The following is a 108,419-nucleotide window of genomic DNA, read 5'->3' as shown; positions in this document are numbered from 1 at the left end:
AAGCCGGTTCATGCCGGCGATGTGCTGCGCAGTTTGGAGCGGGAAGCGTTCCCTGCAATCGGCAGCTTGCCGATCGGCGAGATCCGCGCGCCGCAGATTCGCGAGATGCTTCAGGGCGTTCAGGCGAATGGTGCCATCGAGACGGCGCATCGCATTCGGCAGCGAATTTCGGCCATCTTCCGGTTCGCGATTGCGCACGACTTGGCGGAGAACGATCCGGCGGCCGCGATCGGCGATGCGCTTCAGGCGGTGGTGAAGGGCAAGCAGCCGGCGCTGCTGAAGCTGAAGGACTGCAGGGCCTTCATTCGCGCCTTCGAGAAAGAACCCGGCTATCCGCAGACCAAGCTGGCCTCACGCTTGTTGGCGCTGACAGCGGCGCGCCCGGGCACGATCCAGATGGCCGAACTGGACGAGTTCGAGGATCTGGACGGCGAGGCGCCGATCTGGCGCATCCCAGCGCTGAAGATGAAGCTGTCGCGGGCGAAGTCGGAACGCGAGGAATTCGAGTTCGTCATTCCGTTGTCGAGGCAAGCGGTGGAGACGGTGAAGGCAGCGGCCGAGTTTGCCGCGAGTCGGAAGTTTCTATTCCCCTCGTCCAGGCACTCGCACCGGCCGATGACGGACAACGCGTTGAACACGGCGTATCGGCGGGTGCCGTTGTTCGCGGGCCGGCATGTTCCGCACGGTTGGCGGTCCAGCTTCTCGACGATCATGAACGAGCGCGCGATCGATATCGATCGACCAGCCGATCGCGCAATCATCGATCTGATGTTGGCGCACCAGCCCGAGGGCGTCGAGGCGTCGTACAACCGGGCGGCGTACATGTTGCGCCGGCGCGAGCTCGCGCAGGAATGGGCGGATCTGCTCATGGAGGGGCAAGATCCAGCTATCCGGTTGATAGACCTAAGGCGTCGCGGGATCTGACAAAGGGCGGCCGCGCATGAGCGCGGTCTCTCTGGGCCAGACGGCCGTCGTTGCGCAGTTCGCGCCGAAGAAGCGCACGTTCCAACCAGTTCGACGCAATAGCTACGAGGTCGGGAGCCACCGTGCGAAAGTTTCGCGCATTCATGGCCGCGGAGACGTAAACGATGAAGGTCGGTGGTACCGGACCTTCTTAGAGACTCTGGACGAATGGATCGTCGAAACCCGGGAGCCGGGGAAGGGCATCATTGTGCCTTTCTTCTTCTCCCGGGTCATGGCGGCATTGGTGCGCAGTGCCGACTGGAAGACAGGCGACATCGAACCGAGTCTTGTCGGATTGGCCCTTATGGCTGGTTGCTGCAAGCAAACTGTCGTTGACTGCATCCAGCTCGCCAACGTGCTCGAAGCGGATAAGGACTTCGGTTTCCTGAGCTACGTCCGGCGCTGTGAGCGCGCCGAGGACGAGGATGGGGGCTTCCAGTGGAAGCAGGCGACGAACGCCTACACCTTTACGCCGGAACGGTGGCCGCAGAAATTCTACGACCGCTTCCAGGAAAAGCTGAAGCTTAAGCGTCGCCGATCGGCTGACATGCACCAGAAGGCTTTGGAACGCGCTTCGGCTAAAACTTTCGCCCCCTTGGGACTCGACGAGCCTAAAACGGCCACCAGCCCCAAGCTGAAGGCCGTTCGCGCCGCTTTGGAAAGGTGCCAAGAGGCGGCTTTCCCGTCCGTTATTTCGGCTCACTGCGAGTCTACCGAGCAGGCTGATACCGGGATCAGTCCTAAAGATAGAAAGGAGTGAAGTCGCTTCGGCGACTTCACGCGCAAATTTGATCTGACCCCAAGGCCGAAAAGGCCATTCCCGCACTAGGCGGAGCGTCGGTGGCACCGGCGCGCGGGAGCGGCTGCGCCGCTCCGGGGTGTCCAGGGGGTCAGGAGCAAAGGCCGTGCCAAGTAACTGGCACAGGGTAAGCGGCTAGTTCACTTGAGGCAGGCGCATGTTGACCGCTGGGGCCCGCCAATCTGAAACTTACCTCAAAGTTAACTTGTTGAAAGTGGCCGCATCCGCCACATAGCTCTGCGGGGAAATTGAGAATCTGACGGGGGCGGCGCAAAGGCGAGGTCTCGAATGTCGATTACGCGATGGTTAGGATGTCTACTGTTCCGCCAAGGCCACGCTTGGAGGCGCAGCCGTAGCCGTGACGACCAGGAGGTTTGTTGGGAGTGCGGCTGTCGACGTACCCGACGTTGATCGCCGCGCCGTCATTTCCTGACTTTCAGGTCATCCCGCCCTTCGAGCGCTTGGCTGGGATTCAGAAAATCATGGGATCGAGTAGCTCTCCCCAGCGGTCGAACAGCGCGCGCCGGCGGCCGAGCAGCTCGGCGCGGTTGTAGGCCGCCTCCACCTTGTCCTTCGGGCTATGCGCAAGAGCCCGATCGATGTCGCTGGCGGCATCCGGTCCCAGCGTTTCATTCAGGATCGTGGAGAAACTCGAACGCCAGCCATGCGGTACATGGCGACCCGCAAAGCCTGCGCGCTCATAGAGCGCGCCGATCGCGCTCTCCCCGATCGGCCGGCTCCGATCCCGTCCCGGGAAGACCAAGTCGTCGGCCTGGGGGCGTTGGGCATCATACCCGAACTCGCGCGCGGCCTCGCGTAGCACCGCCACGGCCTGGCGCGAAAGCGGCACGGCATGGGCGAAACGCGGATCATCCTTCTTCGATCGCTTCAGCTTCATGCGCGCCGGCGGCACGCGCCACAGGGGCTCCGCGCCGTCCAGATCCTCGATCTCATCCCACCGCATGCCGCGTACCGCCTCGAGCCGAACGGCGGTGAGCGCCAGGAAGCGAGAGGCAAGCCGGGTGGCGGCGCGACCGGGCTCGCGATCGGCAGCGCCGAGCAACTCGCGGCACTCGTCGGCCGAGGTCAACGCCGGCTGCGGCCGCACCGGTCGGGCGGTGCTCATGGCGCGACCGACATGCAGCGCAGGATCCTTGTCGGTCAGGCCGCGCGCGATGCCATAGCCGAAGATGGCCGACAGGCGCTGGCGCTGCCGGCGCGCCGTTTCTATCCGGCCGCGATCTTCGACCAGGCGAAGTACTTCCAGAAGTTCCGGCGGCTCGATCGACGCGATCGGCCGTGCGCCGATCGCAGGGAAGATGTCGCGCTGAAGGCTGGCCAGGACGTCGGCCGCATGCGCCGGCGACCAGCTGTTCTCGTTATGTCGATACCATGCGCGGGCGACCTGCTCGAACGTCTCGAGCTTTTCGCTGATCGAGGACGGATCCACGCCCTGACGGATCTTGGCTTTCGCTTCTTCGCGATGCGCGCGCGCCTGGGCGAGCGAGATCTCCGGGAAGCGGCCGATCACCAGCAGCTTTTCGCGTCCTTGCCAGCGGTACTTCAGGCGCCACGATTTCGTGCCGGTGGGCGTCACATACAGATAGAGGCCGCTGGCGTCGCTCATCTTATAGGCGCGCGCCTGCGCGGCTGCGGCTTTCACCGCACCATTGGTAAGCATCGTTTCAGATCCTGATGTAAATTGTGTAAATATTTGCGCATTGCGATTTGACGATGTGGTCAATCGTGTGTAAATATTTGCGCATGGAACGGGACAGCAAAGAGATCGTCAAACGCTTACAGGCGGAGGGATGGAGCTTCGTTTCGCAGAAGGGCTCACATGCCAAGTTCCGGAAAAATGGTCAGACGATCATCGTTCCGCATCCGAAGAAGGGACTGCCAACCGGAACGGCCCGGTCGATAGCAAAAGTCGCGGGCTGGATCTGATCCAGCCCGCGCCCATCGCAGCGCTTCGCCAAAACGCTCCGATGGTAAGGTAAAGAAAGGGAAATCAGTGAAGTATTTCTATGCTCTCATCGAGCAGGACGAGGACAGCGCCTACGGCGTGACCTTCCCCGATCTGCCGGGCTGTTATTCTGCGGCCGATCAGATCGAGGATGTCGTCCCCAACGCCGCCGAGGCGCTCGAACTGTGGTTCGAGGATCAGGCAGAGGTCGAACCCATGCGCCTGGACCAGGTACGAACGAAGTGCGCCGACAATCTCGCTGCCGGAGCATCGCTCATTGTCGTGCCCTATATCGTCAACGAGCATCGGGTGGCCCGAGTGAACCTGTCGATCGAGCGCGGGATCCTGGATGCGATCGATAAGGCGGCCGCCGAGCGTCGCCTGACCCGCAGCGCGTTCGTCGCGCAAGCTGCTCGAAACGAAATCCTGGGCGCGCATCGCTGAGAGGCGTCGGTGCGCCCGCTACCCAATTTGTTGCAGTTTGGGGCGGTTTCGTTGCGTGAAAACGGCGGATGATCCCTCCGCCTTGGTCTAGCGTCAGACTGGCGCAGTTCCGCCGTTTCTACGGAGCGCACTGGCTGGCGATACCCCGTCCAGTACCCCCGATTTGCGGCGCCCGCGCGGCCTACTTGGCCAGGCCTTTCATGATCAATTGCTGGCCGAACTCATACGCGCCGAGGGCGTAGGCGTAGCCTGCGTCGCAGGCGTGGAGGTCTGCTTCGGCAGTCGCCACGAAGGCGCCGGCGGTGCCTGCTTCAGAAAGTCCGGCAGGGAGATCGCCGGCGGCGCCGTCGGTAGCTGCGGCACCGGAGCCGGAGTTCTGTGACAGGCGATGAGCAGCGATGTACTCGCGCAGGCCAGCGTTATCCGCCAGCAGCGATTGATGTGATGCTTCAGCATCGGTTGCAATCTCCTTTGAGGCCTTCTCGGCCGCGTCCTTGGCGGCGGTGGCAGCGGCGACCTGGCGAGCCCAGTCGGCACGGTCATCTGCTCGGCCGTGCTGCTCTTCCGTAAGGTTGGTGCGGGCGGTCTGCAGCTTGTCTTCCAAGCCGGTGATGAACCAAAGGCCATCGATCCGCACGGTCTGCACAGCGGCCACCGCGAGCGCAGCACCGAAAAGCCCGGCGTAGATTTTCGCGGTCAGCTCGGAGAATGGGTTCAGCGCCATGGCTTCAATCGCTCCTGAAGGTTTGCAGGCGTTGCGCCGGGAACGACGTTGGTGCGGCAGTACTCGCGCTCGCGGTTGCGGCGCTTGGTCAGTCCTGGAACTGCGACCTTGCGGCCGTTCACCGTGGACTTGTTCCACATCAGCAGCGCTTCACACCCACCAGCCACGTTGCCTGAAGCGACGCGCTTTGCTGCGGTAGACCCGCACCAACCGCCGGTGTTGTAGTCCATGCTCACGCTGGCGAAGATCTGGTGCGGTTGACGCTCCTTATCCCAAGCAGTGCAAGCCATGACGATCTTCGCATGCGCGACCAGTTCCTCCTCGAGCATCGAAGCGCACTGTGCCTCGGTGAAGCTCATGCCCATGCGGATCGGCTTCCCCTTGTACTTGGTCAGGCCGTCGCACGCCGTGGCGACACCGGCGATGTCCAGATACGCCTTCAGGTACTGGCGGCCGGCGATGTGGGTCACCGTGGCCTTTCCATCAGGCGCGATCGCGACCTGAACCTTTCGGCCGCTTTCGTCTTCGGGGATGGTGGTAAGCAGCATTGCGGCCGCTGCCGTACCGACGACTGCGGCCAGGCCGACGAGTTTCTTCGCGGTATCAGCCACGGTCCTGGTCCCGGAAAAACTTCCAGACCAGGAACGCGATCTGAAGAAGCGTGTAGGCGAGGGTGGCAACAAGCACCCAATCTTGCAGGCTCAGGCCGGCAATGGCTGCGGTGCTGACCGCGATCGGGGGCGCAGCCTTCCCCACGGCGCCGGCGTATTCGCCGGCACCCTGCGCGTGCTCAAACATTTAGAAGCTCCGGATTTTTGGAGGAGGAGGAAGTCAGACGGTGGTTGCGAGTTTGTGGGCGCCCCACACGAAGAAGTTCCCGTCGTCGTGGCGGATCTTATCGGCGTCCACGCTGGTGTTTGGCCGCAGTACTGCCACGCGGCCCAAGGGCGTCGCCGCTTTCACTTTGACCGGAATCGACACTGTGGCCGTCATGCCAGCTTGTTCAGTCGTCAGGAGGCCGCCGGCACTATCTACGAACGAGATCGGAATCGTTGTCGTCGTCATGTTGCCGTTGCGCCGCACGCCCTTGACGGTCGCGTGATACGGGCTGTTCAACTGCGCATAGAGCATGTTCGACGGAAGCGTCTGGCCGAAATTGACGGTAAGGACGCCGGCGGAGAAAGCCACCGTTGGCGTGACCGCCATTGGCGTTGTGACTACCCAGGCCGTGCCATTCCACGTCACGGTGAAAACGAAATCGATGAACGTGGCGATGACTACGGTGGTAGTCGTGAAGCCGATACAGCGATTTTCCCAAGCAACGACATCTGCCGCCTGGAAAATCTGTGTCACGGCGGGCGTATGGGTCAGTGCACCGCAACTTGGGTGTGTGATCGTGACGTCCGAACCTGACTTGATACCCGTGACGTCACCAACGAAGAAGGTTGGCACCGTTAGACCGGCGGTGCCCGCCGTGGTCGGGATCGATGACATGTTGCCGTAAATGTATAACGGCATGAAAAACGAAACAGTCGCCTTGTCGAACGCAACAGAAGCGCCCCCGTTTAGCCCAAGGGCCGCAAATGTCTCATCGGGCGTGATCTGGAACGTGCCAACCCGGTTCGCCGTATAGCCGAAAGGAATGACCAGATTGCGGTTTACGACGGTCATGGCACCCGAGAGGTTGCCTGGTTCGTGACCGGCGTCATTGAGCGAGGCAAATCCACCGCCTGCTGCCGGTTGGCGAGGCACTGCCGCGCTAAAGACGAGCTTGGGATAGCCAATTGCCGCAAGGTCGGTGCTTCGCTTCGCGAGACCCTGCTCGACATTTGAGCCGTCGGCTGTACCGACACCCAAGGCCCCTGCTGGTGAGGCCAGATAGTCCGTCGTCGCAAGCTTGCGCTGAAACACGGCTGTCCCGCCATCGTTCAAATAGATCGATACGGTTCCATCGCCATCATCGACGGCGAAGGCCTGACCACTCGCTGTGGCCGCAAGGCCAGCCGCAACGCTGGCGTATGTCGGGCCAGCAGCAGATTCCGCAGTAGCCGCAGAAATGGCCGCCGCATCCGCTTGTTGGGCTGCGATTCCCGCTTGGGTGTCACTGATCCATTGCCAGGCACCGGAGCTCTGAATCCAACGGTAGAATCCCGTGTTCGGCACAGATAGATGGGATACGGGGTCGATATGATCGCCGGCATCATTTGGGACGACTGCGGTTTGGTTTGCAGTTCCCGCGATTACGGAAAGGGCGGCCCAACTCAGTTGCAGTTCGGCGCCCACATACTCCTGCATCAACGCAAGGCCCGGCGCGAGCGTCTGGTCCACTGTAGCGGATTTCTGAGCTCCATCCTGCCAAATGGGAAGCAAGTCGGTCCCGCTCAGCGCCCTGGCTGGCGGGTAATTCGGCAAAGTCGTCATGTTGGGAGTCTCGCAGGCTAGGCGCGACCTATCGCCGCGGGCTGTTGTCGAACAGGAATTAAGATCAGGCGGGCCAGAGCGTGTCGCTGGCGATGTCAAAGGCGGGAAGAATATCGTCGGAGGTGTCGCCGATCTGAGCCTCGATGGCGTTACTTGCGGCGCGGACTGCATCAATTGCCGCGAAGCGCTCATTCGCCTCGTCGCTAGGTGCGCGGAGATCGTTGAGTTGCCGCCATTCCGGGCTGATGTTGAGAATTCGTCGTGAAGCTTCGCGCTTGACCGAAGCAATCAGTTTCGTCCGAACAGTTGCGGGGTCAATTGTGGGCGTGAGGACTTCGGGAGCGCCAGTTTCCGCGCAAGCGGAAATCGTGCCTCCCCCGGCCTGCCCCTCGAGCAGGCCTTGGTATTCTTCATCCGTAATCTCGATGCAGTCCTCGGGCAGATCATCGTGGATGATGGGGTTATAAAATCCGCCCGTGGAACTGGAGTAAAACATAGCCATTGCTCAGTTCCCCACTGCGATGAAGCAGGTCGAAAGTGCGTCATCCGCAGCGGAGAACACTTGGAAGGTCGTCTTCGTGATCGAGGACGTGTCGGTGGCAGGCCAGTTATCCTGCGCATCATTGCCTGTGCCCGCGCCACTTACGACAGCAGAAAAGCAAGCCGAACTGAACGCCAGAGGGAAGGTGATGGTGGTGTTGCTGTTGCCAAGCGCGGAGAACCGCCCCCAGCACGCTTTGAAGCCGTTGGAAAACGCAAGATATCCGTTCTGGGTCAGGCTCGCGGCCGTGACTTTGAGAATGGACGAATCTGCAGGCTGAAACAGCACCCCTAGAGCGGCGAGCAATTGCGCCCGGTTGGTTTTGTCCAACGCGATGCCGGCGGCCGCGATCACCGCAACCAATTCTTCCTGAACCATGTTGGCCCAATCGGCTGTCAGGATGGTTGGGATTTTGCCGGTCGAGGGGTCGCCACGGCCGAAATAGCCGGGCGTCCCAGCGGCAAGCGCCGCCGGCAGCGCCGAAACGGCACTGGCGTTATCGATACGAAACACGAGGGACCTCTTTATTGAATGAGGACGTAGGTGTGGGCTGGCTTCAGCGCATTGAACTCGCAGCCGAGCACGTCTGTGCTCAATCCGCCGGTGTTCGAAACCACTGTGACGACCCAGACAAAGAGCCAGTCTTCGTCATAGAGCGGTGATTCGACGGTGCTGATTTCCACCCTGAAGGGCGAAATCACGGATATCGAGATATCGAAGCCCAGCGCGGCGGCATACGCGATGAAGAACGCCTGGCTTTGACCGCTAGCACCGACAAAGCGAGTCAGGATCTGTGCCGTGCGCTGGTCCAGGGTGGCATTTTCGCCGGCGCACGGATCCGGCAGGCCAAGCGATTCCTCCCACTCGGTAATAAGGTCGAGATTCCTGCCTGGGAGCGACTGGTCGAGTACGGTTGTAGCCGCAGCATCGAGCCGTGCCCATTCCTGGGCCAGGGCCAGGATGAGACGCTGTTGGCCGCTACCGGCCTCGGCCTGCCAGATCCGGCCGCGAGGCAGCAGCGCGCGGATCGCGCCGGCATAGTCTTCAGCAGTGCGGGCCATCAGATGTACGTGATGCTCCCTGCGACGGGCAGCGTGCCGGGGTTGGAAGAGATGTTGCCCGTCGGGCCTGGGCTGACAGTCCCAGCTGACGCTGTAACCTCTGTGATCACGAAACCCGCCGCCCCCGATACCGAAGCGATTTTGGCCTCGATCGCACTGAGCGGTGAGCTGCCGCTCGGGACTGCGGTCGAGAGAAGAGCCGAAGCGAAAGCCGCAGCGATCGCTGTTTTCGTTGTGTCGGTTGCGGTCGACAATCCGTCGATCGTCAGGTCGATCCTGTTTTCCGTGCAAGCAACGAGGTAAACCAGCGCGGTGACCGGTTGGAGTTCGTACAGGGCATTCGCAAGTGCGAGTTGGTCACCGGTTGCGACTACTCCCCGCGTTTCGGCCGTGGCGACGCCGTTGGTTCCCTGCGGGAAGCCGCCGTGTTCGGATCGAACGTCATCCATCATGAACAGTACGCCCACGGTTCCGGCGCCATATAATTTTGGAACGCACCAGGCACGGGTGACGCCTGGAATGCTCAAGGCCCAATTCTCGTAATCTGTCGAGGAACCGCCTGACGCGGGGCGGGCGTATTCAGCGATCATGCGCGTGCGCAGATCATCGTCACGCTCCACGTCGAGGCCCCCAGTGATCGCCTCGGTGACGGTGCACAGCGAATTTATGCCGGAAATGGCCGATGCCAGTGAAAGCGTCGTTCCCAAAACAGTGTTGGGTGACGCTCCAGCTGAAGCCGCGGTAATCCCAGCGACCGCGATGCCATTGATAAGGTCGGTGTCTACATCGACGGTGAAACTGAGACCGTCCGAGCGGGTAAGGACGGTACTCGCAGGAATGGTGCCGGCGGTCCCATTGAAGGTCACCTTGCCCGTCGCAGCAATCGCAGGCTTTCTCGTCACGCCCTTTAGCGCGGCCCAGCCTTCAAGGTATTCGTCCTCGGCCGTGAAAGGCACAGACTGCTTGGTGATCCAGTCGAGATATCCGAAGCAGCCGTCAACGAGTGCAGCTTCGACATCGCCGATGATCGTCAGGTTGTTGTAGCGGAGCAGCGCGTTTACGCCGGGCAGGCCGGCCGCAATGTCAGCGGCGACTTGCTTGCGCAGTTCCGTCAGGGTGGGACGGGAAAATACCATCAGATCAAGTCCCAGAGATTGGCGAAACGGAGGGCTACGTTGGTGCCGTCGCGTCGGTGGATCACCACACGAGATCCGAGCATTCCCGAACGCGTAAATTCGGTTTCGACGTCGATCGACGCGGCAACGCCGTCCTCGATCATCCAGGCCAGGGCCGATTTGATATCGTCTTTGACCAGTTGCAGGACGGTGGGCGTTTGCTTGGACCGCTGTCGCAGCCAGAGCTTTGATCCGATACTGCCAGCCCACCAACCCCGGCGATCACCGGATTGATCCGGCAATTGATCGTCTTCGCCTGCGAGAGCGTCGCTGAAGAGGCTGATGAGTACCGCGGTGGCCAGATCGTGGGATGAGGGAAGGGTTGGTGCAATGATGGCATCGATCAGACCGCCCCCTTCGTCGATGATCGGATCGCCGTTTTCGTCGGTCCACAGCATCGGGAATTCTGGTGTGAACAGCCAATCGCCACTCCCCGAAGGAGCGTCCCAGCTGGTGACGATATCCGTCATGCTTCGTGATCCGTTTTGCCGCTTGTTGCGGTACCGGCGCTGACGCCCGTGTGGCCATGCGCGTTGTAGGCATCGCGCAGCGCGCCGAGTTCGATCTGGGCGCCTGCCTTTAGGGCGGTGATCTGGCCGTCGGCGCTAATAGCGCCCTGCGTGTCGACATTGCCGGCGACATGCAGGTTTCCAGTCAGGAAGACGTCAGGGACATCGATCGTCGCCTTGCTTGCGTTCGACACCCTGATCTCAAGTCCGGCGCCGTCGATCTCGATCCCATCTGAAGTCAGCTTCACCATCGCGCCACGGACATCGTAGATCACGGTGTCGCCGGGCTTCAGGTCGCGCGGCCTGGACGGGCGATGACTGGTGCCCACCACGAGAGAGCAGGAACGGTCGCCGCCGCGGCGAAGCATCACCACTTCCGCGTCGATCGGCGGCACGGAGCTGAAGCCGAATTCGGTAACTCGGCGGACCTTGTCGATCACGCGATCGGCGAAGCCAGAGCCCGCGGCGCCCTCGGTCACCTGCATCTCCTGTAATTCGCCGCTGTCGTCGACGGTAGTGGCGCGACCGATGCCAATCAGGTTGGCCAGAAACTGAGGGATCACTGGGTAACCACCGCAGTTGTGTCTGCGAGGTTGACCGGCACCAGGGAGATCGGCTCGGGCGTGAACGCCTCCTTCGGCATGCATACAAGCTCGGCCGTCGTGCCGCGTTCCTCATCGCGGCGAAAGGTGACCTCGGAGATCACCAGTTTCGCGCCGCCGGTGGCCGCTGGCACATCTACCGGAACCAGGGTGTTCGGGGTCCACAACGTCCCATCGCTGTCACGCCAACTGTCGATCGTCGCTCGTACAAGTTTCGCGCGGCCTGCTCGGCGTTGGGCTTCCCATTTTGCCCGTTGCTGTACGAATACCACCGGGTCGGTGGCGACGTTCTCGACCACAAGGTACATGAGACGATGGCGATCGACGTTGGGATCGCTTTCCTTGTAGAACATGTCGCTCCCGTCGAGCTCCATCATCGCATCCATGGAAGCCATGCAGCAGACGTAGTCGGAATAGCGCTGGTCCATCGAACGCTCGACGCTCCAGGCTTCAACGTTGCTCCCGAACACGACGCCGCTAGATGCTTCGTCTGAGCCAACTGCTGACAACATGATTTTGCCCTCATGGCTCTCGTACGCGAGCAGGCCGGCATTTCGAGCTAGACGCTGGATGATCTCCGCAGGGGTCTCTCCATAATTCAGCGGCCATTGAGGCACGTCCGGTCCTGGCGAAGCGCCATTCGCCATTTCCACGCTGATCGCATACGGCAAGGCCAAGGTGGTCGCGATCGTCTGAGCGTTGCCGCCGATCAACTGGTGTGACGGCCACTCTGCGCCGCAATCGACCAGATCCTGCGTTCGTCCGCGGCCCTGGATCGTGATGGTATGCGTATCGGCGTCGCCGGCATCCATGACCCTGTCCACATAACCTGAAATCACCATGTCATTGCCCAGGAGTACGATGCATTCGTAACCCGCATCGCAGGGGACCTTGGCAGTGGGCGGGATGCTCGCCCGAACTTCGAACGAATTGGGAAATGCCTCTGCGCGCAGCGTGACCTCGATCTGTTCCCACCCGGTCAATTCCACGCGATCCTTGTCGGCGCCGGGCGCCCCCACCAGCAGCGTGAGTTGGTCGGGATCCCGTGCGGTCGACTGACCCGAAATGACGATGTCATCGAGGATGATTTCGTTCGATGCGGTTGTCATGAGGTGAGGGCCTGAAAGGTGACCGGCATGAATAGTGGATGCCGCGGGTTTGCCTGGGTAACCAACTGATCGGACCTGGTCGCGTCGGCGTACAGGTTCTGCGCCAGAGTGAGGGCGGGAAGCGAGGCCGACAGCTGAAACGTACGCATCCTGGCGAGGGTGCCTCCCCGATTTCGCAGGTCGGTAACAATTGCCCCTCGGCACTGCCGCAATGCTGCCGCGCTTTCGTCCGCACGTGCGTCTGCGGCCTTGATCATCAGATTTTCAAGAGCAGGCGCGATCATGGAAATGCGGGCAGCAGCATCATCGGCGCTTTGCGGCTGATAGGTCGCTGCGACACTCGTTAGAGCGGCCGCGAGCGAGCGCACAACAATGTCGCTCAAGGATGTCACCAAGTCCGAGGTGATACCCTCAACTTGGAATGCCATCAGATCGAGAAGCAGGCGAATCGCGTCGGCCGGGCTGGCGCAGGAAGTAACCAACGACGCGATCATTACCTCCACTGCATCTACCACGTCGCCAGCGTCAGCTAGGTCGGCCTGTTCAACAGTCACAACCAAGGCGGCCGCGTTTTCGATAACGGCTGTACGGTTGGCGGAAGCAATAGGGACGATGTCAGCGACGGTGGTTCCCGCCGCGTAGGGGGAGGCGTTCGATCCCGAGAGACCGGAATTTGCGTCTGCGCTGTATCGGCCAAAGTTGCCGGAGAGGTTGGAGGAGATCCGGAACACGGCTGTGGCATCGTAAACGGCCTCGCCGACGGCGTTGGCCCAACTGTCTGCTGCCTTCACAAGATCGGCGACCAGACCGCCTCTTGTCACGGCGCTGGCGATCGCGGCGATCCCCTCCACCTTGGCGGCAATCTTCAGCGCTTTGGCGGCAACCGAATTGAGCGTCGAAAGTGCGCTGCTGGTCGGAAACGTTTGCTCGCCAGACTCAACGAATTCGAGCTCGATGTCGGAGTAACTATTGGCGCCCAGACCCTCGCTGATCGACGCTCGCTCCACGACGACGCTCATGATGCCGAGCGTTGGATGTGTGAGGGTGCCGGCGCCCTTCTTCTCGATCGCGCTTATCAAGGTCGCGCGCTGGAGTTCTACTGGCAGGCCGCCCAACTGGACATCGCCATCAAGGATAAAGCCGCGCAGCCGGAAACGGCGCGGAGCGCGGCCCATGTCCTCGGCCCACGGTTTATCGCGGCCCGGATACTGGTGGAGGGCGATCCGACGGCCGCCGAGAGTATCAGACTCGGTTACCGCAAACGGAACGCCGCGGAAGGACGCTGGTAAAAGCATAAGATGATCTCGCCGCCCTGTGGTCGGTCAGTAGCGGTACGCGCCCATGTTCATGGCATGGCTGACGGCAGGTGCGTTGCCTCCACCAGTCTTGGTCTGGACCTTGGTCACCTTGCCCTGCTGGTTGACCTGAATTTCAACCTTCACAGGGATCTGGCTACGCTCGCCGTAGTGGCCATCCATCACGCGCTGGGCGTAATTGCGGGTTTCCTTGAACGGAATGCGAGAAGCAAATTGCTGCTCGGAAATCTGTCCCTTTCGGGGGTCGCCGATCGACTTGAGCCACTGGTCTACCCTACCTTCGCCCGCGTTGTAGGCAGCGGAAGCAAGGGTCTCATTGCCGTCGTAGCGACGGAGGAGAAAGCCCAAGTGCTGCTGTCCAAGCATCCGGTTGTAGCCCTCATCCTGACGGTACCGGGCTTCATCGAAGGGAATTCCGAGACGAGCTGCCGTGGCTCGGGCCGTTGCTGGCATCACCTGCATGACGCCGATGGCCCCTTTGGGGCTAACCTGGTTCTGTCTGGAACGCTCACCCAGCTTTTCAATTCGGGTTGCGAGATTACCAACGGTTGGCGAGCTTCCACCGCCACCGAACACGTTGCGAGTACCGTCGACTAGGTTGTCGACAGCGTGCTTAAACTTGTCGACAGCCGGCTTGAAATCGCCATGGATCGCCGCATCGAGAGCCTGAGCACCGTCTACGACAGCGTCTCCAATCTTGCCGTCCAGTAGGCGACGGGCGGCTTCCCGAGCGCTGTCATTGGAGCTGCGGTCTTTCAATTGGCCAACCAGAACGCCTTTGCGAGCAGCCCTTTTCGCCATTTCACCATCGGCGTCATTGATGACGACGCCGGTGTCGTCGGAGTCCTTCATGTCGGCTGCGAGTGCTTTGCCGCCTTGGCTAAAGGCAGGCAATGCCGATTCAGGAATGCCCAGCAGGCGAGCTACCGTGCGGCGCCCGCTGGAGTTCTGGCCTTGGATCGCGTTGGCGATCGACGGCAGCATGGCTGCGGTGTCGACAGTGCCGTCCTTGTTGAGTTTCATGCCCACGCCCAGGCGCCGAAGGACTTCAAGCGCCTGTGTGTTACGTCCGTAGCGGGCGTCGTTCAGCGTCTGGGACAAGCTTCCAACGGCACCGACTGCTGCTCCCTTATCGACGCCGACGCGCTCGGCCGCCGAGGAGAACTCGGTCAATGCCTTGGTCGAAATCCCGATAATCTCTGCCGTGCGCGCTAGCTGGGCTGCTCCCTGGGCCCAACTGTTGGTAAACTTGAACGCCGCATAGGCAGCTGCGCCCAGCACGGCGATCGTCCCGCCAACCGCCATGGCCACGCCGCCAACAGCACCTTCGAGCAGGCCGCCAGCTACCGACGCGCTCGCCATGCCTTCCCCCATGGCGGAGGCGGCCTCGGTGACCGCGCCGAACCGGCCGGCCAGGCCGGACGTGAGGGACCGGCCGCCCAGCGCACGTGCAGCCGCCTGCTCGATCCGGCCGAGCGAGCCGATGATCGACTTCGTGCTGCGCGCGGTGGCGCGATCGTTGTCGTTGAACGCCTTCCGGTTGAGGTTGCCGATGCGCTTTTGCGACTGCGCCGCACGCTTTTCGACCGCCTTGAACCCGGCCTCGCTGCGGTCATTGGCGACTATGCCAATGCCAACCCGGGCGACTTCGTCACTCATCCGCCCATTCCAACCATGAATTGAGAACCGACCAGGGCCGGGTGGCTACTTCGTCCGGGAGTTTGCCGAACATCCGGCCGAGCACGATCAGACGTTGGCGCCAGTCAGGCGGCTTCAGTCCAAAAAACGGGCGATGTACCTCGATGCCAGGATCAGATCTCGTGCGCCGATCTTGGCGATGGCCTGGCGGGGGATGCCCGATACGACGGAGACGGCCATGAGGTCGGCTTCCACGCCCTTCATGCCGTCCCATTCACCCCACTGGGCGGCCGTCGGTTCCTTGAGCGAGAGCTCGGTGTACGTCATGCCACCATGCTCGACAGGCTTGCGAAGGGTGATGACCATATCGTCGGGAATGGCTGCGACCTGCCCTTCAGGTGCAGATGCTACGGTATCCATCTTACATGACCTCCTTCACGTCGCGAGATTCGAAGACGACGTTGAAGGTCGCATTCTCGCTGCTAACTTCCACGGGATCGCCGGCGCGCCAGGCATTGCGGGCGATCACATTCTTGCCGTTGGCGAGTTCGAGCTGGACAGTGACGTCGACGGCATCATTCAGATCGGTGATGCTCAGGGCGCCGCTGTCCCGACCCTGCCAGCTGATCATGCCGGCGGTGGGCGTTTCGGAGTAGCCGTGAACGCCGTCCTGGCCGATTAGCGTCTCTCGCTTGTTGGTAGAAACGCGATAGTTGCCTTCGCCGGCGATGGCATAGGATTTGCCGTCGATCGTGATGTAGGCGAAGCCAGCGATAAGATTGTTGTTGGCCATCGTGGTGTCCTCAGGTCAGGCGGAACTGGACCAGCATGGCGAAGACGCGCAGCTGCTCGATCAGCGTGCCCGGCCAGAGGACGTTCACGCGGTTGGGGGTGTTGGCGTCTTTCTCGACGATCAGATTCGCCGCGAAGTCATCCGATTTCTGGACGAAGCCGGCCTCTTCGAGCTCGCGGTATGCGGCGATCTGGTCAGCACGTATGGAAGATGGCGTGACGACTTGGCTGCCCGGGATGAGGCGCGTGCCGTCTGCCGCCAGCTTTACGCGACCGAATTTCGTCTCGATGCGCGATCGCATGAACCGAAGGACATAGATCAGCGTGAACATCGTCTCGAGCTCGAGATACGAGTTATCGCCGTTGCCCTGGCTGTTCGTGATGTAGGTCGTGACGATATTCTCGATCACGATGTTGCCGGTCGGATCCACCTGCCAGGTAGATATGCCGCTGTAGAGCAGGGTCGAGTTGCGAACACCGATCGAAAAGCGCGAGGCGATCGGCGGCGCAAGGATACCGGATACGGTCAAGTACTGGAGGGGCAGCGCCGGATCATCGCGCAGGCTGACAGCGGCCTGGCCGATGATCGCCGCAGCCCAGACCCAATATGGGGAGGGACTGTCATTGAAGCCGATGATCGAGAGGTGCTGGTCGTTCCGGCCAGCACCGAGAGTTGCCAGCGTGCCGGCGGTGCCGCGCGCCGCCGTAAACGCGTGTCCATAGAGCTGCTGCATCGGTGACCAGCGGCCGGTGCTATCGAGAAGCAGGGCCTGGACTGCGTTCAGCGACGTCGCGTCGTTAATGCCCAGGACGATGAAGTCGAAGGTCTTGTCGCCCAGCGCCGCCAGTGCGGAGGCGAGGGACGGGTTGGTCGCCCCGCCTGCCATCGCGACGATTGCGATAGCCACGCCCTCCGGAAGGCTCTCACCCCCGGCGGTTCCGAGATACGATAGCCGCAGGTCGATCTCGTTGCCGACGAGGCCCTTATTTCGGGCGGTGAGGGTGACGACGCCGGCAGCGGCCGCAGCAGTGACAGGGACGGCCGCGGCATTGATAGCCGCGGCGGTATTCGTCGCGATCGCAGCAACCGTATCGCCGGCGGCTACGGTGACCGGTACTTTGGTGCCGGCGACGTAGAGCGGGATCGTGCCGCTGCCGGTAGCCGTGCCGGTGACCGTGAGCTTTCCCGTTGCGGCTGCAGCGCCCTCATCGTCCGAAATCGGAAGAAGCCAGACTTCGCCGGTCTTGTCGTTGTCGCGCCAGGCTTGGACCATTCCGGCGAGCACTGAGCCAGCGCCGGCGCCAGAAATGCCATCGGTGACCGAGGTCAGCTGTACGGGTACGCCCGGAGTATATGTGCCGGCCGCCGTAATCTGGCCGATCAAAAGGCCGCGCTGCGCGATCGGCGTGGTGTTTGCGAACCGAGGATCGAGTTCCGCGTAAAAGAGCGGGACGCGCAGGTTCGAGGGGATGTTCGAGAAGTTGATGCTCATGGGGGCTTACTCCTTCGCGCCCTTGGCATCGCTGGCGCTGACGGTCTCGTCGGCGCCGATCGCGACGTCGCCTTCATCGATGAGGCGGGTCCAGTGCGGATCGTGGGGATTGACGACGATTCCTCGCTCGTCGACGACGCGGCGGGTCACCGGGTCGACAATGCGTCGTCCCGGCACGCTGACTACGCGCATGGCGGTCTCCTGTTACTCGGTGAGCCCGGCGGTCAGGGTGACGGGCGGGTAATTGGTGGCGGTGAGCGAGATCTCTTCGAGATCGTCGGCCTGGATGGGCGCGAAGTTGTCGGGCCCTTCGTAGAATTCGAGATCCAGATCGAGCACGACCATCGCCAGGTGCATGGCACCTTCGGAATTGAAGGCGAACTGGGCGCGGATGCTGGCGATCTGCTGGATCTGTTGGGTCAGCGGGTAGGAATTGACCACCGCCACTTCGACCTGTCGCTTCAGCTTCCAGGCTGCAGCCTCGGCAATGCCGGCGCCGACATCATCTTCCGATGCCGGCGCCTGGACCTCGAGGAACGCGCGGATCGTTGCAGTGGTGGTGAACTGCGGTGCACCACTTCGTGAAATCGATGCACGATTTTCGCTCAGGAGCCGCAGCTTGATCTGCGGGATCGTGGCCTCTTGTGATGGCCAGTCGCCCGGCCGGTAGACGCGATCGCCGGCATCGGTACCCGCAGCCGCGATGGCAGACTGGACGAGATCGAGGAGATCCAGAGACGTGGTCATGCGGTGGTCATCAGTTTGAGCAGCACGTGGCCGTGGCCATCAGGGATCGATTCTCGAACCACGTAGACCTTTCCCGTCTTCACGATCTGCACCCGGTCGCTTTGCTGCGGTGGGGCGGGCAGGGCGCTTGTCCGGATGCCCAGAACGGGGCGACGCTGAGTGGACGTCTGTCCGTCCTGATCCAACTGCAGATCGGTGGATTCCTCGTCGAACACCGCGTCGGGGATCGTCACTGGCGTGCCCCCGCGCGGTGTGTAGATGACCTCGTCGCCGAAGAGGCCCATGGTCGGGCCCAGGACGAGGTCATCCCAGTCGATCGACACGGATCAGACCTCGTCCTTGCGGACGCCGTCTTCCTGATTCACGGCCGGGCCCGAGGTCGACACCGTGACAGTGCCGTCTTCCTCGGTGAAGAAACCGCGATCACGCAGGTATTCGCCTTCCTCGATATCGAGAGTGACGGACTCGCCAGGGCCGTAGTCCTTGCCGTTGACATGAACCGTGCGGCGCGGGGCAACGGTGAATTCGGCGGTATTGCTGTCCTCGGAAGCGGCACTGTCTTCCGAGGACGTGGAGATGTTCTTGGCGGTTGCCATGATCGGTATCCTTCAGATCGAGGGTAGGTTGCGGGCCGGGCTCAGAGCACGGTGGCGCAGAGGCAGGCGTTGACGCGGCTCGGGATGACAATCGGCGCCGACTGCATCATCAGCATCTGCTGCGCTGGATCCTCCTGGATCCAGGTCTTCGGCGCATAAGCCATCGCGCCGTAAGCGAACCGCGGGTCGATGATCATGCCGAAGGCGCGGGTGCCCATCAGCGCTTCGCCGCCCGACATGATGACAGTGCCATCGGTCAGCATGGGCTGCTCGGCGCCGTTCGCGTCGATGTACCAGTCGTTGTAGAGCCACAGGTCATACTGGCCCCAGCGGCCCTTGTAGACGGCACCGGCCTTTACCTGCGAGCCCGGGTTGACCTCATTGCCCTGGCTGGCGAGCGCAGGATAGTAGATCGCGCCCTGGACGCCCTCGGCCTGCAGGAACTTCGCCCACGGGGTGGTGGTGAAGACCAGGTCGGTGACGACTGCGCCGGACGACTTCAGGATCGCCGCGGCCCAGGCGTCGATCTGGCCAGTGATGTTCGTGTCGCGGCCGGCAGCATTCAGAGTCTGGCCCCAGCGTGCGGCGCCGGTGAGGGCGATTGTCAGGGTGGAGGCGCGACCGAAGTCGATGACCGTGGTCGGGAAGCCATCGCCCGAAATCGTGATCGTGCCGGTCGTGAGCGCGCTGGCGGCCATCCATTCGAGGCGGCGGTTCACCATGTCCACCTGATCGCCCATCTCGAAGTTGAGATTGGCCATCATTCGCTCTTCGCCGGTGAGCTCGCCACCGATACGTTCACCGATCTGGCGGCGAACCGGCTTGCGCAGATCCGGCGCGCGCTTGTCCTTGATGTAGGCCGGCTTGAACTTGTTGGTCAGATAGCGGCGCTGTTCGACCAGCTTGCCTTCGACCAGGGGCGAGCACATCGGCGACATGCGGCGCAGGCCGACGTCGACGTCGATCGCGACTTCCTCCGTGTCGAATTCGACGATGTTGGGGAAGAAGCGATCGAGCAGGAAGTTCTGCGCGACCTTGAGGTTGGGAACGACCTGGACGATTTCCGCGGTCGTGTACGAGAGAGAATCGGCCATTCGGCCCTCCTGGAAAAGAAAAGGGCGCCCGGAGGCGCCCTAGAATGCTGTTGGGATGAAGGGCCCGATCAGGTCGGGTCGGCGGCCGAGACCGAAGTCTTCAGGTAGATGTTCTGGGCTTCGAGCGCGGAGGTCGCAGCGGCAAGGGTGATGCCCGTGCCCAGAATGACCGCGTTGCCGTTGAATTCACCCATCTGGTAGATGCCGGCGAGAACTGCGGCGCCGCTCGCGTCGACATCGTCGGCCAGGATCGCGACAGGTGTTTGCGTACCGTCCGCCGATGCCGACAGTGCGGTTTTGTAGGTGCCGTCCGTCGAATTCTTGCCGAGCACGGTACCGCGCTTCAGCGCGCCGGCGCCGGCCGCGATCGTCACGGTCTTGGTGACGATCTTCAGGTCGCCGGCGATCAGCTGGTCGGGGACGAAAACATCCTGCGACATGCCGGGCTGGAACGGGTTGTTCCCGTAGTTGGTAGGGGTGACCATGGTGTTTCTCCTGGGCCCGGCGCCTTAGCGGCCGGCCTTCTTCACGGCGGCGGCAACGCGCGCGCCAAAGTTCGGTTTGGCCGAAGACGAGGGCGCGGTGTCCGCGCCGGGGCGTGCTTCACGGCGAGCGCCCATGCGGGCATCGAGGCCGGAGCCACGCGGAGCTTTACCGGTACCGACAGTGCCGAGGATGCGGCCAGCTTCGGCGCTGCTGTTGCGCGTGCCGAAAGCAAGGGTGGCGGCGAGATCCGGACGCGCGCCGGCACCCTGATGCAGAAAGATGCGGGAGCAACGCGCGTTTTCACGTGCTCGACCTAGAGCGATGCCTTGGCGGAATGCCTTGCGCTCGTCCTCTTCCATTTCCTCTTCGGCATCGATGTCGTCATCGTCGCCGTCGTCGGCCTCAGGATCCTGATCTTCGTCATCATCCTCGGCGCGTTTTGCCTTCTTGGCGCGCTTAGCCTTTTTGCCCTTCTCTTCGGGCTCGTCCTCGCCTTCCTCGGCGCCAGGATTCGGCTCGTCCTCGGACTCTTCTGCCTCGGGGATTTCGGTTTCATCGTCCTCGGCGCGCTTGGCGCCACGGAAGCTGCCAAACAGGTGGGCGAACGGGGACGTTCCCGTCGCCAGGGTTTTCTTCGACATCGGGTGTCTCCGGCTATTCTGGTGGTCAGGCGACCTCGGCGAGCAAGGCCGCGAAAGCCTGCTCGGGCGCCATCACCGCATCGGCCAAGCCGTTGGTGACGCCGAGTGCGCCCATGAAAGTCCCGGCCTTCAGGGCCTTGACCTTGTCTGTGGTGAGGCCGCGAGCACGTGCGACCGAATCTGCGAAGATCTCGCCCATGGCGGAGATCTCGGATTGAAAGTTGGCGAGGGCCTCGGCGCTGAGCGGGATCTCCGCATGGCCATCGGCCTTTCGCTCGGCCCACTCCGGGGTGATGAACGTGACCTTCAGGCCCGCTTTGGACAGCGCTTCCGACCAATCGACATGCATGCAGATGACGCCGATCGAGCCGGTGCCACCCGTACGAGGGACAATGACCTTGTCGCCGGTCGACGCCAACCAGTACGCGGCCGAGTAGGCGCTTTCCGACAGGATCGACCAGACCGGCTTGTTGCCGCGCATATCGAGCATGGTTTCGAAGAGATCGGCGCAGCCGGCGACTTCACCCCCGCCCGAATCGTAGACGCAGGCGATCGCTGAAACGTCGGGATCGTCATGCGCCGTGAGATAGGCCTGACGGATGCCGTCATAACCGGTCATGCCCGAATAGGGGCGGAGCGAGCCGAGCTTGTGGACCAGCGTGCCGGACACAGGGAGCACCGCAACGCCGTTGAAGACGTCGTAGCCCGGGTCTGCCCGCGTCTCGCGACCGCCGGTGAAAAAGTCGTCGTCGTCATCGAACCACGCTTGCGGCCGGACCGGCGCACCTTCGAGGTGGGCGATGCTGGTAATGCCTAGCCGCTCTGCCAGACCCGCCATGACAACCTCGGCCTTGCGAGGGTGGATGGCGAGCGGCGTGTTGAACAGGCGCGTGGCGAGGTTGGCAAAGCGGGTCATTGGGGAGACGGATCCTCGATCGTCTTGTTCGCTGGCACGTCGTTGAGGCCCATGCCTGCCCAGCTGGGCGGCTCGAGCCCGGCTTCGCGGAACCGGCGGATGGTGTTCTTGCGGGCAAGGATCATGTCGTCGCCGTCCACGCCTTGCTCGGCGCAGATCTCGTCGTAATCCATGACCGCGGCGTCCATGCCCAGGATCGCGCCCTTCACTTCGTTCACCGGATCGATCCAGCCACGTCCGGGCCCAATCCATTTGGCGCGTGAATACGCTTCTGGGTGTTCCAGGAACTCCGGCGCGCCGGCGGGCAGGGGGAGATCGTCGATCTCGTGAGCCTCTTCCACGAAGGCCCCGAAGATGGGCTGGCAGAAGCCCGACGCGAAATCGTCGCGCCGGCGGGTCATTGTCTTCCAGAACTCCAGCATGGCGCCGCGCGCCGAACTGTAGTTCACGTCGCTCCAGTCGTTGCTGACCTGCTGGGCGGACATGCCGGCGGCCGAAGCGACATTGCGCAGTACTGCCTTTTCGAAAATCCCGAAGTTCGAAGACGGACGCTTGGCATCGAGCGTCTTGATGCCTTCGCCCGGGAAGAGCTTGGGCAAGATCGATCCCGTTCCGGGAACGCGGATGTTGGCCTGCTCGTGGTAGTCGAGACGCGCGTCCTGATAGGCGCCGAGCTTTTCACCGCCTTCAAGTGCTTCCTGGGCAAACTCCTGGTCGAAGGGGCTTTCCAGCCAGGCACCAAGGATCGCGTTGAGGATGGCCGAGTCCAGTTCAGCGATATCGTAACGATATAGCATCTTGAGCCGGGTCATCACCGGGCCAAGGATGCCGACGCCACCGCGGTGCTGGTTGGAGCGCTCCGTATCGAAGTCGTGGACTATGACGGGGCGGCCCCAATCGGTCTCACGTTCAATGCGATCCCAGCGGAGGCTGTCGGAAGCGGAGAACCAATCCCCTTGGTGCGCCCGTCGAATGTGGTACGCGACAGTGACGCCGTCGTCGTCGACCTCACAGCCGCCGCGCATCAGCTGATCGTCGAACTTGTAGTTCGGGTTGGAAAGCCGATCGGGGTCGATCATCTGCAGCGCGGTGGCGTATCGGGCTCGACCGCGGCCTAGGCGCTCATTACGCCATTGGACCATCGCAAGGGCATCGCCGTCGATCAGCTTGTGGCGAAAGCCGAGGCGAAAGAGTTGCGATGCCGACTGCCGGCGCTGAACGTCGCACCAACGACCCCGGCTGTTCGCCCAGGTGCGGTAGCTGGCATCGAGCGCCTTCGAATACTCGTACGCCCACTGCTCGTCGAAGCCCTTGATGCCGGTCAGGATTGCGAGGGCGCGATAGTCGGGCTTTGCGATCGGGCGGAAGTTTGCGCCGACGGCATTGTCCAGGATGCGGGTGACCGCACCTGACGCCCAACCGTCGTTGCGCACCAGGTCGCGCATGCGCGCGACGATCGTATCGCGCCACGGATTGAGCTCGCCGTCCGGCGACCACAGGTACGGCTGCCATTCCCGGGTATGGGATCCCAAGAGGTCCGCCGCATCGTAGGGCACGTTGCGGCCGCCGCCGGCGAGACCCATGGCCGGCCTGCGGGCCGGGGCCATGGGATTACCCTGTGCGTCGAGGATCCTTACGGGGCCCTCCATCAGTAGGTAAACCGGAACGCGCGGCGGCGCTGGCGCATGCCGAGCGCGGCTTGCAGCTGCGCGATGAGTGCGGTGCATTCTGCAACGGTGGTGACGCGCCTGGTCACGGCCTTTGCCCCGTCGCCTTGGGAGTAGGACACGGAGGCGAAGGCCTTGCCGGTCTGAAGCTCGATCAGCGCCTGCTGGGCGGCAGTGAGAGCAGCCTGCAGCTGCTCGCGCGGCATGCCCGCAAATACGCTCATGTTATCCTCCTCGGGCCAGCATGGCGCCCAGTGATCGCTTCTTCGGCCGCTCCGTGGGGGCGGCGGTTATGGTTGGGCCTGCGGGCTCGGTGTTTAGTGCGGCGGTGGTGTTGTCGGCCGTCGGCAGGACGGTTTGGCCTTCGACGACTGCGCCCACGCGCTCGGCCTCTCGGTTCAGCTTGAAGCCGCGGTGGATGAGACCGTGGAGTGCAGCGTAGGCGTAGACGCGGCAGTCGAGCGCTTCGTTCGCCCGGCCGCCAGGGAGTTCCCAGATGCGGAACTTCTGGCCGCCGACCATCTTGATGACGATCCGCTCGGCCGTGAGCTGGGCGAAGTAAATCGCATCACGCTCGACATTGAAGTGCATGTAGCCTGGGCCGGGCTTGTCCTTGCCCAGATAGTTCCGGATCGTGTCCTTCGCCGCGTTCACGCCGACGATGATCGGCCGATAGGTCTTCTTACTCCGAGAGGTCGGGCGTTTCGTCGGCCAGACGGGATTTCGCTGACCGGTGCGGGCGCTTTCGCCCTTTACGCCCCAGATGAACCGGCCGAGGCGGGCTTTCGCGAATTCATAGACGGCATTGGTATGGTGACCGCCGGTGTCGATGCAGGCTGCATGGATCGCGAACGGTCGACCATCGGCGCGGTGAAACTTCTTCTGCAGGTACTCGTCCAGGCGCGCTTGGAGCCGGGGATCGTCGAACTCGCCGTCGAAGATCTCGTAGTCAATCGACCAGCTTTCTTCGTCCCGGCCCCATCCGACTACTTCCAGTTCGACGCGGTAGTCCTGCACGTCGATGCCGATCGTGATTACCGCGACACCATCCGGTACCTGGGCAGCCCAGATTTCCCGCCTCGCGGTGAGCGAGTCTGGGTCCATGTCCTTGCCGACGTTTTTCCGATACGTCTTGGCAAGCTGGGTGTTGTAGAAGGTCTGCTTCCCGTCCTCATCCGTAGCAGCGAGCCATTTCGCCGCTTGCTTAGAGGGTGCATCGTTGGCCCAAGGGCTGAAGAGTTTTCCGGCCTGAAATCCGGCATGTTCATTTGAGACTGCCCAGTCACCGCAATCACCGCATCGAGCGCGATAGACCGCATGGCGAGGGCTTTCCCACCAGTCCCAGATCAACCCAATGGGATCTCGCAGGCCTTTCTTTACCGCATCAGCATAAGCCTGCTGAGGATCCTGCCGTTGGTTGCAGCAGACGAATGGACGCGTTTGGTGCCAGCGAATAGTCGCCAGAGCGCGCAGACGCTGACCTTCGGTCCAGCCCCTCTCGCACTGCTCGCAGTAAACTAGGGCCGTCTCGGGTCTGTGGGTATCTTCGCCATCGCCCTTTTCCCAGTGCACGTGAGAAAAGAAGTCTGGGAACTGGCGATGCCCGCATTCGGGGCATTCGACAGAAGCCCGGCGCTGATCCGACGCGAGGTAACGGACTTCGATCTTGCTCTCGCCCGTGACCGTTGGGGAACATACCGCGACGTTGAGGGAGTTGGATTCAAAGGTTGCCTGTCGCTCCTCGACGATGGCGAGTGGATCACCCTCCTTCAGCGGCAAATACTTGTCGACCTCGTCGCACAGGACGATGCGGACGGGTCGGCGGGCAAGGTTGTCCGGACTGCCGGCGCCGACGATGCCTAGGAAGCCGCCCGGGAAGGCCTTGTAGTCGATCGTGTCGCCGGCATCGCGGGACTTGGTCTGGCCGATCAGCTTCTTCAGAACCGGCGTGGCTTTGATGAACGGTCCGACACGTTCTTTGGAGAACTGTTCCGCAGCCGCATCTTTCGGCTGCACGATCAGCATCGGGCAGGGATCGAGGTGGGCGTGGTAGCCCACGATGTTCTCGATCAGCGTAGTCTTCAGCAGCTGCGTGGCGACCATCGCCGAGATCTTGCGCACCCCGGGTTCGGTGGCCGCCAGCATGGGCCCGCGGGCGATCTCGACGCGACCGGTGCGATACTTCCCCGAAGTGCTGCCGGCTTCGCGGGCGAGGACGCGGAAGGTATCGGCCCAGTCCGGCAGGCTAATACGCGGTGGCGGTGTCCATCCCCGGCGCGCTGCGCGCCGAAGGCGTTCAGCTTTCTCCGTCGCCGGTGAAGTCGAGCAACGGCTCTCCGAGCTCGTTGAGCTGCTGATGGACATAAGGTTTCAGCGCTTCCGCGAGCTTGGCTCCGTCGATGTCGAGATCTGCGGCCAGGAGCGGGGCGAACCGGCCGGGCCAGGCCATCCAGGCATCGCGCGCAGCGCGCCGGTCTTCGAAGATGACCGCTTCAGCGACCTCGATCTCGACGAGCTTGTCGGCCTCCTTCTGGGCGACGAGCAGGTGCTTCAGGGCGAGAGCGTTCTCCTTGATCGCACTGGCCTGGACCTTGCTGCGGAAGTGGCCTGCGAGCAGCTGCTCGATGAAGCCGCCGGCGATGTCCTCGTCGATCTCGCCGTCGTCGGCCGCTGCGCGAAGATCGTCGACGACTTCTTCAACCGTGGCCGCAACCTCGCGCGCAACCACACGTCGGTTGCGGGTTGCGGTTGCGGGGTCTGGTTGCGCCGTCTGGGCAGCCTCTTTGAAGCGGCCGAGGCCGGCGTCGCGCATGCGAACATCCGAGGCGGTGACGTCTATGCCGTCTCCGTAAAAGACCAGAACTCCGCGGGTTTTCCACTTCGCGGCAGCTTGCCGGCTCGCACCATGCATGGCGGCGTAGGCGGTCAGCGATACCGTCTTCATGGCGCCCCATCCGGGTCAGGTTGCCCCCCGCAACCAACTTTTTGAACCTGTAGCTGGGCACACAACACGGTCGCGCAATACCCACGATGCAAAGGCCCTGGGAGGGACCCAAATCGGTATGGAGGGGGCTCAGTCGCCGCCCCAGCCTTCGGATCGGCTGCGGGGGCAGGGGGGCATCCGGGTTGGCCGGGGCAAGCCAGGCGGCCGCTTCACCAGGTGAAGTCGATCAGCGCCCCACTGCCAGCTGTTTCCGGTCGCCGATGCATAGACATCCCGGCCAAACCAACCAGCGACACAGCCGATCAGATCGACGATGAACCAAGGAATCATTTCCGTCCCCTTGTGGTGGAGAGCGCCTGGCGGAGAGCGGCGCGGAATTCATCCCGAGCATTGCGGGTGATATACGTACGCGCCCGTTCATAGAAGAGCAGGTGCTTGGACGCTTGCGTGGTGTCGCTGAAGCGGATGAGCAGCTTCAGGCCGGATTGTGTCGGGCGGGCTGAAGCACGCTTCCTACGGCCGACGTTGGCCGCTGAAGGGCGTTGCCAGACGCCGGCGATCTTCTGGCCGCCCTTTGTGGTTACCGTGCCCACGAACACATTGGGCTTTCCCTTGAGCGTCTTGAGCTTGTTGCGGGCCAGGTTGCCGTATTGGTTGGTCCCTGCCGCCTTCGGGACGAGCATCGTGCGCTTCGTACCGAGAGAGCGATCCCCACCGTAGACATAAGGCGCGAGGTACTGGGCCGCGATATCCTTGGCGTTGACGTAGGCGATCGGCTTGGCCTTCGTCGCCGGCTGCATGGCGAAGGCTTTCTGCGTGAAGGGGGTGGGGTTGTCGAACGTGTCGATGACAGCACGAGTTTCTTCGGCCGATACGCCTTTGGCCAGGCGGGTCAGCGCGAGGGCCTCGGCAAATGGCATCTGCTCGGCGCCGAAGGCGCGGGCAGCGCGTTGGAGTGCCGACAGATCAAAATCCGCGCGGATGGCGACCACGGCTGTGGAACTAGCCGGCTGCCACGTCGATGGCGATCGCTGTCCACGCGGCCTTCGGATTGGGCCGTCGGTACATGCGGACATACCGCTTGGAACCGACCACCCGGATACTATCCCGGATCGCGCGCATGGCTTCCTGCCAGCGAGCGTCTTCAATTTCCAGACGCAGCAATCCGAAGAGATCGTTTCGGTTGATGCGGCCCTGGTTGTCGACGTCAAAGGCGCGGTTAATGATGGCCCGGATCTCGTCGCAGCTACCAGCGGACCATTCGCGAAGGCAATCGTCCACCAGGCCTTTGGCCACCTGCAGTTCGGGGCCAAAAACGACGTTTTCGCTCACCTGCACGCAGATCTTCAACAGCCCGTCGAAGCTGGTGAAGGTGAGATTGCCTTTCGACCCGCCACGGCGCGCCGAATATTCCTGCTCGAGCAGGCGGACGAATTCGTCCACTTCGTCCAGGGTCTTCTGCCGGAAATCCGAGACCAGGGCGGAGAGAGGCAACGCACCGTCGATGATCCGCCGAACGATCTCGTCCTGCAGTTTATCGGCCGTCTTGACGGTGCCTTCAGGAATTAGCGATCCATCGCCGGAGATGAAGTAGGTATGGCCGTCGATCGACCTACGACCCGGTGAGGCCTGATCCTGTTCGTTCATTTGGCGATACCTCGAATGTTTTGCACGGCGGCCGTCAGGCTTCGTCAATCGTGAGGAGGCAGACGGTCACGAGTGTTCTCGGCGCCGGCGCAAGGTGGCGGTCGACATGGATGATGACGGCGTCAGCCACGATCGTGTCGGCCACGTCGAAGAAATGGTCAGGGAATGCGGCGATAAACGTTTCGCCGTGAACTGTGTTGGGGCCGCCGGAAAACTGCAGGGCAATCGTGTGGCGCTGGCCGCTGAAATTGGCGGAGCCCCATGCCTTTTCGCAGTGAGTTACGAGTTCGGCGGCCGGTCCCGCGAGTTGCAGCACATGCGAAAGGACGAGCGACAAGGCTTAGAATCTGGACGCAGCCATGTCGGACGCGACATCCAGATGAGGCGTGGGCTGCTTCGCATTCGCCATTGCACGGCATGCGCTGATCTCGGCGACAACTTCGCGCAGCCAGGCGCGCGAGACGGTCACGGCATACTTATCGTCGCCATTGGCGAGCAGCGATGCACGGCGAAGGTCGATCATGCCGGCGAACCTCGATTACTTCGGAAGGCGGCGGTGATCCCGCGCGCTACTTTAGCGGCGCGCTCCTCGAGCGCGTCGTAATGGCGGGCGCTGCGCACGCCCAGCTGGAGTTCCGCTAGGATCTCGTCGAGCTCGCTACGCTCCTGGTCCAGCTGAGCCGCAAGACTCGGCCGAGCGGCTACGCGGCCACGCACGGTGAGCGACGCTTGACGAGGATCGACTTGCAATAGGCCGGATCGTCGCTGCGGGAGGGCTTGGGAAGGCGATAACTGCGGCGGCCGAACGGCAATGGGGGCAGCTGGCGCGCTACTGCGCGCTCTGCTTCTTCCATAGCCTGCGTCGGAGTGAGGCCCAGCTCCAACTGCGCCAGATAGGCGAACTGCAGGGCGGTCGCGACGCGAACGTTCGGAACCGGCGTGAAGCCGACGGAGGCGCGTGCCCTCGCACGCTTGTCGAGGATATGAGCCTTCTTCGTCATGGAGCTTCCCTTGTCGACGCAAAAAGCCCGCCAACCTGGTGCGGTGGGCGGGCTTTCTCGGGTTCAGACTGCCGCCCACCGAGGTTGGACGCAGCTATCGCGGGGGCAGATTTGCCGCTTCAGGTGACGAAATGGGAGGGTCTATTTTGCGCAGGGGGTCAAAGAATTCCCGCCTGGGCGGCAGCGAGCGTTGCATCGTCGATCATCTTGCAGGCCTTGATCGACAGGCGGTCCCATAGGTCGAGCGCATCGATCAGGATCTTCTTGGCCCTCGAATTTCGCATGCCGAACCGTTTCGCCGCAATCGATATTCCGGCGTCGTCGAGGATGACAGCAAAAATCAGACCCGGGTGATCGACAGTTCGGCGCCAATTCGAATAAGCGACCTCCGCACGCACGGTCCCGAGCTTTTCGACGATCCTGGCATCGCCCCGGCCACTCTGGTCGACGCGTGTTTCGAAGCTGACTGTGCTGACGGTGACATCGCCAGTGATGCGAGCATGCGTCGCGGCGATGGACACAGCTGCGGAAAGCTGGACGGCATCGATGTCGCCTGCCTCAAACAGTCGGGCCACTGCACCTTGCCGCGTCACGGCCGCCTTGGCGTGGGTCTCGGGCGTGCCGTTGGCTTTGTGGCCCCAATCCTTGAGGGTGCGCGCGTTGTAACGCTGAAGCCTATCTTCCTCGCGCGCCTGACGCGGGTGCCGCTCCGCCCAGCGCCGATGGGCCGGGCTCAACTGGGGTGCCGGCTCTGCTGCACGTTCCCTGATGCGCCGCGTCTTACTTTTTCCCATTGCCTTTGTGTCTCCGCCCTAAGGATAAGGGTGGTAGTCCAGCATGGGGGGCGCGAGCAGAGATGAATCTGCGCAGGGGGGAAGGGCCAAGCCTTGCGGTTCGTCGATCTGCCAACCGAGCTCGCGCAGTTGGCGGATCGCATCCTCAACTTGGGTAGGTAGCGAGAGCCCGCGCGGGCCTGGCTTGCGGAGCACCTGGCCGGATTTCACCAGCGACTTCACGAGCTGGCGCGCCCGCGTTGCGCTAATCGCGAGACCGTTTGCGATCTCGCCGTAGGAGGGGCTCTCGCCCCACTGGTTGATGTAGTCTCGGACGAAAGCCAGCACCAAAAGGCGCCGGCTCGTCATTTCAGGCCTCAGCCGAAGCGAGGCGTCAGTAGCCACCTCGCGCATCGGCGTCGTGCTTCCCTGTTTTGCCCATGATCTGCCCCAACCCCGCAGGGCAGAACATAGCAAGAATTTCTGAGATTTACAGAGGCGGCGTACGCGCAGCTTCCGTGGCGGCAATGGCCTTGCGGATTAGCGAAGCCGCCTCTTCCAGCTCTCGATCGACATCAATGCCATCCCGTGCGTGGAGTTGGCCAATGCTGCCGATCGGAGCCAACGCGAAGATGGCGCCATGTTGCAGCCGCCGAAGGCCATCCATCACGTTTAGTTCCTCGAGCGGCGCTATGATCGCTCGTCGTACAGTTTGGGCAAGGTAGCGGCTATCCCATTGAGCTTGTTCGCGCCGAGCATGTTCGATGCGGCGAAGGATCAAGCGCAAATCTACGAGGGCGGTTTCGATCGGCACCGGTGCCGGCGCATCGGGCGCGGAGAACTGCGCGATTATGCGATGGAGCCACGATTGGGCATTGGCGGAAACTGCGTGAATGGTAGAGGCAGCGGTAGCCATGGACGATCTCCTATCGATCGGTTGTGGTCAGGGCGGCAGAGAGGAGCGAACTCTCTTGCCGCCCGAACTTTATGCGCGCATAAAGTTGGCATGGCAACACTTAATACGCGTAAAAAGTCTGTCATGGGTAGGCCAAGGGTCGACAGCGAAGAGGTGAGTGTGCGCATTAAGCGCGACCAGCTCGCGGCGATCGATGCTTGGCGCGCTATGGAGGAGGATGCGCCTGGCCGTCCCGAAGCTATTCGGCGTTTGGTTAAACTCGGTTTGGATAAGGGGGGAAGTCGATGAGTCTCGGCGATGTATTTATGGGCCGAGTTCGTTAGGTGTGCTCTCTTTTTCGCTTCTTGCGACTAGCGTGGGAGCCGCTGGAGTCATACATTTCCAAGAGTCGCGTTGAAAGCTGTACGCGCGCATTCTCGCGCATTTCCGTTGCCGTTTGAATCCCTTCGAGGATATTAATCGACATACCGACTGCGTTTATCCGTTCTAGTACCACGACATAATCTTTTGCTTGGCCCATCGTGGATCGGTAGATCAGTAATAAAGTGCCGCCGATAATCTGAACAATGACGCCGGCAAGGGCTGCAAGTGACGCTGGTTGGATGGTGCTGGGGTCAGTAATTGATCGCCAAACACCGACCCCGATCAATCCCATGCCAAACAGCATCACGGTAACTGTCAAAAGATAAATTGACGATACCTGCCGAAGATTGCGGTCGAGGTAACTTTCGAGTTTGATACGGGCGAGATCCCACGCGAGTTGGGGCTTCTCAGGCTCTGCTCGCACTCGTTCCTGGAGTTCGACAACCTCTTCATCTTCGCGGACTTTGTTGCGAAACTCAAAGCTCAGAATGCCGATGTTGAATGACAGGAATGAGATCAAGGCCATGATGGCTGGAAAAAATATCAGTTCGCGGTGAACGTTGTTGACGTCCATGGCGATGGCGGTCCCTACCCACAGCGGCACACCAAACGCTCCGAGTCCAACAGCCCAGCGTTCCCCCCGTTTGCCTGTTTTGATCACGCCCATGATGGTGAGCGGGTCAAACCCCAGCCCGAAAGCCCGAAAAGGCTGTAGTATTAGCGACAACTATCTTCTCCCCCTCACACACAACATTGCGGCTGACACGCTTTGGCGTGGAAAGCGAGTTCCCATCGGCGCGTCCATATCAGGGGATTGCAACATTTTGCGCAGCCGTGTCGTCCCACAAAATTTCCATTGGGTGTGCGGTGTTGGTTGCATCGACCCGCATAAGATGTGCAGCCTTTATCGACGATGACCTCATGGCGTGTGCTACGGTTCGGGCCGCAGCGCGACGATCCCTCGCAGGCAGTAAGGTCAAAAGCTCAATCGCGAGGGGAGTGAGGACAATCCCCGGGACGCTGACCATGAAGTTCGGTTCCGCGTCGAACCCGATCGCGACATCGCCCTCGATCATGAATGCTTTGCCTTCGTCATTGCAGACGAACCTTTTGGTCAATCCTGGTGTGCCAGTGACACCTTCCAACAGACCTGCGGATTGCATAGCAATCAGCTGACTGATGTCCTGCTGTTCTTCCGGAACCGCTAATATCTTCGGGATTACATAGCTGAATGACGAGTTCGCGATCTCGGCAAAATTAAGTGCGTCGACCTGCGAAAATTCTGACAAGAAGCGAAGTGTTCTAAGAGAGTACCTGCCGGGTGTACGCACTTCGCCGGCCAAAACTCTTCCCCATAGATTTTGCATCCGTTCAGATGAAGCATCCTCAGCGTAGCGTTCGAAGACGTTCAGCCAGTCATCATCAATCACTTCGGTTGGTGCGGTCTCAATCACATCCGGGCCATCCTTGGCATGAGACGACAAGTCTTCAAGCATCGCCACCGCAACCGCCTCTCTATTGGCCTGCTGCCGATACGATTTTCGAACAAGGACGCCTATAGCGCGCTCAAGAACCTCAGGATTGGAACCGACCTGATCCGCGGCCGCCTTTGCTATCGCGCCTTCGACCAGCTTGAAAGCTTCTGTTTGAGCATCAATCTTAGCTTTCTTCTGCGCCAACCAGGCGACAGGGATATCGATGATTGCTCCCCCAAGTCGATCAAGCGCCTTCGCGCTGGATGGTACCCATGCCTTGGGAACACTGCTGATCGCGTCTGCTATTCTGGCGGGGAGATCGTGATGACCTTCGTTGTCCATCTGAAATTAATCCTCAACCTATTTGGAGCGAGTGTTCTAAAATTGGATGACGCATTAGACAGACGCCGGAGTTGGACTTAGCGGCGGATACACCCTCCGCCGTGTTCTGCGCGCAGGGGAACAGGCGCGCGCGAAAGCGATCGCTCCCGTGCGCGCCGTCAAGGTTGCTTGCGAGTGACTAAAGCCTGGCGTCTATCCAAGCCCATACGTCCTTATTCAGCCAGCCTGCGTGTTCACCCCTGTTCATCTTCGAAACGACTAGGCGGTCATTGTCATCCAACTTGACGCGCAAGTCATTGTTCAATGCCGAAGCGGTGGCTGTTGACTGCAAAAACCATACAGTCTCAAGTTGAGGGTCTCGGATAAAAGGATAGCGTTGAAGGTGCGTAATGAACGCAGCGCGCGCGGCACTATAATTCGACTTTTCTTTGTTCAAATTCCAGCTAACAACAAAAACACTCATTAGAACCACCCTGTTGGCATGGTCCTATTCGCCACAGCTTCCGCCCGCTGCACCCTCCGGCCCCCTTTTTTGAGAGGGAGCCGAAGGATGTGGTCAGGTTACTTGTCCACGATGATCGGGAAAGCGCGCTTGCCGTATTGGCGAGCGTAGATGCGCTTCCCATTCTTCGTGATCCAAGGGCGCCAGATCACGCGCTTGCCGTCAGGCACGGAAGTATGGGTCATATGGACCTCGTTTATCGCAGCCCGATGGTCTTTGCGTCTGTCTCGTGCTCATGCTATGCATGAGTTCTCACCACTCGATCAGAACGCTCACCTGCACAGGGGCCGCGGTTCTGTGACAGGATCAGGGAGAGTTGATCATTCGAACAGCTCTCCCTGGATTCCTTCAATCTTCACTTCTGTCCACCGGCGTTCCGCCAGTTCATCCGACACGTTGTATTTCGCCGCTACGTGCTTCGCGCTTCGGCATTTTCGAACTCCATCTGTGGGCACCAGCCACAAATCAGCAAAGCGATCCGCCTGCCACTCGGGATCTACCCGAGTGTCGTTACGTGTTCGTTTCGCGAGCATGGGCGTCTGAGCCGAGTGCAGAACGAGGTGGCCAAGCTCGTGTGCAGCCACGTGCCTCGCCTCTCGATCTCCGTGACAGAGACCAATGTAGGTGCTTTCAGAAAGGATGATCGTTTGTTGCCCGCCAGTCGCTGTCACGCCTGCCATTCCCGGCATTTCTTCATCGGGCAGGACATAGAAGTCGAACCCTGGGAGGACTTCCGGCAGGACCAGTTCGAGAAGGTTGACCATCTGCACGTTTTTAGCGCCAAGTCTAAACGCATGTCGCAGAGCATTTGCGTGTGACTCAATCTCTCGAAGGGTCATCGGGTCAACTGCCTGGAAGAACCTACCCATTGCTTCAGCCCTCTTCCAACAGCTTTAGAATTTTCGCTTTGTTTTTCCCGGACATTTTTGCGAAGCCATTTTCAAGCGCGTGAGCCACTTTCCTATCGAAGTGTCCAGCACCTGCCTCGAGGCGGATTTTAAACTCTTTTACGGACCAAGCAGCGGCTTCTCGCAGCTCCGCCTCATCAGCTGTACCCAGGTCAAACCCTGCAACAATGGCAGCGATTAATCGGTCAGGAATGGGTTTCTTTCCGGTCTCTACTAGGCTGAGGAAGCCAGGCGTGACGCCGGCAAGGTGCGCCATATCAATCAGCAAAATACCTTTAGTTCTGCGGATTGCGCGCAGCTTCTCGCCGAATGGTGTCCACTTCCCTGCTCCTTCTAACTGCCCCACGGCACCCAGATCGGTAGCCATGCTTACTCTCCTTTGATGTGACCACCCCCAACAGAGGTCGACGAAGTAAGGTTTACCGCATTTGGTAAATTTCTTCAATATGATTTTTTACCGAATCTGGTAAAAGCCGACACGGACCTCGGAACATCGATGAGCGTATAAGGGCGGATATACCCTCCGCCGTGGTTGAGCCGCAATGCGGCGTAATTCCGCCATTTCTGCCGCAGCCGAAAAAGCCCCGTACCCCCGCCGCGTACCCCGTGTTTTCCGCCTGTCAGGCGGCCGCCGCGATGCGCTTTACCCCCAACTCGTGCGCGCGCTCTCGCACCTGGGCGAGATCGTGATCGATCTGCATGCGCATCAGCGTGCCGGCCTGGACGCCGAACGCTATCTCGAAACGCATCGCCATCTCGGCCGAGAGCGCCGCCTCGCCGTTGAGCAGGCTGCTCATGGCAACACGGGTAACGCCCAAGGCCTCGGCAACTGCAGAGAGGGTAAGGCCGTACGCTTCGACAAACTCCGTCCGCAGCCACGGGCCCGGGTGAACGAAGAACGAGGAATGAACCTTGATCGCCATTACGCTGTGATGATCAGGCCGCAAGCCGGTCGACGGCAGAGACGATCTTCCGCCATTCACGGCTTCGTGCGGTGGGCTCACGCTTCTTCTTGGTCGCCTTTATCATATCCGTTGGCGGCCAGCGGTAGACCCAATGATTCACGTACTGCAGGTCGGCAATTTCTCCGGCAGCATTGATGTTTTCCACGCGCTTGCCGGTTTGGTCGTGGGCATCAACAACCATCATGTTGCGGATGATCGCCTGGCGCGGGCTGTGGACGCGAACAATAAAGGGCGAGATCTCGGCCGGCGTTGCGGCGGCGCGGTAAGCGTCCAGCAGCACACCGGATACCGCATGCGGACCAGCATAGTCGAAATGCTCCGTTACCAGGACGAGCACGAACTGTTCGATGGTGCGATCCCATGCCCAGAACAGCCCATCGGCCCGGAAACCGAGCTTTTGCAGGGCGTCGTCAAATTCCTGGCCAGCCTTTATCGAGGCAGGCGGAAGCGCGTCTCGATCCATCTGTTCACTCCGTTTATGCCAGTGGCTGCTTCGACCATGTCTGAAGCAACCTTTCTAGGCATCGCATTGGGATTGTAGCCTTCACCCCGTTGCCACGAAAGAGTGACATGAAGGGCAGGTGCCACCGGTTCCGAGATTACCTGATTCAAATCCACGCCTGCTATATCCAACAGCCGGTGGAGAACGTGCGTGTAGAGTTCGCGGCGTTCATGCCTTTCCGGCCAGCGGTTGAGGCGTTCGGTATGCATGATAGCTGCCTTCAGAGTGCACTCCACAGAAAGGCCGGCATGAAACCAGCCGTTATCATACTGACCGGCGCCGAGAAGCGTGCGCGCGGTTTCAGCGTGGCGATCGGCGACTGCGAGCCACTCGGAAACTGACTGAGGATTTGGCATGCTCACGTGCCCAGCCAACTCCTTTTCTCGTCTAATGCCATCGTTTGCTTCGCTGTTAACCGCAACGGGTGCTCCGCTTTTGATTGCACGGGTTTAGGGTTAAAGTGACCCTAGAACGATCCAACCGCGAGAGATGCAGATGAACGAGCCGATCGAAGTGACATCAGAGATGGTCGCGGCGGCGGCGAAGGTGCTCGACGAATCTGGACTGCTCGATGAACATTTCGCCGCCGACGAAATCACTGTGCGGACGATGCTCGAAACCGCTTTTGCGCTTCGTACATCTTCTCTCGGTGGGTTTGGAGATCGAAGGCTAAGCTGTGAAACCGTTCCTTCATTTCGACCAATTGACCCACGCTGATGCCTTCGACCAGGCGCTTCGATGGATTGGGGGGAAATTCGACTTCCGCCAACGGATCCAGCAGGCGCGCGCCGACTGCCCTGGAAACTCCGTCCTCAGGGAGGCCCATCAGGATGACGGCCTCGCTATGAGCCACAGCGTTGCGCCGCTTTGCGAGTTTACGAGCCCGATCGTACAGCCGCTTCCATTCATCCAACAAATCCGTGGCGGATATTTCTGCTAGGCAGTGGGTCACCGCCTCGTTGGCCATCGAGAGGCGTGCATTGGCGTTGATCGCTGCTCGAAAGACAGCCTTCATAGCTGCACCGTTTCGAGCCTCAAGAGCGGCGCAAAAGCTTTGCTGGGCCTGCACTTCGACGCTCATCCAACGAGACAAGACCTCCCCGGCCTCGCGGTGCAACGCCTCGTATTCCTTCTGCGCTTCAGGGGTGTTGTATGCGATACTCATGCGGGGATACTCCCGCTGCGTTTGCGGGGGAGGTGTGCATCGAGCCACGCTCTGCTGCCCTGCATAGCTTGAGATCCTGCGAAACCGCCTGAGACAATTTCAGAAATGAACAGCCGATCGTCGCTGTGCATATGAGCCTTTAGCTGATCATGGAGACCGGTTGCAGAAAGGTCTGACGAAACGAACCACAACGAAAGCTGGATTTTAACCGAGTCCAGACCATCGAGCGCATCCCAGAGCTCTTGATAGTCTTGCTCATCTTTGTCGTTCACGAGATCGTATGCGACGATATAAAGTGTCAAAATGTCCCCCTAGTAATTTGCGATTTAACGATTCTTGGTATGGCTATCCGGAAAATCATCCTCATCCCATTCCGGGGCGATGAAGACCGGGGAGGGGCCGCCTTGGATATGGATGCCATTGTGACCGCCAAGGGTTCCAAAGGCATTGCGGATCCCATCTATGAACGTGTCATCCCAGGGACCTGGGCGAAAGGTGATGTCGTAGACTGCGCAGGCTTTAGAATCGCACCAGATGCTCTCGATGCGAGAGCGCAGCAGCTGGCTCATCGCGCCGATCGCGCGCTCCATGTCCTTGATTTCCGCTTCGAGCGAGTAGCGGCTGTCGAGTTGGATGCCGTGGTGGGCGTTCATGCTGATCCAGCGATCAGCATGAAGATGAAAAGGGCAATGATGACCAACCCGATAATCAGCGCGGGGTTGTTGTTTTCTTTCAGCGGTTCCTGAGCAAGCGCGCTTGCAGCGCTGGGCACCGGCGCGGCCGACGTCGACGCGTCAACCGGATCCGCGTCTGCGGAGGTGATTTCGGAACCGCAAAAGCGGCATTTCTTCGCTGCGCGTTTGATTGTCTCCGCGCAGTCGGGACAGGTGATCTCGTCAGAACTCTTTCACCACGGCGATTCCGGTGGCCTTGAGGCTCTTCCACGAGGTGAAGCTGATGCCGCTGTTGTACTCGGCTTCGATTACCGCGTTTGCGCCAAGTTTTGCCGCCATCGCGCGCAGCCTGCCGTTGGCCTCGTCGACGGTCGGCGCCGGCATCAACGCATTTGAGGCTTCGCATTTTACCTCGAGGCGGCGGATGGGCTTGTAAGCGAAGTCTGCTTTGCCGGTGTGAATTTCAATATCTTCAAGTTTGGCCATGATGCCCCCTATTGTACTTCGGTGCGTCCAATCCCCCGATCAGACGCTTAACTATCGGAAAATGTTCAACGGACTGTCCCGCCCCCATCGATCGATTGTGGCGCACCTTCAGTCGCATCGGCTTGAGGGAGGTTCGGTTCTGAATCTGCCACCTCCTCATCATCGCCCGTTTGATCTGCCGCGAGCATTTGATCGCGTCGGGCTTCGTTACGATCGAGCTCATCGAACAGTCTTTCGGAAAGATGCGGGACGAGGAGGATAGCGAGGAAATTGTAAGTCGCGTCAGCATCTACCATTTCGGCGAACGTTTTTGTTCCGTCGTCCGTGGGCTGCACATCAAAGTGGGCGGGCATGACGAATGTGCTGCCGGACCGTTGTCCGCTGATCCTAGCGAGCCCTACTTCGATCGCAGGGAGTTGCGACAAAGTTAAGCGTCGATCAGCGTCCTTCAGAAACCCTTCGGGCAGAATTGCCTTCAGGTTCGCTGTACAAAGCTTCTTCTTGCTACTTGGATCATTTGAAGAGCGGATATCTTCAAATGAGAACTTTATGGCGTCCAGAGCAGTGGCGATTTCGTGACGCCGAAAAAACATCCTACTTGCGTCAGTGTCGGACATTCGATTTTGGATCTGCACCTTCAAGTTTTCGATAGCAAGCGCTTGGCTATCGGAACTCGAACAGTCTGCACCGGACTGCAAAAGTATGCTGATCCTGTCGCAGCCAGCCACGCAAAAAAGTAGCATACTACCAATTGCGCCGCAAAGCGCAGTCCGACCGTTTAACATGTTGCCCCCGCCCCCATAGCTAATTTGCCCCCTAGTCGTGGATACTTGGTGACTTCGCGCTGGTGGCAAGCGACCGAGTGAGTTGAAGAACCGCTTGTCGGTCCCGAATCTCAAGGCCGCGGAGCAACTCAATCCAATCGCGCTCGTCCGAGGACAAAACGATGTCGCTCAAAGGCAAATTTCCCGCCGGGTCGTCAGACTCCCCAGTGAGGTACGCCGGCGTTGTTTGAAGCTCACGTGCAATCTTAAGTAGCGACCGCGAAGTACGTGAATTGCCATTTACGAGCGAATTTATGGTGCTCTGCCGAACCCCAACGCGGCGTGCGAGTTCGGCCTGTGAGATGCCAACCTCCTTTCGCCGCTCTTCGATACGATCACCAAGACCCATGGCGGCGCTTATCTAACGTAAAAATGATAGGGCCAACTTCGATTAATCGATTGACCATCTAACGGCGTACCGTTAGCCAAACGGAATGTCGTTAGAGCATGAATCCGATTCACCGCTTGCTCGTGCTGTCCGAAAGGTCGGCTCGCAGTCTGCGTTTGGACGCTTGCTCGGTAGGCGGCAGTCGACGATTTATGGATGGCTGAAGAACGAAACGCCAATCCCTGCAAAGCACGTTCTCGTGGTGGAAGCTGCGACCGGCATCTCGCGCCATGAACTCGCTCCCGACATTTATCCCATCGAACTTCAGATGCCCGTCCCCATGTCGGGCGGATCCCCGGCGGTAGCGTCATCCACCCCCGCCGCTGCCGCCGGGGTCCAAGATCCTTTGCACGGTCTCCAGTCGTGATTGTGCCCATGTCTCAGGGACATAGCGTGACGATCGCGCAGACCGCGCTGCAATCGCGGGACCGCTTTACAGTTCCCCGGGCGTCCGCCGGCGCCGCTCGCATTTCGTCTTTCTATCCGGATGGGAATGCGGAACGCTTCAGCATCGTGACCGAACAGCTGACGCGGGCCGGCAATTCATGACGAAGCGCCGCGCTCCCCTGACGATCGATGCTGCCCTGGCCCGCATTGCCGGGCAGATCGAGGGCGGTTGGAACGCGATGGCTGAAGCCGTTGGCCGCAAGAGCGGCAGCATTGTGCGCGCGTGGGGAGATCCGGATCGGCGAGAGCAGATCCCGCTTCCGGACGCGATCGCGCTGGACATGGCCTATCGCGCTGCCGGCGGCGAGGGCGCACCCATTTTCGAAACCTACGCCTATCAGCTGGACGAGGCTGGCGCGTTCCGGTTCGCAAACGAGATCGCGCTGGGCAAATTGGCCGCGCTGGTCATCCGCGAATGCGGTGAGGCCACTTCGCACCTGGTGCTATCGGCACAGCCTGGTGCTGACGTCACCGATCATCGCCTGACCCTCAACCAGGTTGATGAAGCGATCGAGGTATATCAGCGCGCGCGCGTACTCGTTGCGGTGCTGGCAAACGGCGGCCGCATCGAAAGCGCCACCATGCTCGAGGATCTCGCGGGAGATCCGCGCGCGACCGGGCCGCCCGCCGCAGAGGGATAGAGGCACCCTCTCACAACGTACTTCGCTTTCCCCGCGCTCGATCGGCTTTGCGCCCTTCGCGGCGCTGTCTCGCGTCTTCGGAACACGGTGAACCCCATGCAGCATGTCGAGTTTTGCGCCGTCTCTTCGCCCACGCTGATCTATGCAGCGCCGCGGACGAAGGAGGAATTCGACCAGATCTCGCTTCCTGAGCAGGTTTTTGAGTGGAAGGACGATGAAGCCGCGACGCTCGTTGGGAACGACGGTCAGCAATGGCAGACGCGGATTCACGCGAAGATGCTGGGCGATGGCGATTCGGCCGCTGTCATGGTCATTTTTCAGTGGGTTGAATACCGCGCCGTTGAGGTGGCTGAGCAATGACCCCCGGCGCCTACCTTCAGAAGCGTCGCGTCGCGGCCGGCCTTGAAGTCGTTGAGGTCGCCGCGGCGCTGCTGGCGCTCGGCCGGCCGGTCCGTCCGATCACCGAGGCAGACGTGTGGAAGCTGGAGCAGCGTCTCTATGCGGCCGAGGAAAACGAACCGTGCCTTTCGCCATTTTTCGCCGGCCTTCTGCGTCAAATCTTTGCTTTCGACGTCAACGTCTACGAGCTGCTGTTCCTGCGGCACTACGCCGACGATGCGAGCGCGCTGCCTAAGCCGCAGATTTGCCGCGACTGCGGCTGCACCTGGCTCGATGCGTGCCGCACCAGTTCCGGCCCCTGCAGCTGGACAAGCCCCACCTCAGACCATTGCACCGGGTGTCTCAGCGACGACCAGGCGCAGCCTATCCGACAGGGAGAATTTGCATGATCAGGCAGCGACATCGCCAGCCGCACCCGCTTGCCGGCAGATCGGTCGTAATCGCCAGTGGCTCATTCGAAGGGCATTCTTACTGGATCGAGGACTGGTGGGACCGCATCGCCGGGCAGTCTTGGATGGACTGCGATGGAAATCCTGCCTGCCTCGAATACGCGATGCGTTCTGGCTTCGACGGCGATCCCATCAACGACGATGTCGTCTACGGCAAGGTCGGCTCCTTCGGAAAGCTGATGCACGTACGCCATCTGCCGGCCGAGGAGACGGTCGATGGCTGAGGGCGGCAACACGAAATGGCCTGAGCTTTGGGCGATAGCTCTCGCTGACAGCAGACTCAGCGTCTCGCAAAACCCAGCTGGGACCGAAATCTGCATCGGCATCGGCCGGACTTCCGCGCCGATCGGAACGGGATTGGGCATTGCGGCAGAAGACGCGAGGGCCATGGCCTTTGCGGTGCTGGAGGCCACGGGCGGTGTGCCGCAGCCGGAGCCCGCAACCGACGCCAAGGTTGATCCGTCTGAATGGATGCTTCGGCAGCAAACGCGCCAGCAGTTGGTCGGAAAGGGAATTCCTGCATCGCATGTCGACGTGGTCGTAGACCTCGCATTCACCGCGGCGCAGCGTGCCGCCGACCAACTCCATAAGTTCGTTTTCGCGGACCGCGATGAGCGGGTGGCAATCACTGCGATCGGCGTCGCGATTGGCATCACGCACTATCGTCTCGATCTCCTTCAGGAAGCGATGATCGACGCGGCCAGAAAGAACGGCCGGGCAATCAAGGGTTTCGCAGTGGGAGGCGTCCATGGCTGAAACCACTGACGATCGCCTGCGCCTCCTGATCGAGCGCGTCGAGCGCCTGGAGGAAGAGAAGAAGGGCCTCGGCGACGATATCCGTGACGTCTACAACGAGGCCAAGGCCGTCGGGTACGACGTTAAGATCATGCGGCAGATCCTGCGCATCCGGAAAATGAAGCCGGAAGATCGCCGCGAAATGGACATGCTCCTCGACACCTACAAAACTGCGCTGGGCATCGACTGATGTTCGCGCGGGGGGCTTCCTGGATCTTCGGTCTGTTCGGCCGCCGTGCGCGTTCATCGCGCCGGCCGCGCAGCACTGTGCTGCCGATGGCTGCAGACGATCGCCAGATCCTGGACGAGCTGCGCCGGCGCCGCGAGCACGCCGATGCGGAGCGTCGGCCGTGAACACGCGCAGTCGTATCTGCAAATGCCTGGATTGCCGGGGGCTCGATCGAGCCCATCCGTTCGAAGGCAAGCAACTCGCTTTCTCCTTCAAACTCAACTCCCGCCGAAAGGCCGCCAGGCGCACGAAGAGCGCCACCCAACGGAGTGCTCTGTCATGACGATGGTTACCGTTCCCCTGAATCAGTTGGTCGTCTCGCCGCTTAATGTCCGTACGAATGTCGAGGATGCTGAGGACGTAAAGGCGATCGCCCAATCGATCCCGAGCATGGGCCTGATCGAGCCGCCCATTGTTCACCCGATGCCTGCGGATAGTGGCGCATCGTTCGGCGTTCTTGCCGGCGGCCGCCGGCTGCGCGCACTTCAGTACCTGGCATCGCAAGGCGAACTGGCGTCGGACTACCCCGTCGAAGTCATCGTTCGGGATGTAGACCCGGCCAAGATTACCGAAATTTCGCTCGCCGAAAATTTGCTGCGCCGCCCTTTGCGTGCGTACGAGATCCACGCCGGTATTGCGCGCGCGCATGACGAAGGGTCGTCGATCGAACAGATCGCAAAGGGTCTTGGGCAGCGCCCCATTTGGGTCGCCCAGCAGATCCGTCTCGGCCAGCTGATCGCGGAGATTTTCGAGGCGCATATCAATGGCGAGATCTCGCCCGAGGAAGCGAAGGCCTATGCCGCGACCGCAGACAAGGAACTGCAGCGCGCAGCTTGGACGCGCTTCTCTGGTCTTCAGCCCTATGAGCGCACCGCCGCCAAGATCCGCGCCTTCCTGAAGATCGGCGACGCCGAAAACGAGCGGCTCCTCAGGTTCGTCGATCCGGAGGTCTATGCAAGGGCAGGCGGCCGCATCGAGCTCGACCTGTTCGAGGAAGGGCCAGAACAAGGCCGCGTCCTGGACGAAGGCATCCTCCGCGAATTGGCGGAGAGCAAGTTGGCGTTCCTGCGCGACGATCTGCGAGCGCGGACCGGGCGAGATCTGCGTTTCGTGGCCCAGCCGCCCTTGGCGCACGGATTCCCGGACCAGGCGCTCGAGGTTTGTCCCGTCTCGGCGAAAGAGGGAATCGCGCTGAAGCTTCCGGAAGGCGACATAGTCGTGACCCTCCTGGTAGACACCGATGGCAAAGCGGAATCCCGGTTCTGGTGGGCCAGCCGCAAAGCGAAGCGGGAGGCCGAGCGCGGTGCCGTCGCCGGCGGTGCGATCGCCAAGGCCACCACGTCGATCGACATGACCGTACGTGCAGGCGATGCGCTGGGCGTTTCGTCAGGCGATAGCGACGCGCAGGCCGCCCGCGCTGCGGTAAAAGAAGAGCATGGGCTCACGGCCCATGGCTTGCAGGCGATGCGCTCGATCCGCCGCGAGATCCTCCGCGCACTCCTCGTCGATAACGCGGACGAGGGTGGCAGCGCCGGCCGGGACTACCTCGTCTGGTCGCAACTGCGGTCCGAACTGGTGAAAGGCACGCTGGACCGGCATGTGGGCGCGCGCGGTCTCTCATCGGAATGGCGCGGCGCGGACGATACGGAGCCGACCGATTACGTCGCACCACTGCTCGAGGAGACGTGGGCGCACGCCGTGTGGACGCAGGCAGTGCAGCGTCTGCAGGCAGAGCCGTTCATGACGATCGAGGATCTAGGGGAGGCATTCCTCGCGTTTTATCGAGCTCGGGACGACATCAAACGCCGTGCCGGCGCGGTCCTCGCGGGTTTGGCTATGCTCCGATCGGCGAACACACCAGGCTGGCGCGTTGATGCGCATGACGCTCTGGCAAGCGTCTGCCCCATCTCCGATGTCGACGCCCGTACCTACTGGAGCCCGACGCCGCGCTTCGTTTCACTGTTCCCGCGTCTCAAGCGCCTGGAGTTCGCCCAGGGCCAGGTCGACGCAGAATCATTCCGTTCCTGGAACAAGCTCACCGACCCCGTGCTGATCAGCGCGACGTCGGCCGTTCTCACAGAGGATAAGGGCTGGGTCCATTCGCTGCTGTCCTTCGGTGTCGCAAACGGCCCCGCAAACGGGGCAACCAGACAGTACGAAAATAGGGAGGTGGTGGAGTGAAATCCCAGCCCTTCACCGTCATCGAGCCGCAGATCGAGCAGCTCGTCGACGGCCACCTCTCTAGACTGTATCGCCCGATCGGCGGACGCCTGGCCAACCTTCGGCCGGGCGATCTGCTTTGGGTGCGAGAGCCCTTCCATCTGCCACGCGAAGTTGACCACCTGTCACCGCAGCAGGCGCAACTTCGCCGCGCCAATCCCACCTTCATAACGGACGTCGATGGCGTCGCGGCCGGACTCGGCAAGCGACGTTACGCGCGCGAGCTGCTCCGCGATTGGCACCGCCAGCACCTGCGCGTGACTTGGGTAGGTAAAGCGCTGCTCCAGTCGATTCCGATCGAAGAGATCCGCGCGCAAGGTTTCACCCACAGCGCCGCGTTCGGCCGCGCATGGGACCAGAACCTGTCCCTCTCCAAGAAGGCCTGCGCCTGGAAGGATAATCCCGAGGTCCTGGTTCTGGACTTCGTCCGCATCGCCGCCCCGGCCCCGGCCCCGGCAGCGCCGCCGATCGTACAGAAGGTGCAGGGGGTATGAAGCTGCTCATCAACGGTGCAGTCCTGCTCACCACGCGCGAGTTCGGAGACCTGCTCGAATATTCGACTACGCTTCCGACTGGGCAGACGCCGGGCAAAGCGTGGAAGGCTCGCCGCCCCTGGCATGCCCCGAAGAACAGGGCTGAGTGGTGGAGAGGCGTCTACGGGACGCCCTATCCCGAGGGGCACGAATACCACGGACAGATACCGATCGGCTGGCGCCGCATCATCGTCGAGGGGCAGGCTCACGGCTTCCCTGCCGATATTCATGTTCCGCTGCCCGGGTTGCGCGGCCTCACCGCCACTGCATCGGAGGGGGTGTGATGGTCAGTCAACGCGATCCGCTCTCGATCACATGCCCGAAGTGCCGGGCCGAGCCGGGGGTTGCATGTTACCGGGCAGCCAAGTTCGTGGGGCAACCACACGATAGTCGGGTGAAAGGTTCAGCCGGAGCTGTCATCGCAACCGCGCAATTGCGCCGCGAGCCCGCGGGCGATGTGGAGGCGATAGAAGCCGGGCGCATGGTGCTTGAGGGCCGTGGCGACGGAACCTACGCAGAGGCGGAGGCTGCGATCCGCGCGCTGATCGCAGCCATGCGATCCCGCACCGCCGAACAGGTGTTGCGGCACAACAACCCCGAGGTTGATGCGATGGCGCTGGTCCTGTTTGAGGCTTTCAAGCGTGCCGAGCCGAGCCACGTTATTTCGCAGCATCCAGCGTCATTCATGGCGACTTTCGCAGACATGGCGCATGCGGCGATGACTGAGCGCCCATCACTGCGCCCCGCCGAACCTGCGAACCAGGCGAGTGCGACTATGCACGTGACCGTTACGCGGGCGCTGGGCTGCTATGGAGCGGCATACGACATGCCGGGCCCGCGGAGAGCCTACACATCGCAACATCAGCCCGCGAATGAAGGGGCCTGGTCGATCGGCAAAGCGCACTCGATCGCCGCGAAAAACCCTGCAGGTGACTATATCGACCGTGGCCTCGCGATGATCCACGCACTGCACGAATGCGGTTTCGGCGTGTTCGAGGTGGAACGAATTGACTTCAGGGGAATGAGCCCCGGGGCTGAGGGGGAGGCCACCTGCGACCGGTCTCCCCTGACGCACCAACACGCTGAGCCTCCCCGTAAAGACCAAGAAGAAGGAAATCAGGCCGATGGCTGAAACCGCACCCATCCAGCCGCGCGAAGGGGGTATTGGCCGCTTGCTGCGCCGGAAAGAGGTCGAACTCGAGACCGGCCTCGGGCGGTCCGCAATCTACCAGTACATGGCTGAGAACCGCTTCCCCAAGCCTTTGAAGATCGGGCCGCGGGCGGTCGCCTGGCCTCTCGCGGACATCGAAAAGTGGAAAGCGACGAGGTCAGTTCGCCCCTGAAACGAGGGGCACTGAAGGGGGCATTCGGGGGGCAATCCGGGTGCTGAATCAAAGCATTTCCGATGGTGAATTACATGAAGTTCGAATTCCTCCCGCTCCGCCAAACTGCCAATATGGCGCTCTTCATCCATTGATGCGCAGTGCTGTCGGTACGCTCTTGAGCGGCGGTTCTTTGCAGTTCTGGCTCTATCGTTATTTCGATATGCTGCGGATCGATGAAACCGCTGATCCTTGGAATGGGGCCGTGTCGATCCTATCCTTCTGATGCATGGCATCCAGAGGCGCTTTCGACGGCGAACCTTTCCCGACTGATAATGGGCTCCACGGCCAAATGGCCGATGGTGGAGCATCACTTCGATCTCTCCGACCTCAACAAGCGCTGGTATCGGGTCGAAGGGGCGGGCGATGCCATCCTCCCGGACGAAGCGGAAGCGACCTTGAGGGCGTTGGTGGCCAGCGGTGGTTTGCGCGGCGGGCGTAAGGCGTTTTTGCTGGGCGAGCAGGTTACCGACTTCGTCTTCTCATTTTTACGGCGTCCCGACCACGTGCTTGCCGCTAACGCCTGGCGTACTTTGCCAAAAGGTATTGGGGTTCGGTTGCGCACGAGCGACCCTGAGGCTCGAATTGGGGCAATGTCAGGCTTCTATGACTTTCTAGCCATCCCGGTTTGGCATCCGCGTATTCTTTTGGATTCGGAAATCCGGATGCCGCCAGGTTGGCAACAGAAAATGATGACCGTCATGCGTGCGGCTGCTGGCTTGCCGCCGATGAAGTTCAGTTTGAAGGCCCGCTAGGGCGAAAGAGGCCCAGCCGCTCGGCGATTTCCAATTTTGTAATGGAATCGTCGCCGATTTTTTCATCAGTGTCCTTCAGCCAGGATTTTCGCCACCTCGGCGAGCCTCTCGATAATTGGCCGAAAACTGAAAGAATTCCTGCGACTATCCATGTCACCTTGACGGTGAATGGTTAGGTATTTCTTCGCGACAAGCGAATGAATTGCCCGCCTTACATGTCGCCCGCTCAAATTAGTGTAACGCGCGATCCGCTCAATGCCCGGATAAGGTTGGGCCTGTGGGTTAATCCAGTGTGAAAGTATGGTTAACAGGACGATCATTTCGGTCGGATTGATCCTTTCATAGTCTTTCGTTTGTTCGTGTGCGTTCAACCGGAACAGAAGATTGGGAACGAGAGTAAAGCCGAGTCGCGTCGTTTCTGCGCCCCAACGTTCTTGTGATGGCCACATGATTTGTCTCCTGAAAGCGGTGCAGTGCTAAAAAATGGCGGACACAAACTCTCAGTTGTGGGACAAATTGTCCTTTTTTTGGGTCCGGCATGGCGTGTCTTTTAACATTTAACCGGCCGCATGTGTCCCCATAAAAAAGATACCTATAGCCAAAGAGCAATAAATTACGCCTTTTGTTTCATTTTAAAATTCTTTGATTAAAATTTTTTGTGCGGGTAAGAACTTGAAGGAATTTAGACTTTATCTTGTTTTATAAATCTGAGAGGTGCTTCATGTTCCAGTTTTCCGCTGACACGCCCAGCATAGTCGGCTTGTTGGGCGCCATCTCGTCCCTTGTTACCGCCACCGCGGCGCTCATTTGGGCATGCCGACGTGATCCGCAGAAACCCAAATAGGTAAAAGATGCGCCGATTTGCTCAAATGTGCACAGGGCTGCCGTTGCAAAGCAAAAGCGCGCGATGCGGGGGCATCGCGCGCTCTGGTTGCGGCCATCTCGGTTGAGATGGCCGACAGGTTCCCGATGGATCAGGCGTCGGGGCAGGGGCGGGTGGCCTTGCAGGTTTCGACCCACTTGATCACGTCCTCACGGCGCTTGCCGGAAAGCGGCAGGCGCGGCATGCGGACGCGTTCGGTGCCGCGGCCCATGATCGTTTCGGCCAGCTTGATCGACTGGACGAGGTCGTGCTCGGCATCGAGGTGGAGTAGCGGCATGAACCAGCGATAAATCGCGCGGGCTTCTTCGATATTGCCTTCGTTGAAGGCTGCGATCAGGCGCACGGATTCGCGCGGGAAGGCGCTGGTGAGGCCCGAGACCCAGCCGCTGGCGCCCAGCATCATGCCTTCCAGCGCCACGTCGTCGAGGCCGGCCATGACCGAGTAGCGATCGCCGAAGCGGTTGATCAGGTCGGTGAAGCGGCGGGTGTCGGGCGCGCTTTCCTTGACCGCGACGATGTTCGGCACGTCGGCCAACGCTTCCAGCGCTTCAGCGCTGACGTTCACGCGGTAGGCCGGCGGGTTGTTGTAGAGCATGATCGGCAGCGAGGTCGCCTCGGCCACGGTGCGGAAGTGGGCGACCAGTTCCTCGGTGGTGGGCACGTAGACCATCGCCGGTAGCAGCATCAGCGCGTCCACGCCGATCTTCTCGGCATCCTTGGCGTAGGCGACGGCGCGTTCGGTGGTGAATTCGGAAACGCCCGCCACCAGCGGCACGCGTGCGCCGACGGCTTCTACTGCGCCGGCCAGGATCTTGCGCTTCTCATCGCCTTCCAGCGAGTTGTTCTCACCGCAGGTGCCGAGCAGGATCAGGCCGTCCACGCCGTCGTCGACCAGCGCGGTCTGCACGGCCTGCGTGGCATCGGAATCGACCGAGTAGTCCGGGGCAAACTGCGTCGTTGCTGCGGGGTAGACCCCGGTCCAGAGCGTCTTGGTCGAAGGCATTGTACGGTGTTCCTGAAAATTGACTGGACCATTCGTATACGATATAAGATTCATCTCGACAATGGCTTTCTGGGCGGCTGCGGAAGTGCTAGCGCCCACGCTCAATCAAGACAGGAGTGTACCGTGACTAAGGGTATCGGCGGGTCGAATGCGGCCGAACAGCTGGCGGAAATCCGCCCTTGGGCCGACCCCGCGCCGGCGATCACGTTGGACGAGCGCATGGCGCGGATCGAGAAGGCCCGCCACCTGACGCGCGACATCGGCGCCGAGGCGCTGCTGGTTACCGCCGGGGCGAGTCTCAACTATTTCGCGGGCCTCGCGTGGAGCGAATCCGAGCGACTGGTGGCGATGTTGCTGCCGGTGGACGGGGCGCCGATCCTGATCGCACCGCGCTTCGAACTGGGCACTTTGGAGGCGGGTCTGCTGATCGAGGCGGACTTCCGCCTTTGGGAAGAGGATGAGAGCCCGACGATGCTGCTCGCCGCAGCGCTGCGCGAAAAGGGCGTCTCGCGCCTCGCGATCGATCCGGCGATGAGCTATCTGTTCGTGGATCGCATCGCCAAGGATGCGCCCTCGGCCACGCTGATATCGGGCGCGCCGGTGATCGACGGTTGCCGCATGTTCAAGTCGGCCGCCGAACTGGCGCTGATGCAGCAAGCCAAGTCGATGACCTTGGAGGTGCATCGCCGCGCCGCCAGCATCCTGCGCCCGGGCATTCGCGCCAGCGAAGTCGCGCGGTTCATCGATGAGGCGCACCGCGCCATTGGGGCTCCGGGCGGCAATGCCTTTGTGATCGTTCAGTTCGGTCTTGCTAGCGCTTATCCGCACGGGCTTCCGGGCGATCGCGAACTGCACGAAGGCGAGATCGTGTTGATCGATACCGGCTGCCGCGTTGCCGGCTACCACTCGGACATTACCCGCACTTACGTGTTCGGGCAGGCGAACGATGAACAGCGCGCGATCTGGGAACTGGAACGCACGGCGCAGCAGGCTGCTTTCGATGCGGTCGAGCCTGGCAAGGCGTGCGAACTGGTCGACTATGCGGCGCGCGCGGTGCTGGAGAAGGCGGGGCTGGGGCCGGACTACAAGCTGCCAGGTCTGCCGCATCGCACCGGTCACGGCATTGGTCTTTCGATCCACGAGCCGGCCTATCTGGTGCGCGGCGACAAGACGCCGCTGGCACAGGGCATGTGCTTCTCGAACGAGCCGATGATCGTCATTCCCGATCGTTTCGGCGTGCGTCTGGAGGATCACTTCTATGTGACCGAGAACGGTGCCAAGTGGTTCACCGAGCCGCAGCCTTCGATCGATCAGCCGTTCGGTTGAGAGGAATCTAAAGCGACCTCACCAACACATTCTCGTCATCCTCGCGCAGGCGGGGATCCCGCTTCATCTCCAACGTTCGAGCCATCGCACAAGGAAGCGGGGCCTCCGCCTTCGCGGGGGCGACGGAGTGAGATGTGGCGTATGGAGCCCGCGCGACGCAAGCGGGGTCCAATTGGCAGCTGCGCGCCTGCCGTAATCTCTGCAAAATTCGAAAAGTAATCGGAGGGGGCGGTCGTTGCCGCCCCCTCCTTGCGACCCGTGGGCTCGTCGGATCCGGCGGGCGGTCTATGCCGCCCGTCTCGCGATCGTCAGGACTCCTCGTCGGGATAGGGACCCTTGCCGCCTTCGGCGATGAACTGGTCGATCCGGGCGGTCAGGATCGGCAGCGGCACCGATCCCAAGGCCAGCACAGTATCGTGGAAGGCGCGGATATTGAACTTGGGGCCAAGCGCGGCCTCTGCCTTGCGGCGGCCCTGCATGATCGTCATTTCGCCAAGGTAATAGGCCAGCGCCTGACCCGGCCATGCGATGTAGCGGTCTACCTCGGTCTCGATCTCGTGGTTCGAGAGGGCGGTGTTGTCGTGCAGGTACTGCTGCGCCTGCTCGCGCGTCCAGCCATAATGGTGGACGCCGGTATCGACGACGAGGCGCGCCGCGCGCCAGGCCTGATAGCTGAGCATGCCGAACTTCTCGTAGGGCGTCTGGTAGATGCCCATGTCGGTGCCGAGGCGTTCGGTATAGAGCGCCCACCCTTCGCCGAAGGCTGAGATATAGGTCTCGCGCCGGAAGTCCGGCTGGTCCTTGTTCTCGGCCGCGATCGGCATCTGGAAGGCGTGTCCCGGCGCGCTCTCGTGCAGCGTCAGCGCTGGCAGCGAATAGAGCGGGCGGCTGGGCAGGTCGTAGGTGTTGACGAGGTAGACGCCCGGCCCGCCGCGCCCGGCAGTGTAGAACGGGGCGATGTCGTCAGGCACCGGGATGATGCCGAAGCGCTGGCGCGGCAGGTGGCCGATGAAGCGGCCGATTTTGCGGTCCACTTCCTTGGCGGTCCAGGCGGCGCGGTCCAGCAGTTCCTGCGGCGTCTTCACATAAAACTGAGGATCGGTGCGCAGGAACTGGAGGAAGGCGGGCAAGTCGCCGTCGAACTTCGCCTCCTTCATGGTTTCCTGCATTTCCGCGCGGATCTTGGCGATTTCCGAGAGGCCGATCTGGTGGATCTGCTCCGGCGTCATCTCGGTCGTCGCGTATTCCTTGATGACCGAGCGGTAATAGGCCTTGCCGTCGGGCAGACCCTCGGCCGCCAGCGGCTTGCGTGCACCGGGGATATAGGTGCCGCGCACGAAGGCCAGCAGATCCTTGTGCGCCGGGATCACCGCCTCGTTGATCGCCTTCAGGCCAGCCGCGCGCAGTTCGGCCTGCGTGGCGGCGGGGATCGTCGCCGGCATGGCCTTGAACGGTTCGAAGTAGACGGTGTCCTCCGCCGCCTTGCCCGCGACCGAGGCGATCGATTCGTCACGCCCCTTCAACGTTACCTGCGGCGCGGTAAACCCGCGCGCCAGGCCAGCCTTCATGTTGGCGGTCTGGTCGCGGAAATAGCGCGGGAATTCGTTCATCAGTGCGATGTAGCGGCGGTATTCCTCCTCGGTGGAGAAAGTACGGCGGCCCATGCCGGCCAGATTGCTCCAGAAGCTGGTGTCCGAATTGACCGGCTTTTCCCACTCATGGAACTTCTGCTGCGCGATCAGCACGTCGACCTGGTCGAGGTAGACCTGCTGGTCCACGCGCACGGCCGGGGAAAGCTGCTCGGCCGGAATGGCGGCGACCTGCTTGCGCACGTCCTGCCAGTAGGCAAGGCGGGTGGCCTGCGCGGCGGGCGTAACGTCGGGCAGGTGTGCATTCAGCTTGCCGGCATCGTCATCGTCGCCCTGCTGTTCCTTGCGCCAGGCCCACTCCTTGTCCGTGATCGCCTTGAACTGCGCATCGGCGGCAGTTCCTGCGGTGGCAGAAGCCTCAACCGCATGGGCATGAACAGGAAGTGTCACGCCTGCCAACAAAAAGGCAGCCGCGGCGCGAGACGCGAACTTGGACAACTCGACCCTCCGGGTTTCGTCTATCTTATGCGAGTATACGGTATTTCTTGCGGCGGCCCTGTAGCAGAGGTGTGGGCCCCGTGGGAGAGAAAAATTGTAATCGAGCAGGATGTGGCGGCGTGTAACTCGCTCAACATCCTGGCAAACGGCTATCGCGCCTTGTTTATTGGCAAGATCGCCCAAGTCATGATGAAGGTGATGGGAAGATATGCCCGCCGCCAGTCTCATTTCGGGTCAGTTGGCGATGCCGCCGATCCAGCTTCGGCGCACGGCAAGATCTGAATCCAGCAACACCAGATCGGCGCGAAGGCCGGGTGCGATCGCGCCCGTTTGGTCTTGCAGGCCCAGGAACCGGGCAGGCGTGGCCGATGCCATGGTGAGCGCATCGGCAAGCGGGATGCCGGTCTGCGCCAGCACTTGCCGCAAGGCGGCGTCCATCGTCAGGGTCGAGCCGGCAATCACGTCATCCTCACCCAGCAACTTGTCGCCTACGCGGCGGATGCGGCGGCCGTGCAGGACGAATTCGGGATCGTCCGTGCCCACGCTGGGCATGGCATCGGTGACGAGCATCAGCCGCTGCGGCCCCTTGGCGCGCAGGGCCACGCGCACGGTGGCGGGGTGGAGGTGGTGGCCGTCCACGATCAAGCCCGCATAAGTCGCATCGTCTTCCAGCGCCGCGCCGACCATGCCGGGCGCGCGGTTCGCCAGTTGCGACATCGCATTGAACAAGTGGGTGAAGCCGGTGATGCCGGCATCGATCATCGCGCGCACCGTTTCGTAAGGCGCGTCCGAATGGCCGGCGGCGACGATCACGCCTTGCCGGGTCAGCCATGCGACCTGATCGGGCGTGGCGCTCTCGGGCGAGAGGGTGACCAGCGTGCGTCCGTGCCTTGCGGATGCCAGCAGTTCGAGAAAGCCGTCTTCCAGCCGGCGCAGCTTGGCGCCGTCATGAATGCCGCGCCGGGCGGGATCGAGGAACGGCCCTTCGATATGGAGGCCCAGAACGCCGGGCACGCCGGCTTCGATCGCCTCGTCCGTGGCGCGGATCGCGGCTTCCACTACGCTGAGGTCGTCGCTGATGATCGTCGGCAGCAGGCCGGTGGTGCCGAAGCGGCGGTGGGTTTCGGCGATCACGCGGATGGTTTCGACCGAAGGATCGTCGTTGAACAGCCGGCCGCCGCCGCCGTTCACTTGCGTATCGATGAAGCCGGGCACGAGCGTGCCGCCGCCGAGGTCGACGACCTCGGCACTGGTGGGGACGTCCGAACCGATGCCGGCGATCCGCCCATCCTCGACGATGACGCACAGGCCGTCGCGCAGCCCCGTGGGCAGGGCGACGCGCGCGTTGACGAGCGCCAATCGGGTCATAGGGTGCGGGTCACTTTCGCAAGGTGCGGCGGACTGTCGGGATCGCGGCCGCGCGCGACCGAAAGGGTGTTGGCAAGGCGGTAGAAGCTTTGCACCGCCAGCACCGGCTGGAGCATAGGATGGGCGGACAGCGTGGGCAGGGTAATGCCGGGGACGTCTCCGATCCCCGCGCCGATTACCGTGGCGCCGCGTTCGGCGAACATCGGAGCAAGGGCCGCTACGCTCTCGTTCGATTCGTCGTCCTGGCCCAGCAGGATTACCGGAAAACCGTTCTCGACGATTGCCATCGGGCCATGCCGCACTTCGGCGGCGCTGAAGGCTTCGGCGTGGAAGCCGCAGGTTTCCTTGATCTTCAGCGCCATTTCCTGTGCCACGCCAAAGGCCGGACCGCGCGCAACCACGAACAGGTTGCGCGCCTCACGCAGCGGTTCGAGTGCGGCGCTCCAATCCAGCTGCCACGCTTCTGCAAGCAGTGCGGGCAATCCGTCCAGCGCGGCCGCAAGCTCGGCGTCGCCGCTCCACGCCGCAATCAGGTCCAGAATGCCGGCGACGCTGGTGATATAGGACTTGGTGGCCGCCACCGATCGTTCCGGCCCTGCGCAGAGCGGCAGCAGCACTTCGGCATCGGTGGCGAGGGGGGAAGCTTCGTCATTGACCAGCGAAACAAGGCGCGCGCCGCGTTCGCGGGCGTGCTGGGCCGCGGCGATCAGATCGGGACTGCGGCCGGACTGAGAGATCGCGATCATCAGCGTCTCGGCATAGTCGGGCGGCGAATCGTAGACTGAGCTGACCGACGGCGCGACCGAGGTGGTCAGCAGGCGCAACTGCGTTTCCACCAGATAGCGGGCCAGTGTGGCCGCATTGTCCGAACTGCCGCGCGCCAAAGTCGCCACCGCGCGGGGCGGGGCGGCGCGCAGGCTTTCGGCCAAGGCCGCAAGGGCCTTGGCGTTGCGCGCGTGCTGGCGGGCCACGGCCTCGGCAGCTTCGGCCGCTTCGGCAAACATCAGGGTCGTTTCGGGATTCTGGATCATGGTCCTGCAATCAGGCGGGAGGCACGTTGAGTTCGGCGACGAAGTCGTAAGCGTCGCCGCGATACCAGGACCGGGTGAATTCCACCGTCCGCCCATCGGCATTGAAGCCGCGGCGTTCGATGGCAAGGCCCGGCGAGTTTTTCGGAATCTTGAGCAGCGCGGCCTGCTCGTTGGTGAACAGCACTGCACGGAAGCGCTGCAGCACGCGCACCGGGCGATCGTCGCCCAGGGCATCGTAAAGCGAATCCTCTACCGCCTCCGGCGAAGGGAGCGAGGAGGACGGCACCGTTGCCGATTCCAGCGCCATAGAGATACCGTCGGCATAGCGGATGCGGGTGAAGCGATAGACCGTGCTGCCCGGGCTGAGCCCCAGCGCCATCGCCTCTTCGGGCGAGACTACCGATTCGACGCGCGAAAGCCACTCGCTATGCGGCGCGCGGCCGCGTGCGAGCATGTCTTCCGTGAAGGAGGAGATCGCCGCGAAGTTCTTTTCCAGGCGGGCGGCCACGAAGGTGCCGGCGCCCTGGCGGCGGGTGAGCATGCGGGCTTCCACCAGCCCATCCAATGCCTTGCGCACGGTGACGCGGGAGAGGTTGTAGGCGGCGGCAAGGTCGCGCTCTGGCGGCAGCGCCTCGTCAGGCACGAGCACGTCGCGTTCGATTGCATCGCGCAGAAGGCGCTGGAATTGTCGGTACAGCGGGGCCGTATCGCCCTCCGAAAGCCGGCCGACGCGATCAACGAACATGTTTGCAGTCTCCATCCGATGCCTTGCGCTCAGGGCAATCGTCAATGCCATTTGAATACCAAAAATCCCGCATGAAGAGAATAGTAAAGTTTTGGTATTGCAAAATTGCTACCAATTTCGCGCGCAACGCGTCTTCGCGGCGGCAGTGGCAGTGATCGAGGGAAGGCGGCATCCATAGTTCGGCGCGCGCATGGTGCTGCGCCGCCGGCGGGGATCAGTCGTGGGTCAGTTGACCGTTGGGCCCCGGGTATCTGCGCTTGCGTCGGGGCTGCCGGAAGCGGCATAGCCGCTGCGCTCGACGGCGTTTGCCAGCACAGGGAATACCGGGGCCAGTTCCGTCGCATAGCCCTTCCAACGCTGGATCGAGCGGCGGTCCAGTGGTTCCCGCACCGGCGGATGGCTGGGCGTGGGGGCGTGGTGGGCCAGCGTGTGGAAGGCAAGCTGCGCCGGCTCGGCGTCAAGGCCCAGCCATGCCATCAGTTCCTCCGTCTCCACCTCCTGATCGGCGATGAAGTGCTCGTAGGCCAGCTCGTGTGCCGGCACGGGCAGCTCGTCCAGCCAGTGCGCGGTAAGGGCATCCATTCGCGCATAGTGCAGGGCCAGATCCTCGATCCGATAGCCGCAGGAGAAGCCATGCGTGAAATCGTGGCTCATTGCCGAGACCATCACGTCGCGCGGGTCGCGGCCCACCACAACTACCGGCGATTGCGGGAAGGCCAGTTGCAGCAGCGGCAGGTACAGCTCGTTCAGCGGCATCCTGTCGGTGAAGAACGAGGCTTCGCCGCGCAGCAGGCCATAGCGTTCGGCGCGCGCGAGGTAGTGATCGCGAAGCTGCGTTCCCAGTGCTTCGCGCTGCTCCTCGGTAACTTTCCCGGGATGGCGCGGGAAGGCGCCTGCCGTCAGTGCCGCCGCCTTTTCCGCCAGTTCGCGGCCGAACGGCAATTCACCGCCCGCGCGGACTTGCGAATGGCTCGCTAGCACCTGCTCGGTCAGCATGGTTCCCGATCGCGGGAAGCCCAGCACGAAGACCGGCTGCGGCACGCCCTTGCGGCGCGGCGCGGGGGTGAACTCCACGAAACGATCGCCGGTGAAGAAGTCCTGCCATTGCTGGATCAGTTCGCCCACGGCGCGCGCCGGATAGGTGCGGCTTGCGGTGGCAGCCAGCGCCGCCTTGCCGGCGACGAAATCCTCCCAGGCCTCCGCCTTGCGCCCGGCCCGATCACGCAACCGGCCGCGCAGCAGCAGCCCCGCGCCGCAGGGTTCCGGTTCGGCATCCAGCATCGAAAGGCCCTTCGCCCACTGCTCGGTGCACGACAGCAGCGCCACGCGTTGCAGCGTGATATCGGTGCCTTGACGCAGCGCCAGCACTTCTGCCCGGTCGAGCAGGGCGGCGGCGCGGTCGAAGCGGCCGGCCTGTTCCTCCAGTTCGGCCAGCCAGGCCAGCGGGGCCAGCGCATCCGGCATCGCCCGCGCCGCGTCGGCCAGCATCGGCGCCGCCTCTTCCAGCAGGCCCTGACGCTGAAGGTTGCGGCCCAGATCGGTCAGCAGCTGCGGATGCGGCCCGATGATGCGGATGGCAGCTTCCAGATGCCCCGCACCTTCGACCAGTTCGTCCCGCTCGCTCAGCATGGTGCCCAGCCGCATCTGCGCATTGGCATTTTCCGGCTGGAGGTTCAGCGTCTCACGCAGAACCGCCTCAGCCTCGCCCAGGCGGCCGGTTTCGTGCAGCCATTCGGCCAGTTGGTCGCGCGGCCATGTGCGTTCCGGGGCCATGGTCGCGGCTTCGCGCAGCAGCGCTTCATAGCGATCGCCAGCGCCGTGCGCCTTTGCCGTCAGGGCCAGAACTTCGATGGCGTCCAGCGCCAGTGCGGGCACGGCGCGGGCCGATTCCGCCAGTGTTTCGGCACGCGCGAAATCGCCGGAGGAAAGCGCCTGACGGGCGGCGGTTATGGTCTGCATATCGGCGGACATGCATTCGCTTAGGCGACTTGTGTGCGAAAGTGTCAACCGGGCTTTAAGTCTCGTTTTGGCGCGGTTGCGTCGAAAAGTGCGGCAGTCAGTTTCGGCCCTGAGGCGAAATAGAGATGCATGTAGCTGGAGACCAATGAACCGAGCCGAAAAACGCGCTCCCCGGGGCGGCCATCGGGTGTACGGGCGTGGGCAATCGGCGGCAGATCGGTTTCCAGCGTGGAATAGTGGAAGGTGTGCCCACGCACGCTTTGCCCTTCGATCTCAACTTCCTGCATGCCCAGTGCGGCAAGGCGCGGTTGCATCGTCGCGCGGGCGGGAAGCAGGCCGAGCAGGTCGGCGCGCTTGCCCCCGTCCTCTTTCGCGCCTTTCCCGTCGTCCAGAGACTGGCAGGCGTAGAGCATGCCGCCGCATTCGGCCAGGATCGGCCGGCCGGCTTCATGATGCGCGCGGATGGAGGCCAGCATGGTGGCATTCGCGGCAAGGCGACCAAGATGGAGTTCGGGATAGCCGCCGGGCAGCCAGAGCGCGTCGCACGGCGGCAGAGCTTCGTCGTCCAGTGGCGAGAAGTACCGTACTTGCGCGCCCGCTTTTTCGAGGAAGGCCACGTTGGCGGGGTAGATGAAGGCGAAGGCGGCATCGCGGGCAACGGCGATGGTCAAGCCTTCCAGCGAGGGAACAGGATGGTCGGCGGCGGCTTCCGAGAAATGCACCGGCTCCGGCAACCACAGCGCGTTTTCCGGCAGCATGTCGGCGGCGCGGTCCAGCCGTGCGGCAAGGTCGCCCACTTCGCCCGCCTGCACCAACCCCAGGTGGCGTTCGGGCAATCCGATTGCCTGATCGCGCCCCAGCGCGCCGAGCCAGCGGATGCCGGCGGGCACGCTTTGCTCCAGCAGTTCGGCGTGGCGCGCGCTGCCCACGCGGTTCGCTAGCACGGCGGCAAGGTTCACGCCCGGCCGATAGGTGGCAAGGCCGTGGACCAGCGCACCGAACGTCTGCGCCATCGACGATCCGTCGACCACAGCCATCACCGGCAGGCCGAAGCGGATGGCAAGGTCGGCGGCGGAAGGGGTGCCGTCATGCAGGCCCATGACGCCTTCCACCAGGATCAGGTCTGCCTCCTGCGCGGCGGCGTGCAGCAGGGCGCGGCATCCCTCTTCACCCACCATGAAGAGGTCGAGCTGGCAGACCGGCGCGCCGCTGGCGGCTTCGAGCACCATGGGATCGAGGAAGTCCGGCCCGCATTTGAACACGCGCACGCGGCGCCCCGCACGGACATGGCGCCGGGCGAGTGCGGCGGTCACCAGCGTCTTGCCCTGGCCGGAGGCGGGCGCGGCTATCAGCAGCGCGGGGCAGGCGGTCATCGCGCGATGCTGCGATGCAGTTCGGCGCGCAGAGCCGGCCGCGCGGTTACGATCAGCGCCCAGAGCGCGGCGGCCACGCCCGACCACAGCAGCGTGGCGAGCAGGTTGCCGGCGAAATAGCGCGCAATGCGGGGCAGGAAACCCGCCAGCGATGCGTCGGGAAAATGGCCGCTGAGGAAATAGAACCCGCCGCTGGACAGGAGGTACGATGCGAAGCTGGCCGCCACCAGCAGCGCGGCGATTGCGGGCAGGGCGGCAAGGCGATCGCCCCAGTGTGCGGCGGCGAAGCGGCCGGCCAGCCACAGCACGCCGTGCGCGGGCAGCAGCATCCAGTACGCCGGCGTGAAGCAGAAACCCGATCCGCCCAGCACGGTGATGACCACCAGGTCGATGGCGAAGCCCAGCGCGAAAAGCGCGGCAAAGGCGGAGACCCGCCGTACGAAGAAGCCGAGCACGAAGAAGCTGGCAAGGTCGGTATCGGGCAAGTGAACCACATGGCTCAGCGAATGGCTGCGCGTCACCAGCATCAGCGCGGCAAGGGCTGCGAACACGCGGAAGTCGAGGCGGGCGAAAGGCGGCTTGGCATCGTGCATGGCGGGTGGTCTCCCTGGCGGACGAAGAGGCAGTGCGTCGGCGCGGGGGCGAGGCCGCGCCTGCAGGAACATGCGGCCAGGGCCGATATCGCCCTGGCGAGTGCATCAGTGGATCGGTGTCACTCTTGCAGGCTCCCTTCGACGCGACATGTGGCGTGTCGTCTTGCCAAGGGTGCCCCATCGCGGGGCCATGCCCTCGTCCGCCCGGTACATCCCGCCCGCGCGAAGGAACGACGGCGAAGGGCCGGTTTCCTGACTTCCCGGATCGTCGCGCCTTTCCGCCGCCTTCTCGAAAGCCTTGCGGCCCCAATGGCTTTGTCGGCGGGGCGCATCCCCGGTTACAGTTGCGGGAGCAGTGCCGGCTTGTTCCGCGAATATTCCCCGCAGTTCCGGACTTCCCGATTAAGCCCTTGCGGGCACCCTTTGCGGGGGCGTGACTATGGCACATCGTCCTGACGCGCAAGCGCATGCCACGATGCCCGCGCAAGCATCGCCCACTTGCCAGCCGCTTGCCCGCACGATAGTTGCCGCGCTGCGACAGGTTCCTCGCGAGGGGATGAAAAGGGAACTCGGGTGAAAGACCCGGGCTGCCCCTGCAACTGTAAGCGGCGAGCCATCCGGCCATTACGCCATTGGAGCCCAAGTCATCGTTTGGCGAAGGTTCTGAGAAGGCGGCTGGAACGGCACCGACCCGCGAGCCAGGAGACCTGCCCGTCGCGGTCGTTCTTCGTCCGGACAGGGTGTGCCGGGTGAACGGGGGTGTTTCCTCGCGCAACGACAGCCATCGCTCCGCCGGAGAGGGGCCTGTTTGGGGGACGTCGCCTGTCGACCGGCTTGCCGGGGCGCTTCGCACAAGTCCTTCGTCCAGATGCCGAACCGCCGGGGCTTCGACGACTGTTTCGAAGGAAATACGATGAAGTACCGCATTCTCGCCGCCGCCAGCCCACTGACGCTGGCCCTGTTTGCCGCCACCGCCCATGCCGAGGAAGCCGCCGATACCGGAGGAGACGGCATCGTCGTCACCGCACTGCGTACCCCGGTAGATGCTGACCGGGTGGCGGAGACGATCACCGTTCTGGACGAAGCGCAGATCGTCGCCGCCCAGCCCATCGCGGTGACCGACGTGCTGTTGCGTACGCCGGGCATCAGCCTTTCGCGCAACGGTGGCTATGGCACCACGACCAGTCTGCGCATTCGCGGCGCCGATGCCGGACAATCGGTGATGGTGATCGACGGCATGCGGCTGGCCGATGCGTCCTCGACTGCGGGCGGCTACAGCTATTCCACGCTCTTCACCGACGATATCGACCGTATCGAGATCCTGCGCGGCCCGCAGTCGATCCTGTGGGGCAGCGATGCCATCGGCGGCGTCGTCAACGTTACCACCCGCAAGCCGACCCAGCCGCTGGAAGGCAGCTTCGCGGTAGAGGCCGGCACGCATGACACCGTCAATGCCCGCGCTGGGCTTGGCGGCACGTCCGACGCGATCGACTGGCGCGTTTCCGCCTCCCGCTTCACCACCGACGGCATTTCCGCGTGGGATAAGGGGACGGAGGCGGATGGCTTCACCCGCTCTTCCGCCAGCGGCACGATGACCGTGCGCGTGGCGCCGGGCGTCTCGCTCGACCTGCGCGGATACTGGTCGAATTCGCGCAACGATTTTGACGGCTACAACGCGGATTCTTCGGAATTTGGGCGCACCAAGGAATGGTCCGGCTATGCGGGCCTGAACTTCGCGCTGCTGGACGGCAAGCTTGCCAATCGCGTGGCGGTGACCCAGACCGAGACCGATCGCGCCAACTACGATCCGACGCGCGAAGTTCGTCAGATCACGTTTGACGCGCATGGCCGTGTGCGCCGCTTCGAATACCAGGGCACCTATAGCTTTTCCGAAGCGATACAGGCCGTGTTCGGCGCGGAGCGGGAGGAGCAGCGCATGACCACGGCGTCGCCCGATGACAGCACCGCGCTTTATACCGCGACGCCCCACAAGGTGAGCACCAACAGCGTCTACGGCGAACTGCGCGTCAGCCCGTTCACCGGCCTCACCGTCAACGGCGGCGCGCGGTACGATCACCAGTCGCGCTTCGGCGGCAACACCGTGTTCAGCGCGGGCGCGGCCTATACCCCGAACGAGGGAAAGACGGTGCTGCGCGCCAGCTATGACGAAGGCTACAAGGCGCCCTCTCTCTACCAGCTGTTCAGCGACTACGGCGTGTCCGATCTCAAGCCCGAAAAGGCCAAGGGCTGGGAAGTGGGCGCGGAGCACAACCTGGGCGAACTGCTGCACGTTTCGGCCACGTGGTTCCAGCGCGATACGCGCAACCTGATCGACTTTTCCTATTGCCCGTTCACCGGCACGCTGCCCGATATCTGCTACATCCCCGGCACGGACACCACGCGCTTCGGCTATTACGCCAACGTTCGCAAGGCCCACGCGCAGGGGCTGGAACTGGCCGCCTCGGCCAAGTGGAAGGTGTTGTTCGTGGACGGCAACTACAGCCTGATCGAAGCGGAAGACCGCACGCCGGACAGCAGCGCCTATGGCCGCCAGCTTCAGCGCGTGCCGCGCCACCTTGCCAATATCGAGGGCGGCGTGGACCTGCCGCAGGGCATTCGCGCCAGTGTGGCCGCGCGCTATTCGGGTGAGAGCTACAACGCCGCCACCGGCACCGCCAAGCTGGACGATTACTGGCTGCTGGATCTGCGCGCGCAGTGGCAGGTCATGCCCGGGCTGATGCTCCAGGGCCGGATCGAGAACCTGACCGACAAGGACTATGAGACGGTTGCCGGTTATTCGCAGCTGGGCCGCACCGTCTACCTCGGCATCCGGAGCCAGTTCTGATGCTGCGCGCGGTTGAGCCGGGGCCGTCGGTGGTGGTTTGCAACACCTGCCGGCTCTCGGCCGAAGCGCGCGAGGGCATCGGCAAGGACGGAAGCGAGCAGCGCGGCGGCGCGCTGCTCGCCGAAGCGATGCGCGATGTGCAGGCGGCCGAGCCTGAGTTGCAGGGCGTTTCGGTGCAGGAAATGCCCTGCCTGTTCGCTTGCCAGCGCCATTGCACTGTCCACGTCCGCGGGCCGGGCAAGCTGGGCTATGTGCTCGGCGATTTCGTGCCGGGCGAGGAAGCTGCGCGTGCGATCCTGGAATATGCCGTGCGCCATGCCGCCAGCGAGGAGGGGCAGGTGCCCTATCGCCAGTGGCCCGATGGCGTGAAAGGCCACTTCATTACCCGTACTCCGCCCGAAGGGTTTATCTGCACATGATCCAGTTTGCCGACAGGGCTGCCTTTGCTGCCGCCCTTGCCGATCTTCCCGCGCCCGATGCGGCGGCGCTGGAGGCGGCCACGCAGCGACAGGCGGAACTGACCAAGCCGGCCGGCTCGCTGGGCCGGCTGGAGGAGATCGCGGTGTTCATGGCCGGCTGGCAAGGGCGTGAGAAGCCGGTAGCAGAGCGTATCCGCGCCATGGTCTTCGCCGGCAACCACGGCGTCGCCACGCGCGGGGTCAGCGCCTTTCCGCCCGAAGTCACGCATCAGATGGTGGCGAACTTCCGGGCCGGCGGGGCGGCGATCAATGCGCTGACCGCAGCCTGCGGCGCCGAACTTTCGGTCGTTCCCATCGACCTTGACCGGCCGACCGGCGACATCACCAGCGAACCGGCGATGAGCGAGGCCGATTGCCTTGCCGCGCTGAACATCGGCGCGGCCACCGTCCGGCCCGATACGGACCTGCTGTTCGTGGGCGAGATGGGCATCGGCAACACCACGCCCGCCGCCGCGCTTTCGGCGCAAGTCTTCGGCGGCAACCCGCGCGACTGGACCGGGCGCGGTACCGGGCTCGATGACGAAGGCGTTGCCCGAAAGGCAGATGCCGTCGCGGCGGCGCTGGCGCTGCACGGGGCCGATTGCACCGATGCGTTCGAGACGCTGCGCCGGCTTGGCGGGCGCGAGGTCGCAGCGATGGCCGGCGCGGTGCTGGCCGCGCGGCACTTGCGCATTCCGGTCCTGCTGGATGGCTTCATCTGCTGCGCCGCGATGGCGCCGCTGCTGGCGGACAACGCCGCGTTTCTGGCACATTGCCTGGCCGCGCACTGCTCTGCCGAGGCGGGACACGTGCGCCTGCTGGAAAAGCTGAGCCTCGATCCGCTGCTCCATCTGGGCATGCGGCTGGGCGAAGGATCGGGCGCGGCGGTGGCGGCACAGATCGTGCGATCGGCACTGGCTGCCCACGCCGGCATGGCGACGTTCGCCGAAGCGGCCGTGGCCGGCAAGGGCGCTGCGTGAACGGCATCCTGCTGCACCTGATGCGCCACGGCGCGCCGCGTGAACCGGGCCTGCTGCTCGGCCATCGCGACGATCCGCCGCTGCCCACGGGCGTGGCGCAATGCGTGGTCCGCACCGATGGGCTGGAATTCGCGCAAGTGCTGAGTTCGGACCTTTCGCGCGCCCGCGTTCCGGCCCGGCAGATCGCGGACGTGCGCAAGCTGCCCCAACGGGCGGACCGGCGCTGGCGCGAACTGGATTTCGGCGAGTGGGATGGACTGGCTCCGCAACAGCTGGATCCAGCGGTGCAGGCGCGCTTCTGGGAGGACCCGGATGCTTGCGCGCCGCCCGGCGGCGAACGCTGGTCGCAATTGCGCGCGCGGGTTACCGATGCGCTACTCGGGCTGGACCGTTCCAGTTTGGTGATTACCCATGCCGGCACCATGCGCGCCGTGCTTTCGGTGCTGTTCGGCTTCGATCACCGGCAGGTCTGGGCCTTCGAACTTGGCTACACGGCGTTGCTCAGCCTGCGGCTCTGGCCGGAAACGGGTGGACGGATGCCCGCCGCGCAAATCGTGGCGCTCGATCGGGGCAGTCCATGATCCGGCAAGTCGTCCTGGCGCTTCAGTTCATGACTCGCCTGCCGCTGCCGGCGGTGCGCGCGACCGAGGATGACTTCGTAAAATCGATCCGCTGGTTTCCGCTGGCGGGCGGGGTGGTCGGCGCGGCAGTTGCCGGGCCATGGTGGCTGGGCGCGAAAGCGGGCGGCGACTGGGGCGCGGCGCTGATCGGCCTGATCGCCTGGGTGGCGATGACCGGCGCGCTCCACCTCGATGGATTGGGCGACATTGCCGATGCCGCGGGCGCAGCGCATAAGGACCGCGAGCGGCTTTCCGCTGTGCTGGCCGATCCGCATATCGGCAGCTTCGGCGTGGTCGCCATCGTCCTGCAACTGATCGCCAAGCTGGTGCTGCTGCATGCGCTTGTTCCCGGGCAAGTCTGGGCCCTGCTGCTGGTGCCGATCTGCGCGCGGGTTGGCCCGCTGGCATGGACGCTGGTGCTGCCGCCGCTGCACGAGGGGCTGGGCAGCCGCTTCCGCCGCGCGGTCGGCTGGCCGCTGGTGGCGTGCTGGTGCATCCTTGCGGCGGCGGCCGGATTGCTGGTCGCCTCGCCACTTCTCGTGCTGTTTCTGGCCATGCCGATCTGGGGCTGGTGGCTCCAGAGCCGCATCGGCGGCATTTCCGGCGATGGCCACGGTGCGGGTATCGAACTGGTCGAGACGGCCTTGCTCGCCGCGCTGGTGCTGCTGTGATCGGGCAATTCCTTCACCATGGCGGCCGGGTGGCCGAAGCGGCGCGGCTGTTCGGCGGCGCGGTGGACGACTGGCTGGACCTGTCGACCGGGCTCAATCCCCGCCCATGGCCGGTCCCGGCGGACCTCATGCCCGACTGGCATGCCTTGCCCGATCCCGAGGCGCTGACGGTGCTGGAATCGGTGGCAGCGCGGCACTTCGGCGTCGATCCGGCATTGTGCTGCGCGGTACCCGGCAGCGAGGCGGCGCTGCGCCAGTTGGCCCGCCTGCTGGACCTTCCGGGCCGCGCGCTGGTGCCAGCCTATCGCAGCCATCTGGAGGCTTTCGCGCAGTCCCGCCCGGCCCATTTCGGTGAGGAGCCGCAGGAGCGCGAGGTTGTCGTGATGGCCAATCCGAACAATCCGGACGGCGTGCTGCGAAGCCCGGGCGATGTGCTGGGCTGGTCCGCGCAGATCGAACGGCAAGGCGGCTGGCTGATTGTTGACGAGGCTTTTGGTGATTGCCGGGCCGATGCCAGCGTGGCCGGTGCCGTCACCGCGACCGGCAGGCTGCTGGTGCTACGCTCTTTCGGGAAGTTCTTCGGCCTTGCCGGGGTGCGGCTGGGCTTCGTGCTGGGGCCGGCGCACGTGCTGGCGGCGCTGCGTCAGGCGATGGGAAGTTGGCCGATTCATGCCGGCGCGCTGGCCATCGGTACGCGCGCCTATGCCGATGCCGACTGGATCGCGGAGACCCGGCAGGCGCTTCCGCTTCATGTGGAACGCATGGACCGGATCTTGCGCCGGCACGGCCTGGAACCGCAGGGAAGCTGCCCCTTATTTCGGTTGGTCACCGGCTGCGCGGCGGGCGAGGTCTTCGAACGGCTCGGCCGCGCGCATATTCTGGTACGCCCGTTCGAGCAATTTCCCGACTGGCTGCGCTTCGGCGTCCCGGCGGAGGAGGCGGCGCTCGCCCGGCTCGATGCCGCGCTGGGCCATGGTTGAATCGGTCGCCTTCGCGGCACTGGCGCTGGAGGCAGCGCTTGGCTGGCCGTCTCGTCTTCATGCGTGGATCGGCCATCCGGTCGGCCTGTTCGCGAAAGCGATCGGCGCCTGCGAACGCGCGTTGAATCGCCCTGAGTGGTCCGCGCCGGTCCGCCGCGTGGCAGGGCTTGCCGCGATGCTGGTTCTGATCGGCGCGGTGATTGCCGGGGGGCTCTTGATCGAGCGCGCAGTCGGTGCGGCGATGGGGGCTTTCGGCTGGGTCGTGCTGGCGCTGTTGGCATGGCCGGCGCTAGCGGCGCGGAGTCTGGACGATCATGTCCGGCCGGTTCTTGCGGCGCTGGAAGCGCACGATCTCGGTGCGGCGCGCCGATGCGTCGGCATGATCGTGGGGCGCGAGACGGCCCAGCTTGATGAAACCGGCGTCGCGCGGGCGGCGATCGAGAGCTTGGCCGAAAGCTTCTGCGACGGCGTGGTCGCGCCGCTGTTCTGGCTGCTCGTCGGCGGGCTACCGGGCGTCTGGGCCTACAAGGCGATCAACACGGCCGACAGTCTGATCGGCCACCCGGAGGAGCCACTCCGCGCCTATGGCTGGGCGGCGGCGCGGATCGACGATCTGGCGAACCTGATCCCGGCGCGGCTCTCGGGCGTGGTGCTGTGCCTTGCCGCTGGGCGCGGCTGGCGCGTCATGGCGCGTGACCATGGCCGCCACGCCTCGCCCAATGCCGGCTGGCCGGAGGCGGCCATGGCGGGGGCTCTGGGCGTGCGGCTGGCGGGGCCGGTCATCTACGATGGCGAACTTGCGGACAAGCCGTGGATCGGGAAGGAGGGCGGCCAAGCCGGTGCGGCGGACTTGCGGCGAGCCTTGGCGATCTATCGACGCGCCTGGGTTCTGCTGGGGCTGTTGGCGGCGGGAATGGCAGTGTTGGGAGTATCATGGCTGGCTTGATGTTGCAGGGAACCGGCTCGGACGTCGGCAAGTCCGTGGTGGTGGCCGGGCTGTGCCGCGCGCTGGCCAACCGGGGGCTGCGGGTGCTGCCGTTCAAGCCGCAGAACATGTCCAACAACGCGGCAGTCACTCCCGAAGGCGGCGAAATCGGCCGTGCGCAGGCGCTTCAGGCTTTGGCGGCGCGCGTGCCGCTGCATGTCGACATGAACCCGGTACTGTTGAAGCCGCAGGCCGATCGCACCTCGCAACTCGTGGTCCACGGGCAAGTGCGCGGCACTTTGGGAAGCGCGAATTTCCGCGAGGCGCGGCGCACGCTGCTGCCCGAGGTCATGGCCAGCTATCGCCGGTTGGAAGCGCGCTGCGACCTTGTGGTGGTGGAAGGCGCGGGCTCCCCGGCGGAGATCAACTTGCGCGCCGGCGACATCGCCAACATGGGTTTTGCGCGGGAGGCGGACGTGCCCGTGGTGCTGATCGGCGATATCGACCGGGGCGGCGTGATCGCCTCGCTCGTCGGCACCCGCGCGGTGATCGATCCGGAGGATGCCGCGCAGATCCGGGGTTTCCTGATCAACAAGTTCCGCGGCGATCCGGCGCTGTTCGCCGATGGCTATGCCGCGATCGAGCAGCGTTCGGGCTGGCGCGGCTATGGCGTGCTGCCCTGGCAGAGCGCGGTCGGCCGATTGCCCAGTGAGGACGCGGTGGTGCTGGAACGCGGGCTGGGTGGCACTTCCGGCAAGCTGCTGGTCGCCTGCCCGATCCTGCCGCGCATCGCCAATTTCGACGATCTCGATCCGCTGCGACAGGAGAGCGGCGTGGAGGTGGCGACGATTCCGCCGGGCACGCCGATCCCCGCCGAAGCCGCACTGATCGTGCTTCCCGGTTCCAAGGCGACGATGGCCGATCTCGCCTTCATTCGGGCCGAGGGGTGGGACATCGACGTGCTGGCGCACCATCGGCGTGGCGGCATGATCCTGGGCATCTGCGGCGGCTATCAGATGCTGGGCAAGTCGATCGCCGACCCGCTCGGGATCGAGGGTGCGCCGGGCGAAATGGCGGGCTTGGGCTTGTTGGACGTGACGACAGTGCTTGGCTCCACCAAGGCGCTGCGCGAGGTTTCGGGCACGGCTTTCGGCGTGAACTTCACCGGTTACGAGATGCACCTAGGCGTCACTGAACGCGACACGAGCGTCCCATTCGCGACGCTGGAGGGTGGCCGCCCCGATGGCGCCATCGATCCGGCCGGCCGCGTGGTCGGAACCTATTGTCACGGCTTGCTCGCCTCTACCGACTTGCGTGCCGAACTGCTCGCCCGCCTCGGCATCGCGAGCGACCGGCGCGACCATCATGCCGAAGTCGATGCCGCGCTGGATGAACTCGCCGCCGCGATGGAGGAGCATCTCGACATCGACGGCCTCCTTGCCTTGACGGAGTATCGCCCATGACCAGCACTTTCATTCTGGGCGGGGCCCGTTCCGGCAAGAGCCGCCATGCGGAGGGGGTGATCGAGGCCGTTTCGGGCCGCCTTGCCTATGTCGCCACCGGCGAGGCGCTGGACGACGAGATGGAAGCGCGGATCGCCCGCCACCGCGAGGAGCGCGGCCCGCGCTGGTCCACCATCGAGGCGCCGCACGATCTGGTCGGCGCCATCGCGCGCGCGGCGGCGGAGGCGGATGCCGTGCTGGTCGATTGCCTGACGCTCTGGCTGTCCAATCTGATGCTGGCCGACGTGCCGCTGCCCGCGCAGTTCGAGGCATTGGGCCGTGCCGTTGCGGACTGTCCGGTGCCGCTGGCGCTGGTGGCTAATGAGGTCGGGCTGGGCCTGGTGCCCGAAACCCCGCTGGGCCGGGCCTTTCGCGATGAGGCGGGGCGGTTGAACCAGCATATCGCTGCGGTGGCCGACAACGTCGTGTTCGTTGCCGCCGGGCTGCCGCTCCGCCTGAAGTAGCGCACAAAAAAGGGGCCGCCCGCGGATGGGCAGCCCCCTCAGGTCTGAACCAGGCCTAGCCCCGCTTGCGCAAGGATCGGCCGGGTTCCGGGTTAGCTCGTCAGAAATCCATCCAGTCGTCGTCCTGGCCGGTCGCCAGCGCGATGGTGCGCGCCGGTGCGGGCTTGGGGGCAAGCTGGCTGGTGGTGATGGCAGCGGGTACCGCGCGCGGCGCCGGTGCGGGTGCCTGAGCGGGTGCCGGGCGTGCCGAGTAGGAACGCACTTCGTTGCCCACGCGGAACATCGCGGCGCGGTCCGACAGGGCGGTCACTTCGCTGTTGAGGTTGCGCGCGGCGGCGGAGGTTTCCTCCACCATCGCCGCGTTCTGCTGGGTGGCCTGATCCATCGTGCCGATCGCCGCGCTGATCTGCGTGATCGTGGAGGACTGCGCCTGGTTGTCGGTGGCGATGTCACTCAGCAGCGTGTGCACTTCGGTCACGTCGCCCGAGATGTTCTGCAGGGCGCCGTCGACGCGCTGCACGGCCTGCACGGCGGTGCCGATGTCGGTCTGCGTTGCGGTCAGCTGCTCACGGGCGCGCTTGGCTTCTTCTTCCGAGCGCATGGCGAGCGCGGAGACGAGATCGGCGACGACCGCGAAACCGCGGCCGGCATCGCCCGCACGGCCTGCCTCGACAGCGGCGTTCATGGCGAGGACGCGGGTCTGGAAGGCGATCTTGTCGAGCCCTTCGATCACCGAGTCGATGCCCTTGGCGCTTTCGCTGACGCGGCCCATCGCCTGGACGGCTTCGTCGGCGATCGAGCGGCCGGATTCGACCACGCCCATCGCGCCGTCCGCGCGCTGCACGGTGCGGCCGGCGGCGGTGGCGGTGACGCGCAGACGCTCGTCCATCTGGGTGATCGCGGCGGAAGTTTCCTCAAGGCTGGCCGCATTGCTTTCGGTGCGGCGGGCCAGGTCTTCCGAAGCCTGGGCGATTTCGCTCGAACCCGTGCGGATGGCATGGGCGCTTTCGGTGACCGCGCCGATCAGATCGCGCAGCGCGCCGACGGCCAGGTTGAAGTTGTTCTTCAGCTCGGCATAGGCGGGCGGGAAATCGGCGGTGATCGACTGGGTCAGATCGCCTTCGCTGATCGCCTGCAGGCTGGAGCGCAGGGTGGAGGTGACCACTTCCTGCTCCTGCGCATGCTGGGCGTCGATCTTGGCGCGGGCTTCGGCGGCGACGCGGAACTGTTCGACGGCTTCGGCGATCTCACCGATTTCATCGCCGCGTTCGCGGTAGGGCACTTCGGCCCGGCCGCCTTCGGCCAGCGTCGTGGTCACTTCGGCGATGCGGCCCATCGGCACCGCGACCGAGCGGTTGATCGCCAGCCAGACGAGCACGATGGTGACGATGCCCAAGCTGGCAAGGCCGACGGCAAGCGTGATCGCGGTATCGGCGGTGGCTTCGCCTTCGGCGGCCTTCTGCGCGGTGCGCTGGCGCATCAGGTCGATCAGCTTCTGCGCCTGCGCGATGGTATCGTGCGAGGCGGCTTTGCCTTCCTTCTTGATCGCGGCCATCGCGCCGGGGAAATCGCCCTTGGTGCGCAGTTCGAAGACGTGATCGTTGACCTTGGCCAGTTCCTGCGCCTGCCGGCGCATTTCGGAGACTTCCGGATTCAGGGAATCGTCGGCAACCGCGTCGAAATCGTCGATCGACTTGAGCAGGGCCTCGTTGCCGGCCTTCAGACGGTCGCGCAGCTTGTCGGCATCCTCAGCGTCGGCAGCATTGTAGTAGCTGTAGACGATGATGCGCAGTTCCTTGACGTTGCTGATGACGTCGGCAAGCGCAGACATGCCGCCGACGCCGCGCTTAACGTGCGTCTGCGCGATTGTATTCAGTTCGCGGGTCGAAAGAAATCCGTTGAGTCCCACAGCACCGAGCATGATGCCGAGAAGAGCAAAGGCGGCCAGCAGCTTTTTGGGCAACCGCCAGTTATTGAGTGAATCAAGCATCTTAGGTCCAATTCCAGCTTGAAGGGGGGCGGTCTGCCATCGGCGCGCCATAAATATTATAGGATGACAGAGCCCACCGGCCGCCATTTGTGGGGATTTGTCTCCGCACGCGGCCATTCATTCCGAACGAAAAAGAGGCCAGGGTGGCGAACCACCCTGGCCTCCATGACGTTCCGGCCTTCTGCTTGGGGGCTGAAAGGCCGCCGGTCTCTCTTACTTGAAGAGCGACAGGATCGTCTGCGGCGCCTGGTTGGCGATCGACAGAGCCTGGACGCCCAGCTGCTGCTGCACCTGGAGCGACTGAAGCTTGGCCGATTCCTTCGCGAGGTCCGCGTCGACGAGGTTACCGATGCCGGTTTCGATCACGTCGCTGAGGTTGCTGGTGAACGAAAGCTGACCGTCGATCTGACGCGACTTCGCACCGAGGGTGCTGAGCACGTCGTTGAGCTTGTCGGAGATATCGTCAAGCGTGGAGACGGTGGCGCCGGCTGTCGTGGCGTTGGTAAGGTCTGCCGAGCCGTTGAGGGCCGAGATACCCAGGCCGCCGATGTCCTGGTGGTCAACCTGAAGCAGGTTGCTGGTGTCCAGGGTCTGCAGCGAACTGACCGAGCCGTGGCCGCCGTCGATCAGGTTGACGCCGTTGAAGTTCGACGACTTGATGATCGAATCGATCTGCGACTTGAGACCGTCATAGTCCTTCTGCAGTGCCTTGATCGTGCCATCGTCCGTGGCCGAAGCCGCTTCGTAGGCCTTGGACTTCATGTCGTTGATGAGGTCCGAGATCTGCTCAGCGCCCGAAACCGCGACGTCAACAGTCGACTTAGCGTTGTTGAGCGACGAGGTAACTGCGGTCAGACCACCCTGGTCGCCACGCAGGGTCTGCGCGACGGTGTACTTGGCCGAGTCATCCTTGGTCGAAGCAACGTTCAGACCGGTGTTGATGCGGCTCTGGGTGGTTTCCATGGAACGGTTGGTAGCATTCAGCGACTGCAGAGCAGCCATTGCGCCGGCATTGGTGTTGACGGAAAACGCCATTGTTTCATTCCTTCTAGAATGTTGAGGCCGGTTCTGCGGCCTGGACCGGAATACGCCGGCCCGCGTACGGTCCTGTTTCTTCAGGCTCGCATGAGTCTTCTAGGAAGGCGTTCGGCATGACCGTTGCGCGCCATGCTATTTATTTGATGGGGCGGCAAAATTTGCCGGGTTGGCAATGGCGGCGTGCCGAAACGGAGCCAGTTGCTGGGTGATGCCGCGGCTGGATGCGGAGTCAGAAATGGGGCCAGAAACGGGGCCAAAAACGGGAAAGGGGCGCCGCCTTGCGGCGACACCCCTTCGGTACGAGAGAGACTGCTCGACTGCTCTCGGAAGATTATTCTGGTCGGCTCAAGCGATACTGGATCGGTTTAACTTTTCGTCGCCCCCCGCCTTCGCGGGGATGACGGCACTTCGATGCGGTAGAGTTGCTCTACACGTTCGAACTGCATTCCATGCGTTCGATTTGCCGAAGTTCGGATGCGGGGGCGGCGATACCGCCCCCATCATCAGAACGGGAACAGCGCGTCGTAGATCTGCTGGCCCCAGCGCGCCTGCTGCGCGTCGGTCAGCTGGCCGCGTCCGCCGTAGCTGATGCGGGCGTCGGCGATCTGCGAATGCTTGATCGAGTTGTCGCGGGCGATGTCTTCCGGACGGATCACGCCGGTGACGACCAGTTCGCGCAATTCGTAGTTCACGCGCACTTCCTGGCGACCGCGGATCTGCAGGTTGCCGTTGGGCAGCACGCCCACCACCGATGCGGCGATGGTCATGTTGATCTGTTCGCTGCGCGCGGTCTTGCCCACGCCCACGGCGCTGGAGGAGGAGCTGGTGTCGGTCAGTGCCGATGGGTCGGTGCCGGTCACCGTCTTGATGTGCTTTTCAAGGCCCAGCAGCGCGGCGACGCCGGCGGTTTCCTTGCCGTCGCGCGTGCGCGTGGTGGAATTGTCGACCTGGGCGTTGTCCGCGATGTTGATGCGGATCGTCACGATGTCGCCCACGCGCGAGGCGCGCTGGTCGTGGAAGAAGGCGCCCGCCCCGGTGCGGAACAGCGATGCGCCGCGTTGCCCTTCGGCCAGCGCCGGATCGTCCACCGCGCCGCGATCGGCGATGCCCTGGTTGCCGATCGACGGTTCGACGCGCGGGGCGACAGGCGCTTCGGCGTCGCTCATCTTCGGCGCCTTGCCCACGTTCTTCAGGCGGCCGACGGCCCCGCAGCCGGACAGCAAGGTCGCTGCCATGAGGACAGGAATGAGGCGGGTATAAGTCGATTTCATGATCGAAAAATCCTGGCTTCTCTCAGGCCTCAGTGGACCGGGATGCTGACCTGGCCGGGGGCGTCGGCCACGCCGTCGAGCGTGCGGCCCGTGGCGGTGTTGAACACGCGGACCGGTTCGCCCCGGCCGGCATCGCTCATCGCGCGGCCGGCGGAGGTGATCTTCAGCGCGCCGGTGGCGAACGAGATCGTCACCGCCTCTCCCCGCCGCACTACGCGCGGCTGGGCGACATCGGTGGCGCGCACGGGGGCGCCTGCCATGATCCGATGCGTCGCTTCCTGCCCGGCCGCCTCGGCCGGGGCCAGCATGCCGCGCGCGGCATTGGGGGAGACCGGCCCCCGGGTGAAGTCCCCGGCGGCCAGCTTCTCTCCCCGCTCGACCGTACGCGCCAGGACGGGCGCCTGGATCGTGGCGGGCGCAGCCGGCGTTGCGGCGTTGTGGGCGGCGGCCGGAGCCGCCGCCGCTAGCATGAGCAGGATCGCGGCGGTCATGATCTTCAGCCCGTCTGCGTGGAGGTCTGGAGCATTTCGTCGGCGGTCTTCAGCACGCGGCTGTTCATCTCGTAGGCGCGCTGGGCGGTGATCAGCGAGGTGATTTCCGAGACCGGGTTGACGTTCGACGCTTCCACGAAGCCCTGGCTGAGCGTGCCGAAGCCCGGCTCGCCTGGGGTCGAGACGGTGGGCTGGCCCGAGGCGCCGGTTTCGAGGTACATGTTCGAACCGATGGCTTCGAGGCCGGCCTCGTTCACGAAGGTCGCCAGTTCGAGCTGGCCGACGGTCTGCATGTCGGTCTGGCCGTCCAGCTTTACCTGCACTTCGCCGCTCTTCGACACCGAAACGCTGGTGGCGCCCTGCGGGATCGTGATGTTCGGCTGCACGCGATAACCGTCGGTGGTGACGAGTTCGCCCTGGTCCGAAAGCTGGAACGAGCCGGCGCGGGTATAGGCCAGATCGCCCGAGGGCAGCATGATCTGGAAGTAGCCTTGGCCGTCGACCGCCATGTCATAGGTGTTGCCGGTGTTGGTCAGCGCGCCCTGTTCGGTGATGCGGTAGATGCCGCCGGTCTTCACGCCTGCGCCGAGCTGAATGCCGGTGGGGACCTGGGTGCCGTCCGAGCTGGTGGTGGCGCCGGGGCGCGACACCTGCTGGTAGAGCAGGTCCTGGAATTCGGCGCGCTGACGTTTGAACGCGGTGGTGTTCATGTTGGCGATGTTGTTCGAGATGACATCGACGTTGGTCTGCTGGGCAAGCATGCCGGTAGAGGCAATGGAGAGCGAACGCATGATGGCTCCTTGATGAAATGGGCCGGGAAACTGAGTTAAAAAACGGGACTTCGTTTCTGCTTCGGCGCCGGCCCTCTCCCCCACCCGATCTCCCCTACGGGGTAGGATCAGGGAGGTCGGGTGGGGGAGAGGGCCGGTGCCGAACCCGAAATCCGCCTTCAGGCGGATTTCGGATCAGACATGCCTCAACCCACCTTGCTGAGGCGGTCGATCGCCTTCTTGCGCATGTCGGCAAGATCGGCGGAGAGGCGCTGGCTGGTCTGGTAGGAGCGCAGGATCTCCACCATGTGCGTGGTCTCGGTGATCGGCTCCACGTTCGAACCTTCGACGCCGCCGGTCTTCAGCTTGGTCTGGCCTTGCGTCAGCATGGTGCCGCCGGTGCCGGTCAGCAGGCCGTCGCCGCGCGGGTCGACCGTGCTCTCGTTGCCGAACGTGGTCACCGCCAGGCGGCCGAGCGGGCCGTTGGCACCCATCACGGTGCCGTCTTCCGCGATCGTCAGGCGGCTCTGTTCGTCGGTGGGCACGTTGATCGGGCGGCCGTTCTCATCCAGCAGGCGCTGCCCGCCGGAAGTGGCAAGGTCGCCGTTCTGCAGAACCTTGATGAATCCCGCGCGCGTATAGACAACGCCGCCGTCCGGGCTTTCCACGTTGAGGTAGCCGGGCCCGTCGATCATCACGTCCAGATTGTTGCCGGTGGCCTGGAACGCACCCTGCGCGGCGTCGTGCACGGTGCCGAAGTCTAGCACGAACGACGTCTTGCGGGCATCGTCCACCGGGGCGTCCTGCGCGGTCTCTACATATTCATGAAACAACGCCTGTTCGCGCTTGTAGCCCACCGTGCTGGTGTTCGCCATGTTGTTGGCAACGATGTCGAGCTGGCGACGCAGGGCCTGCTCGTGGCTTAGCAGAACGAAGGAGGAAACGTCCATTTCCGGCACCTCGAGAAAAAGTTAGCGGTTTTCGGCACTCGGCAGAATTTGCCGCTTGGCCCTCCTATAATAGAGGCGAAAACGCGAATGCGGTCGGCATCGAGGATTTCGATTTCCGCGCCGCTACGCGAGGAGCCAAGGGGGTTCGAAAGTGTCGGACGAAGAGATCATCGACGTTGCGCCTGTCGATGCGGCAGAAAGCAATCTGTCGAGCAAGCCGTCGCGCAAGCGCATGATCGTGATCGGCGCGGCGGTGGCCGTGCTGCTGATCGGCGGCGGAGCGGGCTATTACGGCTATACCAAGTTCGCCGGCGGCAGCAGCAGCGGCGGCCACGCCAGCGAAAGCGTATCGGCGGAAGGCGGCTCGGGCGAAGCGAAGCCTGGCAAGGCATCCTATGTCGAAGTGCCGTCGATGGTGGTGAACCTGCGCGGCAGCGATGCTTCGGCGCGCTTCCTGAAGCTGCGCTTCATCCTTGTCGCCGCGGACGATTCCAAGGCGGACGCGGTGAAGGAAAAGCTGCCGCTGGTGCTGGACGCGCTTCAGCCCTTCCTGCGCGAACTGCGCCCGGACGACCTTGATGGGTCGGCGGCGGTGTTCCGCATCAAGGAAGAGATGCTGCGCCGTTCCACCCAGGCACTGGGCCCCGGCATGGTCAGCGACGTGCTCATTCAGGACCTGATCCAGCAATGAACGACGATTTCGACGACTTCCTGCTGCCGGATCCTCCCAAGATGGAGGATATGGTAGGCGACACTTTCGATCAGGCCGGCATCGATGCGCTGTTCGGCTTCGACGCCGATGCGCCCACGCAGACCAAGAGCGGCCTGAAGGCGGTCATCGAATCCAACGTCATCAGCCACGAACGGCTGCCGATGCTGGAAGTGGTGTGCGAGCGCATGGTGCGCACGTTCGCGACCAGCATGCGCAATCTTACGTCCGACGCGATCGACGTCAGCCTGGAGGAAATCACCTCCACCCGCTTCGGCGAGTTCATGAACCGGGTGGCTCTGCCTGCCATGTTCGGCGTGTTCCAGGTGACCGAGTGGGAAAACTACGGCGTCGTCACCGTGGAATCGAGCCTGATCTATGCAGTGGTCGATGCCCTGCTGGGCGGGCGCAAGGGCAACAAGCCGATGCGCGTGGAAGGCCGCGCCTTCACCACGATCGAGACCATGCTGGTTTCGCGCATGGTGCAGCTGGCGCTGGATGACCTGTCGCAATCGTTCGAGGCGATCGAGCCGGTAACGATGCAGGTGGAGCGCATGGAATCCAGCCCGCGCTTTGCCGCCATCGCCGGGCCCAGCAACATCGCCGCGGTCGCGACCTTCCGTGTCGACATGGAAGGGCGCGGCGGCAAGTTCAGCGTGCTGCTGCCTTATGCAACCATAGAGCCGGTGCGCAACAAGCTGCTGCAACGCTTCATGGGCGAAAAACTCGGCCGCGATCGCATGTGGGCGGCGCACATGGCCAGTGAACTTTCCCAGACCGAAGTCACCGTCGACGTGGTTCTGGGTGAGAAGCAGATGTCGCTGCGCGACGTCATGAACCTCAAGGTCGGTGAGACCATAGCTTTCAGTCAAAGCCCGAACGATGCGCTTCAGGTCCAGTGTGGCGGTGTCCCGCTGGGCCTCGCGCATATCGGGCAGCGTTCCAGAAACATCGCCGTGCGCATGGCGAACGACATCTCAAGGGGGTATCCGAAGTGAACACTGCCACCATGATCAACTTCACGCTGATCCCGCTCTGCTCCGCCGTGATGGTGCAGGGCTGGCGGATCGACCGCCGCATGCGCGCGTTTCGCAACGCGCCGCTGACCGAAGGCGTTGCCAGCCTTGAACGCGCGACCGCACAGGCCCGCGCCGTGCTGGGCGAACTGAAGCGCGTTCTGGCCACCGATGGCATGGCGCAGGCCCGCACGATCGCCGATGCCGAAGCCATGCGCGACGAACTGGCCGACATGGTCAGCATCGGCAATGCCGTGGCGGACCGTATCGTTGCGGCGAACCAGCAGTCGGTGGCCAAGAAGACCGCCCGCAAGCCTGCCGCCAAGGCCGATGTCGTGGCCGATGACGCTGCCGAGGAGAAGGTCGCGGCGAAGCGTACGTCCACCCGTGGCGGTGCCCGCAAGACCCGCACGCGGACCGTGAAGCCCAAGGTCGTGACGCCGAAGATCGCCGCTGCCGCCGAGGACGGCGTGGAAGCCGCCATCGCCGCCGCCGTGGCAGAGGCCAAGGAAATCTCGGCCGAGATCGTCATGCACCCGTCGGCCCGCCGCAAGCGCGCCGCCGCATGACCGCAATGTCGGCCAATCTGCCGATGCCGGTGACGGCAAAGGTCAGGGCGCTGAACGCCTTGCGGAGCCTGGCACAGCCTTCGCGGCTGATGCTGGGCGTCGCCGGGGTGGCCGCCGTGGCCAATGCCATGGCACTGGCCGCGCCCAGCAGCGATAGCGCAGGGGCCTCTTCGGGCCGCCTCGGCACCTCCTTGCAGGATGCGCTGGGCAAGCGCGATCGCGATGCGGCGGCCGAACGGCGCAAGCTGGAAATGCGCGAGCAGGCCGTGCGGGCCGGGGAAACCCGGTTGGCCGGCCAGCTTCAGGGCCAGCAGCAGCAGGGGCAGCCCGATCCGGGGGCGCAGGCCCGTCCCGGCCAGCCCGGCGCGGACCAGCCAGAGGTGCCTTACGACACCCTGGCGCAGATCTACCAGCGCATGAAGCCGCAGCGCGCTGCGCCGATCTTCGAAAAGCTGGACCTGGAAGTGCAGGCGCAAGTGGCCCGCCGCATGCGCGATTCGGTCACCGCGCAGATCATGTCCTACATGACGCCCAGCGCGGCGGTGGAACTTTCCATGACGCTGGCCGGCCGCAAGGTCATGCGCGGGCGCCCACCGGCGGCCGCACCGGCAGCGCCGGCGCTGGCCCGCGGTAGCAAGCCACAAGGGGCGACAACAGCCGCCGCCAAGTGATCTTGCCGGTTGAAGTGATGTTTGCAGGATGAAGGAATGGATCCGGGGCCACCGCGCTTCGGATCCATTCTTTTTTGCGCCAGCCGGAAGCGGACGCTTTTCTGTTTAATATCAGCAGCTTTTGTCCCGTGATGGGACGTCCCGCCGGTTTCGATTGCGCGAGTCTGCGCTGGCGCTGGAGCAGTTTCCGATCCGATTGCATCGGATAAACTGCTCCAGGATTTTGGTTTGCCGCGTTTTCCGAATCATCAGGTGATTCCACCTGATTGGAAAACGCTCTAGAGCGCCCTGCGGTCAGCTACGGAAGGCGGTGGCACGCACGATAAGCACGCGCGAAATGTCGGGATCGACGCGCTGAAGGGCGGGGGTCAAACTCTGCGACAGCTTGGACACGTCCAGCGCCGTGAAGGGCGAGGCGCGAAGCCGGGCGAATTCGATGGACGCGGCCAGCGATGCGGCGCGCAGTTCGGGCATCCGCTGCGACAGGTCGTTGGCGGTGGAGGCGGAACCGGTTTCCACCACCAGTTGCAGGTGCATCACGCCATCGATTCGGCCGGCATCGACGATCGGCGTATCGATCTGCTCCAGCTTGACCAGGTTGGCCGGGCTGAAAGGCACCGCCTGCGTCGCCTCGGGCGCCACCGCGGCGGTGGCGAGGGCCATCATGGCAAAGAGGGTGCTACGGGGCATTCGGTACTCCGGTATTGTATTGGTCCGCAGGAAAAAAGCGGCGGATTTGGGAATTTCAGCGGGGTCCGGGATGCGGACTGCTCCTCTATAATAGGAGTAATTCGTTACTTTTTGGCTTACGCCGCAGGGGACAAGCAGCATGAGTGGCAATACGGGCCCGGCCAAAGTCCGGGTCTTGTCGTCCGGCGAACGGCCGCACGGCATACCCGCACGCCGACGGGGGGACATCGGCGGCCCGCGCGAAGATGAGGCTGCGGCGCAGCCCGTCGTCGTCGCGGAGAAGGACAAGGCGCAGGGCGCCGACGCCAGCCGCAGCCTGCTGTGGATCGCCGCCGCCACGGTGCTGTTCGTGATCGGCTGCATTCTGGGCGGCGTGCTGGTGACAGTATCGCTGCTCTATCCCGGCCTGATCTGAGGCCCCTATCCCCGTTCTGCAGAAAGACCCGCCAGCGTGAAGCGCCTGACCGTCCAACGAACGATGCTGCTAGCGGCCTGCGCCGCGCTGCTGCCCGGCGCGACGCCGGTGTCCCAGCCCTCCGTTACGCCTTCAGGCCCAGCTTCCGGCGCGCCTTCGCCCGAAGCTTCGGCTGGGCTGGCCCCGATGGCGCCCGGCGCGCTTTCGGGCGACGCTGCCTTGCCTGCGCCGCCCCGTCTGCCGGGCTTTGCCGCCCAGTTGGCCCAGCAACCGGCGATCTACGGCCCCGCGTCGTGGGGCGCGATGACGCAGACGGCCGCGTGGGAACGGATTGCCCGCGTGCCGCAGGCCCAGCTTCAGCAGGCGCGCTGGGACTATGCCCGCAGCCTTGTCGGCGCCGAGCGCGGGGGTGAGGCTTTCGGCGTGCTCGAAGTCATGGTGCAGGACGATCCCGACCTTGCCATGGTGGACAGCTATCGCCTTGCGCGCGGCGCGGCGCTGACGCTGCTGGGGCGCAATGCCGATGCGGTTGCCGCGCTGTCCTCGACCGGGCTGGCGATCAATCCGGAAGCTTGCGCCTGGCGCCTGCGCGCTCTGGCTGCCGCGCATCTGGCGGAGCAGGCGCTGGAACAGGTCGCCTGCGCGCGCCCGGCCCTGCGCGCCGCGCGGCCCAAGCCTTTCGTACTTTCCGCCGCGCAGGCCGCGGTCGATGCCGGGCAGCCGGACAAGGCGATCGAATGGCTTCAGCCGATGCCGGACCGCGATCCCGCCGCCAATCTGCTGCGCGGCCGCGCCGAACTGCTGCAGGGCCATGGCGACCAGGCGCGCCTGCGCTTCGCCCGGGTCGAACAGTCGGGCACGATGGAGCAGCGCAATGACGCGCGACTGAGCGAGATCGAGGCGCGCGTGGCCGCGCACATGATCGGCATGAAGGACGCCCTGCGCCAGTTGGACGCGCTGCGCTACGGCTGGCGCGGCGACGTGATCGAACAGCGCGCACTGCGCCTGACTTATCGGCTTCAGGACGCCAGCGGCGACCTTCCGGGCGCCTTGCGCAGCGGCGCGACGCTGCTGCGCGGCTTCGGGCTGGAAGGGCAGGACGCGGCAATCCTGCCGGCCCTGCGCACCAAGCTCGTCGCCGCGCTCGATCCCGCGCGCAACCTGCCGCTGGATCAGGCGGCGGGGCTCTACTGGGACTATCGCGACCTTGCGCCCGGCGGCGCCGAGGGCGATCTTCTGTCCAGCCAGCTGGCGGCGCGCCTGCAGGGCGCCGGCCTTTACGAGCGCGCGGCGGACCTCCTGGGTTACCAGCTGTTCGTGCGCGCGGGCGATCTGGCGCGCGGGCCGCTCTCCGCCCGGGTGGCCAGCCTCTATATCCTGGCGGGCCGGCCCGACCGCGCGCTGGATGTCCTGCGCAAGTCCGACGATCCCAGCTTCCCCAACGACATGATCGCCGCGCGCGATCGCGTGGAGGCCGTGGCGCTCAGCCAGATCGGCCGCGTGGACGAGGCGCTGGCGGTGCTGGAAACCGTGCCGGGCAGCGTGCCGCTTCAGGAAGAAGTGCTGTGGAAGCACCGCGACTGGCAGCGCTATGCCGATGCCTCGGGCAAGACCCTGCCGTCGCCGCGCGCGCTGGATCAGGTGGGGCAGGCGGTGGTGCTGCGCCATGCGATCTCGCTGGCGATGCTTCACCGCGAGGATGCGCTGGCCGCGCTGCACGAGCGCTATTCGGGCGCCTTTGCCGGCCTGCCCACCGCTGCCGCGTTCGAGATGCTGACCGCGACGCCGATGACCGCCGATCCGGCCGCGCTGGGCCGGGCGATGGCGGCCTTGCCCTCGGCCAGCCCGGCGGGCGACATGGCCGACCTGATCGACCGCGCGCCCGATGTCGCGCCGGTGCCGACCAAGGCGGCCAAGAAGAGCTGAGCGGCCCGCCACGTCGGCATGAAAAAGGGGCAGGAGGTTCGCACCTCCTGCCCCTTTTTTTCGTAGTGAGGAAGGCTCCGGAGAGCCTCCCCGGATCACTTCAGATAGTTGGTCAGCGACAGGCTCGAAAGCTGGGCGAAGACCGAGTAGCTCGCTTCGAGGACGGTCTGGCGCTGGGTGATGTCGATCGCCACCTGGCCCAAGTCGGCATCTTCCACGCCGCCGATCACTTCGGTCAGCAGGTCGGAGCGTTCCGAGGCGCGGGTGCTGAGCGAATCCACCTGGTTCTGGCGGCGGCCATTGGCGGCGTTGACGTTGCGCACGTCGCTCAGGCCGGTGTCCAGCTGGTCGAGCGCGGTCTGGATCGCGGCCTTCTGGTCGTCGGTCAGCTTGTCGCCGAACGGGCCGGCTTCGGCCAACGTGCGGAAGGCCGGGATCAGGTTGGTGCCGACGTCGCTGGCGGTGATGCCGTATTGAACGTCCACGCCGTCACCCATGCGGGCCGACTGGCGCACATTGTCGTTGGCGAAGGCATCGGCAGAGTCCAGCCCCACGGTGTCTTCCAGCGTCTCGGGCAGGAAGGGCGAGTCCGAGGTCTGCGAACCGGCGAACAGCGGCACGCCGCCTTCTGTGGCGTTGAGCGAGGCGCGCACGTCCGAGAACGCGCCTTCGAGGGTGGTCTGCAGGCTGGGCGAATCGCCGGTGCCCAGCGCCGACATCAGCTGCGTGCGCAAGTCCGACAGGGTGGAATCGATCTGGTTGAGGTTGGCGTCGTAGAGCGACAGCGTCGTCGAAACGCGGCTCGCCACCGACTGGTAGCTGTCCTGCTGGGCCAGCATCGACCGGGCCGAGAGCGTGCGCACGGCGTCGAGGCCGAGGCCGGCATAGTCGGTGACCTTCTTGCCGGTCGAAAGCTGGAGCTGGCTGGTGTTGAGGGCCTGCTGCGAACGCTGGATGGCGTTCGCGAGCGTCGTCTGCATGGGAATCGTGGCTACGCGGGTCATCTGCTTGTTCCTTATCCGAGCATGCCGATCAGGGTGTCGTACATTTCCGAGGCGGTGGTCATCACGCGCGCGGCGGCGCTGTAGCTGTTCTGGAGCACCACCATCTGGGCCAGTTCTTCGTCGATGTTCACGCCGGCGTAGCTGTCGCGCCGGTCCACCGCGTCGGACATCCGGGCCGATGCGTCGTCGTAGGCGTCCGACGCCTGCGATGCCGCCGAACCGACGCCGCCGAGCAGGGCGTTGGCGAAATTGCCGATGGTCTTGGTGCCGTCCTTGCCGAAATCGGCCGTGGCGGCGAGCGCATCGATGAACGCGGTGGCGTTGCGGAAGTCGCCTGAGCCGACCGCCTTTTCGCCGATCGCGGTGTCCAGCTGAAGCTGCGCGAGCGGCACCTTGGAGGTATCCGCCAGCATCGCCGGATCGACCTGGGCGTTGGCAAGGCCGCTGGCGTTGCCGGTCAGGCCCGAAAGCGCCGAGAACGACAGGCCGGTGCCGCTGCGGTTGGTCGAATCCGAAGGGATCGTGATCGCCGCGCCCGCGCTGGCGGCATTGGCGGTGAAGGCCACGCGGCCCTCGTCATCCAGCGCGAAACTGCCATAGGCGGCCAGCGGGCTGGAGTTCAGGTTGGAGACCAGATCGCCCCAGCTGTCGCTGCCGGTGCTGGTGTAGGTGTACTGGGTCAGCACCTTGCCGTTGGTGTCGCGCAGCACGATCTGCGCCGTCTCGCCCGAGGCGAAGCCGGTGGGATCGGTGCTGGTGAAGCCCGAAGGCGTCAATGCGCTGCTGTCCGAACGGATGATGTTGTTCAGGCCGAAGAACTGCGAGAATCCCACGCCCGCGCGGTCGCTGGGGGTGTCCGGATCCTGCGCGATGGCGATGCCGTTCGAACTGCTGGTGGCGGTGATCGACATCACGCCCTTGGCATCGATGCTGGCGGTCGCGTCAGGCGAAAGACCGGCGTTGATCGCGGCAATCGCATCGTCGACCGTGGCGCCCGCGCCCAGTGCGTCGAAATCGATCGTCACCTTGTTGACCAGGGTGCCGTCCTTACCCAGCACCGCGAAGGTCGCCTTGCCGGTGAAGCCCAGACGGTCGCTGCCGGTAAGGCCGTTGGCCTGTCCGGTCAGCGTGTTGGGCGGGGGCAGGGTGGTGCCCTCGTTTGAAACCTTGTTCAGCGTTTCGGCAAGGCCGCTGAAAAGCTGGCCCAGCTGTTCGTTGAACTGCGGCAGCACGCGGTCGCGCATGTCCAGCAGCCCGCCCAGCTTGCCGCCGACCGAAGTGGAATCGATCTTCTCTCCGGTGGAGGCGCCCATGGTGCCGTCGTCGGCGGCGAAGCGGATGTCGATCGAGGAATAAGTCGCCTGCGAGGCGCCGGCACCCGAATTGTACGAAAGCTGGCGCAGCCGCTTGTCCAGCAGGGTCTGGCCCGAAGCAGTATCGATGAAGACGCGGCCGTCGCTCTGTTCGCGGACGGTCACATTCATCAGGCCGCTGAGTTCCTGCAGCGCGGACATGCGCTGGTCGGCCACGCCCGATGTGCTCTGGCCCAGGCCCTGCAGGCGGGCGACTTCGTCGTTGAGGTCGTTGATCTTCTGCAGCAGCACGTTGGCGCGATCGACCGTGTTGCCGACGTCTGTCTCGACATCGGCTTGGAGGCTGGAAACGTCCTTGGTCAGGCCGTTCAGCGTGTCGAGCGTATCGTCGATGCTGCCGGTGAACAGCGCGACCGACTGGGCCGATCCGTTAAGGCCGCTGATCTCCGACACGGCGGAGGAAATCGCGTTCAGCCGGGCGGTGAGCCCGGACGTGGATGTGGTGGAGCCCAGCAGCGACTGCAGCCGGTCCATGTAGGTGTTGACCACTTCGGCGCGGCCCGAGGTGCCGGCGCGCTGATAGACGGCGTTCTCCAGGAACTTGTCCGCCACGCGCGAAGGCTCGCCCACGACGACGCCGGTGACCTGCCCTCCCGAAACGGAGGTCGCCAGCGACACCTTCTGCCGGGCGTAGCCGGCGGTGTTGACGTTGGCGATGTTGTTGGAGACCGTTTGCATCCCCGCCTGCGACGCCGAAAGGCCCGAAATGGCGGAACTGAGGATCTGGTTGAGGGACACGTTTCGGTTTCCTGCGATTCTCGTGGAAGGGAAGGAATGGGTATTAAGGGTGCGGCACCGGCCCTCTCCTCCACCCGATCTCCCCTACGGGGTAGGATCTGGGAGGTCGGGTGGGGGAGAGGGCCGGTGCCGCTAAAATCCGCCTGCGGCGGATTTTCAGACTACCGCTTCAGGTTGCTGACTTCCTGAAGCATGTCGTCGACGGTCGTGATGATCTTCGACGAGGCGCTGTAGGCGCGCTGGTAGATGATCATGTTCGAGAATTCCGACGCGAGATCGACGTTCGACGCTTCCAGCGTGCCGGCGGAGAGCTTGCCGCCGCCCAGCGAGCCAGGCTCGTTGATCGAGGCGCTGCCCGAATCCTGCGAAGCGACATAGGCGTTGCCGCTGACGCGGGTAAGACCGTCCGGGTTGGCGAAGGTCGCCAGCGGAAGCTGGTAGATCGCGCGCGAAGTACCGTCGTCGAATACTGCGCTGACCACGCCCGTGTCCGAGATCTCGACCGAGGAGACGGTGCCCAGCATGCCGCCGTTGGCGCTGGAGGTCAGGAGGGCGGACGCGCTGCCGAACTGGGTCAGGCCGTCAAGCCCGTCGTCGGTGCCGAGCGAAAGGCTGATCGGCGTCGAACCGGCGCCGTTGGACCAACCGATGTCGAGGTTGGAGAACAGCGAGGAGGACGAACCGGCCAGGTCCAGGCTGCCGTCGGCGTTGAAGCTGATCGTGCCCGAAGCGAGCAGGCCGTCGGTCACCGCGGCGCCGCCGGACGTCGAGACGTCGGCCGGGTCGGCGGTGATTTCGGCCGCCCAGGTGTTGGTGCCGGTCTTGATGAAGTTGAAGGTCACGTCGTGCGAGGTGCCCTGCGCGTCATAGACGGTGACAGAGCGCGAGAACTGCGGCGTGGTCGTGCCTGATGCCATGTCGCCGGCGGTGTAGCCGGTCACCGCGGTGGCGGTGGAATCGAGGTTGGCGCGCATCGAGATCTTGGTGGTCGGCGTGGCCGCACCCGTCAGCGCGTTCGGCTTGATCGCCTCAAGCGAATTCAGGTTGCCGTTGTTGACGTAGTTGCCATCGGCATCCAGCGGCCAGCCGGTCAGGTAGTAGCCTGCGGTGTTGACCAGATAGCCGTCGGGATCGGTGGTGAACGAACCGGCGCGGGTATAGGCGACGGTGCCGCTGGTGTCGGCGCTGGAACGGACGACGAAGAAGCCCGCGCCGTCGATGCCGATGTCGGTCAGGCTGCTGGAAGCCTGGAGCAGACCCTGCTTGGAAATCAGCGCCTTGGGAGAGGCGGTGACGCCGCCGGCCGAGTAGCTGCTCTTGACCTTGCCGTCGGTGACCAGGGTCTGGAACTGGGCCGAGACGCCCTTGTAGCCGACGGTGTTGACGTTGGTGATGTTGTCCGCGACGGTCGCCATCGCGCTCGCCTGAGCGCCGAGGCCGGACACGCCCGCGTATAGAGCTGAATAGAGGCTCATGTCATTCTCCTGTGCGTCCCGGGCCGGAAAATGGCGGTTCCGGCATGTGGACAAGCCATTGTAGGATGAAACCAACCCCCAACCGTGCGGACGGGCGCGAAAAAACCCGCAAGACCGTCACCGGGATGACACGGTTCATCCTATAATTTCGGAAAGTGTTTCGGGGGCTGCACACATGACTCTTCGCATATCGCTCAAGAAGGGCGAGCCGGTGATCGTCAACGGCGCGGTATTGCGCGCACAGTCGCGCACGGACCTGGTGGTGGAGAACACCGCCACGATCCTGCGCGGCCGCGAAGTGATGAAACCGGAAGAGGCGGTAACCCCGGCGCGCGCGCTCTATTTCGCCTGCATGATGGCCTATATCGATGAAGCGGATATCGCCCGTCACAAGCAGACGCTGCTCGAACGGCTGGAAACGCTGATGGTCGCGCTGGAATCGCATGAGGCCAAGGCCGTCTGCATCCGCTTCGCCCAGAAGATCGCAGTAGGCCAGTTCTACGCCGCGCTGGCCGATTGCCGCTGGCTGATCGCCTACGAAAGCGATGCGCTGGCCCGTTTCCCCGGGGCCGATGCCGCGGCGGAATCCGCCGAACCCGCTACGGCCGCCTGACCGTCCGGCGATGGCCAGTCTTGCCGCTGCCGCCGCGGGCTTGCGCCTGCTTACGCCCGACCAGCGCCATGGCCGGGTCGTGGCCGTGCGCGGCGCATTGATCGAGGTTGAGGGGCTGTCCGGCGCCGCCCAGATCGGCTCGCGCGTCAGCCTGCACGCGCAGGGCGGCATCGGTGCGGACGTGGTGGAGGCCGAAGTGACCGGCCTCGATCGCGGGATCGCCCATTGCCTGCCATTCAGCGACCCGCAGGGCATCGCCTCCGGATCGCGCGCCAGTCTTTCCGCCAGCCAGTTCGGTCTGCGCCCCTCCGAAGGGTGGCTGGGCCGCATGATCGACGGCCTCGGCCGCCCGGTCGACGGCAAGGGCGCGCTGCCGCAAGGGGCGATCCTGCGCAAGATCAAGGCTTCGCCGCCGCCGGCATCGGCGCGGGCGCGCGTGGGCACTTGCGTTTCGACCGGGGTGCGCGCGCTCGATATCTTCGCGCCGCTCTGCAAGGGGCAGCGCCTTGGCCTGTTCGCCGGTTCGGGCGTCGGCAAGTCCGTCCTGCTCTCGATGCTGGCGCGCTGGACCGAGTGCGATGTCGCGGTGATCGGCCTGATCGGCGAGCGTGGCCGCGAAGTGCAGGAATTCGTGCAGGACGACCTCGGCGTGGAGGGCCTTGCCCGCAGCGTCGTCGTCGTCGCGACTTCGGACGAGCCGGCGCTGATGCGCCGTCAGGCCGCCTGGACCACGCTGAGCGTGGCCGAACATTTCCGCGACCAGGGCCTGAACGTGCTGTGCCTGATGGACTCGGTAACCCGTTTCGCCATGGCCCAGCGTGAGATCGGCCTTGCCAGCGGCGAGCCGCCGGCGACCAAGGGCTATACCCCCACCGTCTTCGCCGAACTGCCGCGCCTGCTGGAGCGGGCCGGGCCGGGGCTGCCGGGGCAGGGCACGATCACCGGCCTGTTCACCGTGCTGGTGGATGGCGACGATCACAACGAGCCGGTGGCCGACGCGGTGCGCGGCATTCTGGACGGCCACGTGGTCATCACCCGCCAGATTGCCGAGCGTGGCCGCTATCCCGCGATCGACGTGCTGAAGTCGGTCTCGCGAACGCTTCCCCATGCGCTGGGCGAGAACGAGAACCGCCTGCGCCTGGCCGCGCGGCGTGAGCTTTCGACCTATCGCGACATGGAAGAGATGGTCCGGCTGGGCGCCTATCGCGCCGGGTCGAGCGAGCAGGTGGACCGCGCCGTGGCGCTGGCGCCCTGGCTGGAAGACCTGCTGAAGCAGGGCAAGAACGAACGCGGCCATGCCGAGGACAGTTTCGCCGCGCTCGCGGCGATCATGGAACTTCCCGAGTTGGAGCCCGAACCGGAGGCAGCCGATGAAAACACCGTATGACGCCGCGCTGCGCGTGCAGCGGCGCGAGATCGACGAGATGAGCGTGGCCATCAGCCGCGAGCAGGGCGTGCTGGCCGCCGTGGAGCAGGCGCAGGCCGATGCCCATGCCGCGCGCAGCCGTGAAAAGGCGGTTGCCGGTGCTGATCTGGGCTTCGTCTCGCACGGCTATTTTGCGCGCCTGCGGGCAGAGCAGCGCCAGCTTACCGGCTTGCAGGCCGAACTGGCGCAGCGGCTGGAAGGCTTGCGCGCGGAAGCGGTGGAGGCCTTCGGCACGTTCCGCACGATCGAAAGCGCGGCAGAGGCGTTCAAGCAGGAAGCCGAGCGCGCGCAGGCCAATGCCGAGCAGGCGGGCATCGACGACATCGCCGCCATGGCCTTCATCAAGGCCCGGCGCTCCATCCGGCGCGAGAAGCGGCCGTGAGCAGCCCGGTCGGCCCCGCAAACCCGGCTGCGGTTCATTCTGCCGGTCAGGCCGCGGCGCAAGTGCGCGGGCTGGATTCCGCGCAGAAGGCGCGGCTGATCTATGCGCAGGCGCGCAGCGAAATGTCCGACCGGCTCTGGCGCGCGGCGCTGGGCGACGGCAGTTCGGACGACAAGGATACGCGCCCGACCGACCGGCGCGGGCTGCCGCTCAGCCTGGAAGCGCTGATCGGGATGCTTGAAGGAGACAAGGCAGCGGCGACGCCGCTGGCCGGTCTGGCGCAGCCGCACCATCATGCGCAGGGCGACATGTCCAGCGACGGCGGCGATGGCCGGCGGCGCGATGGCGGTGAAGATGGCCAGACCGACGGGGGGCAGTCCGACGGCGGTGACGCCGGTAGCGCCGCGCTGTCGCTGGGGCAGGGGCCCAATGCCCGCTACGCGCCGATGTTGAGCGCGGCGGCCTCGCGCACCGGGCTTCCGGCGCCGGTACTGGCGACGATCGTCCATGCGGAGGCAGCCAAGGATGGCGAGGGGCGCTGGATGCCCTATTCGCGCAACCCGCGTTCGAGCGCGGCGGGTCTGGGCCAGTTCCTGTCCGGCACCTGGGAAGGCGAGGCGGAGCGCGAGGGCACCTGGCTGAACGCCACCGCCCGCGCCAACGGCTGGCTGGACGGGCGCGGCCATGTGCGCGGCGATGCCCGCGCCGAGCTTCTGTCGCTGCGGTACGATCCGCAGGCGGCGATCGAGACCACGGCCGACTATGCCCGCGCCAATCTTGACGGGCTGCGCCATGCCGGCGTGCGCGTGGGCGAAGGCGTGGAGGACATTGCGAAGGCCGCCTATATCGGCCATCACCTTGGCCGGGGTGACGCAGTTCGTTTTCTGACAGGCAGTCTGGATCCAGCGCGCGCGCGTCGGCTGCTGGACGCGCAGATCGGTTCGGCGCAGGCGAATCGTCGCATCGAGGCGGCCGGAAGCGCCGTCGCGGCGCATCGTTCGTGGCTGCTGGACTATGTCGGGCGGACCATAAAACCCGCAGTTTTCGCGGCCTGACGGGCATTTTGAGCGACTGGCCGAAAGGCATCCGGCTGGTCGAGAACTTTCAAAAAATATAGGATAAAAGATTTCTTGTTATAGGATTGATGACGCGTTAAGAATGCCAAGCACAGATTGGACTGGTTGAAGGACGATGGCTGCAGGGGTGCAGTCCGTCCCGTGCTTGGGGGCTCAACATGTCGAAGATCACTATTGCTCTGGAATCCGCCGTGGCCGGCGTGAAGGCCAATACGCCCATCGAAGGGCAGTCCCCCACGGCGCGGCAACGTGCCGAGGTGGACCGGGCTTTCGCACATATCCTGCGCCTTATCGCGCCGCGTATCCGCCACTTCATCCGCCAGTACGGCCTTGCCGCCCACTGGGACGATGCCGAACAGGCCTGCGCCATCGCCGTACACCGTGCGATCCAGGCCTATGACCCGGAGAAGGCGCAGTTCACCACGTTCGTGAACTGGCAGATCCGTGGCGAACTGCAGAGCCTGCGCTTCCGCCTGATGACCGACCAGCGCCCTTCGGCGAAGAAGGTGGAGGCGGTGACCGTCTCGCTGGACGCGATCGGCAGCGGCGAAGATGGCGAGGAAATCTCCATCGTCGCCTCGATCGAGGATGAGGAAGCGCTTGAACGCACCGAATCCGCCGCTTCGGACTATCTGGCGCGCGAAGCGATGATCTCGCTGACCGACACCTATATCGAACATCTCCGCAAGATGGGCATGGATCGCCTGCGCCGTCAGGCCCGCCCGAAGAAGGGGCGCAAGGCCGTGCTGGAGGCCGCCGATGCCGGTAGCGCCGCTGGCGACCGCCAGGCCCGCCGCGTATGGCGCGCCGAAAGCGCACCGATCGATCCGGCCGATCTTGCCGAGCTGGAAGAGCGCCTGCGCCACAACCGGCTGGTGGTGGAGAACCGCCTGTTCGATCTGGTCCCCGGCGACATCTTCGATGACGAGACCGGCCAGCTGCGCGAACGCGCGCGCCAGATCGCCAAGCGTGCCGCGCGCACGATGTGCGAACTGGCCGGGCTGGACCCGCGCTTCGCGATGATGGCGGAATACGGGCAGCTGCTCTCCGCACACTGACGATTTGCCGTAACTCGCCTGCCTCGCCTGCTCTCCTTGCAGGGCGGGGCATTCGGGTCGCACCTCTCGACGTTGCCCGGACCCCATGCCGTTGGCGACGGACGAGAACCCCCGGGAGGGAGCGCGGCCTTGCGCTCCCTCCCGGGCCGTTTTCGGGCCGCTCCGCTCATCCGATATTTCGTCGATATTCGCCCGAATACCCGTGATCGATGCTAGATTGCGGATAGCCCGGCGCGACAACCAGACAACTGGCGTCGGAGTACGTGAGGGAGCTTTCCAAAATCATGATCCGTCATTCGGGCCTTCAGGCCTTCGCCTACGGGACAACCCCGGCGATCGTTCCGACTGCCGACCGGCCGCAGCCTGTTTCCATCGGCAAGATGGGGTGCCGCGCCGGTGCCTTGATCGGCGCCGCGGCGCTGATGGCCGGACTTTCCGCCACGGCCCATGCCGCTGACGACAACGACGGTCTGCTGAAGCAGGCCATCGGCGGCCCGGACGGACTGACCATCACCGGCGGCGTCCGCGCCCGTGTCGAGGGGATCGACGGCCAGTTCCGCCCCGGCAAGGCGGAGGACGACGTGATGTTCTCTCTAAAAACCACGCTTGCGGTCGATTACGATGGCGGTCCCTTCCGCATCGGCGGCGAACTGTGGGACGCGCGCGCCTATGGCGAGCATGACAATTCCTCTGCCGGCACTACCGAAGTCAACGCGATGGAACTGGTGCAGGCCTATGTCGGGCTGGACTTCAAGACCGGCGCCAAGGGCGAGGCCAGGCTGACGGCGGGCCGCTTCACCATGAACATCGGTTCGCGCCGCCTGATCGCGCGCCAGCAGTTCCGCAATTCCACCAATGCCTATACCGGCGTGAACTTCGTGTGGAAGGGCGGCAACGGCGATCAGATCATCGCGCTGTGGTCGATGCCTCAGCAGCGCCTGCCCGACGACACCCAGGGCATCCAAGACAACAAGGTGGTGTGGGACCGCGAAAGCACCGACCTCCAGCTGTGGGGCGCACACCTGACCAAGGCGCATGTGTTCGGCGGTGTGCTGGAAGTCTACGGCTTCGGCCTGGACGAGCGGGACAGCCCGACGGTGCTGACCAAGAACCGGCACCTCTTCACTCCCGGCGCGCGGCTGTTCCGCAAGCCGAAGGCGGGGCACTTCGACTACGACGTGGAAGGTGCCTACCAGTTCGGATCGACGCGCCTGACAACCTCTGCCAGCGACATGAACGACGTTCCCGTCTCCGCCTATCTGATCCATGCCGAAGCGGGCACCACCTTCAAGAGCAGCTGGCAGCCGCGCCTGTCCTTCGATTTCGACGTGGCCAGCGGCGACAAGGCGGGATCGAAGACATACAATCGCTTCGATACGCTCTACGGCGCGCGGCGCTTCGATTTCGGCCCCACCGGCCTCTACGGCGCGGTCGGCCGTTCCAACCTGCTTTCGGGCGGCGTGCGGGTGGAGGCGAAGCCGGACAAGAAGTCGGACATGATGTTCATGTACCGCGCGCTCTGGCTGGCATCCCGCACCGACAGCTTCGCATCGACCAGCGTGCGCGATGCCAAGGGCAACAGCGGCAACTTTGCAGGCAATCAGTTCGATCTGCGCTATCGCCGGACGTTGGTGCCGAACGTGCTGCACTTCGATACCGGCGTGGCCTATCTCGCCAAGGGCCGCTTCCTGAAGGACGCGCCCAACGCGCCGCAGACGGGCGACACGAAGTACGGCTACTTCGACATGTACTTCGATTTCTAAGCGAGACTGACGGGATCCGGCGCCGATACAATGGCGCCGGGTCCATTTCATAGAGTCTGTTTGGAAAATGCCCGGAAGGGCATTTTCGTGGCGGCACCGGCCCACTCCCCCACCCGACCTCCCACAAGTGTATCCTGATGGGAGGTCGGGTGGGGGAGTGGGCCGGTGCCGCCTCCGGACGTCAGTCCGGAAAAAGATACTGCCGCAAGCCATTCGCGGATGCGCATGGCGTATCCAACAAAAACCTCAATCCATCGGCACCAGGCCGGCGGAAAAGGCGATGCGCAGCGCTTCGGACAGGCTGCGCACGCCCAGCTTCTCCATCAGCTTGGCGCGATAGATCTCCACCGTGCGCGGGCTGATATCCAGATCGTGCGCGATCACCTTGTTCGATTGCCCATCGATCAGCCCCATCAGCACGTCCCGCTCCCGCGGCGACAGCTGTTCCAGCATGGTGATCGCCTGCTCCTTGCGCTGCGCCGCCGCGCGTGAGGCGGCCTGGTGCGAGAAGGCCGCCTCCAGCGCGGCGATCAGCTTCAGGTGATCGCAGGGCTTCTCGATGAAATCGGCGGCGCCCAGCTTCATTGCCTGCACGGCGACGGAGACGTCGCCCTCGCCGGTCAGCACGATCGGCACGAAGCGCGACGGGGCATCGCCGATCGCGGCCAGAACCTGCAGGCCGGGGGTGCCGGGCATGTGCAGGTCCAGCAGCAGGCAGCCCGGATCCAGCGTGGGGGCGACTTCCAGGAACGCGTCCCCGGATTCGAAGCAGGTGATGCGGCTGTCGACGATCAGCGAGAGCAGGTACTCCAGCGAAGTCCGCACCGCATAGTCGTCGTCGACGATATAGATCCGCCGCGTGCTCATCCGGCCTTCAGCTCCTGCTCGCAGTATGTCGGCAACGTGAACTCGATCGCCGCGCCGCCGCCTTCGATATTGCGCAGCGACAGAGTGCCGCCGTGAGTCTCGACGATACGACGGCAGATCGAAAGGCCCAAGCCCATGCCGTTGGCTTTAGTCGAACTGAATGCCTCGAACGGACGATTGATAACCTGATCGGGGAAGCCCGGCCCATTATCGACGACGCGGATCACGATCTGCGCCTCTCCGGTGCTGGAGGCGGGATGCTGGGTGGTGATGGTCACCGCCGGGTTGGCCACTTCGTGGGCTTCCAGCGCGTCGAAGGCATTGTTGATCAGGTTGACCAGCACCTGCTGGATATGGATGCGATCTGCCAGCACCAGCGGCGATACGCCGCAAGGGCGATAGTCCAGCCGCACGCCCGGCGCGCGGCTGCGCGACCGGGCCAGTTGCAGCGTATCGGCCACCACATCGTCCAGCGGCTCTGCACGGATATCCATCTCGCCCTTGGAGACGAAGGCGCGCATGCGGCGGATGATGTCGCCCGCGCGCAGCACTTCCTGGCTGGCCAGGCGCAGCAGGCGGCGCAACTGGTCCTGCCGCCATTCGCGCTGCAACTGCAGTTCGATGGCGCCCAGGAAGTTCGACGTGGCGGTGAGCGGCTGGTTCAGCTCATGCGCCAGCCCCGCGCTCATCTCGCCCATGGCGCTGACGCGCGAGGCGTGGAGGAACTGTTCGCGCAGTTCGTGGATGCGCGCCTCGGTATCCAACTGCTCGCGCAAGTTGCGCACGAAGGCGATGGAGATCTGCTCGTTGCCGATGTTCGCCGCGCCCACGGCCAGTTCCACCGGCACCTGATTGCCTGCGCGGTCGATCCCGGCAGTGATGCGGGTGCGGGTGGGGCGATCCTGCCAGCGCTCCGCCTTGTTGGGCTCCGCATCCGGTTCGGGATCGGGCGACGGGTGGAAGTATTGCGGCAGCACCAGCCGGATATCCTCACCCAGCACTTCGTGCGCGGCATAGCCGAACAGCGCCTCGGCCGTGGTGGAGAAGCTGCGGACGTGGCCATTCTCGTCGATGGTGATCATCGCCTCGGGAACGGTTTCGAGGATCGAGCGCAGTTCGGATTCGCGCGATTTCAGCATTTCGGCGCGCTGCTCGCGCTCGGTCGCGTCCATCACGATGCCGATCATGCCCATGCTGCCGGTGGCGGCATCGCTGTGGATCAGCACGGTGCCTTCGATCACGCGCGGCTCTACGGCATCGCGGGTCTGAAGGCGGAAGGCATAGCGGCCGGGCGTCCAATCCTCCACCGGCCCCAGCTTGCGGTCGAAGCGCTGGTCCAGATGGGCGCGCCAGCTCTCGATCCCGCCGACGAAACTGCCCGCCGAAAGGCCGAACAGCGTTTCGGCCTGCCCGTGGAAGCAGAAGCGGTCAGTATCGCTGGACCATTCGAAGATGCCCAGGCCGTGCAGTTCCACTGCCAGCGCCAGCCGCGCCTCGCTGGCCAGCATCGCCTGTTCGGCACGCTGGCGGGCGGTCACGTCGGTCATCGACAGGACTACCATCGGCGGCAGGTCGCTGCGTGGCTGCACCACCTGCCGCGTCTCGAACACGCGTAGCTGGGTGCCATCGCTGCGCAGTTCCGCCAGCTCGCTTTCCTGCGGTGCCAGCGGGTGGGAGGGGCGATAGTCGCGCCCGGCGATCTTGGTGGCGCCGGTCAGCTCGTGCTTGTCCAGCCCGATCGCCTGTTCCGCGCTCCAGCCATAGAGCCGGGCGGCACCGTCGGACCAGCGCAGGATGCGTCCCTGCAAGTCGGTGATGGCGATCGGCGCGGAATCGAGCGCGACATTGATGGCCCAGCGGGCGCTGCTTTCGCGCCCGATACGCATCCAGGCCCAGGCGATCAGCGCGCAGGACGCGGTGACCTGCAATGCGGCGAGGAAGATCACCACGGCTTCGGGGGCAAGGCCGGAGTGCTTGCGCGCCCAGAACTGGACGATCGCCGAAAGCACCGGCAGCGCCACCGAAAGCGTAAGCGTCCACTGCAGGGTAGGCGCCCCGAAGCCGCAAAGCGGCTTGAGCGGCCAGGCGTAGTGACGCCGCAGCAGGATGAGCGCCATCGCCAGCACGCAGACCGAAAGCATGCTGGGGATCGACATCAGGGCATGGCGGGTGGCCGTATCCGGCAGGCTGACGCCGGTCGGCAGCAGGGTGCCGGAGATCAGGGCGATGGCGATGGCGACGCAGGCGAACGTCACGGTGGTCCGCCGCACGGTGCGATAGGGCGCGGCGACCGCGAACGTGCCGATGGCCAGCAGCAGCACCGCCAGCGCGGGCAAGACTCCGGGCCGGCCCGGCGCATGGCGCATCTGGTTGACCACGGTCTTGGGGAACAGCAGCAGGTCCAGCCCGAAGGTCCGGCCCGTGGCTTCCTCTGCCAGCGCGGCCAGTCCTATAAACACCGGAAGGATGAGAAGTGCGCGGGCAAGACCGGGCCTACCGCGCGCGGTCACCCACAGGGCCACGCCGATTAGCATGCAGGAAACCGCTGTCAGCGGCTGCATGAGATAGCCGGTGGCCGACTGTCCCGTCAGGCTGAGGTTCCCCGAGAACCAGCCCAAAAGGACAATCATGCCGATGACTTGCGCCACCGCGACGAGGGCAGGAATGGCCGGTGCCATGTTGGCAGGAGCCGACCTGCCCGGCCGCGGCGGCGGAGGATTCAATTCCTGCATCCGGGTCCGCTGTCTGTGCCTATAAACTGAGGCTCGAAGGCGAGGGTCGCATTATCGCCTCGCGCGCGATTGTAAATAGACAGGGTGCGGAGCAGGCACGGCATGCCCTCCGCTTCGCGGATAACCGGTTGAAAATCGGTTTCTAAAAATACGCCGGGGCGGGATATATTTTCAGCGCAGCACGGCGCCCTGGCCGACCCGGCCGTTCTCGTTCGACAGGCCGTCGAGAATCGCGCGGTTCACGTCGATCAGATCGTCGATGGCGGCGCGACCGCTCATCACGCCGGACGTGTACTTGCCCACCCACAGGCCGATCGAGATGATCGTGGCGCGCAAGTCGTCGGGCAGGCGATTTCCCGGTATGGCACAAAGGTTTGCGAAAGTGCTCCAGACCACGCGGTTGCGGTGCAGCGCGGGCATCAGCTGCGCGCCCTTCAGTCCCGCATCGCGCGCGGCGATCATTTCAGCGGTGATCTGGGTCATCAACCGGTACTCGGTGCTCCGCGGCGAGGCGGCGACCTCCTGCACACGGCGATAGGCATTGATCGACATGGTGGCTCCAACGAAATCGTCCGCGCCGATGGGCGCCTTTCAAATATAGGACGAAATCGTTGCGGGCGGTCGTGCCCCCGTCGCTTGCCGATGCAGCCGTCCCGGACGGCATCCTGCAAAAACCCGCGCGCCGCATCCGGGGGCTGCGATCTTCTTCCTATAATCACCGCATACGGCCTTGCGCCATTCATCATTCGCGGACCCATTCATGCTCAACGCCATCGGCCTTGTCGTCATCCTGCTGTGCGTATTCGGCAGCTTCCTGATGTCGGGCGGCAATATCATGGTCATCTTCCATGCCCTGCCGCATGAGATGATGGCGATCGCCGGCGCCGCCATCGGCGCCTTCATCCTCGGCAACTCGGTAGAGACGTGCAAGAAGGCCTGGAAGGGCGTGATCCGCGTCTTCAAGGGATCGCACTGGAAGGAAACGGATTTCCGCGACCTGCTGGCGCTGCTGTTCACCCTGCTGGCGACCTTCCGCAAGAGCGGCGCCAACGCCATCGAGCCGCATCTTGACGATCCGGGCGAGAGCGAGCTGTTCAAGCGCTATCCGAACCTGCTGGCCGACAAGGGCCTGATCGAATTCATCTGCGACTACTTGCGCATGATGACCGTGAACTTCGAGGATCCGCACCAGCTGGCCGAAGCGATGGAAGGCGATATCGAACGCCACCACGCCGAGGAACTGGCCCCGCAGACCGCCTTGCAGATGATGGCCGACGGCCTGCCCGCACTGGGCATCGTCGCCGCGGTTCTGGGCGTGATCAAGACCATGAGCTCGATCGACCAGCCCACCGAAATCCTGGGCGCAATGATCGGCGGCGCGCTGGTCGGCACGTTCCTGGGCGTTCTGCTCGCCTACTGCCTGGTCGGCCCGATCGCGCAGAAGCTGCATCAGGTGATCGATGAGGACTTCAAGCCCTACCTGATCGTGAAGACTGCGATCATCGGCCACGCGCAGGGGCAGCCCACCGAAGTGGCCATCGAACTGGCCCGCCGCATGACCCCGTCGCCCTATGCGCCGACGTTTACCCAGCTCGAGACCGCACTCGACGAAGTGAAGGATCAGCTTAATGCCAAGCCAGCCTGAAGTCGCGTTGTCGCTGCCGACGCACGGCTCCACCGTCACTGCCGAGGATCTGCGCGACCGTCTGGTCGCCGCCGTCGGCGCCATCGAGATCGATGCCGGCCAAGTGGAATCGGTGGGGCAGGCCGTGCTCCAGCTGCTTCTCGCCGCCCGGAACGAAGCGGAGGCCAGCGGCCGTCCGTTCGCGATCGTCAATCCCAGCCAGCCCTTCGTCGATCGCGTCCGCGCCTGCGGACTGGCGGCACCGCTGGGGCTCGTTGAAGAGGAATTTCCCGCGTGAGCAAACTGATCCTGACTGTCGACGATTCCGCCACGATCCGCATGCTGCTGAAGGCATCGCTGAGCGCGCAGGGCTTCCGCATCGAAAGCGCCAATGACGGCGAACACGGGCTGGAGCGCATGCACGAGGTGAAGCCCGATCTGCTGATCACCGACATCAACATGCCCAAGATGGACGGCTTCGAACTGATCGAGGCGGTGCGCAAGACCAGCGAGTTCAAGGGCACGCCGATCCTGGTGCTCTCCACCGAATTCTCGGACGAGAAGAAGACCCGCGCGCGTGAGGCCGGGGCCACCGGCTGGATCACCAAGCCCTTCGACGCCGATCGTCTGGGGGCGGCGATCCGCCGCGTCTGCCCGTGAGCGACGAACTGGACGAAATCCAGGCGATCTTCTTCGAGGAGTGCGCCGAGGGTCTGGCGATGGCCGAGGAAGGTCTGTCCGCCATGGCCGCGGGCGATACCTCCGCAGGGGTGATCGCCGGCGTGTTCCGCGCCGTCCACTCGATCAAGGGCGGCTCCGGCGCCTTCGGACACACCGCGCTGCTGGGCTTCTCGCACCGCTTTGAGAACGTGCTGGACGAAGTGCGTGCCGGCCGCATCGCGCCGACGCCCGAAGTCACCCAGTGCCTGCTGGGCGCGTTCGATATCCTGTCCGACCACGTTTCCGCCGCGCAGACCGGCGGCGATACGCCGGCCGACGGGCACATGCTGGAACAGCTCGACGCGATTCTGGCCAACGGCGGCGCGGGTGCCGCGCCGGCTGCGTCTGAACCTGTCGCCGCGCCCGAACCCGTTGCCGCAGCCGAAGATGAATTCGGCTTCGTACCGGTGGCCGCGCCGATCATCGATCTGGACGCCGATTTCGATCCCTTCGGCTTCGAGCCGGTGGCGGTTGCGCTCGACGATTTCGACGCGCCCGCTCAGGCCGCCGAGCCGGCAGGCTGGACCGTCCGCTTCGGTCCCTCGCGCGCGGCCATGGCCAATGGCGGCGAACCGCTGCTGGTGATCCGCGAACTGGAATCGATGGGCGGCGAAGTCGTCGGCGTCGATGCCGATGCATTGCCGCCGCTGGCCGAACTCGATCCCGAGGACAGCTACTTCGTCTGGACCCTGGCGCTTCCCGCCAGCGTGGACGAGCGCGACATCCGCGACTGCTTCGATTTCGTGGCGCCGGATTCGCTGATTGAGGTCACGCAGGCAGAAATCGCCGCGTCCGAGCCGGTGGCGGTCGAAACGCCTGCCCCCGCCGCTGTCGAACCTGTTGTCGAGGCCGATCCCTTCGGCTTCGAACCGGTCGCGGTCGTGCTGGACGACATGGTGGCGGAACTGCCGCCCGTCGAGCCGGCACCCGTCGCCGCGCCGGTGGTGGAAGCGCCGAAGAAGGCGGAAGCTCCGAAGGCCGAAGCTCCCAAGCCCGAAGCCAAGCAGGCGGTCGAAGTCGCTCAGACGATCCGCGTCGATCTCGGCAAGCTGGACCAGCTGCTCAACCTCGTCGGCGAATTGGTGATCCGCGGCTCGATCCTGTCGGACCGCCTCTCGCCCGCCGATCAGGAACGCGTCGAACTGCCCGAACTCTCGCGCCTGACGCGCCAGATTCAGGACAACGTGATGTCGCTGCGCGCGCAGCCGATCAAGCAGGCATTCTCCCGAGTGCCCCGCATGCTGCGCGACCTTGCCGCCGAAACCGGCAAGAAGGTCGTGCTGGAGACGATCGGTGAGATGACCGAAGTCGACAAGGGCGTGATCGAGAAGATCGGCGATCCGCTGACGCACATGATCCGCAACGCGGTGGATCACGGCATCGAAAAGCCGGAAGAACGCCTTGCCGCCGGCAAGTCCGCCGAAGGCACGATCCACCTCTCTGCCGAGCAGAAGGGTGGCCGCATCCTGGTGAAGGTGCGTGACGACGGCCGCGGCATCAACCGCGAGCGTGTGCGCTCCATCGCCGTGCAGCGCGGCATCATCGCCGCCGATGCGCAGCTTTCGGATGAAGAGATCGACAGCCTGATCTGCGCGCCGGGTTTCTCCACGGCGGAAACGATCTCCAATATTTCCGGCCGCGGCGTCGGCATGGATGTGGTGCGTTCCAATGTCGAGGCGCTGGGCGGCCGACTGGAAATCACCTCGGTGCCGGGGGAGGGGACGACCTTCTCGATGGCGCTGCCGCTGACCCTGGCCATTCTGGACGGCATGATCGTGCGACTGGGCGACCAGCGCTTCGTGCTGCCGTTGGCCAACGTGATAGAGACCGTGCAGCCCGAACCGGGCCAGGTCCAGGCTACATCGCCGACTTCCGAAGTGATCGAGCTTCGCGGCCAGTACCTGCCGGTGCGCCGCGTGGGCGAGATGTTCGGCGCTCGGTCCGAGCGGCCGGCCGAGGAATCGCTGGTCATCATCGTCGAGAGCGAGACCGCCGGCCATGTCGGCCTGATGGTCGACACCATCGATAACCGCCGCGAGGTCGTGATCAAGAGCCTGGAGGACAACCTCCACCCGATCCGGGGCTTGGGCGGTGCGACCATCCTGGGCGACGGCGCCATCGCGCTGATCCTCGACATCGACGCGCTGGTCGCGACCGGCGGCGCATCCAAATTTGCACTGAAAGGACTGGCGGCATGAGCACCGAGGCGATTGCTAACGACGAACGCAAGATCGTGACCTTCACGCTGGGCAACCAGCTTTTCGGCATCGAGATGGCCTCGCTGATCGAAATCCGCGAGTGGGAAGCGCCGACGCCGCTGCCCAGCGTGCCGTCCTATGTGCTGGGCGTCGCCAATCTGCGCGGTTCGGTGATCCCGATCGTCGGCCTGTCGGAACGTCTGGGCTGGGAGCCGAGCGTGCTTCATGCCCGTTCCTGCGTCCTTGTCGTCACCATCGGCGGCCGCAATGCCGGCTTCCTGGTCGACGAAGTGCAGGACATCGTTTCGATCAAGGGCAGCGAGATCCAGCCTGCGCCGGATACCGAAGTCAACGATCAGAGCGCCATCGCCGGCCTCGTCAAGATCGAGCGCCGCACCTCCGACGCGACCAATCCGGAAGCGATGTGCCTGTTGCTCGACCTCGAAGCGCTGAGCCTGACGCGTCACATCCCGGAACTGGCTGCGTGAGCACCGAAACCGCCTCTGCCGGCACGCTCGCCGCGAATGCGGAGCTGCGCCCGGCGCAGTTCCGCGAGATCGCCGCGATCATGCAGCGAGAGGCGCGCATCCACCTGGTCGAAGCCAAGACGACGCTGGTGCATTCGCGCCTCAGCCGCCGTCTGCGCGAACACGGGCTGAGCAGCTTTGCCGACTATGTCTCGCTGGTGCAGCGCGACGCGCAGGAGCGGCACGCGATGGTGGTGGCGCTGACCACCAACCACACGCACTTCTTCCGCGAGGGGCACCACTTCGACCATCTGCGCAGCGCCGTGCTGCCGCAGTTGCAGGAGCGTGCGCGCCGGGGCGAGAAGGTGCGCATCTGGTCGGCCGGCTGCTCCAGCGGCGAGGAAGTCTACACCATCGCCATGTGCCTTGCCGGCGAAAGCCAGGCCAGCGCGGCGTGGCTGGAGCAGGGCGATGTGCGCCTGCTGGCGACCGACATCTCACCCCCGGTGGTGGAAGCGGTCTCGCTGGCGACTTATCCGGACAGCACGGTGGAGCCGATCCCGGCCGCCTATCGTCAGCGCTGGCTGAAGCCGGCGGGCACCGGTTACCACGTCGTGGCCGAACCGCTGCGCAAGCTGGTGGCGGCGCGCGTGCTGAACCTCTTCGACAAGTGGCCGATGCGCCAGAAGTACGATGTGATTTTCTGCCGTAACGTGATGATCTATTTCGACGATACCGCCAAGGCCGAGCTGGAGGCGCGTCTCGTCGACATGCTCCACCCCGGCGGCACGCTCTACATCGGCCATTCCGAACGCCTGATCGGCCCTGCGGCCGAGCGCATGAAGCCGGTCGCCCAGACCGCCTATGCGCGGATTGACGGGGCAGGTGCTGCATGACGGAACCTGCAAACGAAAAGGTCCGCGTCGTCGTCGTTGACGACAGCGCGGCGATGCGCGCGCTGCTGACCAAGCTGCTCAACCACGATCCGATGATCGAGGTCGTCGGCCAGGGCACCCGAACCGCATGCGGCGCGGGAGATGATCAAGGCGCTCAACCCCGATGTCGTCACGCTGGACGTGGAGATGCCGGGGATGGACGGGCTTTCGTTCCTGGAACGCATCATGCGCCTGCGCCCGATGCCGGTGGTCATGTGCTCGACACTGACCGCGCGCGGCACCGAGGCGACGATCGAGGCGCTGCGCCTGGGCGCGGTGGACTGTATCGCCAAGCCTTCCGGCAATCCGCTGGAGATCGCGCAGGACGGTGCGCTGCTGCGCAAGATGGTCCGCACGGCAGCACGCTCTTCGGTGCGTGCGGCGGTGGCCCGTCCGGCGGCTCCGCGCCCCGGGCAGGCGGCCCCTGCGGCAGCCCCTTCGGCCGGGCCGATGCGCGATGTCGTCATCGCCATCGGCGCATCGACCGGAGGCGTGGAAGCGCTGTTCTCGATCATCGGCGCATTGCCGGCGGATTGCCCGCCGGTCCTGGTGGTCCAGCACATGCCGGCGATCTTCACCGGCGGTTTCGCCGCGCGGCTCGACCGGGAGGCGCGCGTCACCGTGGTGGAGGCGAAGGACGGCATGCAGCTGAAGCGGGGCACGGTCTACATCGCGCCCGGCGGCAGCCATCACATGGAACTGGTCGGCGGTACCAGCGGCCACGTGCGGCTGATCGATGCCGATCCCGTCGGCGGCCATCGGCCCTCGGTGGACGTGCTGTTCCGTTCCGTCGCCCGCATGGGCACCCGCGCGGTGGGGGTCATCCTTACCGGCATGGGTTCGGACGGTGCGGCGGGCCTTGCGGAGATGCGCACCGCCGGTGCGCGAACGCTGGGCCAGAGCCGCGAGACCTGCGTGGTCTACGGAATGCCGCGCGCCGCTTTCGAGGCGGGCGCGGTCGAGAAGGAAGTGAATTTGTCTGCACTCCCCGAGGCGATCCTCGGGGCTTGCCGACGGTAATTTGGAGCGGGTCAAATGCCGGCAGCGGCTGCAATCAAGGTAATGGTGGTCGACGACCAGACGAGCATGCGCGCGATGATCCGTCGCGCTCTGCAGGATCTGGGTTTCAAGGACATTCGCGACAAGGGTTCGGCGATCGAGGCCCTGGCCGCGGTCAAGACGGATCGGGTGCATCTGATCATCTCGGACTACAACATGCCAGAGATGGATGGTCTCGAATTCCTTGAGGCGGTGCGCAAGGATGAGGTGATCGGCAAGACCGTGTTCATCATGCTCACGGGATCGGCCGACAAGGAAGTCGTCCAGAAGGCGGCGGCGCTGGGCGTCAACAACTACGTGGTCAAGCCTTTCGCGCCGGCCGCGCTGAAGGAGAAGATCGAGCGCGTCTTCGGCGAGCTGGTCTGAAACCGATGGGCCGCGTTGCCATCGTCCAGGGCGAATATCATGTCGCCGGGCAACCGGGGGTGGTCATCTCCACCCTTCTGGGCTCGTGCGTCGCCGCCTGTCTTCAGGACCCGGTGGCGCGCGTGGGCGGCATGAACCATTTCCTGCTGGGGGAGCCGGGCGCGGATAGCCCGGTGACCCGCGCGGAAATGCAGCGCTACGGCATTCACGCGATGGAACTGCTGATCAACGCGCTGATGCAGCGCGGCGCGCAGCGTTCGCGGATGCGCGGCCATCTTTACGGCGGCGCGAACATCGTCGCCGGGTTGGGCGGCATCGGCACCAAGAACGGCGAATTCGCCCGCAACTTCATGCGGACGGAGGGCATCGCCGTCGATCACTGCGATCTGGGCGGCACGCAGGCGCGCAAGGTGGAATTCATGCCTTACGAAGGGCGCGTGCGATCGACGCTGGTGGCCGATCAGCCGCTGCCCCCGATCGTCCGCCCGGCGCCGGTGGCCGCGCCGCAGCGGACCGGCGAACTCGAACTGTTCTGACCATTACGGCCATCAGGCCCAGTCACTCGACACGGCCATACCGGGACGGCCGACCCAAGCCCCGGTTAAAAGATTACAGGGGAAGCGACCAAGTGACGATGATGTTGGAAGGCCACGGGGCCTCGCTTTGCCAGGCGATCGCGCAGGAGATGCGCGTGGCGCGCGAACTGCTGGAGGAACTGGCCGGCGTGCTGGTGGCCGACGAGCGCTTCGTTGCCGAATATATCGACCAGTTGCAGGCGTTCGACCTCATCGTCCAGCATGTCGACGAAAGCGCCGCGCTGCTCGATCGCGTGGCTGGCGGATCCGGCTTGGGCGAAGCGCTGGGCCAGGTGCGGCTGAACGTCATGCAGGAGCGGCTTCGCGCCGCTCTCGACTGAAAGGACGGCCGGTGGCGCAGGGGCACGGCGATGCGACGATCGTCATCCGCAAGGTCAAGAAACACGCGAAGCACACGCATCACGGCGGTGCCTGGAAGGTGGCCTATGCCGACTTCGTGACCGCGATGATGGCCTTCTTCATGCTGCTGTGGCTGCTGGCGAACCCGGACAAGCAGCAGTTGAAGGGGCTGGCCGAATACTTCTCGCCCGCGGCGGACAAGGATTCGGTGCCTTCGGCGCTGACGCAGAACCCCGGGCCGCAGCCCGGCCTTGGCGGCCATAGCCGCAGGGCTCAGGCGGAAGACGAGAAGGCGGTGGGCGAACCTTCGGCCGAATCCGGCGTGAAGGGCGCGGCGCGCGGCGGCACGGCGGAAGTGCCGGAAGCGGCGCTGCGGGTGATGGCGCAGGAAATGCAGCTCTCGCTCGAACAGCCGGTCGATCCCACGCAGGGCAAGCGCAACGTCGATATCGAACCGTCGCGCGACGGCATGCGGATCCACCTTGTAGACACCGCCGACCGTTCGATGTTCAAGGGCGGCACGGCCCAGCTCAACGCCTATGCGCGTGACATGCTGGTGCGGATCGCCCGCAAGCTGGCCGGTACCGGCGCGCAGGTCGCGATCGAGGGGCACACCGATTCCACCGGTGGGCAGAGCGAGGCCAACTGGTCGCTTTCCGCCCAGCGCGCGCTGGCTGCGCGCGCGGCGATGGTGGGCGCGGGCCTTCCGGCTGACCGTTTCGCCGAAGTGGTGGCCAAGGCGGGCACCGAGCCGGTCTATCCCGACCATCCCGAACGGCCCGAGAACCGGCGCATCACCATCGTCGTCATGGCGGAGCCTTCGGCGCTGCCGCACGACGCGAGCTTCCGGTTCTGACGATGGACCGGATCAGAAAAATGCAGATTTGGAGCATCAGGTGATCAGGAAGATCATGATCGCGGTTGCGGCGCTAGTTGGCGGAACCGCCATCGGCGGCGGCGCGGCCTTTGGCGTCGTGCATTTCGCACCGCAATTGCTGCCGGGCATTCCCAAGCCGCGCGAAGCCAGCGAGTTCGTGGCAACTGGCACCATTCTGGCTCCAGTCACTTTTGCCGACGGCCGCCTGTCCGGTTATGTCTCGTTCGAATGCCAGTTGGAAGTTCCCAAGGGCAAGGCGGCGGAAGTGACCCAGCAACTGCCGGTGCTGCTGAACGCGGTCAATATGCGCAGCTATCGCCAGCCGCTGGCCAGTGGCCCGGACGGGATGATCCCCAATCTGGAGCTGTTCCGCCGCTTGATGATGGATGCGGCGCGCGAAGTCTACGGGCCCGAAACCGTGCGCCGGGCCGTGATCACGCAGGCCGCGCCGATCTGAACGCAAGCAGCAAGGACACATTTGCCATGCCGTTGCCGCCGTCCTCTCCCCGCCTTGGCCCTGCCGACGAACTGTCGGGCACGGCCGGGGCGACCGTTTCCAATGAACAGGTTTCTCCCGAAGTGGCCCCCCGTGAATTGTCCCGCGAACTGGTAGCCCGCGCCCCGCGCGTCACCACGATCCTGCTCATCGCCAAGCTTGCGGCCGGCGATCGCGAGACGCTGTGCCGCGTCCGCAACATTTCCGAATCCGGCATGATGGCCGAAGTGCACGGCAGTTTCGCGGTCAATGAAACGGTTGAAGTCACACTGAAGGCCGGCGACACGTTGGCCGGCACGGTGCGCTGGAACCGGGCCGGGCGCATCGGCGTCGCCTTCCACGGCAGGGTAGACGTGCCCGAACTGTTGGCCCACGCGGCGATGCGCACCGGGGCGGAAGGGATCGCACGCGGTCCCCGCTTTACCGCCGATTGCCCGGTGGCGCTGTTGGTGGTCGGCTATCGTCATCCCGCCCGTCTTGTCGACATCTCGCAGGGCGGCGCCCGCGTCACGGTGGCCAGCGCCATGCCGCGCGACCAGCTGCTGGGCATCGCCATCCCCGGCCTGGGTGAGCGTGAGGCGGCGGTGCGCTGGGTCGGCGCGGATTCCTGCGGGCTGGTGTTCCTTGAACCCATTTCGTTCGCGGACCTTGGACCGTGGCTGCTCGACATGCGTGCGCGTTTTTCCCATCCAGCCTGACTCTTGGGTTGCCTGACTTTTGGTTGAGAGTGTGTGGCAGAAGGGCGATGCGCCGTTCGCAGGGTGCGGAACGGCGCAGGCGACACGGCCGGGTTTAGCCCGGCCCACCGAAGCTTTTGACAAGGGAGCCCGCCACCAGCGCCCAGCCGTCCACCAGCACGAAGAAGATGATCTTCATCGGCAGCGATACGGTTGCAGGCGGCAACATCATCATGCCCATCGCCATCAGCACGGCCGCCACGGCCAGGTCGATGACCAGGAACGGCAGCAGCAACAGGAAGCCGATCTCGAAAGCGCGGCGCAGTTCGGAGATCATGAAGGCGGGCATCAGCGTCGACATCGGCAACGCCTCGCGCGAGGCAGGGACTTTGCCGGAAAGCGAGACGAACAGCTTCACATCCTCGTCCCGCACCTGCTTCAGCATGAAGGTGTGGAACGGCTTGGACGCGGCCTCCAGCGCCTGGGTCTCGTTGATGCGGCCCTGGTTGTAGGGGACCATGGCATCCTTCCAGGCCGCGTCGAACGTCGGGGCCATGACGAAGAAGCTGAGGAACAGCGCCAGGCTGATCACGACCGGGTTCGGCGGAACGCCCTGCACGCCCAGGCCGGAACGCAGCAGCGAGAGGGCGACGACGATGCGGGTGAACGAGGTGATCGTCATCAGGATGCCGGGCGCCAGGCTCAGCACCGTCATCAGCAGGACAAGCTGGATCACCCGGCTCGACACGGCGCCGCCACCGGCTCCTCCCAGCCCGCCCAGTGCATCGGACGCGGCGGCTGCCTTGGCGATGGCCAGTTCGGGCATCACGGCGACGAGCGCGGCGCAGCCCAGCGCGGCTGCATAAGCGAAACGCCGGTTCATTCGGCCATATCCTTGGCTGGAGCATCCATCAGGCGCGCGGCACCGCTGCACGGCGCCGAGTCCAGCATGATCACGCCTTCCGGCGCGATCAGCAGGCTGATTTCCTTGTAGTCGCGGCGGATCATCACGACCTGCCGGCGCGGATCGAGCGACAGGCGCTCCACCAGTTCCAGCCGGCGCGTCGTATCCTTGTCGCCCAGATTGGCGAGCCACTTCTGCGGCATGCGCAGGTCGTAGCGGCGCACCACCCAGAGCGCGCCGACCAGCAGGCCCAGCACCACGGCCAGCGCACCCAGCGTGCGCAGCACGGCGAGTATCTCCATGGATCAGCGCCCGCGCTGGATGACCTTGGTGATTTCGAGCGACATGTGCTCGCCGTTCACCAGGATCTTGCCTTCGGCCACCAGTTCGTCGTTCACGTAGACGCGGGTGGGGTCGCTATGGCCGCAGTCCAGCGGGATCATCGCGCCGCGGCTCATCTTCAGAACCTGGCGGATCGGGATGCTGGTCGAACCCAGCACGATCGACAGGTCGATGGGAATTCCTTCGAGGACGGACATCGGGTGTTCCTTTCGCCCTCGTTATAGGAAAGAAAAATATAGGAGTGATCCGCACTAGGCAAAAAATGCCTATAAGGAAGCTGTCTGCCCCGCAGGATGTGCTGCGGACAGGGGAGCTAAGACGATGGAATTGCAAGACTCGATCGACGTATCGGCCTCCGGCCTGCGCGCACAGTCGCTGCGCATGCGCGTGATCGCGGAAAACCTCGCCAACTCGGACTCGGTGGCCACTACGCCGGGCGGCGATCCCTATCGCCGCCGCGTCGCCACGTTCGCCGCCGAAGTCGATCGCGCCAGCGGCGCCACCAAGGTGGGCGTCAAGTCGATCGAGGGTGACAAGAGCGACTTCACCCGCGTCTACCAGCCGAACA

General features: G+C 64.1%; 132 protein-coding genes, 2 pseudogenes and 2 riboswitches (2 of these 136 running past the window's edge). Of the genes and pseudogenes, 56 read left to right on the top strand and 78 right to left on the bottom strand.

Annotated features, from left to right (window positions below; translation table 11 throughout):
• On the top strand, nt 1-924 hold the 3' portion of the coding sequence (locus WBP07_RS12805; protein ID WP_395391525.1) for a tyrosine-type recombinase/integrase. 348 nt of this gene lie to the left of the window's left edge; the window shows 924 of its 1,272 coding nt (coding positions 349-1,272); the start codon falls outside the window, past its left edge; its stop codon occupies nt 922-924.
• Between the two features lie 16 nt (nt 925-940).
• Nucleotides 941-1,723: a hypothetical protein gene (locus WBP07_RS12800; protein WP_395391523.1), complete on the top strand. Its 783-nt coding sequence runs from the start codon at nt 941-943 to the stop codon at nt 1,721-1,723.
• Nucleotides 1,724-2,234: 511 nt separating this feature from the next.
• Here the strand turns inward: WBP07_RS12800 and WBP07_RS12795 are convergent.
• The gene (locus WBP07_RS12795) at nt 2,235-3,443 is read right to left on the bottom strand and encodes a tyrosine-type recombinase/integrase (RefSeq protein ID WP_395391521.1); all 1,209 of its coding nucleotides are present in this window, start codon (nt 3,441-3,443) and stop codon (nt 2,235-2,237) included.
• Nucleotides 3,444-3,526: 83 nt separating this feature from the next.
• Between WBP07_RS12795 and WBP07_RS12790 the strand changes: the two genes are divergently transcribed.
• Nucleotides 3,527-3,709 carry a type II toxin-antitoxin system HicA family toxin gene (locus tag WBP07_RS12790; protein ID WP_395391520.1) on the top strand — a complete coding sequence of 61 codons (183 nt, stop codon included), beginning with the start codon at nt 3,527-3,529 and terminating at the stop codon, nt 3,707-3,709.
• 67 nt (nt 3,710-3,776) lie between these two features.
• Nucleotides 3,777-4,172, top strand: a complete 396-nt coding sequence (locus tag WBP07_RS12785; protein WP_395391518.1) for a type II toxin-antitoxin system HicB family antitoxin — start codon at nt 3,777-3,779, stop codon at nt 4,170-4,172.
• 181 nt (nt 4,173-4,353) lie between these two features.
• On the opposite strand, the gene WBP07_RS12780 is transcribed toward WBP07_RS12785, so the two are convergent.
• From WBP07_RS12780 to WBP07_RS12525, 52 genes and pseudogenes are all read right to left on the bottom strand, one after another.
• Nucleotides 4,354-4,896, bottom strand: a complete 543-nt coding sequence (locus WBP07_RS12780; RefSeq protein ID WP_395391516.1) for a hypothetical protein — start codon at nt 4,894-4,896, stop codon at nt 4,354-4,356.
• Nucleotides 4,887-5,507 (bottom strand): glycoside hydrolase family protein, encoded by a 621-nt coding sequence (locus tag WBP07_RS12775; RefSeq protein WP_395391515.1) that lies wholly within the window; start codon nt 5,505-5,507, stop codon nt 4,887-4,889. Before WBP07_RS12775 ends, WBP07_RS12780 begins: the two co-directional genes overlap by 10 nt.
• The gene (locus WBP07_RS12770; RefSeq protein ID WP_395391514.1) at nt 5,500-5,694 is read right to left on the bottom strand and encodes a hypothetical protein; all 195 of its coding nucleotides are present in this window, start codon (nt 5,692-5,694) and stop codon (nt 5,500-5,502) included. Before WBP07_RS12770 ends, WBP07_RS12775 begins: the two co-directional genes overlap by 8 nt.
• A gap of 33 nt (nt 5,695-5,727) precedes the next feature.
• Nucleotides 5,728-7,224: a hypothetical protein gene (locus WBP07_RS12765; protein ID WP_395391512.1), complete on the bottom strand. Its 1,497-nt coding sequence runs from the start codon at nt 7,222-7,224 to the stop codon at nt 5,728-5,730.
• Between the two features lie 157 nt (nt 7,225-7,381).
• Nucleotides 7,382-7,819 (bottom strand): hypothetical protein, encoded by a 438-nt coding sequence (locus tag WBP07_RS12760; protein WP_395391511.1) that lies wholly within the window; start codon nt 7,817-7,819, stop codon nt 7,382-7,384.
• A 3-nt stretch (nt 7,820-7,822) separates the two neighbouring features.
• Entirely contained in the window at nt 7,823-8,371 is a 549-nt protein-coding gene (locus WBP07_RS12755) for a hypothetical protein (RefSeq protein ID WP_395391509.1), read from the bottom strand.
• An 11-nt stretch (nt 8,372-8,382) separates the two neighbouring features.
• Nucleotides 8,383-8,919: a YmfQ family protein gene (locus tag WBP07_RS12750; RefSeq protein ID WP_395391508.1), complete on the bottom strand. Its 537-nt coding sequence runs from the start codon at nt 8,917-8,919 to the stop codon at nt 8,383-8,385.
• Entirely contained in the window at nt 8,919-10,055 is a 1,137-nt protein-coding gene (locus tag WBP07_RS12745; RefSeq protein WP_395391506.1) for a baseplate J/gp47 family protein, read from the bottom strand. Before WBP07_RS12745 ends, WBP07_RS12750 begins: the two co-directional genes overlap by 1 nt.
• On the bottom strand, nt 10,055-10,564 hold the full coding sequence (locus WBP07_RS12740; RefSeq protein ID WP_395391504.1) for a phage GP46 family protein: 510 nt from the start codon (nt 10,562-10,564) through the stop codon (nt 10,055-10,057). The genes WBP07_RS12745 and WBP07_RS12740 overlap by 1 nt, the downstream gene beginning before the upstream one ends.
• Nucleotides 10,561-11,166, bottom strand: coding sequence for a phage baseplate assembly protein V (locus tag WBP07_RS12735; protein WP_395391502.1), 606 nt, complete (start codon nt 11,164-11,166; stop codon nt 10,561-10,563). Before WBP07_RS12735 ends, WBP07_RS12740 begins: the two co-directional genes overlap by 4 nt.
• Nucleotides 11,163-12,314, bottom strand: a complete 1,152-nt coding sequence (locus WBP07_RS12730; RefSeq protein ID WP_395391500.1) for a phage baseplate assembly protein — start codon at nt 12,312-12,314, stop codon at nt 11,163-11,165. The genes WBP07_RS12735 and WBP07_RS12730 overlap by 4 nt, the downstream gene beginning before the upstream one ends.
• On the bottom strand, nt 12,311-13,609 hold the full coding sequence (locus tag WBP07_RS12725) for a DNA circularization protein (RefSeq protein ID WP_395391498.1): 1,299 nt from the start codon (nt 13,607-13,609) through the stop codon (nt 12,311-12,313). Before WBP07_RS12725 ends, WBP07_RS12730 begins: the two co-directional genes overlap by 4 nt.
• A gap of 27 nt (nt 13,610-13,636) precedes the next feature.
• Nucleotides 13,637-15,289, bottom strand: coding sequence for a transglycosylase SLT domain-containing protein (locus WBP07_RS12720; RefSeq protein ID WP_395391496.1), 1,653 nt, complete (start codon nt 15,287-15,289; stop codon nt 13,637-13,639).
• A gap of 114 nt (nt 15,290-15,403) precedes the next feature.
• Nucleotides 15,404-15,688: a phage tail assembly protein gene (locus WBP07_RS12715; protein WP_395391495.1), complete on the bottom strand. Its 285-nt coding sequence runs from the start codon at nt 15,686-15,688 to the stop codon at nt 15,404-15,406.
• A 1-nt stretch (nt 15,689) separates the two neighbouring features.
• Nucleotides 15,690-16,061, bottom strand: coding sequence for a phage tail tube protein (locus WBP07_RS12710; RefSeq protein ID WP_395391493.1), 372 nt, complete (start codon nt 16,059-16,061; stop codon nt 15,690-15,692).
• Nucleotides 16,062-16,071: 10 nt separating this feature from the next.
• Nucleotides 16,072-17,553, bottom strand: coding sequence for a phage tail sheath subtilisin-like domain-containing protein (locus tag WBP07_RS12705; RefSeq protein WP_395391491.1), 1,482 nt, complete (start codon nt 17,551-17,553; stop codon nt 16,072-16,074).
• A gap of 6 nt (nt 17,554-17,559) precedes the next feature.
• Nucleotides 17,560-17,745, bottom strand: a complete 186-nt coding sequence (locus WBP07_RS12700) for a hypothetical protein (protein WP_395391489.1) — start codon at nt 17,743-17,745, stop codon at nt 17,560-17,562.
• Between the two features lie 12 nt (nt 17,746-17,757).
• On the bottom strand, nt 17,758-18,300 hold the full coding sequence (locus WBP07_RS12695; protein WP_395391487.1) for a hypothetical protein: 543 nt from the start codon (nt 18,298-18,300) through the stop codon (nt 17,758-17,760).
• Nucleotides 18,297-18,623, bottom strand: coding sequence for a hypothetical protein (locus WBP07_RS12690; protein WP_395391486.1), 327 nt, complete (start codon nt 18,621-18,623; stop codon nt 18,297-18,299). Before WBP07_RS12690 ends, WBP07_RS12695 begins: the two co-directional genes overlap by 4 nt.
• Nucleotides 18,624-18,626: 3 nt before the next feature.
• Complete coding sequence (locus WBP07_RS12685) at nt 18,627-18,896, bottom strand: hypothetical protein (RefSeq protein ID WP_395391484.1); 270 nt, start codon at nt 18,894-18,896, stop codon at nt 18,627-18,629.
• A gap of 41 nt (nt 18,897-18,937) precedes the next feature.
• A complete protein-coding gene (locus WBP07_RS12680; RefSeq protein WP_395391483.1) occupies nt 18,938-19,990 on the bottom strand; it encodes a major capsid protein in 1,053 nt (350 codons plus the stop codon).
• Nucleotides 19,991-20,058: 68 nt separating this feature from the next.
• Nucleotides 20,059-20,475 carry a head decoration protein gene (locus WBP07_RS12675; RefSeq protein WP_395391481.1) on the bottom strand — a complete coding sequence of 139 codons (417 nt, stop codon included), beginning with the start codon at nt 20,473-20,475 and terminating at the stop codon, nt 20,059-20,061.
• A gap of 24 nt (nt 20,476-20,499) precedes the next feature.
• Nucleotides 20,500-21,117 carry a hypothetical protein gene (locus WBP07_RS12670; protein WP_395391479.1) on the bottom strand — a complete coding sequence of 206 codons (618 nt, stop codon included), beginning with the start codon at nt 21,115-21,117 and terminating at the stop codon, nt 20,500-20,502.
• A 25-nt stretch (nt 21,118-21,142) separates the two neighbouring features.
• Nucleotides 21,143-22,033, bottom strand: a complete 891-nt coding sequence (locus WBP07_RS12665) for a S49 family peptidase (RefSeq protein WP_395391477.1) — start codon at nt 22,031-22,033, stop codon at nt 21,143-21,145.
• On the bottom strand, nt 22,030-23,682 hold the full coding sequence (locus WBP07_RS12660; RefSeq protein ID WP_395391475.1) for a phage portal protein: 1,653 nt from the start codon (nt 23,680-23,682) through the stop codon (nt 22,030-22,032). The genes WBP07_RS12665 and WBP07_RS12660 overlap by 4 nt, the downstream gene beginning before the upstream one ends.
• Nucleotides 23,682-23,924 (bottom strand): gpW family head-tail joining protein, encoded by a 243-nt coding sequence (gene gpW, locus WBP07_RS12655; RefSeq protein WP_395391474.1) that lies wholly within the window; start codon nt 23,922-23,924, stop codon nt 23,682-23,684. The genes WBP07_RS12660 and gpW overlap by 1 nt, the downstream gene beginning before the upstream one ends.
• 1 nt (nt 23,925) lies before the next feature.
• Nucleotides 23,926-25,944, bottom strand: coding sequence for a phage terminase large subunit family protein (locus tag WBP07_RS12650; protein ID WP_395395790.1), 2,019 nt, complete (start codon nt 25,942-25,944; stop codon nt 23,926-23,928).
• Between the two features lie 52 nt (nt 25,945-25,996).
• On the bottom strand, nt 25,997-26,644 hold the full coding sequence (locus tag WBP07_RS12645) for a hypothetical protein (RefSeq protein WP_395391472.1): 648 nt from the start codon (nt 26,642-26,644) through the stop codon (nt 25,997-25,999).
• 326 nt (nt 26,645-26,970) lie between these two features.
• On the bottom strand, nt 26,971-27,636 hold the full coding sequence (locus WBP07_RS12640) for a hypothetical protein (protein ID WP_395391470.1): 666 nt from the start codon (nt 27,634-27,636) through the stop codon (nt 26,971-26,973).
• A gap of 10 nt (nt 27,637-27,646) precedes the next feature.
• Nucleotides 27,647-28,291, bottom strand: coding sequence for a DUF3164 family protein (locus WBP07_RS12635; protein WP_395391468.1), 645 nt, complete (start codon nt 28,289-28,291; stop codon nt 27,647-27,649).
• A 34-nt stretch (nt 28,292-28,325) separates the two neighbouring features.
• Complete coding sequence (locus tag WBP07_RS12630; protein WP_395391466.1) at nt 28,326-28,628, bottom strand: hypothetical protein; 303 nt, start codon at nt 28,626-28,628, stop codon at nt 28,326-28,328.
• A 3-nt stretch (nt 28,629-28,631) separates the two neighbouring features.
• Nucleotides 28,632-28,814, bottom strand: a complete 183-nt coding sequence (locus tag WBP07_RS12625; RefSeq protein WP_395391464.1) for a hypothetical protein — start codon at nt 28,812-28,814, stop codon at nt 28,632-28,634.
• A 178-nt stretch (nt 28,815-28,992) separates the two neighbouring features.
• Complete coding sequence (locus WBP07_RS12620; protein WP_395391462.1) at nt 28,993-29,292, bottom strand: hypothetical protein; 300 nt, start codon at nt 29,290-29,292, stop codon at nt 28,993-28,995.
• A gap of 158 nt (nt 29,293-29,450) precedes the next feature.
• Nucleotides 29,451-29,813, bottom strand: a complete 363-nt coding sequence (locus WBP07_RS12615) for a hypothetical protein (RefSeq protein ID WP_395391461.1) — start codon at nt 29,811-29,813, stop codon at nt 29,451-29,453.
• A gap of 291 nt (nt 29,814-30,104) precedes the next feature.
• A complete protein-coding gene (locus WBP07_RS12610; RefSeq protein WP_395391460.1) occupies nt 30,105-30,479 on the bottom strand; it encodes a LexA family protein in 375 nt (124 codons plus the stop codon).
• Nucleotides 30,480-30,555: 76 nt separating this feature from the next.
• Complete coding sequence (locus WBP07_RS12605) at nt 30,556-30,879, bottom strand: hypothetical protein (RefSeq protein WP_395391458.1); 324 nt, start codon at nt 30,877-30,879, stop codon at nt 30,556-30,558.
• Between the two features lie 421 nt (nt 30,880-31,300).
• Complete coding sequence (locus tag WBP07_RS12600) at nt 31,301-32,071, bottom strand: hypothetical protein (RefSeq protein WP_395391456.1); 771 nt, start codon at nt 32,069-32,071, stop codon at nt 31,301-31,303.
• Between the two features lie 79 nt (nt 32,072-32,150).
• Nucleotides 32,151-33,161 (bottom strand): DUF2806 domain-containing protein, encoded by a 1,011-nt coding sequence (locus tag WBP07_RS12595; RefSeq protein WP_395391455.1) that lies wholly within the window; start codon nt 33,159-33,161, stop codon nt 32,151-32,153.
• Between the two features lie 561 nt (nt 33,162-33,722).
• The gene (locus WBP07_RS12590) at nt 33,723-33,848 is read right to left on the bottom strand and encodes a hypothetical protein (RefSeq protein WP_395391453.1); all 126 of its coding nucleotides are present in this window, start codon (nt 33,846-33,848) and stop codon (nt 33,723-33,725) included.
• A 135-nt stretch (nt 33,849-33,983) separates the two neighbouring features.
• Entirely contained in the window at nt 33,984-34,427 is a 444-nt protein-coding gene (locus WBP07_RS12585) for an ImmA/IrrE family metallo-endopeptidase (protein WP_395391451.1), read from the bottom strand.
• A 109-nt stretch (nt 34,428-34,536) separates the two neighbouring features.
• Nucleotides 34,537-34,938: a helix-turn-helix domain-containing protein gene (locus WBP07_RS12580; RefSeq protein ID WP_395391450.1), complete on the bottom strand. Its 402-nt coding sequence runs from the start codon at nt 34,936-34,938 to the stop codon at nt 34,537-34,539.
• 253 nt (nt 34,939-35,191) lie between these two features.
• The gene (locus tag WBP07_RS12575) at nt 35,192-35,494 is read right to left on the bottom strand and encodes a HigA family addiction module antitoxin (RefSeq protein ID WP_395391448.1); all 303 of its coding nucleotides are present in this window, start codon (nt 35,492-35,494) and stop codon (nt 35,192-35,194) included.
• Between the two features lie 13 nt (nt 35,495-35,507).
• Complete coding sequence (locus WBP07_RS12570) at nt 35,508-35,999, bottom strand: hypothetical protein (RefSeq protein WP_395391447.1); 492 nt, start codon at nt 35,997-35,999, stop codon at nt 35,508-35,510.
• A complete protein-coding gene (locus WBP07_RS12565) occupies nt 35,966-36,394 on the bottom strand; it encodes a HEPN domain-containing protein (RefSeq protein WP_395395789.1) in 429 nt (142 codons plus the stop codon). The genes WBP07_RS12570 and WBP07_RS12565 overlap by 34 nt, the downstream gene beginning before the upstream one ends.
• A 239-nt stretch (nt 36,395-36,633) precedes the next feature.
• The gene (locus tag WBP07_RS12560; protein ID WP_395391445.1) at nt 36,634-37,203 is read right to left on the bottom strand and encodes a hypothetical protein; all 570 of its coding nucleotides are present in this window, start codon (nt 37,201-37,203) and stop codon (nt 36,634-36,636) included.
• On the bottom strand, nt 37,200-37,505 hold the full coding sequence (locus WBP07_RS12555; RefSeq protein WP_395391443.1) for a hypothetical protein: 306 nt from the start codon (nt 37,503-37,505) through the stop codon (nt 37,200-37,202). The genes WBP07_RS12560 and WBP07_RS12555 overlap by 4 nt, the downstream gene beginning before the upstream one ends.
• Nucleotides 37,506-37,529: 24 nt before the next feature.
• On the bottom strand, nt 37,530-37,856 hold the full coding sequence (locus tag WBP07_RS12550) for a hypothetical protein (protein WP_395391441.1): 327 nt from the start codon (nt 37,854-37,856) through the stop codon (nt 37,530-37,532).
• Nucleotides 37,853-37,975, bottom strand: coding sequence for a hypothetical protein (locus tag WBP07_RS12545; protein WP_395391440.1), 123 nt, complete (start codon nt 37,973-37,975; stop codon nt 37,853-37,855). The genes WBP07_RS12550 and WBP07_RS12545 overlap by 4 nt, the downstream gene beginning before the upstream one ends.
• Nucleotides 37,976-38,035: 60 nt before the next feature.
• Nucleotides 38,036-38,095, bottom strand: a pseudogene (locus WBP07_RS12540) (zinc ribbon domain-containing protein); the annotation flags it as partial.
• A gap of 4 nt (nt 38,096-38,099) precedes the next feature.
• Nucleotides 38,100-38,363 carry a hypothetical protein gene (locus WBP07_RS12535; protein ID WP_395391438.1) on the bottom strand — a complete coding sequence of 88 codons (264 nt, stop codon included), beginning with the start codon at nt 38,361-38,363 and terminating at the stop codon, nt 38,100-38,102.
• Nucleotides 38,364-38,428: 65 nt separating this feature from the next.
• Nucleotides 38,429-39,004 carry a hypothetical protein gene (locus WBP07_RS12530; protein WP_395391437.1) on the bottom strand — a complete coding sequence of 192 codons (576 nt, stop codon included), beginning with the start codon at nt 39,002-39,004 and terminating at the stop codon, nt 38,429-38,431.
• Between the two features lie 175 nt (nt 39,005-39,179).
• Complete coding sequence (locus tag WBP07_RS12525) at nt 39,180-39,536, bottom strand: helix-turn-helix domain-containing protein (RefSeq protein ID WP_395391435.1); 357 nt, start codon at nt 39,534-39,536, stop codon at nt 39,180-39,182.
• Nucleotides 39,537-39,621: 85 nt separating this feature from the next.
• Between WBP07_RS12525 and WBP07_RS12520 the strand changes: the two genes are divergently transcribed.
• The 15 genes from WBP07_RS12520 (at nt 39,622) to WBP07_RS12450 (ending at nt 47,425) form a co-directional block, all read left to right on the top strand.
• Nucleotides 39,622-39,942: a transcriptional regulator gene (locus WBP07_RS12520; protein ID WP_395391433.1), complete on the top strand. Its 321-nt coding sequence runs from the start codon at nt 39,622-39,624 to the stop codon at nt 39,940-39,942.
• 26 nt (nt 39,943-39,968) lie between these two features.
• Nucleotides 39,969-40,124 carry a hypothetical protein gene (locus tag WBP07_RS12515; RefSeq protein ID WP_395391432.1) on the top strand — a complete coding sequence of 52 codons (156 nt, stop codon included), beginning with the start codon at nt 39,969-39,971 and terminating at the stop codon, nt 40,122-40,124.
• Nucleotides 40,121-40,663, top strand: coding sequence for a hypothetical protein (locus WBP07_RS12510; protein WP_395391431.1), 543 nt, complete (start codon nt 40,121-40,123; stop codon nt 40,661-40,663). The genes WBP07_RS12515 and WBP07_RS12510 overlap by 4 nt, the downstream gene beginning before the upstream one ends.
• Nucleotides 40,664-40,759: 96 nt before the next feature.
• The gene (locus WBP07_RS12505) at nt 40,760-41,023 is read left to right on the top strand and encodes a hypothetical protein (protein ID WP_395391429.1); all 264 of its coding nucleotides are present in this window, start codon (nt 40,760-40,762) and stop codon (nt 41,021-41,023) included.
• A complete protein-coding gene (locus WBP07_RS12500) occupies nt 41,020-41,451 on the top strand; it encodes a hypothetical protein (RefSeq protein WP_395391428.1) in 432 nt (143 codons plus the stop codon). Before WBP07_RS12505 ends, WBP07_RS12500 begins: the two co-directional genes overlap by 4 nt.
• Complete coding sequence (locus WBP07_RS12495; RefSeq protein WP_395391426.1) at nt 41,448-41,735, top strand: hypothetical protein; 288 nt, start codon at nt 41,448-41,450, stop codon at nt 41,733-41,735. Before WBP07_RS12500 ends, WBP07_RS12495 begins: the two co-directional genes overlap by 4 nt.
• Nucleotides 41,728-42,267 carry a hypothetical protein gene (locus WBP07_RS12490; RefSeq protein ID WP_395391424.1) on the top strand — a complete coding sequence of 180 codons (540 nt, stop codon included), beginning with the start codon at nt 41,728-41,730 and terminating at the stop codon, nt 42,265-42,267. The genes WBP07_RS12495 and WBP07_RS12490 overlap by 8 nt, the downstream gene beginning before the upstream one ends.
• Complete coding sequence (locus tag WBP07_RS12485; RefSeq protein ID WP_395391422.1) at nt 42,260-42,496, top strand: DUF2312 domain-containing protein; 237 nt, start codon at nt 42,260-42,262, stop codon at nt 42,494-42,496. The genes WBP07_RS12490 and WBP07_RS12485 overlap by 8 nt, the downstream gene beginning before the upstream one ends.
• 318 nt (nt 42,497-42,814) lie before the next feature.
• Entirely contained in the window at nt 42,815-44,716 is a 1,902-nt protein-coding gene (locus WBP07_RS12480; RefSeq protein ID WP_395391420.1) for a ParB/RepB/Spo0J family partition protein, read from the top strand.
• Nucleotides 44,713-45,249, top strand: coding sequence for a hypothetical protein (locus WBP07_RS12475; protein WP_395391418.1), 537 nt, complete (start codon nt 44,713-44,715; stop codon nt 45,247-45,249). Before WBP07_RS12480 ends, WBP07_RS12475 begins: the two co-directional genes overlap by 4 nt.
• A complete protein-coding gene (locus WBP07_RS12470) occupies nt 45,246-45,572 on the top strand; it encodes a hypothetical protein (protein ID WP_395391416.1) in 327 nt (108 codons plus the stop codon). The genes WBP07_RS12475 and WBP07_RS12470 overlap by 4 nt, the downstream gene beginning before the upstream one ends.
• On the top strand, nt 45,572-46,420 hold the full coding sequence (locus WBP07_RS12465) for a hypothetical protein (protein WP_395391414.1): 849 nt from the start codon (nt 45,572-45,574) through the stop codon (nt 46,418-46,420). Before WBP07_RS12470 ends, WBP07_RS12465 begins: the two co-directional genes overlap by 1 nt.
• On the top strand, nt 46,413-46,631 hold the full coding sequence (locus tag WBP07_RS12460; protein WP_395391413.1) for an AlpA family transcriptional regulator: 219 nt from the start codon (nt 46,413-46,415) through the stop codon (nt 46,629-46,631). The genes WBP07_RS12465 and WBP07_RS12460 overlap by 8 nt, the downstream gene beginning before the upstream one ends.
• A gap of 40 nt (nt 46,632-46,671) precedes the next feature.
• Entirely contained in the window at nt 46,672-46,896 is a 225-nt protein-coding gene (locus WBP07_RS12455) for a hypothetical protein (RefSeq protein ID WP_395391411.1), read from the top strand.
• Nucleotides 46,897-46,945: 49 nt separating this feature from the next.
• The gene (locus tag WBP07_RS12450; RefSeq protein ID WP_395391409.1) at nt 46,946-47,425 is read left to right on the top strand and encodes a hypothetical protein; all 480 of its coding nucleotides are present in this window, start codon (nt 46,946-46,948) and stop codon (nt 47,423-47,425) included.
• Between the two features lie 65 nt (nt 47,426-47,490).
• Here the strand turns inward: WBP07_RS12450 and WBP07_RS12445 are convergent, their stop codons facing one another.
• A complete protein-coding gene (locus WBP07_RS12445) occupies nt 47,491-47,874 on the bottom strand; it encodes a helix-turn-helix domain-containing protein (protein ID WP_395391407.1) in 384 nt (127 codons plus the stop codon).
• Nucleotides 47,875-48,399: 525 nt separating this feature from the next.
• A complete protein-coding gene (locus WBP07_RS12440) occupies nt 48,400-49,311 on the bottom strand; it encodes a dihydrodipicolinate synthase family protein (RefSeq protein ID WP_395391405.1) in 912 nt (303 codons plus the stop codon).
• Between the two features lie 123 nt (nt 49,312-49,434).
• Between WBP07_RS12440 and WBP07_RS12435 the strand changes: the two genes are divergently transcribed.
• The gene (locus tag WBP07_RS12435) at nt 49,435-50,637 is read left to right on the top strand and encodes a M24 family metallopeptidase (protein ID WP_395391403.1); all 1,203 of its coding nucleotides are present in this window, start codon (nt 49,435-49,437) and stop codon (nt 50,635-50,637) included.
• A gap of 308 nt (nt 50,638-50,945) precedes the next feature.
• On the opposite strand, the gene WBP07_RS12430 is transcribed toward WBP07_RS12435, so the two are convergent.
• Nucleotides 50,946-52,676, bottom strand: coding sequence for a DUF885 domain-containing protein (locus tag WBP07_RS12430; protein WP_395391401.1), 1,731 nt, complete (start codon nt 52,674-52,676; stop codon nt 50,946-50,948).
• Between WBP07_RS12430 and WBP07_RS12425 the strand changes: the two genes are divergently transcribed.
• Nucleotides 52,653-53,006, top strand: coding sequence for a hypothetical protein (locus WBP07_RS12425; protein ID WP_395391399.1), 354 nt, complete (start codon nt 52,653-52,655; stop codon nt 53,004-53,006). The two genes, WBP07_RS12430 and WBP07_RS12425, sit on opposite strands and share 24 nt — an antisense overlap.
• Here WBP07_RS12425 and nagA read toward each other — a convergent pair.
• The 6 genes from nagA to WBP07_RS12395 form a co-directional block, all read right to left on the bottom strand.
• Nucleotides 52,959-54,092 (bottom strand): N-acetylglucosamine-6-phosphate deacetylase, encoded by a 1,134-nt coding sequence (gene nagA, locus WBP07_RS12420; RefSeq protein ID WP_395391397.1) that lies wholly within the window; start codon nt 54,090-54,092, stop codon nt 52,959-52,961. The genes WBP07_RS12425 and nagA overlap by 48 nt on opposite strands.
• Nucleotides 54,089-55,123: an SIS domain-containing protein gene (locus WBP07_RS12415; protein WP_395391395.1), complete on the bottom strand. Its 1,035-nt coding sequence runs from the start codon at nt 55,121-55,123 to the stop codon at nt 54,089-54,091. The genes nagA and WBP07_RS12415 overlap by 4 nt, the downstream gene beginning before the upstream one ends.
• Nucleotides 55,124-55,133: 10 nt before the next feature.
• Nucleotides 55,134-55,868, bottom strand: a complete 735-nt coding sequence (locus tag WBP07_RS12410) for a GntR family transcriptional regulator (protein WP_395391393.1) — start codon at nt 55,866-55,868, stop codon at nt 55,134-55,136.
• Nucleotides 55,869-56,093: 225 nt separating this feature from the next.
• Nucleotides 56,094-57,839 (bottom strand): sulfotransferase, encoded by a 1,746-nt coding sequence (locus tag WBP07_RS12405; protein WP_395391391.1) that lies wholly within the window; start codon nt 57,837-57,839, stop codon nt 56,094-56,096.
• A gap of 32 nt (nt 57,840-57,871) precedes the next feature.
• Nucleotides 57,872-59,200 (bottom strand): cobyrinate a,c-diamide synthase, encoded by a 1,329-nt coding sequence (locus tag WBP07_RS12400; RefSeq protein ID WP_395391390.1) that lies wholly within the window; start codon nt 59,198-59,200, stop codon nt 57,872-57,874.
• Nucleotides 59,197-59,793 carry a hypothetical protein gene (locus tag WBP07_RS12395; protein WP_395391388.1) on the bottom strand — a complete coding sequence of 199 codons (597 nt, stop codon included), beginning with the start codon at nt 59,791-59,793 and terminating at the stop codon, nt 59,197-59,199. Before WBP07_RS12395 ends, WBP07_RS12400 begins: the two co-directional genes overlap by 4 nt.
• Nucleotides 59,794-60,017: 224 nt before the next feature.
• Nucleotides 60,018-60,232: riboswitch (cobalamin riboswitch) on the bottom strand.
• An 83-nt stretch (nt 60,233-60,315) separates the two neighbouring features.
• Nucleotides 60,316-60,523: riboswitch (cobalamin riboswitch) on the top strand.
• A 183-nt stretch (nt 60,524-60,706) separates the two neighbouring features.
• On the opposite strand from WBP07_RS12395, the gene WBP07_RS12390 reads away from it, so the two are divergent.
• From WBP07_RS12390 to cobU, 9 genes are read left to right on the top strand one after another with little or no spacing between them, the layout of a single operon-like run.
• Nucleotides 60,707-62,638, top strand: coding sequence for a TonB-dependent receptor plug domain-containing protein (locus tag WBP07_RS12390; RefSeq protein ID WP_395391386.1), 1,932 nt, complete (start codon nt 60,707-60,709; stop codon nt 62,636-62,638).
• A complete protein-coding gene (locus WBP07_RS12385) occupies nt 62,638-63,057 on the top strand; it encodes a DUF1636 domain-containing protein (protein WP_395391385.1) in 420 nt (139 codons plus the stop codon). The genes WBP07_RS12390 and WBP07_RS12385 overlap by 1 nt, the downstream gene beginning before the upstream one ends.
• Nucleotides 63,054-64,076, top strand: a complete 1,023-nt coding sequence (gene cobT / locus WBP07_RS12380; RefSeq protein ID WP_395391383.1) for a nicotinate-nucleotide--dimethylbenzimidazole phosphoribosyltransferase — start codon at nt 63,054-63,056, stop codon at nt 64,074-64,076. The genes WBP07_RS12385 and cobT overlap by 4 nt, the downstream gene beginning before the upstream one ends.
• Entirely contained in the window at nt 64,073-64,657 is a 585-nt protein-coding gene (locus WBP07_RS12375) for a histidine phosphatase family protein (protein ID WP_395391381.1), read from the top strand. Before cobT ends, WBP07_RS12375 begins: the two co-directional genes overlap by 4 nt.
• The gene (gene cobS / locus WBP07_RS12370; protein ID WP_395395788.1) at nt 64,657-65,367 is read left to right on the top strand and encodes an adenosylcobinamide-GDP ribazoletransferase; all 711 of its coding nucleotides are present in this window, start codon (nt 64,657-64,659) and stop codon (nt 65,365-65,367) included. Before WBP07_RS12375 ends, cobS begins: the two co-directional genes overlap by 1 nt.
• Nucleotides 65,364-66,347, top strand: coding sequence for a threonine-phosphate decarboxylase (locus WBP07_RS12365; RefSeq protein ID WP_395391379.1), 984 nt, complete (start codon nt 65,364-65,366; stop codon nt 66,345-66,347). The genes cobS and WBP07_RS12365 overlap by 4 nt, the downstream gene beginning before the upstream one ends.
• A complete protein-coding gene (gene cbiB, locus WBP07_RS12360) occupies nt 66,340-67,293 on the top strand; it encodes an adenosylcobinamide-phosphate synthase CbiB (protein WP_395391377.1) in 954 nt (317 codons plus the stop codon). The genes WBP07_RS12365 and cbiB overlap by 8 nt, the downstream gene beginning before the upstream one ends.
• Nucleotides 67,281-68,735 (top strand): cobyric acid synthase, encoded by a 1,455-nt coding sequence (locus WBP07_RS12355; protein ID WP_395391375.1) that lies wholly within the window; start codon nt 67,281-67,283, stop codon nt 68,733-68,735. Before cbiB ends, WBP07_RS12355 begins: the two co-directional genes overlap by 13 nt.
• Complete coding sequence (gene cobU / locus WBP07_RS12350) at nt 68,732-69,238, top strand: bifunctional adenosylcobinamide kinase/adenosylcobinamide-phosphate guanylyltransferase (RefSeq protein WP_395391374.1); 507 nt, start codon at nt 68,732-68,734, stop codon at nt 69,236-69,238. Before WBP07_RS12355 ends, cobU begins: the two co-directional genes overlap by 4 nt.
• A 100-nt stretch (nt 69,239-69,338) precedes the next feature.
• Here the strand turns inward: cobU and WBP07_RS12345 are convergent, their stop codons facing one another.
• The 6 genes from WBP07_RS12345 to WBP07_RS12320 form a co-directional block, all read right to left on the bottom strand.
• Nucleotides 69,339-71,228: a methyl-accepting chemotaxis protein gene (locus WBP07_RS12345; protein WP_395391372.1), complete on the bottom strand. Its 1,890-nt coding sequence runs from the start codon at nt 71,226-71,228 to the stop codon at nt 69,339-69,341.
• Between the two features lie 213 nt (nt 71,229-71,441).
• Entirely contained in the window at nt 71,442-72,263 is an 822-nt protein-coding gene (locus WBP07_RS12340; RefSeq protein ID WP_395391370.1) for a flagellin, read from the bottom strand.
• A gap of 506 nt (nt 72,264-72,769) precedes the next feature.
• Nucleotides 72,770-73,537: a flagellar basal body L-ring protein FlgH gene (gene flgH / locus WBP07_RS12335; RefSeq protein ID WP_395391368.1), complete on the bottom strand. Its 768-nt coding sequence runs from the start codon at nt 73,535-73,537 to the stop codon at nt 72,770-72,772.
• Nucleotides 73,538-73,566: 29 nt separating this feature from the next.
• The gene (gene flgA / locus WBP07_RS12330; protein WP_395391366.1) at nt 73,567-74,028 is read right to left on the bottom strand and encodes a flagellar basal body P-ring formation chaperone FlgA; all 462 of its coding nucleotides are present in this window, start codon (nt 74,026-74,028) and stop codon (nt 73,567-73,569) included.
• Between the two features lie 5 nt (nt 74,029-74,033).
• Nucleotides 74,034-74,819 carry a flagellar basal-body rod protein FlgG gene (gene flgG / locus WBP07_RS12325; RefSeq protein ID WP_395391365.1) on the bottom strand — a complete coding sequence of 262 codons (786 nt, stop codon included), beginning with the start codon at nt 74,817-74,819 and terminating at the stop codon, nt 74,034-74,036.
• A 185-nt stretch (nt 74,820-75,004) separates the two neighbouring features.
• Nucleotides 75,005-75,748, bottom strand: a complete 744-nt coding sequence (locus WBP07_RS12320; protein ID WP_395391363.1) for a flagellar hook-basal body complex protein — start codon at nt 75,746-75,748, stop codon at nt 75,005-75,007.
• Between the two features lie 151 nt (nt 75,749-75,899).
• Here WBP07_RS12320 and WBP07_RS12315 point away from each other — a divergent pair, with 151 nt between their 5' ends.
• Genes WBP07_RS12315 through WBP07_RS12300 form a run of 4 tightly spaced genes read left to right on the top strand, consistent with a single transcriptional unit; the run spans nt 75,900 to nt 78,713 of the window.
• Nucleotides 75,900-76,439: a flagellar basal body-associated FliL family protein gene (locus WBP07_RS12315; protein WP_395391361.1), complete on the top strand. Its 540-nt coding sequence runs from the start codon at nt 75,900-75,902 to the stop codon at nt 76,437-76,439.
• Complete coding sequence (fliM, locus tag WBP07_RS12310; protein ID WP_395391359.1) at nt 76,436-77,455, top strand: flagellar motor switch protein FliM; 1,020 nt, start codon at nt 76,436-76,438, stop codon at nt 77,453-77,455. Before WBP07_RS12315 ends, fliM begins: the two co-directional genes overlap by 4 nt.
• Nucleotides 77,452-78,042 carry a DUF6468 domain-containing protein gene (locus WBP07_RS12305; RefSeq protein ID WP_395391357.1) on the top strand — a complete coding sequence of 197 codons (591 nt, stop codon included), beginning with the start codon at nt 77,452-77,454 and terminating at the stop codon, nt 78,040-78,042. The genes fliM and WBP07_RS12305 overlap by 4 nt, the downstream gene beginning before the upstream one ends.
• Nucleotides 78,039-78,713 carry a MotE family protein gene (locus tag WBP07_RS12300; RefSeq protein ID WP_395391355.1) on the top strand — a complete coding sequence of 225 codons (675 nt, stop codon included), beginning with the start codon at nt 78,039-78,041 and terminating at the stop codon, nt 78,711-78,713. The genes WBP07_RS12305 and WBP07_RS12300 overlap by 4 nt, the downstream gene beginning before the upstream one ends.
• Before the next feature lie 294 nt (nt 78,714-79,007).
• Here WBP07_RS12300 and WBP07_RS12295 read toward each other — a convergent pair whose 3' ends face one another.
• The gene (locus WBP07_RS12295) at nt 79,008-79,403 is read right to left on the bottom strand and encodes a hypothetical protein (protein WP_395391353.1); all 396 of its coding nucleotides are present in this window, start codon (nt 79,401-79,403) and stop codon (nt 79,008-79,010) included.
• Nucleotides 79,404-79,542: 139 nt separating this feature from the next.
• On the opposite strand from WBP07_RS12295, the gene WBP07_RS12290 reads away from it, so the two are divergent.
• Together WBP07_RS12290 and WBP07_RS12285 are read left to right on the top strand one after the other, a co-directional pair.
• Nucleotides 79,543-79,818, top strand: a complete 276-nt coding sequence (locus WBP07_RS12290; RefSeq protein ID WP_395391351.1) for a hypothetical protein — start codon at nt 79,543-79,545, stop codon at nt 79,816-79,818.
• A gap of 36 nt (nt 79,819-79,854) precedes the next feature.
• A complete protein-coding gene (locus tag WBP07_RS12285) occupies nt 79,855-81,744 on the top strand; it encodes a hypothetical protein (protein ID WP_395391349.1) in 1,890 nt (629 codons plus the stop codon).
• A gap of 95 nt (nt 81,745-81,839) precedes the next feature.
• Here WBP07_RS12285 and WBP07_RS12280 read toward each other — a convergent pair whose 3' ends face one another.
• The 3 genes from WBP07_RS12280 to flgE all read right to left on the bottom strand — a co-directional run bounded on the left by WBP07_RS12280 (nt 81,840) and on the right by flgE (nt 86,334).
• Nucleotides 81,840-82,748, bottom strand: coding sequence for a flagellin (locus tag WBP07_RS12280; RefSeq protein ID WP_395391347.1), 909 nt, complete (start codon nt 82,746-82,748; stop codon nt 81,840-81,842).
• An 11-nt stretch (nt 82,749-82,759) separates the two neighbouring features.
• Nucleotides 82,760-84,859, bottom strand: a complete 2,100-nt coding sequence (flgK, locus tag WBP07_RS12275; protein WP_395391345.1) for a flagellar hook-associated protein FlgK — start codon at nt 84,857-84,859, stop codon at nt 82,760-82,762.
• A 161-nt stretch (nt 84,860-85,020) separates the two neighbouring features.
• Nucleotides 85,021-86,334, bottom strand: a complete 1,314-nt coding sequence (gene flgE / locus WBP07_RS12270; RefSeq protein WP_395391343.1) for a flagellar hook protein FlgE — start codon at nt 86,332-86,334, stop codon at nt 85,021-85,023.
• A gap of 175 nt (nt 86,335-86,509) precedes the next feature.
• Here flgE and WBP07_RS12265 point away from each other — a divergent pair, with 175 nt between their 5' ends.
• From WBP07_RS12265 to WBP07_RS12240, 6 genes are all read left to right on the top strand, one after another.
• Nucleotides 86,510-86,947: a flagellar biosynthesis repressor FlbT gene (locus tag WBP07_RS12265; RefSeq protein ID WP_395391341.1), complete on the top strand. Its 438-nt coding sequence runs from the start codon at nt 86,510-86,512 to the stop codon at nt 86,945-86,947.
• Between the two features lie 10 nt (nt 86,948-86,957).
• Nucleotides 86,958-88,334 carry a flagellar protein export ATPase FliI gene (gene fliI / locus WBP07_RS12260; RefSeq protein ID WP_395391339.1) on the top strand — a complete coding sequence of 459 codons (1,377 nt, stop codon included), beginning with the start codon at nt 86,958-86,960 and terminating at the stop codon, nt 88,332-88,334.
• The gene (locus tag WBP07_RS12255) at nt 88,318-88,755 is read left to right on the top strand and encodes a hypothetical protein (protein WP_395391337.1); all 438 of its coding nucleotides are present in this window, start codon (nt 88,318-88,320) and stop codon (nt 88,753-88,755) included. Before fliI ends, WBP07_RS12255 begins: the two co-directional genes overlap by 17 nt.
• A complete protein-coding gene (locus tag WBP07_RS12250) occupies nt 88,752-89,810 on the top strand; it encodes a peptidoglycan-binding protein (RefSeq protein ID WP_395391335.1) in 1,059 nt (352 codons plus the stop codon). Before WBP07_RS12255 ends, WBP07_RS12250 begins: the two co-directional genes overlap by 4 nt.
• A 179-nt stretch (nt 89,811-89,989) precedes the next feature.
• The gene (locus tag WBP07_RS12245) at nt 89,990-90,889 is read left to right on the top strand and encodes a sigma-70 family RNA polymerase sigma factor (RefSeq protein ID WP_395391333.1); all 900 of its coding nucleotides are present in this window, start codon (nt 89,990-89,992) and stop codon (nt 90,887-90,889) included.
• A gap of 284 nt (nt 90,890-91,173) precedes the next feature.
• Nucleotides 91,174-92,652, top strand: a complete 1,479-nt coding sequence (locus WBP07_RS12240) for an alginate export family protein (RefSeq protein WP_395391332.1) — start codon at nt 91,174-91,176, stop codon at nt 92,650-92,652.
• 246 nt (nt 92,653-92,898) lie between these two features.
• Here WBP07_RS12240 and WBP07_RS12235 read toward each other — a convergent pair whose 3' ends face one another.
• From WBP07_RS12235 to flaF, 3 genes are all read right to left on the bottom strand, one after another.
• Nucleotides 92,899-93,519 (bottom strand): response regulator transcription factor, encoded by a 621-nt coding sequence (locus WBP07_RS12235; RefSeq protein ID WP_395391330.1) that lies wholly within the window; start codon nt 93,517-93,519, stop codon nt 92,899-92,901.
• A complete protein-coding gene (locus tag WBP07_RS12230; RefSeq protein WP_395391328.1) occupies nt 93,516-96,197 on the bottom strand; it encodes a PAS domain S-box protein in 2,682 nt (893 codons plus the stop codon). Before WBP07_RS12230 ends, WBP07_RS12235 begins: the two co-directional genes overlap by 4 nt.
• 225 nt (nt 96,198-96,422) lie before the next feature.
• Nucleotides 96,423-96,803 carry a flagellar biosynthesis regulator FlaF gene (flaF, locus tag WBP07_RS12225; RefSeq protein WP_395391327.1) on the bottom strand — a complete coding sequence of 127 codons (381 nt, stop codon included), beginning with the start codon at nt 96,801-96,803 and terminating at the stop codon, nt 96,423-96,425.
• Between the two features lie 208 nt (nt 96,804-97,011).
• On the opposite strand from flaF, the gene motA reads away from it, so the two are divergent.
• From motA to WBP07_RS12160, 13 genes and pseudogenes are all read left to right on the top strand, one after another.
• Nucleotides 97,012-97,896, top strand: a complete 885-nt coding sequence (motA, locus tag WBP07_RS12220; RefSeq protein ID WP_395391326.1) for a flagellar motor stator protein MotA — start codon at nt 97,012-97,014, stop codon at nt 97,894-97,896.
• Nucleotides 97,880-98,173: a lipid asymmetry maintenance protein MlaB gene (locus WBP07_RS12215; RefSeq protein ID WP_395391324.1), complete on the top strand. Its 294-nt coding sequence runs from the start codon at nt 97,880-97,882 to the stop codon at nt 98,171-98,173. The genes motA and WBP07_RS12215 overlap by 17 nt, the downstream gene beginning before the upstream one ends.
• The gene (locus tag WBP07_RS12210) at nt 98,170-98,535 is read left to right on the top strand and encodes a response regulator (RefSeq protein ID WP_395328388.1); all 366 of its coding nucleotides are present in this window, start codon (nt 98,170-98,172) and stop codon (nt 98,533-98,535) included. The genes WBP07_RS12215 and WBP07_RS12210 overlap by 4 nt, the downstream gene beginning before the upstream one ends.
• On the top strand, nt 98,532-100,793 hold the full coding sequence (locus WBP07_RS12205; RefSeq protein ID WP_395391322.1) for a chemotaxis protein CheW: 2,262 nt from the start codon (nt 98,532-98,534) through the stop codon (nt 100,791-100,793). Before WBP07_RS12210 ends, WBP07_RS12205 begins: the two co-directional genes overlap by 4 nt.
• A complete protein-coding gene (locus tag WBP07_RS12200; RefSeq protein ID WP_395391320.1) occupies nt 100,790-101,281 on the top strand; it encodes a chemotaxis protein CheW in 492 nt (163 codons plus the stop codon). Before WBP07_RS12205 ends, WBP07_RS12200 begins: the two co-directional genes overlap by 4 nt.
• Nucleotides 101,278-102,156, top strand: coding sequence for a CheR family methyltransferase (locus tag WBP07_RS12195; RefSeq protein WP_395391318.1), 879 nt, complete (start codon nt 101,278-101,280; stop codon nt 102,154-102,156). Before WBP07_RS12200 ends, WBP07_RS12195 begins: the two co-directional genes overlap by 4 nt.
• Nucleotides 102,153-103,215 (top strand): annotated as a pseudogene (locus WBP07_RS12190) (chemotaxis response regulator protein-glutamate methylesterase). Before WBP07_RS12195 ends, WBP07_RS12190 begins: the two are co-directional and overlap by 4 nt.
• A 15-nt stretch (nt 103,216-103,230) precedes the next feature.
• Nucleotides 103,231-103,620 carry a response regulator gene (locus WBP07_RS12185; RefSeq protein ID WP_395391316.1) on the top strand — a complete coding sequence of 130 codons (390 nt, stop codon included), beginning with the start codon at nt 103,231-103,233 and terminating at the stop codon, nt 103,618-103,620.
• A 5-nt stretch (nt 103,621-103,625) separates the two neighbouring features.
• Nucleotides 103,626-104,156 carry a chemotaxis protein CheD gene (locus WBP07_RS12180; RefSeq protein WP_395391314.1) on the top strand — a complete coding sequence of 177 codons (531 nt, stop codon included), beginning with the start codon at nt 103,626-103,628 and terminating at the stop codon, nt 104,154-104,156.
• A 98-nt stretch (nt 104,157-104,254) separates the two neighbouring features.
• A complete protein-coding gene (locus WBP07_RS12175) occupies nt 104,255-104,536 on the top strand; it encodes a hypothetical protein (protein ID WP_395395787.1) in 282 nt (93 codons plus the stop codon).
• 11 nt (nt 104,537-104,547) lie between these two features.
• Nucleotides 104,548-105,411 (top strand): flagellar motor protein MotB, encoded by an 864-nt coding sequence (locus WBP07_RS12170; RefSeq protein WP_395391312.1) that lies wholly within the window; start codon nt 104,548-104,550, stop codon nt 105,409-105,411.
• A gap of 40 nt (nt 105,412-105,451) precedes the next feature.
• Nucleotides 105,452-105,889, top strand: a complete 438-nt coding sequence (locus WBP07_RS12165) for a hypothetical protein (RefSeq protein ID WP_395391310.1) — start codon at nt 105,452-105,454, stop codon at nt 105,887-105,889.
• 26 nt (nt 105,890-105,915) lie between these two features.
• The gene (locus WBP07_RS12160) at nt 105,916-106,626 is read left to right on the top strand and encodes a PilZ domain-containing protein (RefSeq protein ID WP_395391308.1); all 711 of its coding nucleotides are present in this window, start codon (nt 105,916-105,918) and stop codon (nt 106,624-106,626) included.
• A gap of 94 nt (nt 106,627-106,720) precedes the next feature.
• Here WBP07_RS12160 and fliP read toward each other — a convergent pair whose 3' ends face one another.
• Genes fliP through WBP07_RS12145 form a run of 3 tightly spaced genes read right to left on the bottom strand, consistent with a single transcriptional unit; the run spans nt 106,721 to nt 108,048 of the window.
• Nucleotides 106,721-107,488, bottom strand: coding sequence for a flagellar type III secretion system pore protein FliP (gene fliP / locus WBP07_RS12155; RefSeq protein WP_395391307.1), 768 nt, complete (start codon nt 107,486-107,488; stop codon nt 106,721-106,723).
• Entirely contained in the window at nt 107,485-107,811 is a 327-nt protein-coding gene (locus WBP07_RS12150; RefSeq protein ID WP_395391305.1) for a flagellar biosynthetic protein FliO, read from the bottom strand. The genes fliP and WBP07_RS12150 overlap by 4 nt, the downstream gene beginning before the upstream one ends.
• Nucleotides 107,812-107,814: 3 nt before the next feature.
• Complete coding sequence (locus WBP07_RS12145) at nt 107,815-108,048, bottom strand: FliM/FliN family flagellar motor switch protein (protein ID WP_395391304.1); 234 nt, start codon at nt 108,046-108,048, stop codon at nt 107,815-107,817.
• A 124-nt stretch (nt 108,049-108,172) separates the two neighbouring features.
• Between WBP07_RS12145 and flgC the strand changes: the two genes are divergently transcribed.
• Nucleotides 108,173-108,419: the 5' portion of a flagellar basal body rod protein FlgC gene (gene flgC, locus WBP07_RS12140; RefSeq protein ID WP_395391302.1), read on the top strand. The gene runs 161 nt beyond the window's last position; 247 of the gene's 408 nt are visible here — the first part of the coding sequence; the start codon lies at nt 108,173-108,175; its stop codon lies beyond the right edge, outside the window.

The organism is Novosphingobium oxfordense (assembly GCF_044029435.1).
Lineage (GTDB): Bacteria > Pseudomonadota > Alphaproteobacteria > Sphingomonadales > Sphingomonadaceae > Novosphingobium.
The sequence above is the reverse complement of the archived record's forward strand: the minus strand, read 5'-3'. Positions and strand labels throughout refer to the sequence as shown.

Bases quoted from the DNA above. Each gene is read 5' to 3' on its own strand.
- WBP07_RS12800 (WP_395391523.1), top strand. From the start codon at position 941: ATGAGCGCGGTCTCTCTGGGCCAGACGGCCGTCGTTGCGCAGTTCGCG.
- WBP07_RS12795 (WP_395391521.1), bottom strand. From the start codon at position 3,443: ATGCTTACCAATGGTGCGGTGAAAGCCGCAGCCGCGCAGGCGCGCGCC.
- WBP07_RS12790 (WP_395391520.1), top strand. From the start codon at position 3,527: ATGGAACGGGACAGCAAAGAGATCGTCAAACGCTTACAGGCGGAGGGA.
- WBP07_RS12780 (WP_395391516.1), bottom strand. From the start codon at position 4,896: ATGGCGCTGAACCCATTCTCCGAGCTGACCGCGAAAATCTACGCCGGG.
- WBP07_RS12770 (WP_395391514.1), bottom strand. From the start codon at position 5,694: ATGTTTGAGCACGCGCAGGGTGCCGGCGAATACGCCGGCGCCGTGGGG.
- WBP07_RS12760 (WP_395391511.1), bottom strand. From the start codon at position 7,819: ATGGCTATGTTTTACTCCAGTTCCACGGGCGGATTTTATAACCCCATC.
- WBP07_RS12750 (WP_395391508.1), bottom strand. From the start codon at position 8,919: ATGGCCCGCACTGCTGAAGACTATGCCGGCGCGATCCGCGCGCTGCTG.
- WBP07_RS12745 (WP_395391506.1), bottom strand. From the start codon at position 10,055: ATGGTATTTTCCCGTCCCACCCTGACGGAACTGCGCAAGCAAGTCGCC.
- WBP07_RS12740 (WP_395391504.1), bottom strand. From the start codon at position 10,564: ATGACGGATATCGTCACCAGCTGGGACGCTCCTTCGGGGAGTGGCGAT.
- WBP07_RS12730 (WP_395391500.1), bottom strand. From the start codon at position 12,314: ATGACAACCGCATCGAACGAAATCATCCTCGATGACATCGTCATTTCG.
- WBP07_RS12725 (WP_395391498.1), bottom strand. From the start codon at position 13,609: ATGCTTTTACCAGCGTCCTTCCGCGGCGTTCCGTTTGCGGTAACCGAG.
- WBP07_RS12720 (WP_395391496.1), bottom strand. From the start codon at position 15,289: ATGAGTGACGAAGTCGCCCGGGTTGGCATTGGCATAGTCGCCAATGAC.
- WBP07_RS12715 (WP_395391495.1), bottom strand. From the start codon at position 15,688: ATGGATACCGTAGCATCTGCACCTGAAGGGCAGGTCGCAGCCATTCCC.
- WBP07_RS12710 (WP_395391493.1), bottom strand. From the start codon at position 16,061: ATGGCCAACAACAATCTTATCGCTGGCTTCGCCTACATCACGATCGAC.
- WBP07_RS12705 (WP_395391491.1), bottom strand. From the start codon at position 17,553: ATGAGCATCAACTTCTCGAACATCCCCTCGAACCTGCGCGTCCCGCTC.
- WBP07_RS12700 (WP_395391489.1), bottom strand. From the start codon at position 17,745: ATGCGCGTAGTCAGCGTGCCGGGACGACGCATTGTCGACCCGGTGACC.
- WBP07_RS12695 (WP_395391487.1), bottom strand. From the start codon at position 18,300: ATGACCACGTCTCTGGATCTCCTCGATCTCGTCCAGTCTGCCATCGCG.
- WBP07_RS12685 (WP_395391484.1), bottom strand. From the start codon at position 18,896: ATGGCAACCGCCAAGAACATCTCCACGTCCTCGGAAGACAGTGCCGCT.
- WBP07_RS12680 (WP_395391483.1), bottom strand. From the start codon at position 19,990: ATGGCCGATTCTCTCTCGTACACGACCGCGGAAATCGTCCAGGTCGTT.
- WBP07_RS12675 (WP_395391481.1), bottom strand. From the start codon at position 20,475: ATGGTCACCCCTACCAACTACGGGAACAACCCGTTCCAGCCCGGCATG.
- WBP07_RS12670 (WP_395391479.1), bottom strand. From the start codon at position 21,117: ATGTCGAAGAAAACCCTGGCGACGGGAACGTCCCCGTTCGCCCACCTG.
- WBP07_RS12665 (WP_395391477.1), bottom strand. From the start codon at position 22,033: ATGACCCGCTTTGCCAACCTCGCCACGCGCCTGTTCAACACGCCGCTC.
- WBP07_RS12660 (WP_395391475.1), bottom strand. From the start codon at position 23,682: ATGGAGGGCCCCGTAAGGATCCTCGACGCACAGGGTAATCCCATGGCC.
- gpW (WP_395391474.1), bottom strand. From the start codon at position 23,924: ATGAGCGTATTTGCGGGCATGCCGCGCGAGCAGCTGCAGGCTGCTCTC.
- WBP07_RS12645 (WP_395391472.1), bottom strand. From the start codon at position 26,644: ATGAAGACGGTATCGCTGACCGCCTACGCCGCCATGCATGGTGCGAGC.
- WBP07_RS12635 (WP_395391468.1), bottom strand. From the start codon at position 28,291: ATGAACGAACAGGATCAGGCCTCACCGGGTCGTAGGTCGATCGACGGC.
- WBP07_RS12625 (WP_395391464.1), bottom strand. From the start codon at position 28,814: ATGATCGACCTTCGCCGTGCATCGCTGCTCGCCAATGGCGACGATAAG.
- WBP07_RS12620 (WP_395391462.1), bottom strand. From the start codon at position 29,292: ATGACGAAGAAGGCTCATATCCTCGACAAGCGTGCGAGGGCACGCGCC.
- WBP07_RS12610 (WP_395391460.1), bottom strand. From the start codon at position 30,479: ATGCGCGAGGTGGCTACTGACGCCTCGCTTCGGCTGAGGCCTGAAATG.
- WBP07_RS12595 (WP_395391455.1), bottom strand. From the start codon at position 33,161: ATGGACAACGAAGGTCATCACGATCTCCCCGCCAGAATAGCAGACGCG.
- WBP07_RS12590 (WP_395391453.1), bottom strand. From the start codon at position 33,848: ATGACCCATACTTCCGTGCCTGACGGCAAGCGCGTGATCTGGCGCCCT.
- WBP07_RS12585 (WP_395391451.1), bottom strand. From the start codon at position 34,427: ATGGTCAACCTTCTCGAACTGGTCCTGCCGGAAGTCCTCCCAGGGTTC.
- WBP07_RS12580 (WP_395391450.1), bottom strand. From the start codon at position 34,938: ATGGCTACCGATCTGGGTGCCGTGGGGCAGTTAGAAGGAGCAGGGAAG.
- WBP07_RS12575 (WP_395391448.1), bottom strand. From the start codon at position 35,494: ATGGCGATCAAGGTTCATTCCTCGTTCTTCGTTCACCCGGGCCCGTGG.
- WBP07_RS12570 (WP_395391447.1), bottom strand. From the start codon at position 35,999: ATGGATCGAGACGCGCTTCCGCCTGCCTCGATAAAGGCTGGCCAGGAA.
- WBP07_RS12565 (WP_395395789.1), bottom strand. From the start codon at position 36,394: ATGCCAAATCCTCAGTCAGTTTCCGAGTGGCTCGCAGTCGCCGATCGC.
- WBP07_RS12560 (WP_395391445.1), bottom strand. From the start codon at position 37,203: ATGAGTATCGCATACAACACCCCTGAAGCGCAGAAGGAATACGAGGCG.
- WBP07_RS12550 (WP_395391441.1), bottom strand. From the start codon at position 37,856: ATGAACGCCCACCACGGCATCCAACTCGACAGCCGCTACTCGCTCGAA.
- WBP07_RS12535 (WP_395391438.1), bottom strand. From the start codon at position 38,363: ATGGCCAAACTTGAAGATATTGAAATTCACACCGGCAAAGCAGACTTC.
- WBP07_RS12525 (WP_395391435.1), bottom strand. From the start codon at position 39,536: ATGGGTCTTGGTGATCGTATCGAAGAGCGGCGAAAGGAGGTTGGCATC.
- WBP07_RS12520 (WP_395391433.1), top strand. From the start codon at position 39,622: ATGTCGTTAGAGCATGAATCCGATTCACCGCTTGCTCGTGCTGTCCGA.
- WBP07_RS12510 (WP_395391431.1), top strand. From the start codon at position 40,121: ATGACGAAGCGCCGCGCTCCCCTGACGATCGATGCTGCCCTGGCCCGC.
- WBP07_RS12505 (WP_395391429.1), top strand. From the start codon at position 40,760: ATGCAGCATGTCGAGTTTTGCGCCGTCTCTTCGCCCACGCTGATCTAT.
- WBP07_RS12500 (WP_395391428.1), top strand. From the start codon at position 41,020: ATGACCCCCGGCGCCTACCTTCAGAAGCGTCGCGTCGCGGCCGGCCTT.
- WBP07_RS12495 (WP_395391426.1), top strand. From the start codon at position 41,448: ATGATCAGGCAGCGACATCGCCAGCCGCACCCGCTTGCCGGCAGATCG.
- WBP07_RS12490 (WP_395391424.1), top strand. From the start codon at position 41,728: ATGGCTGAGGGCGGCAACACGAAATGGCCTGAGCTTTGGGCGATAGCT.
- WBP07_RS12485 (WP_395391422.1), top strand. From the start codon at position 42,260: ATGGCTGAAACCACTGACGATCGCCTGCGCCTCCTGATCGAGCGCGTC.
- WBP07_RS12480 (WP_395391420.1), top strand. From the start codon at position 42,815: ATGACGATGGTTACCGTTCCCCTGAATCAGTTGGTCGTCTCGCCGCTT.
- WBP07_RS12470 (WP_395391416.1), top strand. From the start codon at position 45,246: ATGAAGCTGCTCATCAACGGTGCAGTCCTGCTCACCACGCGCGAGTTC.
- WBP07_RS12465 (WP_395391414.1), top strand. From the start codon at position 45,572: ATGGTCAGTCAACGCGATCCGCTCTCGATCACATGCCCGAAGTGCCGG.
- WBP07_RS12460 (WP_395391413.1), top strand. From the start codon at position 46,413: ATGGCTGAAACCGCACCCATCCAGCCGCGCGAAGGGGGTATTGGCCGC.
- WBP07_RS12450 (WP_395391409.1), top strand. From the start codon at position 46,946: ATGGGCTCCACGGCCAAATGGCCGATGGTGGAGCATCACTTCGATCTC.
- WBP07_RS12445 (WP_395391407.1), bottom strand. From the start codon at position 47,874: ATGTGGCCATCACAAGAACGTTGGGGCGCAGAAACGACGCGACTCGGC.
- WBP07_RS12440 (WP_395391405.1), bottom strand. From the start codon at position 49,311: ATGCCTTCGACCAAGACGCTCTGGACCGGGGTCTACCCCGCAGCAACG.
- WBP07_RS12425 (WP_395391399.1), top strand. From the start codon at position 52,653: ATGGGCATGAACAGGAAGTGTCACGCCTGCCAACAAAAAGGCAGCCGC.
- nagA (WP_395391397.1), bottom strand. From the start codon at position 54,092: ATGACCCGATTGGCGCTCGTCAACGCGCGCGTCGCCCTGCCCACGGGG.
- WBP07_RS12415 (WP_395391395.1), bottom strand. From the start codon at position 55,123: ATGATCCAGAATCCCGAAACGACCCTGATGTTTGCCGAAGCGGCCGAA.
- WBP07_RS12410 (WP_395391393.1), bottom strand. From the start codon at position 55,868: ATGTTCGTTGATCGCGTCGGCCGGCTTTCGGAGGGCGATACGGCCCCG.
- WBP07_RS12405 (WP_395391391.1), bottom strand. From the start codon at position 57,839: ATGTCCGCCGATATGCAGACCATAACCGCCGCCCGTCAGGCGCTTTCC.
- WBP07_RS12400 (WP_395391390.1), bottom strand. From the start codon at position 59,200: ATGACCGCCTGCCCCGCGCTGCTGATAGCCGCGCCCGCCTCCGGCCAG.
- WBP07_RS12395 (WP_395391388.1), bottom strand. From the start codon at position 59,793: ATGCACGATGCCAAGCCGCCTTTCGCCCGCCTCGACTTCCGCGTGTTC.
- WBP07_RS12390 (WP_395391386.1), top strand. From the start codon at position 60,707: ATGAAGTACCGCATTCTCGCCGCCGCCAGCCCACTGACGCTGGCCCTG.
- WBP07_RS12385 (WP_395391385.1), top strand. From the start codon at position 62,638: ATGCTGCGCGCGGTTGAGCCGGGGCCGTCGGTGGTGGTTTGCAACACC.
- cobT (WP_395391383.1), top strand. From the start codon at position 63,054: ATGATCCAGTTTGCCGACAGGGCTGCCTTTGCTGCCGCCCTTGCCGAT.
- cbiB (WP_395391377.1), top strand. From the start codon at position 66,340: ATGGTTGAATCGGTCGCCTTCGCGGCACTGGCGCTGGAGGCAGCGCTT.
- WBP07_RS12355 (WP_395391375.1), top strand. From the start codon at position 67,281: ATGGCTGGCTTGATGTTGCAGGGAACCGGCTCGGACGTCGGCAAGTCC.
- cobU (WP_395391374.1), top strand. From the start codon at position 68,732: ATGACCAGCACTTTCATTCTGGGCGGGGCCCGTTCCGGCAAGAGCCGC.
- WBP07_RS12345 (WP_395391372.1), bottom strand. From the start codon at position 71,228: ATGCTTGATTCACTCAATAACTGGCGGTTGCCCAAAAAGCTGCTGGCC.
- WBP07_RS12340 (WP_395391370.1), bottom strand. From the start codon at position 72,263: ATGGCGTTTTCCGTCAACACCAATGCCGGCGCAATGGCTGCTCTGCAG.
- flgH (WP_395391368.1), bottom strand. From the start codon at position 73,537: ATGAAATCGACTTATACCCGCCTCATTCCTGTCCTCATGGCAGCGACC.
- flgA (WP_395391366.1), bottom strand. From the start codon at position 74,028: ATGACCGCCGCGATCCTGCTCATGCTAGCGGCGGCGGCTCCGGCCGCC.
- flgG (WP_395391365.1), bottom strand. From the start codon at position 74,819: ATGCGTTCGCTCTCCATTGCCTCTACCGGCATGCTTGCCCAGCAGACC.
- WBP07_RS12320 (WP_395391363.1), bottom strand. From the start codon at position 75,748: ATGGACGTTTCCTCCTTCGTTCTGCTAAGCCACGAGCAGGCCCTGCGT.
- fliM (WP_395391359.1), top strand. From the start codon at position 76,436: ATGAACGACGATTTCGACGACTTCCTGCTGCCGGATCCTCCCAAGATG.
- WBP07_RS12300 (WP_395391355.1), top strand. From the start codon at position 78,039: ATGACCGCAATGTCGGCCAATCTGCCGATGCCGGTGACGGCAAAGGTC.
- WBP07_RS12295 (WP_395391353.1), bottom strand. From the start codon at position 79,403: ATGCCCCGTAGCACCCTCTTTGCCATGATGGCCCTCGCCACCGCCGCG.
- WBP07_RS12290 (WP_395391351.1), top strand. From the start codon at position 79,543: ATGAGTGGCAATACGGGCCCGGCCAAAGTCCGGGTCTTGTCGTCCGGC.
- WBP07_RS12280 (WP_395391347.1), bottom strand. From the start codon at position 82,748: ATGACCCGCGTAGCCACGATTCCCATGCAGACGACGCTCGCGAACGCC.
- flgE (WP_395391343.1), bottom strand. From the start codon at position 86,334: ATGAGCCTCTATTCAGCTCTATACGCGGGCGTGTCCGGCCTCGGCGCT.
- WBP07_RS12265 (WP_395391341.1), top strand. From the start codon at position 86,510: ATGACTCTTCGCATATCGCTCAAGAAGGGCGAGCCGGTGATCGTCAAC.
- fliI (WP_395391339.1), top strand. From the start codon at position 86,958: ATGGCCAGTCTTGCCGCTGCCGCCGCGGGCTTGCGCCTGCTTACGCCC.
- WBP07_RS12255 (WP_395391337.1), top strand. From the start codon at position 88,318: ATGAAAACACCGTATGACGCCGCGCTGCGCGTGCAGCGGCGCGAGATC.
- WBP07_RS12245 (WP_395391333.1), top strand. From the start codon at position 89,990: ATGTCGAAGATCACTATTGCTCTGGAATCCGCCGTGGCCGGCGTGAAG.
- WBP07_RS12240 (WP_395391332.1), top strand. From the start codon at position 91,174: ATGATCCGTCATTCGGGCCTTCAGGCCTTCGCCTACGGGACAACCCCG.
- WBP07_RS12235 (WP_395391330.1), bottom strand. From the start codon at position 93,519: ATGAGCACGCGGCGGATCTATATCGTCGACGACGACTATGCGGTGCGG.
- WBP07_RS12230 (WP_395391328.1), bottom strand. From the start codon at position 96,197: ATGGCACCGGCCATTCCTGCCCTCGTCGCGGTGGCGCAAGTCATCGGC.
- flaF (WP_395391327.1), bottom strand. From the start codon at position 96,803: ATGTCGATCAATGCCTATCGCCGTGTGCAGGAGGTCGCCGCCTCGCCG.
- motA (WP_395391326.1), top strand. From the start codon at position 97,012: ATGCTCAACGCCATCGGCCTTGTCGTCATCCTGCTGTGCGTATTCGGC.
- WBP07_RS12215 (WP_395391324.1), top strand. From the start codon at position 97,880: ATGCCAAGCCAGCCTGAAGTCGCGTTGTCGCTGCCGACGCACGGCTCC.
- WBP07_RS12200 (WP_395391320.1), top strand. From the start codon at position 100,790: ATGAGCACCGAGGCGATTGCTAACGACGAACGCAAGATCGTGACCTTC.
- WBP07_RS12185 (WP_395391316.1), top strand. From the start codon at position 103,231: ATGCCGGCAGCGGCTGCAATCAAGGTAATGGTGGTCGACGACCAGACG.
- WBP07_RS12180 (WP_395391314.1), top strand. From the start codon at position 103,626: ATGGGCCGCGTTGCCATCGTCCAGGGCGAATATCATGTCGCCGGGCAA.
- WBP07_RS12175 (WP_395395787.1), top strand. From the start codon at position 104,255: ATGATGTTGGAAGGCCACGGGGCCTCGCTTTGCCAGGCGATCGCGCAG.
- WBP07_RS12160 (WP_395391308.1), top strand. From the start codon at position 105,916: ATGCCGTTGCCGCCGTCCTCTCCCCGCCTTGGCCCTGCCGACGAACTG.
- fliP (WP_395391307.1), bottom strand. From the start codon at position 107,488: ATGAACCGGCGTTTCGCTTATGCAGCCGCGCTGGGCTGCGCCGCGCTC.
- WBP07_RS12150 (WP_395391305.1), bottom strand. From the start codon at position 107,811: ATGGAGATACTCGCCGTGCTGCGCACGCTGGGTGCGCTGGCCGTGGTG.
- WBP07_RS12145 (WP_395391304.1), bottom strand. From the start codon at position 108,048: ATGTCCGTCCTCGAAGGAATTCCCATCGACCTGTCGATCGTGCTGGGT.